The sequence below is a fragment of the Aeromonas sp. s6 genome (assembly GCF_040907815.1).
GTDB classification, from domain to species: domain Bacteria; phylum Pseudomonadota; class Gammaproteobacteria; order Enterobacterales; family Aeromonadaceae; genus Aeromonas; species Aeromonas caviae.
Map to the genome: position 1 here is coordinate 1 of NZ_JBFOCN010000123.1, position 110,077 is coordinate 110,077.

Annotated in this window: 114 protein-coding genes, 4 tRNA genes, 2 pseudogenes and 1 riboswitch; of the genes and pseudogenes, 57 read left to right on the forward strand and 63 right to left on the reverse strand. The window is 62.3% G+C overall.

Annotated features, from left to right (window positions below):
- Together AB5Y50_RS20600 and AB5Y50_RS20605 are read left to right on the forward strand one after the other, a co-directional pair.
- Positions 1–260 (forward strand): transposase (locus tag AB5Y50_RS20600; RefSeq protein WP_368162465.1); only part of this gene is annotated, 260 nt, incomplete at its 5' end.
- Between the two features lie 286 nt (positions 261–546).
- The gene (locus tag AB5Y50_RS20605; protein ID WP_319882954.1) at positions 547–759 is read left to right on the forward strand and encodes a hypothetical protein; all 213 of its coding nucleotides are present in this window, start codon (positions 547–549) and stop codon (positions 757–759) included.
- A gap of 113 nt (positions 760–872) precedes the next feature.
- Here the strand turns inward: AB5Y50_RS20605 and AB5Y50_RS20610 are convergent, their stop codons facing one another.
- Together AB5Y50_RS20610 and AB5Y50_RS20615 are read right to left on the reverse strand one after the other, a co-directional pair.
- On the reverse strand, positions 873–1,247 hold the full coding sequence (locus AB5Y50_RS20610) for a hypothetical protein (protein WP_319882955.1): 375 nt from the start codon (positions 1,245–1,247) through the stop codon (positions 873–875).
- 148 nt (positions 1,248–1,395) lie between these two features.
- Positions 1,396–1,647, reverse strand: a complete 252-nt coding sequence (locus tag AB5Y50_RS20615) for a hypothetical protein (RefSeq protein WP_039039818.1) — start codon at positions 1,645–1,647, stop codon at positions 1,396–1,398.
- Positions 1,648–1,893: 246 nt separating this feature from the next.
- Here AB5Y50_RS20615 and AB5Y50_RS20620 point away from each other — a divergent pair, with 246 nt between their 5' ends.
- The gene (locus tag AB5Y50_RS20620) at positions 1,894–2,217 is read left to right on the forward strand and encodes a hypothetical protein (RefSeq protein ID WP_045523112.1); all 324 of its coding nucleotides are present in this window, start codon (positions 1,894–1,896) and stop codon (positions 2,215–2,217) included.
- 101 nt (positions 2,218–2,318) lie between these two features.
- Here AB5Y50_RS20620 and AB5Y50_RS20625 read toward each other — a convergent pair whose 3' ends face one another.
- From AB5Y50_RS20625 to AB5Y50_RS20640, 4 genes are read right to left on the reverse strand one after another with little or no spacing between them, the layout of a single operon-like run.
- Positions 2,319–3,221, reverse strand: a complete 903-nt coding sequence (locus AB5Y50_RS20625) for a hypothetical protein (protein ID WP_319882956.1) — start codon at positions 3,219–3,221, stop codon at positions 2,319–2,321.
- Positions 3,222–3,232: 11 nt separating this feature from the next.
- A complete protein-coding gene (locus AB5Y50_RS20630) occupies positions 3,233–4,000 on the reverse strand; it encodes a hypothetical protein (protein ID WP_010672787.1) in 768 nt (255 codons plus the stop codon).
- 12 nt (positions 4,001–4,012) lie between these two features.
- A complete protein-coding gene (locus tag AB5Y50_RS20635) occupies positions 4,013–4,555 on the reverse strand; it encodes a hypothetical protein (RefSeq protein WP_319882957.1) in 543 nt (180 codons plus the stop codon).
- Positions 4,556–4,578: 23 nt separating this feature from the next.
- The gene (locus AB5Y50_RS20640; RefSeq protein WP_024943298.1) at positions 4,579–4,863 is read right to left on the reverse strand and encodes a DnaJ domain-containing protein; all 285 of its coding nucleotides are present in this window, start codon (positions 4,861–4,863) and stop codon (positions 4,579–4,581) included.
- A 267-nt stretch (positions 4,864–5,130) separates the two neighbouring features.
- Between AB5Y50_RS20640 and AB5Y50_RS20645 the strand changes: the two genes are divergently transcribed.
- Entirely contained in the window at positions 5,131–5,541 is a 411-nt protein-coding gene (locus AB5Y50_RS20645; protein WP_010672789.1) for an EF-hand domain-containing protein, read from the forward strand.
- A 76-nt stretch (positions 5,542–5,617) separates the two neighbouring features.
- Here the strand turns inward: AB5Y50_RS20645 and AB5Y50_RS20650 are convergent, their stop codons facing one another.
- From AB5Y50_RS20650 to AB5Y50_RS20665, 4 genes are read right to left on the reverse strand one after another with little or no spacing between them, the layout of a single operon-like run.
- On the reverse strand, positions 5,618–6,142 hold the full coding sequence (locus AB5Y50_RS20650; protein WP_042014965.1) for a protein disulfide oxidoreductase: 525 nt from the start codon (positions 6,140–6,142) through the stop codon (positions 5,618–5,620).
- Between the two features lie 3 nt (positions 6,143–6,145).
- Positions 6,146–6,886, reverse strand: a complete 741-nt coding sequence (locus AB5Y50_RS20655; RefSeq protein ID WP_128314064.1) for a DsbA family protein — start codon at positions 6,884–6,886, stop codon at positions 6,146–6,148.
- 10 nt (positions 6,887–6,896) lie between these two features.
- On the reverse strand, positions 6,897–8,939 hold the full coding sequence (locus AB5Y50_RS20660) for a protein-disulfide reductase DsbD family protein (protein WP_368163232.1): 2,043 nt from the start codon (positions 8,937–8,939) through the stop codon (positions 6,897–6,899).
- 54 nt (positions 8,940–8,993) lie between these two features.
- Positions 8,994–9,374 (reverse strand): hypothetical protein, encoded by a 381-nt coding sequence (locus AB5Y50_RS20665; protein ID WP_043152974.1) that lies wholly within the window; start codon positions 9,372–9,374, stop codon positions 8,994–8,996.
- A gap of 163 nt (positions 9,375–9,537) precedes the next feature.
- Between AB5Y50_RS20665 and AB5Y50_RS20670 the strand changes: the two genes are divergently transcribed.
- From AB5Y50_RS20670 to pspG, 4 genes are all read left to right on the forward strand, one after another.
- Complete coding sequence (locus AB5Y50_RS20670) at positions 9,538–10,266, forward strand: 1-acylglycerol-3-phosphate O-acyltransferase (RefSeq protein ID WP_039039739.1); 729 nt, start codon at positions 9,538–9,540, stop codon at positions 10,264–10,266.
- A 206-nt stretch (positions 10,267–10,472) separates the two neighbouring features.
- A complete protein-coding gene (gene pspA, locus AB5Y50_RS20675; protein ID WP_010672795.1) occupies positions 10,473–11,135 on the forward strand; it encodes a phage shock protein PspA in 663 nt (220 codons plus the stop codon).
- A gap of 2 nt (positions 11,136–11,137) precedes the next feature.
- A complete protein-coding gene (locus AB5Y50_RS20680; RefSeq protein WP_010672796.1) occupies positions 11,138–11,344 on the forward strand; it encodes a PspC domain-containing protein in 207 nt (68 codons plus the stop codon).
- A 47-nt stretch (positions 11,345–11,391) separates the two neighbouring features.
- Entirely contained in the window at positions 11,392–11,610 is a 219-nt protein-coding gene (gene pspG / locus AB5Y50_RS20685) for an envelope stress response protein PspG (RefSeq protein ID WP_010672797.1), read from the forward strand.
- Positions 11,611–11,660: 50 nt separating this feature from the next.
- On the opposite strand, the gene AB5Y50_RS20690 is transcribed toward pspG, so the two are convergent.
- A complete protein-coding gene (locus AB5Y50_RS20690) occupies positions 11,661–11,996 on the reverse strand; it encodes a GIY-YIG nuclease family protein (RefSeq protein WP_319882959.1) in 336 nt (111 codons plus the stop codon).
- Positions 11,993–12,886: an EamA family transporter RarD gene (rarD, locus tag AB5Y50_RS20695; RefSeq protein WP_151027198.1), complete on the reverse strand. Its 894-nt coding sequence runs from the start codon at positions 12,884–12,886 to the stop codon at positions 11,993–11,995. The genes AB5Y50_RS20690 and rarD overlap by 4 nt, the downstream gene beginning before the upstream one ends.
- A gap of 102 nt (positions 12,887–12,988) precedes the next feature.
- On the opposite strand from rarD, the gene AB5Y50_RS20700 reads away from it, so the two are divergent.
- Positions 12,989–13,579: a uracil-DNA glycosylase family protein gene (locus tag AB5Y50_RS20700; protein WP_010672800.1), complete on the forward strand. Its 591-nt coding sequence runs from the start codon at positions 12,989–12,991 to the stop codon at positions 13,577–13,579.
- Here the strand turns inward: AB5Y50_RS20700 and AB5Y50_RS20705 are convergent.
- Positions 13,576–14,433, reverse strand: coding sequence for a DMT family transporter (locus AB5Y50_RS20705; protein ID WP_010672801.1), 858 nt, complete (start codon positions 14,431–14,433; stop codon positions 13,576–13,578). The genes AB5Y50_RS20700 and AB5Y50_RS20705 overlap by 4 nt on opposite strands.
- Positions 14,434–14,524: 91 nt before the next feature.
- Here AB5Y50_RS20705 and AB5Y50_RS20710 point away from each other — a divergent pair, with 91 nt between their 5' ends.
- The gene (locus AB5Y50_RS20710; RefSeq protein ID WP_319882960.1) at positions 14,525–15,442 is read left to right on the forward strand and encodes a LysR substrate-binding domain-containing protein; all 918 of its coding nucleotides are present in this window, start codon (positions 14,525–14,527) and stop codon (positions 15,440–15,442) included.
- A 104-nt stretch (positions 15,443–15,546) separates the two neighbouring features.
- Here the strand turns inward: AB5Y50_RS20710 and znuB are convergent, their stop codons facing one another.
- Both znuB and znuC read right to left on the reverse strand, forming a co-directional pair.
- The gene (gene znuB, locus AB5Y50_RS20715; RefSeq protein WP_319882961.1) at positions 15,547–16,326 is read right to left on the reverse strand and encodes a zinc ABC transporter permease subunit ZnuB; all 780 of its coding nucleotides are present in this window, start codon (positions 16,324–16,326) and stop codon (positions 15,547–15,549) included.
- Between the two features lie 9 nt (positions 16,327–16,335).
- The gene (gene znuC / locus AB5Y50_RS20720) at positions 16,336–17,100 is read right to left on the reverse strand and encodes a zinc ABC transporter ATP-binding protein ZnuC (RefSeq protein WP_202044571.1); all 765 of its coding nucleotides are present in this window, start codon (positions 17,098–17,100) and stop codon (positions 16,336–16,338) included.
- A 94-nt stretch (positions 17,101–17,194) separates the two neighbouring features.
- On the opposite strand from znuC, the gene znuA reads away from it, so the two are divergent.
- Together znuA and AB5Y50_RS20730 are read left to right on the forward strand one after the other, a co-directional pair.
- The gene (gene znuA / locus AB5Y50_RS20725) at positions 17,195–18,133 is read left to right on the forward strand and encodes a zinc ABC transporter substrate-binding protein ZnuA (protein WP_319882962.1); all 939 of its coding nucleotides are present in this window, start codon (positions 17,195–17,197) and stop codon (positions 18,131–18,133) included.
- 76 nt (positions 18,134–18,209) lie between these two features.
- Positions 18,210–18,884, forward strand: a complete 675-nt coding sequence (locus AB5Y50_RS20730; protein ID WP_041212317.1) for a transglutaminase-like cysteine peptidase — start codon at positions 18,210–18,212, stop codon at positions 18,882–18,884.
- Here AB5Y50_RS20730 and AB5Y50_RS20735 read toward each other — a convergent pair.
- Positions 18,879–19,820, reverse strand: coding sequence for a TAXI family TRAP transporter solute-binding subunit (locus tag AB5Y50_RS20735; protein WP_319882963.1), 942 nt, complete (start codon positions 19,818–19,820; stop codon positions 18,879–18,881). The genes AB5Y50_RS20730 and AB5Y50_RS20735 overlap by 6 nt on opposite strands.
- Positions 19,817–21,118, reverse strand: coding sequence for a LapD/MoxY N-terminal periplasmic domain-containing protein (locus AB5Y50_RS20740; RefSeq protein WP_182935192.1), 1,302 nt, complete (start codon positions 21,116–21,118; stop codon positions 19,817–19,819). The genes AB5Y50_RS20735 and AB5Y50_RS20740 overlap by 4 nt, the downstream gene beginning before the upstream one ends.
- Positions 21,119–21,388: 270 nt before the next feature.
- On the opposite strand from AB5Y50_RS20740, the gene mepM reads away from it, so the two are divergent.
- Positions 21,389–22,726 (forward strand): murein DD-endopeptidase MepM, encoded by a 1,338-nt coding sequence (gene mepM / locus AB5Y50_RS20745; RefSeq protein ID WP_010672809.1) that lies wholly within the window; start codon positions 21,389–21,391, stop codon positions 22,724–22,726.
- 63 nt (positions 22,727–22,789) lie between these two features.
- Here mepM and AB5Y50_RS20750 read toward each other — a convergent pair whose 3' ends face one another.
- The gene (locus tag AB5Y50_RS20750; RefSeq protein ID WP_182956634.1) at positions 22,790–23,734 is read right to left on the reverse strand and encodes a D-2-hydroxyacid dehydrogenase; all 945 of its coding nucleotides are present in this window, start codon (positions 23,732–23,734) and stop codon (positions 22,790–22,792) included.
- Between the two features lie 161 nt (positions 23,735–23,895).
- Between AB5Y50_RS20750 and AB5Y50_RS20755 the strand changes: the two genes are divergently transcribed.
- The 3 genes from AB5Y50_RS20755 to AB5Y50_RS20765 all read left to right on the forward strand — a co-directional run bounded on the left by AB5Y50_RS20755 (position 23,896) and on the right by AB5Y50_RS20765 (position 26,881).
- Positions 23,896–24,477 (forward strand): YjaG family protein, encoded by a 582-nt coding sequence (locus AB5Y50_RS20755; RefSeq protein ID WP_010672811.1) that lies wholly within the window; start codon positions 23,896–23,898, stop codon positions 24,475–24,477.
- Positions 24,478–24,700: 223 nt separating this feature from the next.
- Entirely contained in the window at positions 24,701–26,044 is a 1,344-nt protein-coding gene (locus tag AB5Y50_RS20760) for a potassium channel family protein (RefSeq protein WP_319882964.1), read from the forward strand.
- A 237-nt stretch (positions 26,045–26,281) separates the two neighbouring features.
- A complete protein-coding gene (locus tag AB5Y50_RS20765) occupies positions 26,282–26,881 on the forward strand; it encodes a Yip1 family protein (protein WP_029314835.1) in 600 nt (199 codons plus the stop codon).
- A 114-nt stretch (positions 26,882–26,995) separates the two neighbouring features.
- Here the strand turns inward: AB5Y50_RS20765 and AB5Y50_RS20770 are convergent, their stop codons facing one another.
- The gene (locus AB5Y50_RS20770; protein ID WP_039039727.1) at positions 26,996–27,328 is read right to left on the reverse strand and encodes a hypothetical protein; all 333 of its coding nucleotides are present in this window, start codon (positions 27,326–27,328) and stop codon (positions 26,996–26,998) included.
- A gap of 383 nt (positions 27,329–27,711) precedes the next feature.
- Between AB5Y50_RS20770 and AB5Y50_RS20775 the strand changes: the two genes are divergently transcribed.
- Positions 27,712–29,205, forward strand: a complete 1,494-nt coding sequence (locus tag AB5Y50_RS20775; protein ID WP_103243776.1) for a histidine-type phosphatase — start codon at positions 27,712–27,714, stop codon at positions 29,203–29,205.
- A gap of 52 nt (positions 29,206–29,257) precedes the next feature.
- Here AB5Y50_RS20775 and AB5Y50_RS20780 read toward each other — a convergent pair whose 3' ends face one another.
- Positions 29,258–30,133, reverse strand: a complete 876-nt coding sequence (locus tag AB5Y50_RS20780; protein WP_102949257.1) for a DMT family transporter — start codon at positions 30,131–30,133, stop codon at positions 29,258–29,260.
- A 96-nt stretch (positions 30,134–30,229) separates the two neighbouring features.
- Between AB5Y50_RS20780 and AB5Y50_RS20785 the strand changes: the two genes are divergently transcribed.
- Positions 30,230–30,688, forward strand: a complete 459-nt coding sequence (locus tag AB5Y50_RS20785) for an Lrp/AsnC family transcriptional regulator (protein ID WP_039039724.1) — start codon at positions 30,230–30,232, stop codon at positions 30,686–30,688.
- A gap of 87 nt (positions 30,689–30,775) precedes the next feature.
- On the opposite strand, the gene AB5Y50_RS20790 is transcribed toward AB5Y50_RS20785, so the two are convergent.
- The 4 genes from AB5Y50_RS20790 to treR form a co-directional block, all read right to left on the reverse strand.
- The gene (locus tag AB5Y50_RS20790; RefSeq protein WP_039039723.1) at positions 30,776–31,396 is read right to left on the reverse strand and encodes a sugar O-acetyltransferase; all 621 of its coding nucleotides are present in this window, start codon (positions 31,394–31,396) and stop codon (positions 30,776–30,778) included.
- Complete coding sequence (gene treC / locus AB5Y50_RS20795) at positions 31,396–33,060, reverse strand: alpha,alpha-phosphotrehalase (protein ID WP_102948911.1); 1,665 nt, start codon at positions 33,058–33,060, stop codon at positions 31,396–31,398. The genes AB5Y50_RS20790 and treC overlap by 1 nt, the downstream gene beginning before the upstream one ends.
- A gap of 88 nt (positions 33,061–33,148) precedes the next feature.
- A complete protein-coding gene (gene treB / locus AB5Y50_RS20800; RefSeq protein ID WP_039039721.1) occupies positions 33,149–34,579 on the reverse strand; it encodes a PTS trehalose transporter subunit IIBC in 1,431 nt (476 codons plus the stop codon).
- Positions 34,580–34,765: 186 nt separating this feature from the next.
- Positions 34,766–35,713 (reverse strand): trehalose operon repressor TreR, encoded by a 948-nt coding sequence (gene treR, locus AB5Y50_RS20805; RefSeq protein ID WP_041211765.1) that lies wholly within the window; start codon positions 35,711–35,713, stop codon positions 34,766–34,768.
- 134 nt (positions 35,714–35,847) lie between these two features.
- On the opposite strand from treR, the gene AB5Y50_RS20810 reads away from it, so the two are divergent.
- From AB5Y50_RS20810 to ansB, 3 genes are all read left to right on the forward strand, one after another.
- The gene (locus tag AB5Y50_RS20810) at positions 35,848–36,798 is read left to right on the forward strand and encodes an AEC family transporter (RefSeq protein WP_319882965.1); all 951 of its coding nucleotides are present in this window, start codon (positions 35,848–35,850) and stop codon (positions 36,796–36,798) included.
- A gap of 111 nt (positions 36,799–36,909) precedes the next feature.
- Positions 36,910–37,104: a heavy metal-associated domain-containing protein gene (locus tag AB5Y50_RS20815; RefSeq protein WP_319882966.1), complete on the forward strand. Its 195-nt coding sequence runs from the start codon at positions 36,910–36,912 to the stop codon at positions 37,102–37,104.
- 128 nt (positions 37,105–37,232) lie between these two features.
- The gene (gene ansB / locus AB5Y50_RS20820) at positions 37,233–38,291 is read left to right on the forward strand and encodes an L-asparaginase 2 (protein WP_319882967.1); all 1,059 of its coding nucleotides are present in this window, start codon (positions 37,233–37,235) and stop codon (positions 38,289–38,291) included.
- Positions 38,292–38,385: 94 nt separating this feature from the next.
- Here the strand turns inward: ansB and AB5Y50_RS20825 are convergent, their stop codons facing one another.
- Positions 38,386–39,372 carry a sodium:calcium antiporter gene (locus AB5Y50_RS20825; protein ID WP_319882968.1) on the reverse strand — a complete coding sequence of 329 codons (987 nt, stop codon included), beginning with the start codon at positions 39,370–39,372 and terminating at the stop codon, positions 38,386–38,388.
- A gap of 89 nt (positions 39,373–39,461) precedes the next feature.
- Positions 39,462–39,568: riboswitch (yybP-ykoY riboswitch) on the reverse strand.
- A gap of 191 nt (positions 39,569–39,759) precedes the next feature.
- On the opposite strand from AB5Y50_RS20825, the gene AB5Y50_RS20830 reads away from it, so the two are divergent.
- Positions 39,760–40,347: a superinfection exclusion B family protein gene (locus tag AB5Y50_RS20830; protein WP_010675780.1), complete on the forward strand. Its 588-nt coding sequence runs from the start codon at positions 39,760–39,762 to the stop codon at positions 40,345–40,347.
- A gap of 64 nt (positions 40,348–40,411) precedes the next feature.
- Here the strand turns inward: AB5Y50_RS20830 and AB5Y50_RS20835 are convergent, their stop codons facing one another.
- The 3 genes from AB5Y50_RS20835 to AB5Y50_RS20845 form a co-directional block, all read right to left on the reverse strand.
- The gene (locus tag AB5Y50_RS20835) at positions 40,412–40,870 is read right to left on the reverse strand and encodes a methylglyoxal synthase (protein WP_041211864.1); all 459 of its coding nucleotides are present in this window, start codon (positions 40,868–40,870) and stop codon (positions 40,412–40,414) included.
- A gap of 250 nt (positions 40,871–41,120) precedes the next feature.
- Positions 41,121–41,600 (reverse strand): bacterioferritin, encoded by a 480-nt coding sequence (bfr, locus tag AB5Y50_RS20840; RefSeq protein WP_319882969.1) that lies wholly within the window; start codon positions 41,598–41,600, stop codon positions 41,121–41,123.
- A gap of 131 nt (positions 41,601–41,731) precedes the next feature.
- A complete protein-coding gene (locus AB5Y50_RS20845; protein ID WP_039039715.1) occupies positions 41,732–41,938 on the reverse strand; it encodes a bacterioferritin-associated ferredoxin in 207 nt (68 codons plus the stop codon).
- A gap of 138 nt (positions 41,939–42,076) precedes the next feature.
- Between AB5Y50_RS20845 and AB5Y50_RS20850 the strand changes: the two genes are divergently transcribed.
- The 6 genes from AB5Y50_RS20850 to AB5Y50_RS20875 all read left to right on the forward strand — a co-directional run bounded on the left by AB5Y50_RS20850 (position 42,077) and on the right by AB5Y50_RS20875 (position 49,014).
- Positions 42,077–42,391 carry an HlyU family transcriptional regulator gene (locus AB5Y50_RS20850; protein WP_041211748.1) on the forward strand — a complete coding sequence of 105 codons (315 nt, stop codon included), beginning with the start codon at positions 42,077–42,079 and terminating at the stop codon, positions 42,389–42,391.
- Complete coding sequence (locus AB5Y50_RS20855) at positions 42,388–44,460, forward strand: GNAT family N-acetyltransferase (protein ID WP_319882970.1); 2,073 nt, start codon at positions 42,388–42,390, stop codon at positions 44,458–44,460. Before AB5Y50_RS20850 ends, AB5Y50_RS20855 begins: the two co-directional genes overlap by 4 nt.
- Positions 44,461–44,827: 367 nt before the next feature.
- On the forward strand, positions 44,828–45,958 hold the full coding sequence (coxB, locus tag AB5Y50_RS20860) for a cytochrome c oxidase subunit II (protein WP_231959412.1): 1,131 nt from the start codon (positions 44,828–44,830) through the stop codon (positions 45,956–45,958).
- Positions 45,959–45,967: 9 nt separating this feature from the next.
- Complete coding sequence (gene ctaD / locus AB5Y50_RS20865) at positions 45,968–47,566, forward strand: cytochrome c oxidase subunit I (protein WP_045522119.1); 1,599 nt, start codon at positions 45,968–45,970, stop codon at positions 47,564–47,566.
- A gap of 9 nt (positions 47,567–47,575) precedes the next feature.
- Positions 47,576–48,130 (forward strand): cytochrome c oxidase assembly protein, encoded by a 555-nt coding sequence (locus tag AB5Y50_RS20870; RefSeq protein WP_319882971.1) that lies wholly within the window; start codon positions 47,576–47,578, stop codon positions 48,128–48,130.
- 2 nt (positions 48,131–48,132) lie between these two features.
- Positions 48,133–49,014: a cytochrome c oxidase subunit 3 gene (locus tag AB5Y50_RS20875; RefSeq protein ID WP_042864889.1), complete on the forward strand. Its 882-nt coding sequence runs from the start codon at positions 48,133–48,135 to the stop codon at positions 49,012–49,014.
- A gap of 8 nt (positions 49,015–49,022) precedes the next feature.
- Here AB5Y50_RS20875 and AB5Y50_RS20880 read toward each other — a convergent pair whose 3' ends face one another.
- Complete coding sequence (locus tag AB5Y50_RS20880; protein WP_113978217.1) at positions 49,023–49,229, reverse strand: DUF2909 family protein; 207 nt, start codon at positions 49,227–49,229, stop codon at positions 49,023–49,025.
- Between the two features lie 78 nt (positions 49,230–49,307).
- Between AB5Y50_RS20880 and AB5Y50_RS20885 the strand changes: the two genes are divergently transcribed.
- From AB5Y50_RS20885 to cyoE, 4 genes are read left to right on the forward strand one after another with little or no spacing between them, the layout of a single operon-like run.
- Positions 49,308–49,973: an SURF1 family protein gene (locus AB5Y50_RS20885; protein WP_319882972.1), complete on the forward strand. Its 666-nt coding sequence runs from the start codon at positions 49,308–49,310 to the stop codon at positions 49,971–49,973.
- Positions 49,970–50,452 (forward strand): hypothetical protein, encoded by a 483-nt coding sequence (locus AB5Y50_RS20890; protein ID WP_319882973.1) that lies wholly within the window; start codon positions 49,970–49,972, stop codon positions 50,450–50,452. Before AB5Y50_RS20885 ends, AB5Y50_RS20890 begins: the two co-directional genes overlap by 4 nt.
- A gap of 59 nt (positions 50,453–50,511) precedes the next feature.
- Complete coding sequence (locus AB5Y50_RS20895; protein WP_319882974.1) at positions 50,512–51,522, forward strand: COX15/CtaA family protein; 1,011 nt, start codon at positions 50,512–50,514, stop codon at positions 51,520–51,522.
- Complete coding sequence (cyoE, locus tag AB5Y50_RS20900; RefSeq protein ID WP_263308342.1) at positions 51,519–52,424, forward strand: heme o synthase; 906 nt, start codon at positions 51,519–51,521, stop codon at positions 52,422–52,424. The genes AB5Y50_RS20895 and cyoE overlap by 4 nt, the downstream gene beginning before the upstream one ends.
- 126 nt (positions 52,425–52,550) lie before the next feature.
- Here cyoE and AB5Y50_RS20905 read toward each other — a convergent pair whose 3' ends face one another.
- The 7 genes from AB5Y50_RS20905 to nhaC all read right to left on the reverse strand — a co-directional run bounded on the left by AB5Y50_RS20905 (position 52,551) and on the right by nhaC (position 60,664).
- The gene (locus AB5Y50_RS20905; RefSeq protein ID WP_263308341.1) at positions 52,551–53,981 is read right to left on the reverse strand and encodes a gamma-aminobutyraldehyde dehydrogenase; all 1,431 of its coding nucleotides are present in this window, start codon (positions 53,979–53,981) and stop codon (positions 52,551–52,553) included.
- A 29-nt stretch (positions 53,982–54,010) separates the two neighbouring features.
- Positions 54,011–54,826, reverse strand: coding sequence for an ABC transporter permease (locus AB5Y50_RS20910; protein ID WP_010636002.1), 816 nt, complete (start codon positions 54,824–54,826; stop codon positions 54,011–54,013).
- Between the two features lie 7 nt (positions 54,827–54,833).
- Positions 54,834–55,802: an ABC transporter permease gene (locus AB5Y50_RS20915; RefSeq protein WP_319882975.1), complete on the reverse strand. Its 969-nt coding sequence runs from the start codon at positions 55,800–55,802 to the stop codon at positions 54,834–54,836.
- Entirely contained in the window at positions 55,799–56,812 is a 1,014-nt protein-coding gene (locus AB5Y50_RS20920; protein WP_316287562.1) for an ABC transporter ATP-binding protein, read from the reverse strand. Before AB5Y50_RS20920 ends, AB5Y50_RS20915 begins: the two co-directional genes overlap by 4 nt.
- Before the next feature lie 72 nt (positions 56,813–56,884).
- Complete coding sequence (locus tag AB5Y50_RS20925; RefSeq protein ID WP_128312919.1) at positions 56,885–58,030, reverse strand: ABC transporter substrate-binding protein; 1,146 nt, start codon at positions 58,028–58,030, stop codon at positions 56,885–56,887.
- A gap of 195 nt (positions 58,031–58,225) precedes the next feature.
- Positions 58,226–59,149 carry a LysR family transcriptional regulator gene (locus tag AB5Y50_RS20930; RefSeq protein WP_069651945.1) on the reverse strand — a complete coding sequence of 308 codons (924 nt, stop codon included), beginning with the start codon at positions 59,147–59,149 and terminating at the stop codon, positions 58,226–58,228.
- Between the two features lie 105 nt (positions 59,150–59,254).
- The gene (nhaC, locus tag AB5Y50_RS20935) at positions 59,255–60,664 is read right to left on the reverse strand and encodes a Na+/H+ antiporter NhaC (RefSeq protein WP_319882976.1); all 1,410 of its coding nucleotides are present in this window, start codon (positions 60,662–60,664) and stop codon (positions 59,255–59,257) included.
- 299 nt (positions 60,665–60,963) lie between these two features.
- On the opposite strand from nhaC, the gene AB5Y50_RS20940 reads away from it, so the two are divergent.
- A complete protein-coding gene (locus tag AB5Y50_RS20940; protein ID WP_010675758.1) occupies positions 60,964–61,173 on the forward strand; it encodes a hypothetical protein in 210 nt (69 codons plus the stop codon).
- Here AB5Y50_RS20940 and AB5Y50_RS20945 read toward each other — a convergent pair.
- The 8 genes and pseudogenes from AB5Y50_RS20945 to rsmC form a co-directional block, all read right to left on the reverse strand.
- Positions 61,170–61,442, reverse strand: coding sequence for a late competence development ComFB family protein (locus AB5Y50_RS20945; protein WP_029314828.1), 273 nt, complete (start codon positions 61,440–61,442; stop codon positions 61,170–61,172). The genes AB5Y50_RS20940 and AB5Y50_RS20945 overlap by 4 nt on opposite strands.
- A gap of 101 nt (positions 61,443–61,543) precedes the next feature.
- Positions 61,544–61,629 (reverse strand) — tRNA-Leu (locus tag AB5Y50_RS20950).
- A gap of 71 nt (positions 61,630–61,700) precedes the next feature.
- Positions 61,701–61,786: transfer RNA gene (locus tag AB5Y50_RS20955), tRNA-Leu, on the reverse strand.
- Between the two features lie 45 nt (positions 61,787–61,831).
- Positions 61,832–61,917 (reverse strand) — tRNA-Leu (locus tag AB5Y50_RS20960).
- 55 nt (positions 61,918–61,972) lie between these two features.
- Positions 61,973–62,058: transfer RNA gene (locus tag AB5Y50_RS20965), tRNA-Leu, on the reverse strand.
- A 116-nt stretch (positions 62,059–62,174) separates the two neighbouring features.
- A complete protein-coding gene (gene glgA / locus AB5Y50_RS20970) occupies positions 62,175–63,635 on the reverse strand; it encodes a glycogen synthase GlgA (protein WP_104452232.1) in 1,461 nt (486 codons plus the stop codon).
- Positions 63,625–64,845: pseudogene (glgC, locus tag AB5Y50_RS20975) on the reverse strand (glucose-1-phosphate adenylyltransferase); the annotation flags it as partial. The pseudogene glgC and the gene glgA, both read right to left, overlap by 11 nt.
- Positions 64,846–64,992: 147 nt before the next feature.
- A complete protein-coding gene (rsmC, locus tag AB5Y50_RS20980) occupies positions 64,993–66,021 on the reverse strand; it encodes a 16S rRNA (guanine(1207)-N(2))-methyltransferase RsmC (protein ID WP_319882949.1) in 1,029 nt (342 codons plus the stop codon).
- A gap of 278 nt (positions 66,022–66,299) precedes the next feature.
- On the opposite strand from rsmC, the gene dapA reads away from it, so the two are divergent.
- The 3 genes from dapA (at position 66,300) to AB5Y50_RS20995 (ending at position 69,687) form a co-directional block, all read left to right on the forward strand.
- Complete coding sequence (gene dapA / locus AB5Y50_RS20985) at positions 66,300–67,172, forward strand: 4-hydroxy-tetrahydrodipicolinate synthase (RefSeq protein WP_039040606.1); 873 nt, start codon at positions 66,300–66,302, stop codon at positions 67,170–67,172.
- A 95-nt stretch (positions 67,173–67,267) separates the two neighbouring features.
- Positions 67,268–68,914 (forward strand): diguanylate cyclase, encoded by a 1,647-nt coding sequence (locus AB5Y50_RS20990; RefSeq protein ID WP_041211732.1) that lies wholly within the window; start codon positions 67,268–67,270, stop codon positions 68,912–68,914.
- A 182-nt stretch (positions 68,915–69,096) separates the two neighbouring features.
- A complete protein-coding gene (locus tag AB5Y50_RS20995) occupies positions 69,097–69,687 on the forward strand; it encodes an HAD family phosphatase (RefSeq protein WP_226044733.1) in 591 nt (196 codons plus the stop codon).
- 136 nt (positions 69,688–69,823) lie between these two features.
- On the opposite strand, the gene hfq is transcribed toward AB5Y50_RS20995, so the two are convergent.
- Positions 69,824–70,183, reverse strand: a complete 360-nt coding sequence (gene hfq / locus AB5Y50_RS21000; RefSeq protein WP_039040603.1) for an RNA chaperone Hfq — start codon at positions 70,181–70,183, stop codon at positions 69,824–69,826.
- 176 nt (positions 70,184–70,359) lie between these two features.
- Between hfq and AB5Y50_RS21005 the strand changes: the two genes are divergently transcribed.
- From AB5Y50_RS21005 to AB5Y50_RS21015, 3 genes are read left to right on the forward strand one after another with little or no spacing between them, the layout of a single operon-like run.
- Positions 70,360–71,631, forward strand: coding sequence for a paraquat-inducible protein A (locus AB5Y50_RS21005; RefSeq protein WP_049636120.1), 1,272 nt, complete (start codon positions 70,360–70,362; stop codon positions 71,629–71,631).
- Entirely contained in the window at positions 71,624–73,270 is a 1,647-nt protein-coding gene (pqiB, locus tag AB5Y50_RS21010; protein ID WP_049636119.1) for an intermembrane transport protein PqiB, read from the forward strand. The genes AB5Y50_RS21005 and pqiB overlap by 8 nt, the downstream gene beginning before the upstream one ends.
- A complete protein-coding gene (locus tag AB5Y50_RS21015) occupies positions 73,270–73,839 on the forward strand; it encodes a membrane integrity-associated transporter subunit PqiC (protein ID WP_010675747.1) in 570 nt (189 codons plus the stop codon). The genes pqiB and AB5Y50_RS21015 overlap by 1 nt, the downstream gene beginning before the upstream one ends.
- A 55-nt stretch (positions 73,840–73,894) precedes the next feature.
- Here AB5Y50_RS21015 and ompA read toward each other — a convergent pair whose 3' ends face one another.
- Positions 73,895–74,926 carry a porin OmpA gene (gene ompA, locus AB5Y50_RS21020; protein WP_049636118.1) on the reverse strand — a complete coding sequence of 344 codons (1,032 nt, stop codon included), beginning with the start codon at positions 74,924–74,926 and terminating at the stop codon, positions 73,895–73,897.
- A 278-nt stretch (positions 74,927–75,204) separates the two neighbouring features.
- Positions 75,205–76,212, reverse strand: a complete 1,008-nt coding sequence (locus AB5Y50_RS21025; RefSeq protein ID WP_041211862.1) for an SGNH/GDSL hydrolase family protein — start codon at positions 76,210–76,212, stop codon at positions 75,205–75,207.
- 234 nt (positions 76,213–76,446) lie between these two features.
- Here AB5Y50_RS21025 and AB5Y50_RS21030 point away from each other — a divergent pair, with 234 nt between their 5' ends.
- On the forward strand, positions 76,447–76,827 hold the full coding sequence (locus AB5Y50_RS21030) for a YgiW/YdeI family stress tolerance OB fold protein (RefSeq protein WP_039040598.1): 381 nt from the start codon (positions 76,447–76,449) through the stop codon (positions 76,825–76,827).
- A gap of 57 nt (positions 76,828–76,884) precedes the next feature.
- On the opposite strand, the gene mltC is transcribed toward AB5Y50_RS21030, so the two are convergent.
- The 5 genes from mltC to AB5Y50_RS21055 all read right to left on the reverse strand — a co-directional run bounded on the left by mltC (position 76,885) and on the right by AB5Y50_RS21055 (position 81,956).
- Complete coding sequence (gene mltC / locus AB5Y50_RS21035) at positions 76,885–77,988, reverse strand: membrane-bound lytic murein transglycosylase MltC (RefSeq protein WP_041211728.1); 1,104 nt, start codon at positions 77,986–77,988, stop codon at positions 76,885–76,887.
- A 119-nt stretch (positions 77,989–78,107) separates the two neighbouring features.
- On the reverse strand, positions 78,108–78,380 hold the full coding sequence (locus AB5Y50_RS21040; RefSeq protein ID WP_010675742.1) for an oxidative damage protection protein: 273 nt from the start codon (positions 78,378–78,380) through the stop codon (positions 78,108–78,110).
- Positions 78,377–79,462 carry an A/G-specific adenine glycosylase gene (gene mutY, locus AB5Y50_RS21045; RefSeq protein WP_042014850.1) on the reverse strand — a complete coding sequence of 362 codons (1,086 nt, stop codon included), beginning with the start codon at positions 79,460–79,462 and terminating at the stop codon, positions 78,377–78,379. The genes AB5Y50_RS21040 and mutY overlap by 4 nt, the downstream gene beginning before the upstream one ends.
- Before the next feature lie 167 nt (positions 79,463–79,629).
- Positions 79,630–80,313 (reverse strand): GspB family T2SS assembly factor variant ExeB, encoded by a 684-nt coding sequence (gene exeB / locus AB5Y50_RS21050; protein WP_102948908.1) that lies wholly within the window; start codon positions 80,311–80,313, stop codon positions 79,630–79,632.
- On the reverse strand, positions 80,313–81,956 hold the full coding sequence (locus AB5Y50_RS21055; RefSeq protein ID WP_010675739.1) for an ExeA family protein: 1,644 nt from the start codon (positions 81,954–81,956) through the stop codon (positions 80,313–80,315). The genes exeB and AB5Y50_RS21055 overlap by 1 nt, the downstream gene beginning before the upstream one ends.
- A gap of 229 nt (positions 81,957–82,185) precedes the next feature.
- Here AB5Y50_RS21055 and AB5Y50_RS21060 point away from each other — a divergent pair, with 229 nt between their 5' ends.
- The gene (locus AB5Y50_RS21060; protein ID WP_042864904.1) at positions 82,186–83,424 is read left to right on the forward strand and encodes a multifunctional CCA addition/repair protein; all 1,239 of its coding nucleotides are present in this window, start codon (positions 82,186–82,188) and stop codon (positions 83,422–83,424) included.
- Between the two features lie 101 nt (positions 83,425–83,525).
- Here the strand turns inward: AB5Y50_RS21060 and AB5Y50_RS21065 are convergent, their stop codons facing one another.
- The gene (locus tag AB5Y50_RS21065; protein ID WP_010675737.1) at positions 83,526–84,791 is read right to left on the reverse strand and encodes an inorganic phosphate transporter; all 1,266 of its coding nucleotides are present in this window, start codon (positions 84,789–84,791) and stop codon (positions 83,526–83,528) included.
- A gap of 25 nt (positions 84,792–84,816) precedes the next feature.
- The gene (locus AB5Y50_RS21070; RefSeq protein ID WP_010675736.1) at positions 84,817–85,497 is read right to left on the reverse strand and encodes a TIGR00153 family protein; all 681 of its coding nucleotides are present in this window, start codon (positions 85,495–85,497) and stop codon (positions 84,817–84,819) included.
- 169 nt (positions 85,498–85,666) lie between these two features.
- Between AB5Y50_RS21070 and AB5Y50_RS21075 the strand changes: the two genes are divergently transcribed.
- Positions 85,667–86,620, forward strand: coding sequence for an inorganic triphosphatase (locus AB5Y50_RS21075; RefSeq protein WP_102948906.1), 954 nt, complete (start codon positions 85,667–85,669; stop codon positions 86,618–86,620).
- A gap of 77 nt (positions 86,621–86,697) precedes the next feature.
- Here the strand turns inward: AB5Y50_RS21075 and AB5Y50_RS21080 are convergent, their stop codons facing one another.
- From AB5Y50_RS21080 to hslR, 7 genes are all read right to left on the reverse strand, one after another.
- Positions 86,698–87,168 carry a glycine zipper 2TM domain-containing protein gene (locus AB5Y50_RS21080; protein WP_102948905.1) on the reverse strand — a complete coding sequence of 157 codons (471 nt, stop codon included), beginning with the start codon at positions 87,166–87,168 and terminating at the stop codon, positions 86,698–86,700.
- A gap of 131 nt (positions 87,169–87,299) precedes the next feature.
- A complete protein-coding gene (locus AB5Y50_RS21085; protein ID WP_102948904.1) occupies positions 87,300–87,752 on the reverse strand; it encodes an N-acetyltransferase in 453 nt (150 codons plus the stop codon).
- A 137-nt stretch (positions 87,753–87,889) separates the two neighbouring features.
- Positions 87,890–89,692 (reverse strand): aminopeptidase P family protein, encoded by a 1,803-nt coding sequence (locus AB5Y50_RS21090; RefSeq protein WP_045522080.1) that lies wholly within the window; start codon positions 89,690–89,692, stop codon positions 87,890–87,892.
- Positions 89,693–89,725: 33 nt separating this feature from the next.
- Entirely contained in the window at positions 89,726–90,391 is a 666-nt protein-coding gene (locus AB5Y50_RS21095) for a GntR family transcriptional regulator (protein WP_029314822.1), read from the reverse strand.
- Positions 90,392–90,564: 173 nt separating this feature from the next.
- Positions 90,565–92,190, reverse strand: a complete 1,626-nt coding sequence (gene pckA / locus AB5Y50_RS21100; protein ID WP_010675730.1) for a phosphoenolpyruvate carboxykinase (ATP) — start codon at positions 92,188–92,190, stop codon at positions 90,565–90,567.
- Positions 92,191–92,339: 149 nt separating this feature from the next.
- On the reverse strand, positions 92,340–93,224 hold the full coding sequence (gene hslO / locus AB5Y50_RS21105) for an Hsp33 family molecular chaperone HslO (RefSeq protein ID WP_010675729.1): 885 nt from the start codon (positions 93,222–93,224) through the stop codon (positions 92,340–92,342).
- A 104-nt stretch (positions 93,225–93,328) separates the two neighbouring features.
- Positions 93,329–93,727 (reverse strand): ribosome-associated heat shock protein Hsp15, encoded by a 399-nt coding sequence (hslR, locus tag AB5Y50_RS21110; RefSeq protein WP_010675728.1) that lies wholly within the window; start codon positions 93,725–93,727, stop codon positions 93,329–93,331.
- A 213-nt stretch (positions 93,728–93,940) separates the two neighbouring features.
- Here hslR and exeC point away from each other — a divergent pair, with 213 nt between their 5' ends.
- From exeC to exeN, 13 genes and pseudogenes are all read left to right on the forward strand, one after another.
- Positions 93,941–94,792 carry a GspC family type II secretion system variant ExeC gene (gene exeC, locus AB5Y50_RS21115; protein ID WP_272865916.1) on the forward strand — a complete coding sequence of 284 codons (852 nt, stop codon included), beginning with the start codon at positions 93,941–93,943 and terminating at the stop codon, positions 94,790–94,792.
- Positions 94,793–94,813: 21 nt separating this feature from the next.
- Positions 94,814–96,868, forward strand: coding sequence for a GspD family T2SS secretin variant ExeD (gene exeD / locus AB5Y50_RS21120; RefSeq protein ID WP_010675726.1), 2,055 nt, complete (start codon positions 94,814–94,816; stop codon positions 96,866–96,868).
- Positions 96,868–98,373: a GspE family T2SS ATPase variant ExeE gene (gene exeE / locus AB5Y50_RS21125; RefSeq protein WP_042014784.1), complete on the forward strand. Its 1,506-nt coding sequence runs from the start codon at positions 96,868–96,870 to the stop codon at positions 98,371–98,373. Before exeD ends, exeE begins: the two co-directional genes overlap by 1 nt.
- Position 98,374: 1 nt before the next feature.
- A complete protein-coding gene (gene exeF, locus AB5Y50_RS21130; protein ID WP_039040588.1) occupies positions 98,375–99,595 on the forward strand; it encodes a GspF family T2SS innner membrane protein variant ExeF in 1,221 nt (406 codons plus the stop codon).
- 116 nt (positions 99,596–99,711) lie between these two features.
- Entirely contained in the window at positions 99,712–100,143 is a 432-nt protein-coding gene (gene exeG / locus AB5Y50_RS21135; protein ID WP_010675723.1) for a GspG family T2SS major pseudopilin variant ExeG, read from the forward strand.
- Between the two features lie 47 nt (positions 100,144–100,190).
- Positions 100,191–100,754 carry a GspH family T2SS minor pseudopilin variant ExeH gene (gene exeH / locus AB5Y50_RS21140; RefSeq protein ID WP_010675722.1) on the forward strand — a complete coding sequence of 188 codons (564 nt, stop codon included), beginning with the start codon at positions 100,191–100,193 and terminating at the stop codon, positions 100,752–100,754.
- Positions 100,755–100,819: 65 nt separating this feature from the next.
- The gene (gene exeI, locus AB5Y50_RS21145; protein ID WP_257713654.1) at positions 100,820–101,173 is read left to right on the forward strand and encodes a GspI family T2SS minor pseudopilin variant ExeI; all 354 of its coding nucleotides are present in this window, start codon (positions 100,820–100,822) and stop codon (positions 101,171–101,173) included.
- A gap of 44 nt (positions 101,174–101,217) precedes the next feature.
- Positions 101,218–101,859, forward strand: coding sequence for a GspJ family T2SS minor pseudopilin variant ExeJ (gene exeJ, locus AB5Y50_RS21150; protein ID WP_045522074.1), 642 nt, complete (start codon positions 101,218–101,220; stop codon positions 101,857–101,859).
- Positions 101,860–101,884: 25 nt separating this feature from the next.
- Positions 101,885–101,959, forward strand: a pseudogene (locus AB5Y50_RS21155) (type II secretion system protein GspJ); the annotation flags it as partial.
- 89 nt (positions 101,960–102,048) lie between these two features.
- Positions 102,049–103,068 (forward strand): GspK family T2SS minor pseudopilin variant ExeK, encoded by a 1,020-nt coding sequence (gene exeK, locus AB5Y50_RS21160; RefSeq protein WP_182935218.1) that lies wholly within the window; start codon positions 102,049–102,051, stop codon positions 103,066–103,068.
- A gap of 112 nt (positions 103,069–103,180) precedes the next feature.
- Positions 103,181–104,365: a GspL family type II secretion system protein ExeL gene (gene exeL / locus AB5Y50_RS21165; protein ID WP_182935219.1), complete on the forward strand. Its 1,185-nt coding sequence runs from the start codon at positions 103,181–103,183 to the stop codon at positions 104,363–104,365.
- Entirely contained in the window at positions 104,362–104,853 is a 492-nt protein-coding gene (gene exeM / locus AB5Y50_RS21170) for a GspM family type II secretion system protein ExeM (protein WP_048208487.1), read from the forward strand. The genes exeL and exeM overlap by 4 nt, the downstream gene beginning before the upstream one ends.
- Positions 104,850–105,608, forward strand: coding sequence for a GspN family type II secretion system protein ExeN (exeN, locus tag AB5Y50_RS21175; protein ID WP_161470346.1), 759 nt, complete (start codon positions 104,850–104,852; stop codon positions 105,606–105,608). The genes exeM and exeN overlap by 4 nt, the downstream gene beginning before the upstream one ends.
- 48 nt (positions 105,609–105,656) lie before the next feature.
- Here the strand turns inward: exeN and AB5Y50_RS21180 are convergent, their stop codons facing one another.
- The gene (locus tag AB5Y50_RS21180) at positions 105,657–106,466 is read right to left on the reverse strand and encodes a helix-turn-helix transcriptional regulator (protein ID WP_104452244.1); all 810 of its coding nucleotides are present in this window, start codon (positions 106,464–106,466) and stop codon (positions 105,657–105,659) included.
- A 145-nt stretch (positions 106,467–106,611) separates the two neighbouring features.
- On the opposite strand from AB5Y50_RS21180, the gene tyrS reads away from it, so the two are divergent.
- A complete protein-coding gene (gene tyrS, locus AB5Y50_RS21185) occupies positions 106,612–107,877 on the forward strand; it encodes a tyrosine--tRNA ligase (RefSeq protein WP_319882948.1) in 1,266 nt (421 codons plus the stop codon).
- Here the strand turns inward: tyrS and AB5Y50_RS21190 are convergent.
- Positions 107,872–108,777, reverse strand: a complete 906-nt coding sequence (locus AB5Y50_RS21190; RefSeq protein ID WP_041213942.1) for a LysR family transcriptional regulator — start codon at positions 108,775–108,777, stop codon at positions 107,872–107,874. The genes tyrS and AB5Y50_RS21190 overlap by 6 nt on opposite strands.
- A gap of 116 nt (positions 108,778–108,893) precedes the next feature.
- Here AB5Y50_RS21190 and AB5Y50_RS21195 point away from each other — a divergent pair, with 116 nt between their 5' ends.
- On the forward strand, positions 108,894–110,000 hold the full coding sequence (locus AB5Y50_RS21195; protein ID WP_319882947.1) for an NADH:flavin oxidoreductase: 1,107 nt from the start codon (positions 108,894–108,896) through the stop codon (positions 109,998–110,000).
- The last annotated feature ends 77 nt before the right edge of the window (positions 110,001–110,077 follow it).

A 110,077-nucleotide genomic window follows, 5' to 3' on the forward strand; every position in this document is an offset into this window, starting at 1 on the left:
TGATCCTCGATAACTACATCATTCACAAAAGCAAACAGACCGAGCGATGGTTGAAGAAGAACCCCAAGTTCTGCCTGGTGTTCCAGCCAGTTTACAGCCCTTGGGTTAATCACATCGAACGGCTGTGGCACAAGTTACATGAAACCATCACGCGCAATCATCAATGCAGAGGAATGGCCAGCCTGCTGGCCCGAGTGAAACACTTCATGGATACCGTGTCTCCTTTCCCGGGGAATGGCTATGGTACAGCGAAGGTGTAGCACTATTGGGATCAGTTATTTAGTCATACATCGAGATTCCAACATGATTAGTTGAGTAGAGTATTTGTGCTTGGGGTTTGTATGAAGCCTTTTTGCTCAAATATGTGAGTTGCTGCAGACATTATCTTTATGCGTCGTGAGAATCGGCTACCACTGTTCAGCCAGCAACTTTCTTCTCTCCTTTTTGGCCCATCGCTACGGTGCCAAGGGCGTCGACGATTAGGCTTCGCCCATCGCCCCCGCTCGCTAAGCTTGAAGGGAGCAGCACAATGCCAGGAGGCGAATCATGGAGATCGACAAAGCCATCGATCTGATCGAGGCACACGGAACCTTTCACGGGGATCACTACAGCTTCAACAGCGGCGAGTTTGTGCAGTGGTGCCGGGAGGACAGCCATCAGACCCTCAGCCTGGAGCAGGCCAATCACGAGTTGGCGCCCTTCTGCATCCGGGTCGGTTTCGCCGAGCCGGTCCGGTCGTGGCGTTACTACCTCACCTGAGATGTGAAGCAGAGGGCGGGACGAGCCGCGCGATGCGGTGAGTCAGTAAAAAGGAGCCGGCAAGGCTCCTTTCTTGTGATGGGCAGGATGCTGAGCGAAGGCGGGGAGTGGCCCTAGTTGTCGAAGTTCCAGGCAATGGGCAGCTCAAGATCGAAGACGAGCTGATCCCCGTCGAGGGTGAAGGCCACGCTGGTCTGGTGCTGGTCGTATTCGTCGATAAGGCGGCAGCTCTCGGAAAAGTTGGATTCGTAGCTGAGGCGGGCAGTGCCGCCGGTACGAGCCTCGTCGAGTTCCACCCCCAGCACCCGCAGGGGATCCTTCTGGCTGAGCTTGACCCGGCTGTCACCCACATCCACCAGCCGCTCCAGCAGGGGGAAGAAGTCCTGCTTGTTGGCCTCAATGGCCCGGGCGATGGCCTGCTCCAGTTCGGTGGCGCTGGCAAGGGCGGGATCCAGCGTGTAGCGGGTCTGGATGCTTTCCTGAGTCATATTGTGCTCCTTGGGGCAATGAACCTGCGTCTGCCATCAGCGCGATAGGCGGTGAACAAGGCGTGCCTAGCCATTAAATAAGGTGGTGATTCATTCTGGTGGATAAAACCATCACAAAAAACCGATGAAGGCAGCATATTGATTTTCGTCAGGCGGGAATGCGGCCATTGCGCACCAGAGCCCGGCGGATATTCTTGCACATCTTGCCGAAGCGATTGAGCTCGTCGAAGCTGGGCGGGATGCCGCGATCGATCTGATATTGCCAGTAGCAGAGATCCGTATCCACCAGCTCCATCAGCTTCTTGGGGCAGCCGATGCAGGTGTTGTCCGGCCCGCATTTGAAGGTATCCGGTTGATAGAGCGGAAATTCCGCCTTCACGGCGTCGATGATCTGCTGCATGGCGGTCATGCGGTCCGGCTTTTTGCTCACGGCTCGTTCCCCGGCGGCTTGTATGGGGGAGTCATTATATCCCTGACAAAATGTAGGCCAATGACGCTTAGGAGGTAGTCCGACTTGCGTGCACGCCACTGCGCCCCGGATCCTGCGCCTGCTTCCCCCCTGGTGGCCTCTTCTGTCTGGCGCCGTTTCGGGTCATGATGAAAGCCCCGAACGAACCACTTTTTGACTGACCCCTCTGGAGGTGCGATGAGACCCTGTGCCCTGCTGTTGCTTTTCCCCCTGGTGTGCCAGGCCGAGGCCAGCCCGAGTGAACCCGTGCAGGAAGGTACCCTGGCCAATCAGCAGCTGATCCGGGATGCCATGGTGGGGGTCGCATCCTGGGTGGCCACCAAGGGGTGTGACGCGCCGGAGCGTTTCGTGCCCGTGGTACTGCAACTTCCCGAGGGGGAGCCGGGCAGTCGCCACTGGCAGGAGCGCTGGACGGTGACGGGCTGTGGCAACGACTATCCCGTGGTGATCGATTTTCGGGAGACCGGGATGCAGAGCGCCATGTGGACCATTGCCCGATAGGGTCGGCGCCGCCATCTGCGAGCTGCAAAGATGACAACGCCCGGCAAGCCGGGCGTTGTGGGAGGAGAGGCAAGTGCCGTCCTGCAAGGGTGCATGGCCCCTTAGAAGTCGTGGTAGAGGGGCCAGCCGAGCAGGGGGTGGCGGATCCCGGCGCGCATCTCCATGTTGTCGAGCTTCTCCGGCGAGGCGTCCTCTTTTTGCAACTGCTGGTACTGACGCACAAACCCCAGGGTATGCAGCAGGTTGGGCACAAAGCCAGGGCTCAGCTCCTGACGCAGGGCGGCGGCCATGTCGGCGGGCAGCGCGTTCAGCATCAGGGTGAGCTGGGCGGCGAGGTAGCCGGTGTCGTACCAGCCCTCGTCGAGCTCAATCTCCCGCGCCAGTTTGCGCTTGAGATCCTGCTTCACCTTGAGCGGGGCGGCGCCACTGCCCTTGCCGCAGAGGATGCGGTAGAGCAGCGCTTCGGCCAGCTTGTCCTCCATGGTGGGGTGGTCGCTCTCGCAGGCGAAGAAGTGCTGGTCGATGAGCGCCATCAGGCGGCTCTTGTTGTGCTCGGTCAGCGCCTTCTCGTACTCCTGCCACCCTTGCCACTCCTCCACATCGGGCGGGCTGGAGATCTTGTCCAAGAGCCGCGCATCCACGTCACCGTAGAGGCTGTTGCCAGCCTGCTTGGGGCTGACGGTAATGAGCATCGACCAGCCTTTCTGGAACGGCTTGATGGGGCCTTCCGGCGCCTGCAGCAGCGCCAGCGCCTTGGCCGGATCCCGCGCCGAGAGCTCCTGCAGACCGAGGCTCACCACGCCGATGACGTCGTGGGCGGCCTGCTCCAGCAGGTGCATCTTGTACTTGTTGTAGTACTTGTCGGCGAATTTGAGGCTCATCAGCACCGCCTTGCCTTTGATGGCGGCGAGCTGCTGCTGACTCAAGAGTTCGTTGTCGCGGCCAAAGCGCAGCACCTGGGTCAGAAAGGGGCCCTGGTTGGCATCGCGAATGACTAACTGCATGAATGGGCTCCTTAATCCAGAAAGCTGAACATGTCGTCGACGTCACCGTACTCGTCTTCCTCGACCTTGTTCTTCTCTTTGGCCTGCATCACCAGCTCGGCGGCAAACTTGTTGATGATGCCGTCCCAGGTGGAGTGCTCGTTGCGCAGCAGCGACTTGATGGATTTTTCCACCTCGGGGGCCAGCTCGCGAATGAGCATCAAGAGGCTGCGGGGGTCGTCCAGCGCGTAGTCGTGGCTGTCTTCGGCCTGCTGGCGCTCGCTGTAGCGCAGGGACTCTTCGAGATCTTCCTCTTCGGCGTGCAGCACGTCGCGATAGCCTTCGTCCTCTTCATAGCGATCGCCGCGATAGAACTCGATAAAGGGGATGGCGAGGTAGAAGAGACCGGCCGGGTCTTCGGCCACGCACTCGAGGATCTCCCGCTGCTTGGCTTCGCTCTCCTGGGTGCGGATCAGGTAGTTGAGGAAGTCGAAGGTGTGCTGTTGCAGCTCGTCGGCGTTGTTCTTGATCGCCTCTTCCCAGTAGAGGGGCTGCTGGCAGACGATGTCGCGGATCCGCTCCGGGGTCATCAGCTCGGAGATGATGGAAGGGAAGGAGATGTCGTGCTGGCCGTTGATCTGGGTCAGGGTAACGATATCAATGTTTTCAATCACTTCTGCCAGCTGATCGTCAGACATGGTCTTGGCGATCAGCTCGAACTTCTCGCTGGCCTGCTTCGGCTCGATAACGGCCAGCTCTTTGATCTCGATGGCGGTAATTTCTATCAGACTGTTGCTCATGCCTTGCCCCAATTAGAAACGGACTTCGTCGTACATATCCTGCTCGCCGTCGTCATCACCATAGCGGCCACTGCCGCCGTGGTAGTCGGCGTCGGCATCTTCCCCGTCTTCCTCTTCTTCGTCCCGCAGCTCGTAATCGTCATCAGCGCGGTGGCTGTCGCGTGGCTGCGGGTTGTCCAGCAGGAACAGCACGGCGCAGGCTTCCATCAGCTGATCTTCGCTCTGTGCCCGCACCGCCTTGACCAGCGGCAGGACGGCGTTGCTGAAGCCGACGCTCACCTTGAACTCGTCCCAGGAGGGCTGCTCACCGCTGGCAAGCCACTTGTTCCACTGCGACTTGGCCTTGGCCGGGAACTGCACCCGGCCATAGAGGGCGAGCGGCAGGTATTCGGGCATGAACTCCAGCATGCTCATGTCGGCCAGCAGCAGGGCCTTCATCTGGTCGGTGAACTGCTCGAGCCCCTTGGGGTCATCCTGATCCCGGTAGGATTCGATGTTCTCGCTGGCATCGCTTTGCAGGGCCTTGAGCCGTGCCTGGTCCCATTTTTTTTGCATAGTCGCTCTTCTTGCCTGGTGGCTCAGGGGTAGAACTGGTCCCACATCTCCTGCATGGCAGCAGCGGGATCGGTCACGATGACGTTGTTGAAATCCTTGATAAAGGCGGCCCGCTGTTTCGGATCGGACAGCACTTCATAAGCCTGCTTTACCTGGTGCAGCCGGGCGGCTGCCTGCTCTTTCTCTTCTTCGCTCGCCCCGTGCAGCTTGTCGGGATGGTACTGGTTCGACAGCCGTCGATAGGCTTTTTTGATGTCGTTTTCACTGGCGTTGGACTTGACGCCCAACACCCGGAAGTAGTTGTTCATGACGGATCCTGCCTCACTGGCATGGTGGAATTCATCCTGTGTCGACCTGGTGGCGCAATGTCGGCAAACCAGGCTCGGCAAAAACCGGAGATTTTAACGGAAAGCCGGCGCCTCTGCCATGAAAGTGCGGTCTTTCTGTACGAAAAGAGCGGGCGGTGCGAGATGGCGGCGGGGCTACACTGGCAGAGGGGGGCGGCAGGCCCCGGCGTTGCCCGGCCCCCTCTTGTCCGAACCATCCGTATTCTGCCGTCACAAGGAGTCATCGCCATGGTCAAGTCCGCGTTTTTCGTGCTCGCGCTGGCAGGCAGTGCCGCCTCTGCCAGCGACATATTGCCCGCCTCGCCGCTGATGGGGGATGTCACCAGGGCCCAGTTCATGGAGCGCGCCGCCCAGCGCTTCGCCTTGCAGGACAAAAACGGTGACGGCGTGCTGTCGGTTGCCGAGAAAGAGGCCAACCTGGCAAAGCTGGCTGGCGTGATGCAACAGGCTGGCAAGCCGGTCCCGGAGCGGATGAGCCAGCTCAAGCCGTCGCGGGAGACCACCAGGGCCCAGTTCATGGCGCGGCAGGAGGCGCTCTTCTCTCGCCTGGACAAGAACGGTGACGGGGTGATCGGGGAGTCTGAGCGTCTCGACATCAAGGCCAATCTGGAGAAGCGGGCGATGGAGGCCGCCCAATAGGGCGGGTTGTCAGCCCTCTGATGAAAAAGAGCCCGGTAGCGATACCGGGCTCTTTGCATCTCTGGCATGAAGGGGGCTACCAGCTTGCCCAGAGCAGCCGCAACCTGAGCCCCCAGGCGCTGCTCCAGCCGGTGGTGCTGCTCACCAGAGCCCCATCCTTGATGACGAGGAAGGTTGGCGTCACCCCCACTTGCCAGCGGGCGGCCAGATCCCCGGACTCGTCGTTGTGGGTGGGGAAGGTCAGCCCCTTCTTCGCCATCCCGGCGCGCAACGGCTCATCGCTGCCGGAGCGCAGGGCCACCGTCAGCACATTTTCACCCTCCTGCCAGAGCTGCTCCACCGTGGGAGTGGTGAAGCGGCACACCCCGCACCAGCTGGCCCAGTAGTAGACCAGCAGGGGCTTGCCGCGGCTCTGCTCGGCCAGCGTGGTGGTGGTGCCGTCCTGCAGGGTGAAGGGGGCCTCCATGGCCCCCGCCGGCAGGGTGGGGCTGCGCCACAGATCCACCAGGGTGGTGATGACGAGCGCCATCAGCAGCAGCCAGAGCGCCTCCTTGCCCCAGCGGCGCCAGCGGGGGGCCTTTATACCTGCATCCTCGGCCATGGCTTAGCTCCGCTTGGCCAGCTCGGCTTTCACCAGCTGCTCCAGCTCGTCATAGGGAATGGCACCCGGCACCAGCTGGTTGCCGATAAGGGTCGCCGGGGTGCCTTGCACGCCGAGCAGGGTGCCGATGCGCAGGCTGTTGCGCAGCTCCTCGGTGGCCTTGCCTGCGGGCTTGAGGGTCAGGTTGTCGGTGGCGGCCAGCGCCTTGTTGATGTCCGTCTCGGTCAGCATCCCCTGCTTGCTCATGAGCTTGTCGTGCAGGGGGAGGAAGCGGGCAGGATCCTGTTGCCACAGGGTCAGGCTGTACTGGGCTGCCTTGGCGGAGGTCTGTCCCTTGAACGGCAGCAGCTTGATCACCAGCCCCAGATCGTCCGGATAGGCCGCGAGCAGCTTGGCGACCGCCGGGTCGAACTGCTTGCAGTAGGGGCAGTTGTAGTCGGTGAACAGCACCAGGGTCAGCTTGGGATGCTTGGCACCGAGGCGCGGGCTGGTGGGGCTGTTGAACAGCACGTCCTGGTTGCCCTTGATGAAGTCACCCATCTGGGCCTGCTGGGTCGCGGCGTTCTGTTTCTCCCAGGATTCGGCTGCCTCGTCGAGGATCCCGGGGTTGGCGATCAGGGTCTCGCGAATGAGCTCCTTGATGCGGGCCTCCTGCTCCGGGGTGAAGGGGGCGGCGTGCAGCATGGGGGTGCCCAGGGTGGCGGCTACCAGGGCGGTGCAGAGGGTCAGGGTTCGCAGTCTCATGGCATTCTCCTTAGAAATGGGTGGCATCGGCCTGAACGAGGCCGGCCTTGTGCAAGCTGTCGAGCAAGTCGGCCTTGTCCAGCAGGGGAGAGAGGATCTCCCCTTCCGGCAGGCCGGGCCCGTAGATCTGGTTGAAGGGAACGGCGGCGGCGCCGCGCTGGCGCAGGAAGGCGGAGATGGCATCGCTCGGCCGGCTCCAGTCGCCGCGAAGGGCCACCACGTCCGGGGCCGACAGGGCGCGCTGCACCTCGTCACGCAGCAGCACGTTGTATTTGTTGGCCTTGCAGGTGACGCACCAGTCGGCGGTGACATCCACGAAGACCCGCTTGTTCTGGGCCAGGGCGTCGGCGATGGCCTGCTCGGAGAGCGGCTGCCAGGCGATGCGATCGACGCTGCCACCCCCTTTCACCGTGAGGGCGCCCCCCAGCAGCAGGGCGCCGCCGATGAGTGCCGAGAGAGAGAGGGCCAGGGTGAAACCGCGCAGGCCATAGCGCCAGAGGATGCCCATCAGCAGCGCCAGCACCATGGCGGCCATCAGCCAGCCGGTGGCCGTGCTGCCCAGATGGTTGCCAAGCAGGCTCGCCAGCCAGAGGCTGGAGCCCAGCATCATCAGCCCGAGCAGGATGCGCAGTCGCCCCATCCAGCGGCCCGGTTTGGGCAGCCAGAGGGCGAGGCGCGGCAGGGCCGCCACCAGCAGCCAGGGCAGGCTCATGCCAAGGCCGAGGGCCGTGAAGATGAGCCAGAGCTGGCCGAGGGGCGCCGCCAGTGCAAAGGCCACCGCGGTGCCGAGGAAGGGGGCGGAGCAGGGGGTCGCGAGCAGGGTGGCGAAACTCCCCTGCAGGAAGTGGCCACCGAGCCCCTCGCCGCCGCGGGTGGCGAGGCGAGTGTTGAGGTTGCTGGGCAACCTTATCTCGAACAGCCCCAGCAGGTTGGCGCAAAACAGCAGGGTCACCGCCACCATGAAGCCGATGAAACCGGCGCTCTGGAACTGGATCCCCCAGCCGACCGCCCCTTGTGTGGCGCGCAGCAGGCTGCTCATAGCTGCCAGCACCCAGAAGGAGGTGATTATCCCGGCGCTGGCGGCGAGGAACTGCTTGCGCACGCCTCCTTGTTCGCTCTCTTGCTGCTGCAACACGGTGCCGAGTTTCAGGGCCAGCACCGGCAGCACGCAGGGCATCAGGTTGAGGATGAGACCGCCGAGCAGCGCCGCCCCCAGCAGCCAGAGAAGTGGCTGCTCGGGGGCCGGCAGGGCGAGGGGATCGGCGATGGTGGCGCGGGTCTGCCAGGCCTGCTCGCCGCTACCGAGCAGCAGACCGAGGGATTGGCCGCGCAAGTCAGGGGCATCCCCCTGCCAGCCATCGCTGACCGGCACCCGGGCGATCAGGGTGGTGCCGCTTACCTCGAGCGCGGGCTTGCCGAACTCGGCCCCCTCCAGCGCATCGATGAAGAGCGCAGGCGTCTGCCAGCCCTCGACCCGCTCGGCCCGCAGTTGCAGCAGGTTGTGCTGGTAGCCGAGCTCGACCCGGGTGTCGGCGGGCAGCGTCTGTGGCAGGGTGCTCATGGCCCGGGCCCAGGCGAAGTCGAAACCGGCCGGCGCCTGCCCATCCGCCGCCAGGGTGAAGGGGTAGTCGGTCAGGATGCAGACGTTGCTGCAGGTGGAGAGGCGCAAGGTGCCCTTGAGCGGCTGCCCGGCCGGGTAGCCCAGGCTCAGGGGGAAGCGTACCTGCTCCTGATAGCCCTGGGTGCTGAGCCCGGCCACCTCGAAGGGACGCGGCGTGGGCCAGTGCCACTGGAAGTCGCCGACCGGCTCATCCCACAGGATCTGGGGCGCTATGCCCCCTTCACCCGGGCTGTGCCAATAGGTCTTCCAGCCTGACTCCAGCTGGACATCGAGCAGGATGCGGGTCTGATCCGGGACGCTGCGGTCGGCTTGCAGCCTGACCTTGGCGTGACTGTTCTGGGGGCGGGTGAGCCACCCCGTATCGCTGGCCAATCCGCTGGATTGCCACAGCAGGCTGCCCAGTAGCAGGGCCGCCTTGAAGAGATTCGACATGTGTTGGGTCTCGCAAAAAATGAGTGACAGCAGGCTGAAAAAGCGCGGCTGAACTCATTCCCGCCAGACGCAGAGGGTGAGGTGCAGTCGCCGCTCCGGGGGCGAGACATTGATGGGGGGAGGCAGTGCCGGCGCGCGCCGTGACAGGGGCACCAGCAGGGCAATCACGAAGGCGATGGCGAAGAAGAGCTGCTCCACGCACAGCAGACTGGCGGCGCTCAGCCACTTGCCGTTGAGCTGGCAGCTGCTGGGCTGCACACTGGCGGGCGTGCCCTTGTCGGCCTGGTCGTCGGCTGAGGCGAACTGGGGCAGGGTCTGGCAACTCACGGCGTGATCGAGCAGGGCGAGGCGGGCCAGCGGCTGGGCCGCGCAATTGAGCACCAGCAGGCAGACCAGCAGCAGGAGTCGTGTCGCCGCGCGTTGTTGCAAAATCATGCTCGCCCCGTTCATCAAGATGGCCACATCCTAGCGGGCAATGGCGGGTGGGGCAAGCCGGGGTGGCCGGTGGCGTCCGGGGCTGGTCGGTTCTGTCTGGCGAACGCTTGTTCGCTAAAAGGGGGACCAGTATACTGCGCCGAGTCAAATTCCGAGGTGTTCGATGCTCAAACTTGCCCGTGTGCTGCTGCTGGCACTGCTGCTCGTCTTCTGGTTCCTGTTCGGCCTGTTGCTTTGTCTGGTGCGCCCGCGCCACCCGAACAACGTCTATGTCTTCGCCCGCATGTATCATGCGGTCTGCCCGCTGATCGGCCTCAAGGTCCGGGTGACGGTGGCCGACGAGGTCAAATCGGTGGGACCTGCGGTCTACGTCTGCAATCACCAGAGCAACTACGACATCTTCACCGTGACCGGCGCCGTGCAGCCCGGCGTGGTGGCGGTGGGCAAGAAGAGCCTGTTGTGGCTCCCCTTCTTCGGCCTCATCTTCTGGCTCTCCGGCAACGTGCTGATCGACCGCTCCAACCGTTCCCGCGCCATCGGCACCATCGGCCAGGTGGTGGATCGCATCAAGCATCGCGGCACCTCCATCTGGATGTTCCCGGAGGGGACACGCTCCCAGGGGCGTGGTCTGCTGCCGTTCAAGGCGGGGGCCTTCCACACTGCCGTCCAGGCCGAGGTGCCCGTGGTGCCCATCGTCTGCTCCAGCTACTTCGGTCAGGTCGATCTCAACCGCTGGGACAACGGCGAGGTGCTGCTGGAGGTGATGGCCCCGGTGTGCAGCAAGGAGCACGGCGCCGCCGGCATCCGCGAGCTCTCCGACACCTGCCGGGAGAAGATGGAAGCCAAGCTGGCGGAGCTGGATGGCAAGCTTGGCCATCGGCCGGCCGCCTGAGCCCGGTTGCAGAGAAGAGAGGGAGCCGCTGGCTCCCTTTTTTATTGGTGAAAATTACCATCTTGTTGGTTTTTTTCACCACGCTGTATCCAATGAACATCCATCGTTAACTTTCATCTTATTGTAAATAAAGGAAAAAACATTCTGGCACGGCTCTTGTAATGTCATGGGAAGAGAGTGACACCCTATCAACAAGGAGCCAGACCATGAGCGTATTCAGCCGCCTGACCGACGTGATCAATGCCAACCTGCACAGCCTGCTCGACAAGAGCGAAGAGCCGGAGAAGATGCTGCGGCTGATGATCGAGGAGATGGAGCAGGTCCAGGTCGAGATGAGAACCCAGGCCGCCCGCGTCATCGCCGAACAGAAACAGCTGGAGCGCCATCAGCAGGCGCTGCGCAACCAGATCCAGGAGTGGGCAGCCAAGGCCGAACTCGCCATCCAGAAGGGCCGCGAAGATCTGGCCCGTGCCGCCCTCACCGAGAAGCTGGCGGAGATGAAGCAGTGCGAGCGGCTGGAAGAGGACAAGGCGCGGGTGGCCGAGGTGCTGGCCCAGCTCACCGCCGACAGCGAGCGGCTGGCGGCCAAGCTGACCGAGGCGAGGGAGAAGCAGAAGATGCTGACCCTGCGCGAGCAGACCGCCCACAGCCGCATCCGCGCCCGTGCCCAGGTGGACAACCAGCGCATGCACGAGCTGGTGGCCCGCTTCGACGGCTTCCAGAACCGGGTCGATCAGCTGGAGGCCCAGCTAGAGGCGGCGACCCTGGGGCAGAATCCGTCCCTCGAGGCCCAGTTCCGCGAGCTGGAGCTGAACGACGAGATTGAGCGGGAACTGGCCCGGCTCAAGGGTCAGAAGGTGGAGGCATAACCATGACACCCTGGCCCAAGGATCTCGCCCATCGCAAGCTGACCGGGGTCTGCGCCGGTCTTGCCAGAGGGCTGGGGGTGTCCAGAGTGACGGTGCGGGTGGTGGCCCTGCTCGCCCTGATCCTGATGCCGCCGCTGGCCCTGGCGCTCTATCTGGTGGGGGTGCTCGTCATGCCTCCCCGCCGTGAACTTCAACGCTGGCTGGGGTGATCTCCGGATCGCCCCGTCGGCAAGTGCAAGCCCGTGAGGAGCACAACATGCTGGAATTTATCGTCTTGATCCTGGTGCTGATCGGCATGGCGCTGACCGGATTCACCGTGCTGGCCATGCTGCTGGTGAGCGGGGTCTTCGTGCTGTTTGGCGCCCTGGCCGGCATGTTTGCCCTCATCATCAAGCTGGCGCCCTGGTTGCTGGTGGTGCTGGTGGTGTGCTGGCTCCTCAGCAACAGGCGCAAGCAGTCGAACACCTACCGTTAAGCCTCCCTGATTTCGCATCCTTCCTTGGCCACTGTTTGCAGTGGCCCTTTTTATGGGGGCGACACAGGGTCGGTGTGTGGGTTGGCAAGCCAGGAAAGGCTCCAGCCATGCCACAGCGCCGGTTCGTCTACCAGACGCTCCTTGAACGCCTTGCTCTGCTGCTTGAGGCGGTACTCGAGGCGCAGCGCCTCGCGTTTGCCGGGGACCTCCTGCTGCCATACCAGGGAGAGGGGGCCCTTGCCGCGCAGGGCTCTGGCCCCCTTGCCGCTCTGGTGCTGACGCAGTCGCCGCTCGGGATCCGTGCTGATCCCCGCATAGAGTGCCCCGGTGCCGGTGCGCACCAGATAGACAAACCAGCGGGAGGGAGTGGGGGTGGCGAGGGTCACGAGGTGCGCCACCTGGCCCGCTGGCGCCCAAGCCGGTGCAGGGGCAGCAGGCTCACCAGCAGGCCGGCCCAGACGAAGGCAAAGCCCACGGATTTCACCGGATCCGGGATCTCGCCAAACCAGAAGAGGGCGAGCAGGAAGGCGAGGCTCGGCTCTATGTATTGCAGCAGCCCCACCGTGCTCATGGGTGTGCGCGCCACCGCATAGCAGAACAGCCCCACCGGCAGCAGGGTGGCGGGGGCGCTGCCCATCAGCAGCAGGCGATCGGTCCAGTCACCGGCCATAAACTGGCTGGTGCCCTGCAAGGTCAGCCAGCCGATGATGAGAAGGGCGACGGGCAACTGCACCAGGGACTCCAGATAGAGACTGGTACCGGCGTCCAGTCTCACCTTCTTCTTGATGAGGCCGTAGAGGGCGAAGTTGGCCCCCATCACGAGGGAGAACCAGGGCAGCTCGCCGTAGGAGAAGAGCATGTAGGCGAGCCCCGCCAGGGCGAGCGCCACCGCCAGGTGTTTTTGCGGGGTGAGCTTCTCTTTGAGGAAGAGCACCGCAAAAGCGATGTTGAACAGCGGGGTCATGAAGAAGGCGAGGCTGGTGGCCAGCACCTGGCCCGTGGTCAGGCACCAGGTGAACATGCACCAGCTGATGGACATCACGGGGCCCGCCAGCAGCACAAGGCCGAGCTGCCGGGGATCGCCGCGCAGGGCCCCCCAGGGCACCCGCTGGCCGAGGAGCAGAAGCAGGCCTCCCAGCAGCACCACGGACCAGAGCACCCGGTGGGAAAGCAGTTCCCACATGTTGATCTCGGGCATGAACTGGTAATAGAGGGGCAGCATGCCCCACAGCACGAATGAGAGGGCCGCGCTGCCGGTGCCCATCCAGTTCTTCATCTCTCTCCGTTTATTAAACTAAACAATGGCGGCTGCATGATAAGTATCCGCCGCCCCTTTCACAAGCGGGAGCGGGGAGAAAACTCTGGTACTATTGGGCCCATGAACCGACTCGATCCCCTGTTTGAACAGATCCGGGCCTGCCGCCTGTGCGAGGCCCACCTGCCGCTCGGCCCAAGGCCGGTGATCCGCGGCAACGAGCGCGCCCGTCTGCTCATCATCGGCCAGGCCCCCGGCACCCGGGTACACGCCAGCGGCATCCCCTGGGACGATCCCTCCGGCGATCGCCTGCGCTTGTGGCTCGGGGTGGACAAGGCCACCTTCTACGATGAATCCCGCATCGCCATCATGCCCATGGGGCTCTGTTACCCGGGCAGGGGCAAGTCGGGGGATCTGCCGCCGCGCCCGGAATGTGCCCCCACCTGGCACGACAAGGTACTGATGCTGCTGCCCAACATCGAGCTGACCCTGCTCATCGGCCAGTATGCGCAGGCTTACTACCTGAGGGCGGCGGCGAAAGGATCGCTCACCGAGACGGTGCGACACTGGGCGGACTATGGCCCGGCCTGGTTGCCGCTGCCGCACCCGTCCCCGCGCAACACCCTCTGGCTCAGGAAGAACCCCTGGTTCGAGCAGGCGGTGATCCCCCATCTGCAGCAGAGGGTCGCCCCCCTGCTTGACCCGGCAGGCTAGAGCGCCGGCTCGGCCTGGGGCTTGGGCTTGCTGCGGGCCATGGCGACCAGCGGCAGTATGATGCACAGGCACCCCAGCAGCAGCGGCAGCCCTGGCTGTTCGTCAAACAGCCAGACCCCGATGGCGACCGCCATCAGCAGCCCAGTGTACTCCGCCGAGGCGATCTTGCTCGCCTCCGCCTTGCGATAGGCCATCACGCACAGCCCCGCGTAGACCATGATGAGCGCCGAGGAGCCGAAGGCGGGCCACCACATCTGCCATTGCCACTCGCCCCCTTCCCACCAGGCCAGCGCCAGGATGAAGGGCATGCTCAGCACATTGGTGAAAAACAGGGTCTGGGCGATGGGCTGCTGGAGCGGGATGCGCTTGATCAGCAGGTTGTTGACCGCCAGGGAGAGCGCCACCCCGAGCGCCGCCAGGGCGGCCCAGTTTACCTCGGTCGGGCGCAGCACGATGAGCACTCCGACGAAGCCGAGCAGCGCCGTCAGCACCTTCTGGCGCGAGAGTGCCTCCCCCGCCAGCCAGACCGCGAGCGGCACCATCAGCAGCGGGGCGGCATAGAAGAGGGCGTTGGCGGTGGCGAGCGGCAGCCGGGTGAGGGCGACCACCATCAGGCAGACACCGACGGCCCAGATGTGGGCCCGCAGCAGGTGCCACTTGAGGGCTACCGGCGGGTTGCGCCGCCAGGACCAGAGCAGCCAGGGGGCGAGCAGCAGGGCCGCGGAGAGCTGGCGGAAAAAGACAAATTGGAAGATGGGCTGGTCCGGCTCCAGCACCTTGACCAGGGCATCGGAGAAGACCGCCACCATGTTGCCGAGCACCAGATAGAGGATGCCTATCCCGACTGCATTCATACCACCTCCAGATTCAGATGAGGGGAGGGTAGCCCGCGGCCTGTTATCCAGTAAAATGATAAAAAATCATCACGCATGAGAAATTTGGATAATGAAGCTGCCCCCCCTGCGCGCCGTTCAATATTTCGAGGTGGTTGCCCGCCTGCTGAGTTTTTCCCGCGCCGCCCTGGAGCTCAATGTCAGCCAGAGTGCGGTCAGTCACCAGATCCGTCTGCTGGAGGATTTTCTGGGGGAGCGGCTGCTGCTGCGCCAGGGGCGGCTGCTCTCCCTGACACCCCAGGGGGAGATCTATTTCGAGGGGATCGCCGCCGGGTTGGTCCAGATTGCCCAGAGCAGCGAGCAGTTGCGCGGTGGAGGCGAGATGCGGGTGCGGCTTGCGGTCTACAGCTCCTTTGCGGTGAAGTGGCTGATCCCGCGCCTGGCCGGGCTGCGCCAGCTCTATCCCGAGCTGGATCTCAGCCTGGAGATGGTGGCGGAAGATCCCGAGCTCTCCGACAGGGTGGCGGACGGTTTCATCACCGTCTCCCCCGAAGGGCCGGGCTACATGCACGATCTGCTCTATCGGGAGCGGCTGATGCCGGTGTGCAGTCGCCGGATGTGGCAGCAGGTGGAAGGGGAGTGGCCCGCTACCCTGTGGCAGCTGCCGCTGCTCTCCATCCAGGCTATCTACCGCGAGAAGGGGGAAGATTGGCGGCGCTGGGCCGAAATGGGGGGGCTGAGCATTCCCCCCGAGGCGAGGGTGCACCATTTCAGCCATATCCTGCTCGCGCTGGAGGCGGCGAACTGGGATCAGGGAATGGCGCTCATCAACGACTACATGTTGCAGCCGGAAGATCCGCGTCTGGTGCGGCTGCCCCTGCACGCCCTCGAGACCGGCGACAACTTCTATTTCGTCTTCAAGCGCTCGCGCGCCCATGAACCCGCCATCAGCCGGTTGCGTCAGTGGCTGTGGCAGGAGTCGCAGGCGAGCCTGAGACCCGGGGAAAACGAGCCTCTCAGGCGCGTCTGAACGGGCTGGGGGCCCTATGCAGAATGGACGGCGCAGCCCACGACGCAGGTGTCTGATTCGGAAGGCCTGATGGCACTGGCGAGACCAGGGCCATCAGGAGCGGGTCAGGTGCGCTTGAACTGGCCCAGTACAAAGAGGGTGGTGGCGCAGACTACGACCGAGGGACCGGCCGGGGTGTCCTGATACCAGGAGAGGGCAAGGCCCCCCAGCACGGCGAGACAGCCTGTCAGGGCGGCAAAGCCGGCCATCTGCTCCGGAGTCTGGCTGAAGCGGCGGGCGGTGGCGGCGGGAATGATCAGCAAGGAGGTGATGATGAGCGCCCCGACGAACTTCATGGCCACGGCGATGACCAGGCCTATCAGCAACATCAGCACGCAGCGCAGCACATCCACCCGCACCCCTTCCACCCGGGCCAGCTCTTCCGAGATTGTCATGGAGAGCAGGGGATCCCAGAGCCGCCACAGGGTGAGCAGCACCAGGGCGCCGCCGCCGTAGATCCAGAGCAGGTCCATGGGCTGCACCGAGAGCAGGTCGCCAAACAGGTAGGCCATCAGATCCACCCGTACGTTGTCCATGAAGCTCAGGGTGACCAGACCCAGCGACAGGGCGCTGTGGGCCAGAATGCCGAGCAGGGTGTCGGTGGCCACCTGCTGGTTGCGGCTCATGATCACCAGCAGCATGGCCATGGCGAGGCAGCAGACCACGACCGCCAGGGTGAGGTCCACCTGCAGCAGGATGCCGAGGGCGATGCCGAAGAGGCAGGCATGGGAGAGGGTGTCGCCAAAATAGGCCATCTTGCGCCACACCACGAAGCTGCCAAGCGGCCCGGCCAGCAGGGCGATGCCGAGTCCGGCCGCGAGGGCGTATAACAGAAAGCTGTCCACGTGAAGATCCTAGTTGTTGCGAGAGGGCAGGCGGATGACGGGGGCCTGCGGTTCATGATGATGGTGTTCGCCATCGCAGTGGTGATGGTGGGTATAGACCGCCAGCACCTCCCGCTCCGGTCGCCCGAACAGGCGGGCAAATTCCGGGTGACGGGCCACGCTCTGTGGCTCGCCGTGGCAGCAGACGTGGCGATTGAGGCAGATCACCTCGTGAGTGCTGGCCATCACCAGGTGCAGATCGTGGGAGACCATCAGCACGGCGCAGTGGAACTCGGCGGCCAGCTGGCTGATGAGGGCATAGAGCTCGATCTGGCCCGTGATATCTACCCCTTGCACCGGTTCGTCCAGCACCAGCAGCTCGGGCTTGACCAGCAGGGCGCGGGCCAGCAGTACCCGCTGCATCTCGCCACCGGAGAGCTTCTGCATCCGGTTGTCCAGCAGATCCTGGGCACCGACCCGATTGAGCGCCTCCTCGATGGAGAGGCGGCTGTTCTTGCCAAGTTGCAGGAAGCGGCGCACCGTCAGGGGGAGGGTGGGGTCCAGATAGAGGCGCTGGGGTACATAGCCGATCCGCAGATCGCGGCGGCGGACGATGTCCCCCGAATCTGGGCTGAGCAAACCCAGCACCAGCTTGCTCAGGGTGCTCTTGCCCGCCCCGTTGGGGCCGACGAGGGTGGTGATTTTGCCTTTGTTCAGGGTAAAGGAGACCTTGTCGAGCACGAGTCGTCCGTCAAATGAGAGACAGACCTCTTTCAGCTCCACCAGTTGGGTCATGACAGCTCCGGGGTTTACAGCCTGTGAGAGTTATAATATAACAGCGACGTTGGTTTGTTATATTATCACACACATACTCCCTGACGAGACCTCTATGCGAATTCTTGCTCTGATCACTGCCCTGATGGCGGTGAGTCTGCCTGTCCGTGCCCTCGAGGTGCTGACCACCATCAAACCCCTGGGCTTCATCGCGGCGGCGATCACCGATGGCGTGAGCGAGCCCGGGGTGCTGCTGCCCACCGGCGCGTCTCCCCACGATTTTTCCTTGCGCCCTTCCGACATGCGCAATATCAAGGAGGCCGATCTGGTGGTGTGGGTCGGTCCCGAGCTGGAAGGCTTCATGGCCAAACCCCTGGCCCGGCATCCTCATGTATTGACCCTGACCCAGGTTCCCGGCATGCCGCTGTACAACTATGCGACCCAGGGGGAACATGACGAGCATCACCATGACGACAAGGATCATGACCATGCCGCCCACGACCACGGCTCGCACGACGAGGGCCATGAAGGGCACCACCACGAAGGGGTGGATCCCCACATCTGGCTGGGTCCAACCCAGGCCAAGGTGATTGCCAAGGCGATTGCGACCGAACTGGGCAAGCTGGATCCTGCCAACCAGGCGCGCTATGCCGCCAATCTCGCGGCCTTCGAGGGCAAGGTGGACGCCCTGGACAAGGTGATCGCCGTGCAGATGAAGGCGGTGGATCAGAAGGGCTACTTCGTGTTCCACGAAGCCTATGGATACTGGGAGCGCCACTACGGCATGAGCTCCAAGGGACACTTCACCGTGAGCCCGGAGCGTCGCCCGGGAGCCAAGACGCTGATTGACATCCGCAAGGCGCTGGAAGAGAAAAAGGCGAGCTGCATCTACGCCGAGCCGCAGTTCTCCCCGGCGGTGATCGAGTCGGTTGCCCGCAATACCGGGGCCAAGGTGCTGCTGCTGGACGAAGTCGGCGAGCAGGTGGCGCTTGGTCCGGACGGTTATCCGCAATTCATGCAGCAGTTGGCGGATGCCTTCGCCCAGTGCCGCTAGGCCTTGCCCGACATTGACGATAGACGCGGCGCGGCCAACTATACTGACCTCCAGCATCTGATATGGAGTGTCAGTCATGAAATGGTTGCTCGTCTCTGCCTGCACGCTGACCCTGCTGGGATCCGGCATACAGGCATCCGGTCTTTCCGAACACATCGCCAGCCCGGAACTCAGGGCAAAAATGCAGGCGGTCTATGGCGCCAGAGCGATCCAGCGGTCCGAGGCCTTCTCTCGTCTGCTGACGCCAAGGGCCGGAACGACGGACCAGCAGAAGCTGGAGCTGGTGAACAACTACTTCAACAACCTGACCTACAGCGAGGATCCCAGACTGTGGGGGGATGATGATTATTGGGCCAATCCGCTGGAGTTCATCGGGGCGAGAGGGGGGGATTGCGAGGACTACAGCATCGCCAAGTACTACACCCTGATGGAGCTGGGGGTCGACGAGAAGAAGCTGCGGCTGGCCTATGTGAAGGCAATTCGTTACAACCAGTTCCACATGGTGACGTTGTACTTCCCGACCATCAAGTCAGATCCCCTGGTGCTGGACAACATCAATGGCCGCATCCTGCCGGGGAGCAAGCGCAATGATCTGCAGCCGGTTTACAGTTTCGATGCCAAAAGCATCTGGATCATGAAATCCCGCCGCGAGGGAACCCTGGCGGGGAGTGCCGATCGCCTGGCCCAGTGGACCTCGATGCAGAGCCGCTTCTCCAGCGAGCATCTGCGCTCCCCCCGTCGCCAGCTATAACTTGCCCGCCGCCTTCAACTCCTCGAAATATTTTCCCGCACCCGGATGCTGTTCGACACTCAGCACCGGGCCTATTTTGTTGCGCGCCTTGTGAAACAGGTTCGCATAGCCATAGGTCTGTTCGTTGAAACTGGTTTGCTGGCTCAGCATGGCCCGGGTCAGCCGATAGACCTCGTCATCGGGAGTGGCGGCATTGGTCACCAGGGTGGCGGCGATGGCGAAGGTGGGGGTTGCCTTGAGGTTGCCCGGGTAGATGCGTGCCGGCACCTGGCTGCGCTGGTAATACCTGACCCCTTTGAGCAGCTGGTCCCTGACGGGCCCCTCGATCGCCAGGAAGCGCACGGCGCAGCGCTTGGCGGTGTCCAGCACGATGCGGTTGGGATGACCCATGACAAGGCCATAGGCATCGATCTGTTTATTGCACAACGCTTCGGAGAGATTGGCGACGCTCTTCAAATCAAGATCCTGCTCCTTTGCACCCAAAACATTGAACAGGGCCAATGCCGTTTGCCGAGTCCCTGAACTCTTCAGGCCCATGTCGATGGGGGCCAGCTTGAGCTGCTCCAGGGTGGTGATATCCCCATCGGCTCGCACCACTATGGTGAAAGGTTCGGCGTGGGTGGCAAAGAGAGCCCTCAGCTCGCGTTGTGGTTGGGCAACGAAAGGCCCCGTTCCCTGGCTGGCCTGATAGAGCCAGTCTGACTGGACGAGGGCATAGGGGACCTCTCCCGCTTTCAGCTGGCGGAGATTTTCGATGGACCCGGAGCTGGCCTGCAGTTTGCAGGGCATCGTGGGGTCACTTTTTTTGGCCAGTCTGCAGAACTCCTTGATGACCTGGTAATAGATGCCTTGCTCCCCCCCGGTGCCTATGGTCATGGTGGTCGCGTGCAGGGTCGGTTGCCACAGCAGGGCAAGCAGCAGCAGCGGGATCCTCATGATGCATTCTCCTGAGTGGCATAACCATCGATGCCCCAACTGCGCAGCATGTCCACATCGCTCACGTCGCCGGCTTCCGCCAGCAAGGTGTAGCCGGAAGCATGGAGGCATTGGGAGAGCAGGTTCCAATAAAGGGGGGACTGGGTGAGCTGGCAACTGATGAAGACGGGTCTGATGGAGTCGAGTCTGGCCAGATTGTCGTTGTTCATCGGGATGTTGCTGAACGCCAGCTCAATCCCCTGGGACTGGAGTGCAGTCAGTCGCTCCTCGGCCAGGGGGGGGAAGATAGCCAGATCCCAGCGCCAGTCCAGCGTCTTGCCACGAGCGCTGGCCAGCACGGGGGCAAACTGCGCCCAGTCTGGATGGCCGAGCAGGCTGAGAGGCAGTTGGAGCCCTTCCGCCTTCTGGGTCAGCCAGTCGTTGAGCAGCGCCCGAATTTCATCCGGCGAGCTGTCCGTGGTGGGGGGGTGCTTGGGTAACAGGCGGCTGTAGAGCCTGATACTCCCCTGAGTGGAGAAGAAATGCTGCTGATAGGTGTTGCCATCGGTGTCGACCAGACCAACGAGCTTCTGGTGGGTCGGGAGGGCGTCGTGCTTGCCAAGCTGGGTGATCTTCAGCCGTTGTTGCAGCAGGTCCCGCTTGCGTTCGGAGACCAGCTGGTTGATGGAGACGACGACTTCCTGCAATTCGCGAAGCCACGGGGTTGGCAGGTTGCCGCTGAACTGGCGTTTGCGGATCCGGGTCAGCTGCTGACTGACTTGTTCGAGGGGGTGCATCAGGCGGCGGCACACCCAGGTGATCACCAGGCTGAACACCAGCAGGCCGACGAGCAACGCGAGCCCGGTACGACTGATGGCGTTCCACAGATGCTGGTAGGCGTAACCCTTGTGCCCCTCGAGCGTGAGGGTACCGAGAATGCGCCAGCCGTCGGTCAACTCCTGCTCAATCTTGACCGGTGGCATGTCGATAACTGAGGGGAGCCAGCCTGGAATATTTTGCTGTGCGGTGTGGAACACCTTCTGGAACAGCACCTGGCCATCCGGATCCAGCAGGACGACGGAGTTGACGAAACCTCCGTCGAACATGGCGTTCACTATGGTCTCGGCAAGGACTTTGTCATCGTTGAGCAAGGTACCCTGCAGCACCAGCCCCAGCGCGGTGATGGCGGTTTCAAGGTTGGCCGACATCTGGTCGAGAATAGACTGTCGTACCGTGGTGATCTCCAGCATGAGCAGCAGCGCGGCGCCGATGGTGAAGAGGATCAGAATGATTACATTTAACAATTTTGCCAATGACATACCCACTCCATGGAGATGTTTTTGCAACATTTTCTGGGCCGGAGAGCACCACAACCGGACTTGGTTCTTAAAAATAGAAAAAAATGGCTGAAAATGACGATCATTTCTGCCCATGCTGGAAGGTTATGCATAAAATGTGAGTTTCGTGCATGGAGCTATGAACTTTTTGTAAGTATTTAGGTCTAAAAGCCAGATATTCGGTTTTCATAATAAAAACTCATAAAAACAGACCCACAACCACCACCCTTAGATCTAATAACAGGATAGCGGATGAAACGTCTCCGTCCCTTGGTAGCCCAGGCTGCCAATTGGGAACCCCCGGTTCCCCGCAAGCATTTCTATGCCATGCTATTGCTCACGGCCATGACGCTGTCAGCGGTAGCCGTATTGCCAGCTCCCGGTGACATCCTGGAGCGGCCACTGCGTCTGGAGTTGCCGATCGCCACCACGGGCACCGCAACCAACGAAGACAACACCGACTTCAACGACATTCCGGATCACGAGCTGGTCGAGTCAGCTGCTCCCGAAGACGACATCCCGGCGGATGCCACGCCTCAATGGCAGGATTACCGGGTACGCAACGGCGAGAACCTGACCACCATCTTCAACAACCTGGGGCTGTCCACCACCACCCTCTACAAGGTGCTGGATGCGGATGCCAAGAACAACCTGGCGCGTCTCAAACCCGGTCAGACCATCGAGTTGCTGATCGATCAGGACAACATTCTGCAGCAGCTGAAGATCCGCCTGAACATCAAGCAGACCCTGGTGCTGGAGCGTACCGACGACACCTATAGCGCCAACATGCTCAATGAAGAGGTGGAGTGGCAACAGAAGAGCTATGACGGTGTCATCAACGGCAGCTTCTACGTCAGCGCCCGCAATGCCGGGATCCCGGCCAACCACATCCAGAAGATTGCCAACCTGTTCCAGTGGCGCCTCAACTTCGCCAAGGATTTGAAAAAAGGTGACAAGTTCAAGGTGCTGGTCCGCCAGGAGACGGTCGAGGGCAAGAGTACGGGCAATACCCAGTTGCTGGGGGTCGAGGTGTTCAGCCAGGGCAAGGCCGTGTCAGCCTGGTTGTCGGAAGATGGCAACTATTATGACGGTCAGGCAAACAGCCTGGAGCGCGGCTTCCGCCGTTATCCGACTCACAGCCGTTACCGGGTCAGCTCCAGTTTCAACCCGAATCGCCGTCATCCCATTACCGGGCAGGTCCGGCCCCATGAGGGGACCGACTTTGCCCTGCCAGTAGGCACGCCCATCATGGCGACCGGTGACGGTGTGGTCCTCAAGGCAACCAGCCACCCGCTGGCAGGCACCTATGTCGTGATCAAGCACGGTCGTACCCTGATGACCCGTTACCTGCACCTGAGCAAGCTGCTGGTGAAACCCGGGCAGAAGGTGAAAATGGGCGACAAGATAGCCCTCTCCGGCAACACGGGCCGTTCCACCGGTGCTCACCTGCACTACGAAGTACGCATCAACAACCGGCCGGTGGATCCCATGAAGATCAAGCTGCCGATGGCGGAGCCGCTCTCCGGCAAGGACAAGCGTCAGTTCCTCGCCAAGGTGAAGAGCTACCGCAAAGAGATGGAGGCGGGCTGAACGGCTCCCTCCTGACGAAAAAGGCCCCGCCAACTGGCGGGGCCTTTTCATTGCAGAACGGCTTCAATAACCCTTGTCAAAGTCGATCCGGCCGTCCAGCTGCTGACCATCAATGAAGCGGATGTAGTTGCGGATGAAGATCTGGGCCACATCTTCCGGGAAGCTGTAGGCGCTGTTGTGGGGCGTCACGATGAGATTGGGCTGGTGCCAGAGCGGGCTGTCAGCGGGCAGGGGTTCCTGCTCGAACACATCTAGCACCGCCATGGCGGGTTTGCCGGCTTGCAGTGCCGCCAGCAGCTCCCCCTCATGGACGGCATTGCCCCTGCCGACGTTGAAGAAGATGGCGCCCGCTTTGCAGTGGCTGAAGCGTTCGGCGGTGAAGAGATGGCGTGTCTCGCGGGTGGCGGGCAGCACGCTGACGATGACATCGGCTTGGGCCAGCATCTTGTTGAGTGCCGGCAACTGGTACACCTGATCGAACCCGGCACGCTCACGGCCACTGTGACTGATGCCGAGCACCCTCATGCCAAAATGTTTGCCGGTGTGGGCGATATGCTGCCCTATGCTACCGGTGCCGAGCAGCAGCAGCGTCTTTCCCTTCAAGCCCTGATAGGGATGGCTCTGCCAGACGCCCTGTTGCTGCTGCTCGCGATAGAGTGGCAACTGGCGGGTCAGGCTGAGCAGATGGCCGAACACATACTCGCTCATCAAGGGGCCGAAGATGCCGCGGACATTGGTGAGCAGGTAGTCGCGGCGGCAACTGGCGTCCAGCAGCACATCGACCCCGGCATAAGTCGACTGGAGCCAGCTGAGCTTGCCGGCCTTGGCCAGCAGCGGCTTGGCCCGGGCAGGCTCGGCCATCAGGATATGAGCGTCACCGATAAGCTGTTCGGCCTCGGCCTGATTGTCGGCCCGAAGAATGTGCAGATGGGGAAGATGGGCCGCCTTGAGCAGGCGTTCATAGTGGCTGTTGTCCTGACTCAACAGCAGCAGGGTACGTTGGCTCATACTCTTGTTCCTTATCGTGTTTATGGCAAGGCGAGAGGGATGCTGTCTCCATCTTACCCCAGTTGATCGGGCAAGATAGTCGAGCAGGGCGCTTTTTCATTTTTAGACGGGGCCCTCGTGGGCTACAATCTGCCCCACATTTTGCAAAGGATCCGACTCCAGTGTTTGGTGACAAGTTTTATAAGCGACTGGCCGAGCTGCAGCCCTGGCAGCAAACCGTCTATACCCTGGCGCTGGCAGAGCGCATGTACCCCAACTATGTGCTCTTTACCCAGGCCTCCGGTTTCGGGGATGCGAGGGCATTCCGTCACGCGCTGGATCAGATGTGGAACTACCTGACGGTCAAGGGATCCCGCGTCAATCTTGGTGCCATTCTGGAAGCGTTTGAAGTCTACATTCCCGATCCCCGCAAGTTTGAATCCTACGGCGCCTATCCGGCACTGGACGCCTGCGTGGCGCTGGGTTGTGCCTACAACTCGGTGATCTGCCGGGTGGGGGAAGAGGCCAACGACGCCAGCCATGCGTCTGTCGGCACGGTCGCCGGCTTCATCGAGATGCTGGAAGAGCGGGATCTCAGCGATGATGAGCTCTATGAGCACGAGTACATGGAGGCGGAGCTGGAGTTCCAGGTCGAACTGCTCAAACGGGTGGCCCATGAACGGGACAGCGACCGCATCCTTGCCATCCGCGCCTTCGCGGCCCAGGACGGCGTCTCCAACATCGGCATCAGCCTGGAGGCGTAACGCCATCGCGTACTGCCCATAAAAAAGCTCCCGGCCGGGAGCTTTTTTATCTCTGAGCGTTCATTTTTTGGTGTGTGAGAAAGCATTTATGCATTTTTTTCAAATGGTTAACTTTTTTTCTCCTGATTCTTAGGGGCCATTCGTTGCTGTTGTAAGCTCGCTTCTATTGGTTGCACTTGACAGAGAATCACCGACGAGAACATCTCCATTACTGAGGTCATCTATGAATGCAACAGAGCTTTGGCAGCTTTCCCCCGAGCAATTCAACGAGTGGCGGCGTGAGAACGATTATCCCCGTATCTGGGCGCTGCTGGTGGCGTCGCTGCCCCATTTCGACGACTGGATGGCGGAGCAGAAGATAGAAAAAAGCGTGATCTTCCAGATCGGCATCGCCCGCTTCATCAGCTCCCGCTGCGTGCTGAGCCTTTGTGTCTACATGAGCGACGACAAGGTCCGCCTGTATGAGAGCGCCTCGAGTGCACTGGAATCCCTGCGCAAGAGCGGCCTCATCCGCTCGGAGACCCGTTTCGAGCCTTACAGCATGTGGCTGGCGGGAAAACATGGCAATGACGAGGTGAAACGGGTGCAAAGCCTGCTCTCGGTCTCGGAGAACAACAAGGGGGAGGCCCAGGTGCTGGGCAAGCATCGTCTGCTCAACATCGGCGGTGTTGCCCTCAAAAGCCCCATCATCTCCGGCCGGTTGCTCGATTTTACCTGTCTCGACGAGCTCTCTCTCGATGGGGCCGTCAACAACTCCAAGGTTTATCTGTGGCACTGCTCGGCCAAGGGGGTCAGGGTCAATGGCGGGGTGATTGGGCTCGATCTGTTCGACTCCCTGCTGTGGGACCACAGGGCCTGGGCCAAGAAGCGGGAGCTGGCGCTGGAGGACGGGGTCTTTCAGGACTTCACCATAGAGTGCGAGGAGATCCGCTTCCACTCCTCCCGGGCGGTGCTGAAAAACTTCAGCGTCAGCGCCAAGAACTTCGATGCCACCATGGAGCACACCAACCTGGACAAGGTGGAGGTGGTCTACAACCACAATGGGCGGATCGACCACAACGAGGCGAGCAAACTCTATCGCAATGCCAAGCGCCTCTTCTCCAGCGTGGGTGACACCGTCGATGCCGGCGAGTGTTACTACAAGGAGAAGCTGCACGAGATGAAGTCCCTGGCGAGCCCGCGGGAGCTGTTCCGGGAGCGCTGGTTGCGAAGCGGTCCGATGACGAAGTGCTGGCTCTCCCTGCTGTGCTATCTCAAGTGCGCGGGCAAGTTCATCAGCTTCATCACCTGGGGGTTTGGGGAGCGTCCCATCAGAAGCTTGCTGATGTCGATGGGGGTGATCCTGCTGGCGACCCTGACCTATTTCCTGGCGCCGGAGTCTGCAACCCACGGCCATCTGGGGCGCTCTCTCTATTTCAGCATCGTCACCTTCGTGACCCTGGGTTATGGGGACATCTCCCAGACCTCCTCGCCGCTGCAACTGCTGTCGGCCATCGAAGCCTTCTGCGGCATGTTCCTGACCGGTCTCTTCCTCGCGGGTTTTGCCTCGAAAACCAAGCAGTATTGACGGGAGCGCCGACGGCGGGTGCCAGCAGTGCCCGCCTCCGGTGCCCTCCTGCTGTCTTCCCATCCCTCCCGGCTGGCCCGGCGACCTCGCTTGACGCAGCGGCGGTGGAGCGACTTTATTTAAAGTCATCGCATGCCATGGCAAGCGATGGCGCCACCAGCGCCCGGACATGACGCAATCAGAGGAGAAAGCCCGGTATCGATCCGCCAACCACCGATGTAGAGAAGGAATAACGCTATGATATTGAATCACTTATGGGGATTGTATGCCCATCCCCACACCGAATGGCATACCATAGACGAGCGGCACGACAGCTTCAGAAACAGTCTGACTCACATCCTGCTCGTGGCCCTTATCCCTCCCATCTGCGCCTACTATTCCGCCGTTCACATCGGCTGGAGCATCGGGGTCGGCGATCCCATCACCCTGACCGCCAACAGCGCATTCAAGCTGTCGGTCGCCATGTACGTGACCCTTATCATCGGCGTGCTGGCACTCTCCTATCTGGTGCACTGGATGGGGCATACCTTCGGCTCGGATCCCAGCTACACGACCTCGCTGGAGCTGGCGGCCTACACCTCCACGCCACTCTTCATGGTGGGCTTCTCCGCTTTCTTCCCGCATCTCTGGTTCGTGATGCTCATCGGTCTGGTCGGGCTGACCTATTCCGTCTACCTGCTCTATATCGGCGTGCCCATCCTGATGCACATCACCAAGGAGCAGGGATTCATCTACGCCAGCTCAGTGGTGACGGTCGGCCTGGTGTTGCTGGTCTGCGTGCTGGCTGCCACGGCCATCCTGTGGGGATCCGGCTTCGGTCCCGTCTTCACCCAGTAGCCGTGCGTGCCGACGGCAACGACGACAAGGGCGCCTTGATGGCGCCCTTGTCGTTGATCTCTCGCCTGGTCGGCGTGTCTTTGCCAGACCCGGGAGGGAAGTCGTCTGCGTTGATCAGCGGGGATTGCCGCTGCCGATGCCGAACGGGATGCGGTAATCGCTGCTCTGATCGCCGAGGCTGACGGTCAGGTTGCCCTGGGCGCGGCTCGGGATCTGTACCTGTTGGGTACCCATCAGGTTGGCGTGGACGGAGGCCACCAGATCACCGGATTCATCGCGCACCTCCAGCATGGGGTTGGCCTTGCCAGCCATGGCGGCGCTGGCATGCCAGTTCACGAACAGCACACCCGGGGTGGCGTTGAAGTCGGCGGGGACGGAAGCCTGGGCAACACCGGCACTCATCAGGCCTGCAACGGCCAGCATCTTGATCACGTTTTTCATGTTCATTCACTCTCTTGGTTTTTATGTCATTGGCAAGGCCTGACAGGCCTGCATCAATGCATCCTTGCAAGAGGTCATTCAAATGGTGTGTTGTTTTGTCACGGATGTTTGTCACCCATGTGTATGGGGGACTGCCATGAACGACCAGTTGTTTTGCGGCTTGGCGCTCCTGCCTAAGCGATGTGTGAATATTAAGCGCCTCACCCGGTCATTGTTAGCGAGATAAACTGGCCTACACGTTCAAAAAATATGAATGATTTTTTTGTGGGGGGACATAGACGGGTTGGAGGGTGTTCACCCTTCCGGAGAGAGGTGCATGTCCCAGACCTGACACCGGATTGTCACATCCGGTGCGTACTGTGCGGCTTCATTTTCACACTGGTTCAAGGATGACTATGTTTCGCGTCTCTTCCCTTGCCGCCTGCGTGGCGGCCACCCTGCTGAGCGGCTGCCATTCGGGCAATGACTCCTCCTCGCCCGCCGTCGGCGACTATCAATACAGCACCAAGGCGGTCTATGCCGCCCGTCAGGCAATGAACAGCTATGAGGTTGCCCCTGAAGGCTTTAGTCCCGTCTTCACCGAACTGGTGGCACGCCATGGCTCCCGCTCGTTGTCGAGCCCCAAATACGATGTGCTGACCAAGCTGGTGTGGGAGGAGGCCGCAAGACAGGGGGCCTTGACCGAGCTGGGCCAACGGCTCGGCGCCAAGGTGGACGCCGTCACGGCCGCCAACCAGACCCTCGGCTATGGCCTGCTGAGTGCGCTCGGCAAGGAGGAGCACGCCAACCTGGCGACCCGGCTCGCCGAACGGCTGCCCACCCTGCTGACCACTGAATCGACTCCCCTCTGCCTCAAGGTCGAGACATCGGGCAAGGATCGCGCCAACGAAAGCGCCTACTTCTTCATGCAGAGCCTGGCCAAACGGGTCTCTCTGGTGACGGACAGCCCCGACTGTTACGTCAGCCAGGAGAACCCTTCCGAGATCGACAAGGGGCTGCGCAACAAGTTCGAGCTCTACTTCCACAAGACCGAGCCACAGGGGGAGTACACCCGGTATCTGCCCACCTTCCAGGCCTATCAGGCCTTTGTCGGGGACGAAGACAACGGGGTGGCTCCTGCTCCCGAGCTGACCGAGGTCCTCGATGCGCTCAAGGCCCTGCCCAGGACCCGGGTGATGGCCCGCGAGATGCTCGAGCGTCTCTACAGCAAGGCTTTCGTCGACGAGCTGGCCGCCGGGGTGGATTATGTGGCGGTGAACCCGGAAGACGGCGGCAAGACCCATGTGCGTGACGAGGTGGACGCCGCCCTCATGCTCTACAACCTCTTCATCATCGGCCCGGGGATGATCCGGGAGGCGCAGGCACAAGGCGGGTCCTGGGATCTCGAGCAGTTCATCACGCCAGAGGAGTCTGCCTGGTTCTCCTACCTCTCCGATGCCGAGGACTTCTACGAGAAGGGGCCGAGTCTTGCCAGCCAGAGCGCCACCTACGCCGTGGCCCAGCCCCTGCTTGACGGCCTCTTCAACGAGGTACAGACCCAGGTGGTGGAAGAGGCGGGCGAGCATGTCGCCAAGCTGCGCTTCGCCCATGCGGAGACCCTGATCCCGCTGGCGGCCCTGATGAAGCTGGAAGGGAGTCGTCAGAGCGCCCAGCCCGGCGTGCTGATGAGCCAGGAAAACAACGAATGGCGTGGCGGCTGGGTCTCTCCCTATGCGGCCAATATCCAGTGGGATGTCTACCGCAACGAGGCCGGCCGGGTGCTGGTGAAGATGCTTTACAACGAGAAGGAGCTCGCCTTCAAGGCAGGTTGCGCCCCCATTGCGGTGGGCAGCTTCTTCTATGACTTCGGCGAGCTCAAACGCTGTTACGACTACTCGTCCTGACGCGCTCGTGCCATCCCCGGGGCCGGTCATCGCCGGCCCCGATTTTTTTGGTTCAGGCGGAGCCCGCTTGTCGACGACCCGCCTGCCAGGTGGTGCCCATGGAGGCGGCGATGATGGCGGTTATCCCGAGCCATTGGGACGGGGGCAATTGTTCGCCCAGCCATACCAGTCCCATCAAGGCTCCCATGGCCGGTTCACCGCTGGTGAGAATGCCGTAGCTCTTGAGGGGAAGGCGGCGCAGGGCAAACATCTCGAGAGAGTAGGGGATGGCGCTCGAGAGCAGCCCCACCCCGATGATGGTGAGGATCACGGGGACGGTGAATGACGCCTCGATCGCACCCTCCAGCCCGAAGGGCAATACCAGCAGGGTGCCCACCCACATGCCCAGCGCCGGAGCCTGTGCGCCCAGCAAGGCTCCTGCCCGCTTTCCGGTGAGCATATAGAGCCCCCAGAAGAGGCCAGCCCCGAGAGCCAGTGCGGCCCCCAGGGGATCGATGGCCTGCTGTGTTGCCCGCAGGGGCAAGAGCAGCAGCAGCCCGGCGATGGCCAGTATCAGCCAGATGAAGTCTGCCCGGTGGCGTGAGGAGAGCAGGGCCACCGTCAGGGGGCCGATGAACTCGATGGCCAGGGCTACGCCGAGGGGAATGCGTGCGATGGCCAGATAGAAGAGCAGGTTCATTGCCCCAAGCGACAGGCCGTAGGGGATGGCGCCAAGCAGGGTGCGTCGGTCGAGGGGGGCACGCCAGATGCGAAACACCAGGGAGAGGAGGAGGGCGGCGCACCCCAGCCGGAACAGGGTCGTACCTGCGGCACCCAGCAAGGGAAACAGGGATTTGGCCAGGGAGGCGCCGAGGGTGATCGACAGCATGGCGAGCAGGACGGCCAGAAGAGAGGAGAGGGCATTGGGATTGGGTTGCATGGTGTTCATACCGGGCAGGACGATGAGCAATAAAATATATCTGGATACTTGGGTAAAACCGGTCTAATACTGGCCTTGTGCGATAATTTTTATCTAATGAACCCCATGACCGACAAATTTGATCTGCTCATCCTTGCCGAGCTGCAACAGGATGCCCGTCTGCCCACGCCGGAGCTGGCCCACAGGGTCGGTCTTTCCGCCCCAGCCTGCTACCGCCGCGTCCGCGCCTTGCGGGAGTCCGGTCTCATCGAGCGGGAAGTGGCGCTGGTGGCACCGTCCACCATGGGCTGGCCCATCACCATGCTGGTGCTGGTGACCCTGGAACGGGATCATGGCCGCATCGTCGATGAGATGATCGCCAGCCTGCAGCGGGAACCCGAGGTGATGGATCTCTGGTATGTGACGGGGGAGCAGGACTTCGTGCTGCAAGTGGCCGCCAGGGACATGCAAAGTTACGAGCAGTTCACCCGTCGGGTGCTCCATGCCAGGGATCAGGTGCGCAGTTTCAAGACTCTGGTGGTCATGGGACAGCACAAGCGTTGCGGCGCCTTGCTGCCCGGGTAAAGAGGGGGCTGCGCCGAAGCCTTGGCGGCATTGCGGGAGCGCCGTCAGGGAAACGAACAGGGGCAGGTACGGCCTGCCCCTTCTGTGTCAGCCAGGTGCCCCGGGCGCCAGCTCCTCTGCCGTCATGGGGCGCAAGACCCGGCAGGGATTGCCGACCGCCACCACGCCTGCCGGAATGTCTCTGGTGACAACGGACCCCGCCCCGATGACGCTGTTGTCCCCTATGGTGACGCCCGGGCAGATGACGACGCTGCCCCCAATCCAGACGTTGTTGCCGATGCGCACCGGCTTGCCGAACTCCACCCCCTTGATGCGAGGCGCTACCGCCACCGGGTGGGTAGCGGTGTAGATCTGCACTCCGGGGGCCAGCAGCACGTTGTCGCCTATGTGTACCTCGCACACATCCAGGATGGTGCAGTTGAAATTGGCGTAGAAATTCTCGCCGACAAAGATGTTGGTGCCATAGTCGCAGAAGAAGGGGGGCGTGATGAAACAGCGTTCTGCGCGGCCACCCAGCAGGCGGGTGAGGCGCTCATCCCAGCCAGGGGCATCGGTTCGCTCCCGGTTCAGTTCTCCCAGCAGGGCGCGGCACTGCTCCCGCGCAGCCCGCAGTTCGGGGTCCCCTGCATCATAGGGCGCTCCCGCCACCATCTTCTGCCACTCGGGGCCACGCACGGCGGGCCGCTGCACTGTTGTTGCGTCAGTCATCATTGCTCCATCAGCCAGATCAGGGATTCGTAAGGGCGCAGCTTGCAGGATTGCGGGCGGGCCGGGCTATCCGGGTAGTTGCCAAGCAGCAGTCGCCCCTCCCCGCTTTGCAGCTCGGCAGGCAAGGCAAACTCCACCGGCTCGCCGTAGAAGTTGCTCGCCACCAGCAGGGTCTGACCGTGGGCGCGGCGGGCATAGGCCCAGATCTGCGGGTGCCCGGTCAGCAGCTCCTGATAATCCCCCTGAGTGAAGATGGGGTGCGCCTTGCGAAGGGCGATGAGATCCCGATAGTGCCAGAACACCGAGTGCTGGTCGGCGAGCGCCGCCTCGGCATTGATCTCGGGGTAGTTGGCGGCAGGCTTGAGCCAGGGCGTCCCGCTGGTGAAACCGGCGTTGGGGGCGGCACTCCACTGCATCGGGGTGCGCGAGTTGTCCCGGGACTTGGCGCCGAGAATGGCGAGGATCTCGGCCTCGCTCATCCCTTCAGCCTGCTTGATGGCGAAGATGTTGCGGCTCTCCACATCCTGATAGTCGTCGATGTGCTGATAGCCGGGGTTGGTCATGCCGATCTCCTCCCCCTGATAGATGTAGGGGGTGCCTTGCAGGCCGTGCAGCGTGCTGGCCAGCATCTTGGCGGCGACCACCCTGTGCTGACCCTCATCGCCGAAACGGGAGACGATGCGCGGCTGATCGTGGTTGCACCAGAAGAGCGCCGACCACCCCTTGCCGTGCATGCCGCACTGCCAGTGGTTGAAGATGCGCTTGAGTTCGAGGAAATCGAACGGTGCCTTGGTCCACTTGTCGCCGCCCGGGTAATCCACCTTGAGGTGATGGAAGTTGAACACCATGGAGAGCTCGGAGCCATCCAGCGCGCCATAGCGCTGGCAGTGCTCCAGGCTGGTGGAAGACATCTCGCCCACCGTCATGGCCCCCACGGGGGCGAAGACGTCGCGGCTCACATCCTGCAAAAATTCGTGGATGCGCGGCCCGTCGGTGTAGAAGCGGCGGCCATCCCCCACCTCGTCGTCAGGGAATGCCTGATCCTTGGAGATGAGGTTGATGACGTCGAGCCGGAAACCGTCCACCCCCTTCTTGGCCCAGAAGTGGATGATGTTTTTCACCTCGGCACGTACCGCCGGGTTTTCCCAGTTGAGATCCGCCTGCTCGCGGGCAAAGAGGTGCAGGTAGTACTGACCGGTGGCCGGGTCCAGCTCCCAGGCACTGCCGCCAAACTTGGATTGCCAGTTGTTGGGCACGCCGCCGTCCACCGGATCTTTCCAGATGTAATAGTCGCGATAGGGGCTGTTCTTGTCTCCCAGCGCCGACTTGAACCAGGCGTGCTCGGTGGAGGTGTGATTCACCACTATGTCCATCACGATGCGGATGCCGCGCGCATGGGCGGCGCCCAGCAGGGCCTCGAAGTCGGTCATGGTGCCGTAGGCGGGATCTATGTTGAGGTAATCGGCGATGTCGTAGCCGTTGTCCACCTGGGGGGAGACGTAGACCGGGGTCAGCCAGAGGGCATCGACGCCGAGGGTCTTGAGGTAGTCGAGGCGGGCCATGATCCCCTTGAGATCACCGGTGCCACGGGCGCCGGAATCCTGAAAGCTTTTGGGGTAGATCTGGTAAATCACGGCGCTTTGCCACCAGGGTGTCTGTGTCATGGTTGGTTCGCTCATTGGTTGAAACCGGATTAGTTGGAACAGGGCAACGATAAAAGGCGGAGCCAGGGCTCCGCCGAGGTTGTGTGGATCAGGCCGTGGCCAGATCCAGCTTGCCGGCAGCCTGCTGGCGCTTGTAGACCAGCAGGGTCAGCAGGGCGGGGACCACGATGGCCACCAGCATGGCGATGGCGTAGATGCCCCAGTATTGCGGCTGGATGGAGAGGATGCCCGGCAGGCCGCCCACCCCGATGCCGTTGGCCATCACACCGGCGAAGCCGCAGATGAGAGCCGCACAGCTTGAGCCCACCATGGCGCACAGCATGGGGAACTTGTACTTGAGGTTGATGCCGTACATGGCCGGCTCGGTCACCCCGAGATAGGCGGAGATGGCGGCCGGGACCGAGATCTCCCGCTCGTTCTCCTTGCGGCTGATCAGGATGATGCCGACGACCGCAGACGCCTGGGCGATGTTGGAGAGGGCGATCAGCGGCCAGATGGGGGTGCCGCCCATGCTCTGCATCAGTTGCAGGTCCACCGCGTTGGTGGTGTGGTGGATGCCGGTGATGACCAGGGGCGCATAGAGGAAGCCGAACAGGGCGGCGCCGATGGGGGCAAACGAACCCGTCATGGCCGCCTTGGCGGCAAAGCCGACGCCGTCACCAATCCAGCGGCCGAACGGACCGATCAGGGCGTGTGCCACGATCACCGCCAGCAGCAGGGAGATGAAGGGCACAATCACCAGGTAGAGATAGGCCGGGATGATGCGCTTGAGGCTGGTCTCCACCCAGGCGAGGAAGACACCCGCCAGCAGGGCCGGAATGACCTGGGCCTGATACCCCACCTTCTGGATGACGAAGAGGCCGAAGTCCCACACTTCCGGGGTCTGCTGGCCGATGCCATAGGCGTTCATCAGTTGCGGCGACACCAGCGTGATACCCAGCACGATGCCGAGGATCTCGGAGCCACCCATCTTCTTCACCGCAGACCAGCAGACACCCACCGGCAGGAAGTGGAAGATGGCTTCACCCAGCAGCCAGAGGAAGGCGTGCACCTGGGCCCAGAACTGGCTGATCTCGGTGAGGGTGTGGGTGCCGTCGTCGAACATCTTGATATCGCCGATGACGTTGCGAAAGCCCAGGATCAGACCACCGGTGATGATGGCGGGCAGCAGGGGGACGAAGATCTCCGCCAGGTGGGAGATGCCGCGCTCCAACGGGTTCATGTTGTGGCGGGCGGCCTGCTTGGCGGCCTCCTTGCTGCCGCCGCTCACGCCGATCTCCTGGGTGAGCGCCTTGTACCACTGATCCACCTCGTTGCCGATCACCACCTGGAACTGGCCGCCCTGGGTGAAGCTCCCCTTCACCGAAGGGATGGTCTCGATGGCCTTGGGATCGGCCTTGGCCGGATCGGCCAGCACGAACCTGAGCCGGGTCAGGCAGTGGCTGACAGTGGTGATGTTCTCTTTGCCGCCGATCCGCTCGATCAGCTGCGCCAGATGCTGTGTGTTGACTTTTGACATGAGCCTTCCCTCTGTGACTCCATGAATAATGGTCGTGTCTTTACCGGCTGGCCAAGGACCGCCCGTTTATTGGTATCGTTCCCAATCAGCATGAAGCCAGTGGCTGGTATCGGCAATGGGAACGTTCCCAATTCGTGGCGCTGGTCACAAAAAGCGCAAAACGCCGGGAATGGAGGAAAAGATAGACTACAGGGGCTGACAGGGGGCGATGGTCGCTCTGGGGGGTTGCCCCTCTTCAATCTGGTCGAGCAGCTGTCTGGCGGCCAGGATGCCGGCATCCTTGTAGCCGAAATCCAGGCTGAGGGTGTTGGCAAAGAGGAACGTCAGCATGGGATTGCTGCCAAGGCCGCTCACCAGGATGTCGGTGCGACCCTGCTCCTGCAGGTATTTGGCGGCGCCGATGGCCAGGGTGTCGCTGGCACAGACCATGGCCTGGGTGGTGGGGGTGAGCAGCTCGGCCGCGAGCCGATAGCCGCTTTGCAGACCGAGATCCCCGAGGGCGCTGCGGGGCGTGCGCCCCTGTTCCCGACAGTAGTCGAGGTAAGCCTGATGCCGACGCAGCCCGGTGGTGAGATCGCTGCGTTCCACCCCGAGATAGGCGACCTCGGTCAGGCCACGCTCCCCGAGGTGGGCGAGCACGGCGCGCACCGCCCCGTCATCGTCGAAGCAGACCGACGAGAAGCCGGGGCGCTCGCGGGCCATCAGCACCAGTTTCTCCCTGAGCGGCGCCATGGCGGCATAGTCCAGATCGTTGAAGGCAAACAGGATGATGCCGTCCACCCCGCGCCGCTCCAGCACCGCCAGGTGCTCGCTCACCTTGGCGGGGGAGAACTTGCTCTCCATCAGCACGGCGTCGTAGCCACGCTGGTAGAGGGTCTCCAGCATGCCGCGCACCGCCTGATTCTCGGAGCTGGAGTCGAGGCGCGACACCACGATGCCGACCACCTGCTGGCTCTGGCTGCGCATGGCCCGCGCCGATTTGCTCGGGACGAAACCGTGCTGGGCGATCACCGATTCAACCCTGGCCCTGGTCTGGGCATTGACCTTGGGATCCTGATTGAGCACCCGGGAGACGGTCGACTTGCCGACCCCGCTGAGGCGAGCGATATCGAGGATGGTCAGTTTCTTTTCCATGAGGGATCCGTGACAGGGGAGGGCGACAATCGGGATGCAGACATTGTTGTGATTAACTCCTGTGAATACAAGCCCATGGCGTTAGAATGCCCTTTCCCAGGCGACTTTCTTCGCCGTTGCACAGGACGCGCATCATGGATCTGTTGGCAAGTCTGCACTTCTCCCTCTCCATCACGGGCCCCATCTGTCTGGTGCTGGTACTCGGCATCTGGCTCAAGCGGCTGGGTCTCTTGCCCGACAGCTTCGTCGAGTCCGCCTCCCGTCTGGTGTTCCAGGTCACCCTGCCAGCGCTCTTGTTTCTGAGCATGGTGCGCACCGATTTTTCCACCATGCCGAGCTCCTGGCTCATCCTCTACGGCCTGCTCGGCACCCTCGCCGGTTTCCTGGTGCTGGAGGTGCTGGCGGCCCGTTTCATCAGCGAGCAGAAACTGCGGGGCATCTTCGTGCAGGGCAGCTTTCGCGGCAACATGGGGATCATGGGGCTGGCCTATGTGCAAAACGCCTACGGCCCGGAGGGGATAGGGGCCGCCGCCCTGCTGGTGGGCTCCATCACAGTGCTCTACAACATCCTCGCGGTGATCACCCTGACCCGCAGCCTGGGGGGCGGAAAGGGGCTCACACCCATACTCAAGGGGATCGTCAAAAACCCCCTCATCATCGCCATTCTGGCGGCCCTGCCCTTCGGTCTGCTCGGCATCGAACTGCCCCAGCTGGTCATCAGCACGGGCAACTATTTCGCCAACATGACCCTGCCGCTGGCCCTGCTGTGCACCGGCGCCAGCCTCAACCTCAAGGCCCTGCGCGGCGGCGCCATGCTGACCGGCTGGGCCACGGTCAACCGGCTGTGCTGCATCCCCGTGCTGCTGGTGCTGGGGGCCTGGGCGCTCGGCTTCAACCCGCAGGCCCTCGGCATCCTGTTTCTCATCAGCTCTACCCCCACCGCCGCCGCCAGCTATGTGATGACCCGTGCCATGGGGGGTGACAGCGCCCTGGCGGCCAACATCATCGCCACCACCACCCTGGGCTCGCTCGTCACCACCAGCCTGGGGGCCACCCTGATGAACTACCTGGGACTGATGGGGTGATGGGGCGCCGCCATGATGCACGACCCGGGGTTGACGGGATCGGCATTCGCCCTTGACCTTGCCGGAGGCGGCAGCTTTAGGCTGAGGTCACATCGACAGCGGAGAGAGCCCATGACCATCGAACTCACCGTTACCGGCATGTCCTGTGGTGGCTGTGCCGCCAGCCTGCAAAAAGCGTTGTTGGCCCAGCCTGCCGTCAGCACCGCCAGCGTCGACTTTGCCAGCCGCAAGGCCGTTATCGAGAGCGAGCTGGGCAAGGCGGAGCTGATCGCCCTAGTCGAGGCCAGTGGCTTCACCGCGGAATGACTTATCACCTAAGTGGTAAAAAACAGACCAATATTCTGTTTAATTCTTTTTATTGGTGAGAACGATCACTTAAATTCCGTTTAAAAAGAATAAAAATGCTGCAATCAACCCATAAGAAGGATTGCAGCATGACCCTCCCTATCCGCAAGACCCTGCTCGCCGCCGTGCTCGGTATGACCCTCTCCCCCATGGCCATGGCGCTGCCGAACGTGCACATACTGGCCACCGGTGGCACCATCGCCGGTGCCGGCCAGTCCGCCACCCAGTCCAACTACGAGGCGGGCAAGGTTGCCATCGAGACCCTGATCGCCGCCGTGCCCGAGATGAAGAACGTGGCCGACGTGCAGGGTGAGCAGGTGGTCAAGATCGGCTCCCAGGACATGAACGACGAGGTGTGGCTCAAGCTCGCCAAGCGGGTCAACGAGTTGCTGGCCAAGGACGACGTGGACGGCATCGTCATCACCCACGGCACCGACACCATGGAAGAGACCGCCTACTTCCTGAACCTCACCGTCAAGAGTGACAAGCCGGTGGTGCTGGTCGGCGCCATGCGCCCCTCCACCGCCATGAGCGCCGACGGCCCCATGAACCTCTACAACGCCGTGGTCACGGCTTCCGATCCCGCCTCCAAGGGGCGTGGCGTCATGGTCACCATGAACGACACCGTGCTGGATGCCCGGGACGTCACCAAGACCAACACCACCGGCGTGCAGACCTTTGCGGCCCCCGACTTCGGCCCGCTCGGCTACATCCACAACGGCAAGATCGACTACCAGCGCAGCCCGGCCCGGCTGCACACCAGCCAGACGCCGTTCGACGTGAGCAAGCTCGACAAGCTGCCCCAGGTCGGCATCGTCTACAGCTACGCCAACGCCTCGGACCTGCCGGCCAAGGCCCTGGTGGATGCCAAGTTTGACGGCATCGTCAGCGCCGGGGTGGGCAACGGCAACCTCTACCACACCCTGTTCGACACCCTGGCCAAGGCGAGCAAGGACGGCATTCGCGTGGTGCGTTCCGCCCGCGTGCCGACCGGTTCCACCACCCTGGATGCCGAGATCGATGACGCCAAGTACGGCTTCGTCGCCGCCGAGACCCTCAACCCGCAGAAGGCGCGGGTGCTGCTGATGCTCGCCCTGACCCAGAGCAAGGATCCGGCCCAGATCCAGCGCTGGTTCCAGCAGTTCTAAGACCTCGGCTCGGCCTGATTGACACTACCCCGTGAGATGAAGGGCAGGATGGGATCCTGCCCTTTCTTGTTGCGCCAGAGGCAGATGCCGGCCCTCAGCTCATCATCAGCCAGCCGCAGAAACCCAGGTAAACCAGCCCCACCAGGGCGAGCCTGCCCGCTGTCATCCGCTCCCGACTGAACCCCCACCACAGCAGCGCGACCGCCAGCAGCGTCACCAGGGAGGAGGCCATCATGGTGCTATCCAGCAGCCAGGGGGTGAACAGCAGGCAGAACGCCTTGGGAATGGTGCCCTGGATCATCATGGCGCCGGAGATATTGGCCAGTGCCAGCCGGTGTTTGCCCTGCCGCACCCAGATGAGCACGTTCATCAGCTCGGGCATTTCGGTGGCCACCGGGCTCAGCAACAGGGCGGCCACTACCGGTGAGAGGCCGAACAGCTCGCCCATGTTCTCCAGCTGGTGAACGAACAGCTGGGCCGCCAGCGCCACCACGCCGAGCGCCACCAGGGTTTGCAGCAGCACCTTGCCGAGCGCCGGGATCCTGGCGTGCGGATCCAGCTTGAGGGGGGAGGGCAATTCCGCATCGTGGCTGTCGGTCTGTTTCAGCTCACGTCGCACATAGAGGAGGTAGATCAGCACGAACAGGGGGGCCAGCCAGGTTTTACCGGTGAAGGCCACCATGCCAAGCAGCACGGCCAGCAGGAAGATGCCGGCAAACCAGGCCTGATCGCGGCCTATCTCCCGCTGCACCTCGCCATTGATGGCTCTGTGCTCCCGGCTCATGCACAGCAGCAGGGTCACGCCGACGGCAGCATAGCCTATGGTAGCCAGCACCAGCGGGCCGCCGAGGGCCGCACCTATGCCTATCTGCTGCTGGGCGGGGGCATCCTCCATCAGCAGGGCGGTCAGGGTGACGATGCATTCGGGCAGGGCCGTGCCGAGGGCGGCCAGCAGAGAACCGGTGGCGCTTTGGGACAGTTTGAAATGATGGCCGGTCCATTCGATGCCGTTGACGAAGTATTCGCAGGCCAGATAGATGGTGACGGCAGAGATCAGAAATAACAGCAGGGTGATCAGCATGATGAGTAACCGCCAGGCGAGCAGAACAACCGATGGACCCGATACGGCTCGCCCGGCTGGCGTGCATATCGAGGCCAAAGGTCTTGCAGGACGACAGGTGCTATCGCCGCCCATGCCATGGATCTGCGGATCCAAGAGTGTTGACATGGGCCCTGCCCGGATTTCGGGCGGGTTGCTACTCCCCAGTGACAGTGCGGGCTTTTTACCAAGTGGCTCGGTGAGGCGCAAGGCCAACAGGAGATGATCCGCGCGACAAGTTGTAAAAGGATGTGACAACCCTCTCGACTCTCCCGTCCGGGATCCTGATCTTTTTACGGGGATCCTTGTGCTGGCACAGCGATTGCTATGAGTTGGCTACTGTCCACATTGACTTGGGAAGGGTGAACGATGAAACGGTGGATCCAACATTTTTACCAGCTTAATCGCCTCAACTGGCTGATGGTCTGGCTGCTGCTCTGCTGCAGCATCATCCTGCTGTTTCCGGCCGGATTGATGAAAGGTGCCGTGAGCCAGTGGGCCACGGCTCATGCGGCCTGGCTTGGGGTCGGCATGTTGATCGCCATCTCCTATTTCTGCAGTCAGGGCTTCCTGATCGCCTGGGAGTGGGCCTGTGACGAGTGGCAGTCCCGCCGCCAGCAGGATCAACTGGCCCAGATGATTGGCTTCCTGGACTTCAACGAGAAGGCGGTGCTGCGGGAGTTCGTACTGCAACGGAAAAGCGTCATAAACCTGCCGATCACCGAACCTGCCGTCAAAAACCTGATGGATGCCGGCGTGCTCACCTACGCCTACGGCAAGCCGACGCGAGAGAAGGAGGACGAGAACCAGATCCGCGCCCTGATGATCGCCCTGCCAGCGCGCCCTCTGCTGACCTACAAGGTTCTGGGGCTGTCGCGGGGCAAGATGAGCGACGAGCAGGTGGAGCAGATCATGAATGCCAGGCCCAAATTCGCGCAGAAAAGCCTCCAGCGCTGACCTTCTCCCCCCATGAAAGAAAAGAGCCGGACATCTGTTCCGGCTCTTTGCTGTCTGGCGTTGCTTATTCGGTTCTGGCCTTGAGGTAGCCGGCGTAGTCGGGCACCTGGACGCTGAATGCCTGCTGCATGTGCGGGCTGTCCATGATGAAGTCCGCCGTCGCCTCGTTGGTGGCGACCGGGATGTTCCAGACGGCCGCGAGGCGCAGCAGGGCCTTGACGTCAGGATCGTGGGCGGCGGGATTGAGGGGATCCCAGAAGAAGATCATCACGTCTATCTTCCCTTCGGCGATGAGGGCGCCGAGCTGCTGATCCCCTCCCATGGGGCCGGAGAAGAGGCAGGTAATGGGCAGCTGCGCCTTCTTGCCGAGCAGGGTGCCCGTGGTGCCGGTCGCATAGAGATGGTGGAGCTTGAGCTCCTCCTTGCGGCGCAGCACCCAGTTCAGCAGAGGGGCTTTCATGTTGTCGTGAGCCACCAGGGCAACCCGTTTGTGGGGCGCCATCTCGCGTGCAATCAGTTCCATGGAGGTCATCCGTAGCAAAATGATGGGAATGGGGTCGTATCCTAATCGAAAGCGGCGCCTGCCGCTGCCCCATGCATCGTAACTGTGATCCCGGAGGCGGTTCAATCCGGCGCCTGCCATCCTGACAGCCTCTGGCCTGCCTTGTCAGCAACCTAGTCGGCTACCGTATCGTTCGGCAAGATCTCTGCCGCTGTCGCCATGAAAAAACCCGCCTGGGCGGGTTGGGATTGTCTCTTGATGTCATCTAGATTCAGGATGACTCGGCATGGAGCTGGGATTGCTGGTAGTTTTCCAGACCGATACGGGCGATGAGATCGAGCTGGGTTTCCAGCCAGTCCACATGCTCCTCTTCATCCTCCAGGATCTCCTGAAACAGGTCGCGGCTGACGTAGTCCTGCACGGACTCGGCATAGGTGATGGCGACTTTCAGGTCGGGGATGGCGTCCATCTCCAGAGACAAGTCACAGCGCAGCATCTCTTCCACCGTCTCACCGACGCGCAGCTTGCCCAGATCCTGCAAGTTGGGCAGCCCTTCCAGAAACAGCACCCGCTTGACCAGCTCGTCGGCATGTTTCATCTCATCGATGGATTCGTGATACTCCTTGTGCCCCAGCCCTTTGAGGCCCCAGTCATCATAGATGCGGGCATGCAGGAAGTATTGGTTGATGGCAACCAGCTCATTGGCCAGCACCTTGTTGAGGTGGGCAATGATTTTGGGATCTCCTTTCATCGACATTACTCCTCGTGTTCGAGCCTAGGCAACGATCACTAGAGCTTAGTCCAGAAACATGACCATAACGTGATGGGGAAAGTCGTCCCCTGGAGGGCAGAAGGAGAGATGAAGACGAGAAGTCGGCGGTTTTACGCCACTTCGTAATAGAGCGGTGCCTGCTCTGACTCCATCTTGTCGATTTCGGTAGCGATGATCTCCATCGCCATGCGCACACATTTACCACATTGAGTACCGACTTCCAGCGACTGTTTCAACTGTCGGAATTCAGTCTTGCCTGCCTGTACCGCCTTGCGGATCTGGTTATCTGTGATGCCGCGGCACAAACACACGTACATAATCTGGACCTCATGCTGGAATGAGATGAAATCTAAATGAGAATGGTTCGTAGTGCAAAGAACGAATGGTAATAAGATCCCGTGCTTGCCAGTGATTCCACCCTTGGGGAGAATGCCTGCATCAGAGAGGATGCGAACATGTTCAAAAAACTATTCAATGCCCTGTTCAAGGGAGAGATCGCCCAGAGCCCCGAGGTTGAGCCCATCGAATACATGGGCTATCTCATCTATCCCGAGCCCATGGCGGAAGGGGGGCAATACAGGCTGGCCGGTCGCATCACCAGGGAGATCGACGGGCAATTACAGACCCATCGCTTCATCCGCTCCGATCTCTTTGCCAACCCGGCGGATGCCGAGCGCTTCATGGTGCAAAAGGCCCATACCTTCATCGACCAGATGGGGGAGCGCATGTTTGAACCCCGCGTGAAGCCAGACGCCAGTCCAGCTCCATGATGTCAGCCGAGCTGCTCGCCTTGCGCCACGCTATCGCTCATGCCGGCGAGCGGCGTCTGATCTGGCTGGAAGGGGAGGAGGATGACTGCATCGTTCGTGCCGAATCCTTGCTGTGGGGGGCCGTGTTCTGGCTGGGGCAGGGTCCTGAGCGTCATGCTCCGCAGCCTGCCGCCAAGGCGCTTCAACGGCTCGGTCAGGAGTGTGACACCCTGGTATTCAATGCCTTCAGCGGTTTTCACCCCGATGCATTCGGTGCCTTGGCGGGGACATTGAGGGCTGGGGGGCTCTTGCTTCTGCTGACCCCGCCGCGTGAGGTATGGCCGACCTACCCAGACCCTGATCGTCAGAGGCTGGTCGCCCAGCCAGAGGAGGTCGATCGTGCCGGGCAGGGGTTCATCTCCCGTCTGGTACGGCTGCTGGAAGAAGATCCGGCGCGAGATCTGACGCCTGCCTCTTGTGATATTACCTGGCAGCCTCTCGACGGGGACCGGCCGCTGAGCGCGGATCAGGCCCGTGCGCTGCCCGCCATCCAGAACGTGTTGCACGGCCATCGCCGTCGCCCCCTGGTGCTGAGCGCCGATCGCGGTCGTGGCAAGAGCGCCGTGCTGGGGCTGGCGAGCGCCGACTTGCTGAGTCGGGCTCCGGCCTTGACGATAGCGGTGACTGCCCCTTCCCACGCTACAGTGGCGACACTTTTTGCCCATGCAGAGCGCGCGCTGGCAGAGATGCCTGAGCGGCTGGCCGGTCTGAGCTATGTGTCCCCTGATCGGGTGGCTCAAGGAGACGTACTGGCGGATCTGCTGCTGGTAGATGAGGCCGCCGCCATCCCGACCCCACTGCTGGAGGCTATGCTGGCCCGCCACAGTCGCATTGTCTTCGCTACAACGGAGCACGGCTATGAGGGGACGGGGCGCGGCTTTCATCTGCGCTTCAAGAGGATACTCGATGAGCAAGCCCCGGATTGGCAGGAGCTGCACCTGGTGGAGCCCATTCGCTGGAGCCTGAGCGATCCGCTGGAGCCTCTGATCTTCCGGCTCCTTGGTCTGAATGCTGACGTATCGGCACCTCATCCCCCGACATCACCGACCTGGCGCCTGGTCGGACAAGATGAGCTGGCCCGTGATGACGCGCTGCTCAATCGGGTGTTCGGCCTGCTCGTGCTGGCTCACTACCAGACCAGCCCCAGTGATCTGCGGTATTTGCTGGAGGGGCCGGATCTCGACATTCATCTGATGGAGCAGGGACAGGAGTTGCTCGGGGTGGCGCTGGTCGCGCGGGAGGGCAAGATACCCCCTGATCTGGCGCACGCGATCTGGGCCGGACGACGGCGCCCTCGTGGACATCTGTTGCCCCAGTCGCTGCTGGCCCACGCCGGTTTCGTGACGGCGGGGGAGCGCTCTTATGCCAGGGTGATGCGCATCGCCATCCATCCTGCCCTTCATCGTCTCGGGTTGGGGTCCAGGTTGCTGGACAAGCTGGTATCACATTATCGGGCATTAGGGGTCGATTATCTGGGATCTGCCTTCTCCGCCAGTCCAGATCTGCTGCCATTCTGGCTCAAGGCGGGATTGAAGGTGCTGCGTCTGGGTCTGCAGCGCGATGCGGCCAGCGGCAGTCATGCAGCTTTGCTGCTGATGCCGCTGCAATCGGAATATCACGCCGAGCTGGCGCAATGGCGACAGCGTTTCATGAGCCAGTTGCCGGCCCTGCTGGCGGGTGAACTCAAGAGGCTGGATACCGAACTGGTCTGGCTATCCCTCAGAGGCGGACCTGTCACTTATGTGCCGGATCTGGATGAATTCGAGCATCGGGAACTCGATTGTTTTGCCCACCATCACAAGCCATTCGAATTGTGCCAGGCGACACTGCAACGCTGGCTGCTCCGGCGAGTGATGATGCTGGACGGGTTGAGTCAGGATGAACGACGGTTGCTGATCGCCACCATCTGGCAATATGCGTCCTGGTCCGAGCTGGCTGCCCGACAGGGTGTTGCGGGCAAACCCGCGCTGATAAAAGCATTGCGCTCCCTGCTGGCCAGACTGCTGGCTCAGCAAGCCCCAGCGGGCTGACCCCACCTCTGGCACGGCAGAAAACCACGGAGCCCGGGAGGAACCCATGGCCCCTCCCGGGTTCTGCAGATCGATTCGACTCACCATGGCTGAAGCTCTCCCCGTTCAAGGCGCGGCCACCCCGGGACCCGTTTCTCCCTCTTCCCTGCTCGCGTTTTGCCTATTGCCACTGCTCTGATGAGCCTGGTCAGGGCTGTCTGCATTTTGGTTTTTTCTGAATATGGACTAATACTTGAATGTGAAATGAATTTTAATAAATGCATTATTTTCAGATGGTTAGCGTTGGGTGTATTGAACGCAGGCCATCTTCTCCAACGTGCACAGGGAGTGCAATGTGAGAAACGATGCAGCTCAGGCAGGTGCCGGAATGATGATGTGGTTCATCAGCAGCAGCGCCTTTGCCAATGAGATCCGGTTCAACATGACGCGCGGGGCCACCGCCATCAGTCAGCAGGTCTATGACCTGCACATGACGATTTTCTATATCTGTTGCGTCATCGGTCTGCTCGTCTTCGGCATCATGTTCTGGTCCATCGTGCACCATCGAAAATCGCGCGGTGCCAAAGCCGCCCAGTTTCACGAAAGCACCCGCATCGAGTTGCTGTGGACGGCCATCCCCGTATTGATACTGATCGCGATGGCGGCACCGGCAACCTCGACCCTGTTGAAGATGGAGGATACCTCCAAGGCCGATCTCACCGTCCTCGTCACGGGCTCGCAATGGAAATGGCATTACAAATACCTCGAGTATCCGGTGGCGTTTTATTCCCTGCTGGCGACCAGCAAACAGCAGATCTCCGGTGATGCCCCCAAGGGCGGCAATTATCTGCTGGAGGTGGATAACCCTCTGGTATTGCCGGTCGGCAAGAAGATCCGTTTCCTGATGACCTCGGACGATGTCATCCACTCCTGGTGGGTTCCCGCCTTCGCCGTGAAAAAAGATGCCAATCCTGGCTACATCAACGAATCCTGGACGCGGATCGACAAGCCGGGCACCTATCGTGGGCAGTGCGCCGAGCTGTGCGGCAAGGATCACGGTTTCATGCCCGTGGTTGTGGTGGCCAAATCCGCAGAGGAGTTCGAGACGTGGATTGCCAGGAAGGGAGACGAGCAGGCAACCGCCAAGGCACAGCAACAGGCGCAGGCAGCGGAGACCATGACGTTGCCACAAGCCATGGCGCTGGGGGAGAAAGTCTATCTGGGCCACTGTGCGGCCTGTCATCAGCCCGCGGGTACCGGATTGCCCGGCATCTTCCCGGCGCTCAATGGCAGCAAGGTGACCACACAGGCGGAGCATCGTGCCCAGCATCTGGATACGGTGTTGCATGGCCGGAGTGGTACGGCGATGCAACCTTTTGGCAAACAGTTGACGGCACAGGAACTCGCCGCCGTCATCACCTATGAACGCAATGCCTGGGATAACAAGACCGGCGACCTTGTGCAGCCAGCCGAGGTGCAATCCCTTCTCAACCCGGCCAATCCGGACAAGGACAAGTGAGGCGTCGGCATGAGTGATGGAATCACGGATACCCCGCACAGCGAACATGTCCACCAGCCGGCGGCCGGTCTGAGGCGCTGGCTCTACACCACCAATCACAAGGACATCGGTACCCTCTATCTGTGCTTTGCCCTCACCATGTTCTTTACCGGTGGCGCCATGGCCATGGTGATCCGGGCAGAACTGTTCCAGCCCGGACTGCAACTGGTGGAACCCCTGTTTTTCAACCAGATGACCACGGTACACGGCCTCATCATGGTCTTTGGTGCCGTCATGCCCGCCTTCACCGGCCTCGCCAACTGGCTGATCCCCATCATGATCGGGGCCCCTGACATGGCGCTGCCCCGCATGAACAACTGGAGCTTCTGGATCCTGCCGTTTGCTTTCCTCATCCTCCTGTCGAGCCTGTTTATGGAGGGAGGCGGCCCCAGTTCTGGCTGGACCTTCTATGCCCCCCTGTCCACCCAGTACAGCGGCAACAGCACGGCCCTGTTTGTCTTTGCCATTCACATCATGGGGATCTCCTCCATTATGGGGGCCATCAACGTCATCGTGACCATCTTCAACCTGCGGGCGCCGGGCATGGGCTGGATGCAGATGCCGCTGTTTGTCTGGACCTGGCTCATCACGGCGTTTCTGCTCATCGCTGTCATGCCGGTGCTGGCGGCTGCGGTGACCATGGTGCTGACGGACAAGTATTTCGGGACCAGTTTCTTCGATGCGGCCGGTGGGGGGGATCCTGTCCTGTTTCAGCACATTTTCTGGTTCTTCGGGCACCCGGAAGTCTACATCATGATATTGCCGGCTTTCGGCATCGTCTCCAGCATCATACCAACCTTCTCCCGCAAGAAGCTGTTCGGTTATCGCTCCATGGTATATGCCACCAGCAGCATCGCCTTGCTCTCCTTCATGGTCTGGGCTCACCACATGTTCACCACCGGATTGCCCGTGGTGGCGGAGCTGTTCTTCATGTACACCACCATGCTGATCGCGGTGCCGACAGGGGTAAAGGTGTTCAACTGGCTTGCCACCATGTGGCGTGGTTCTCTGACATTCGAGACCCCCATGCTGTTTGCCATCGCCTTCATCACCCTATTCACCATTGGCGGTTTCTCCGGGCTGATGCTGGCCATGACACCGGCTGATTTTCAGTATCACGACACCTATTTCGTAGTGGCCCATTTCCACTATGTGCTGGTGACCGGTGCCGTCTTCTCGATCCTGGCCGCTGCCTACTACTGGTTGCCGAAATGGACGGGGCACATGTATGACGAGCGGCTCGGTCAATGGCATTTCTGGTGTTCGCTCGTCTCGGTCAATGTGCTGTTTTTCCCCATGCATTTTGTCGGGCTGGCGGGCATGCCTCGCCGCATTCCCGATTACGCCCTGCAATTTGCCGACTTCAACATGCTGATCAGCCTGGGGGGTTTTGCCTTCGGCCTGTCCCAACTGCTGTTTGTCTGGGGCGTGGTCAAATGCATCAGAGGCGGAGCCAAGGCGAGCGATCGGGTATGGGAGGGGGCCGAGGGGCTGGAATGGACGCTCTCTTCTCCCCCTCCCTATCACAGTTTCCAGACTCCACCGGATATCCGGTCGGAAGAGCGTTAGGGAGGTCATATGAACCAGGTCAGTCATGCCCCCTTGCTCAGAAAACTGGCTCTGGTCGTGCTCGTCATGTTTGGTTTTGCCTTTGCGCTGGTGCCGCTTTATGACGTCTTCTGCCGGATCACCGGCCTCAATGGCAAGACGTCTGATCAAGCGGCCAGTACGGAGCGGGCGGTGATCGACAGCAAGCGGAGCATCCAGATCGAGTTTCTTGCTCATGCGGATACCCGGATGCCGTGGGAGTTCAGCGGTGAGACGGCTCGGCTGTCGGTGCGGCCGGGGGAGGTGAAGATGGTCAACTTTCGGGTGTTCAATCCCACGGAGCGGACCATGGTGGGTCAGGCGGTCCCGTCGGTCTCTCCCGGTCCCGCCGCAGCCTATATGAAGAAAGTGGAGTGTTTCTGCTTCAATCGCCAGGAGCTGAGGGCAGGGCAGAGCAAGCTGATGCCGCTCAAGTTCTATATCGATCCGGCTCTACCGGACAGCATCAATACCATCACGCTTTCCTACTCGCTCTATGACATCACGGAGTCCGTACCTGCACCGGCATTCGCACAGAGGAAATGACCATGGCCAAGGTGAACCAGACCTATTATGTCCCGGACCAGAGTCGCTGGCCCATCATTGGTGCCATTGCACTGTTTTTCCTGGCGTTGGGGGCGGGACATCTGGTCAATGAAGTGGCGAGTGGGCAGACTGGTTTCGGCCGGTATCTGATGATGGCCGGTGTCGCCCTGCTGGCATTCATGTTGTTTGGTTGGTTCCGTCACATCATCCGGGAGTCCATGACCGGGCTCTACAGCGCCCAGATGGACAGATCCTTCAGGCAGGGCATGGTCTGGTTCATCTTCTCCGAAGTGATGTTCTTTCTGGCTTTTTTCGGAGTGCTGTTCTATGCCCGCCAGCTTGCGGTGCCCTGGCTGGATGGTGCGGGCCACAGGGTGATGACGGGCCAGCTGCTGTGGCCGGATTTCACCGCTCACTGGCCCCTGCTCAAGACGCCCGGCGGGGCCACGACCCAGGCCATGCCCTGGCAGGGGATCCCCCTCATCAATACCTTGATCCTGCTCGGCTCCTCCGTGACCCTGCTGTTTGCACACATGAGTCTGGAAAACGGCAGACGCATGCGGCTCAAGGGGATGTTGCTGGCAACCGTGGTGCTCGGGCTGACATTCCTGTGGTTTCAAGGCTATGAGTATCTGCATGCCTATCGGGATCTCGGGCTGCGGCTGGATTCCGGCATCTATGGCAATACCTTCTTCATTCTGACCGGGTTCCATGGACTGCACGTGCTGCTGGGCACCCTTTTCCTGACCATCATCTGGCTGCGAATCATGTTGAGGGATCATTTCACCCCACAGCGTCATTTCGCTTTCCAGGCTGCGGCCTGGTACTGGCACTTCGTCGATGTGGTCTGGCTCTGTCTGTTCGTCTTTGTCTACCTGCTTTGATGCCGTGCTCAGTAGGGGCGCGGGTTGGGCTCCAGCCAGCCCATCGCGAGAGAGAGCAGCAGTATGATGACCACCAGCAGGGAGAAGAAGACGCGCCGGCCCAGAGGTACCGACATCTTTTGCGTATTGCCTTCACTGAGCATCAGCCAGAGGGCGTGAAACAGCTGGCCGATGATGAGCAGCAGCATGAGTATCAGAACGACCTTGATCAACATCTTGGGATCCTCCTCGATATGCGCGATTTGGCTGCACGAGACAAGCGACGACCATGGCATCACAGACGCTGGTTTGTCTTGTTGTTCACTCTGGTGGTGACGGCCGGTTTGTGCAAGCTGGCGTTCTGGCAGTGGCAGCGCGGAATGGAAAAAACGGCCTGGCTGGCGCAGATGGCAAAGATGCAGCAGGCCGGGCCAAGGACATTGGCCCAGATCGACTGGCAACACCCGGAGTCACTGGATGGCCAGCCTCTGCAAGGGAAAGCCGAGTGGGTCAGCCCTTATGTCTGGTTGCTGGACAACCAGATCGTCAACGGGGAGGTTGGCTATGACGTGCTCATCCCGGTACGCGCAGAGGGGGGATCCTCACTGTTGCTGGTCAACCTGGGATGGGTGCCCGCACCATCCGACAGGTCGCAATTGCCCAATCCCGCCATCCCCGCCGCAATGACCCTTGAAGGTGTGCTGCGCATGGCTCCCGGCGGCTTCCTGCTGGGACAGAACATAGAACCAGGCCCCTACCCGAACCGGCTGCAATCCATCAGGGTCGAGATCCTGCGACAGGCAATCGGAGCCCCGCTTGCTGACGCCGTGTTGTATCAAAGACGAACCCCATTCCTCTATCACTACCAGCACAATGTCATGCCTCCCGAAAAACACCGGGCCTATGCGGTGCAATGGCTCGGCTTGGCGCTGGTGGTTCTGTCAGGGGGGGTCATGCTGACGAGGAGGTGCTCCCCATGAGCGGATGGCGACGCTGGCGGGTGCCAGCGCTCTTTGCTGTGGTGATCCTGCTGCCTGTGGTGCTGGCGGCTCTGACTCTTCACCAGGGCTGGTATGAACCCGGCACGCGCAGCAAGGGGCACTGGCTGCACCAGGAGATCTACCTGTTGCAACCGCTTCCTGCCCATCAGCACCAATGGCGACTGGTCTATCTGGTGGCCCCTCGCTGCGAGGGGCAATGCCGGCAGGTCCCCGCGCTGATGGCACGTATCCAGGCCGCACTTGGCCGTAATCTGGACAAGCTAGAGCTGGTCCAGTTGACGCCACCTCACGAGGCAAGCAGTGAAATGAGGGAGGGGGATATACTGCTGGTGGACGCCCGCGGGCTGGCCATCTTGCGTTACGAGGTGCCCGGCAGCACAACGACCTGGCCGTTGCTTGGCAAGGCGGTACTGTCGGATCTGCAGCAACTGCTCAAGTATCAGCGTGGGGTGCAGTGACGATGCAGCCGACATGGGACTCGCATCTTCTGGCTACTGCACGGTCAACGAGGCGGCATATGAAGATGCACAAGAGGCTGGCCTCCGTGGCCATTGCGCTGGCAGTACTGGTCATCGCGCTCGGTGCTTATACCCGGTTGACGGATGCCGGGCTGGCATGCCCCGATTGGCCAGGTTGCTATGGTTCCCTTGCCATTCCCCGCGCCCAGCATGCGGAACTGGCGGCACAACGTTATCCGGCTAGCCCGCTTGTTCCTCACAAGGCACGCAGCGAGATGGTGCATCGCTACTTCGCCGGGGGGCTGGGAGGCGTGATTGTGCTCCTGTCCGGCTTGGGCTGGCGTACAGGCGGCCGACTGCGTCACCTCTCGCTCATCTTGCTGGTGCTGGTTGCAGGTCAGGCGGCGCTGGGTATGTGGACGGTGACCCTGGCCCTGCATCCCCTGGTGGTGACCACTCATCTGCTGGGCGGCTTCGCCATCCTGACCTTGCTTTGGCTCTATCGGGCCGAATTGGCAGGTTTCCCTGTATCCCCGCCCGTACACCAGGGGGTGTCCTGGCTTGGCAGCATGGCCTGTGGCGTGCTGCTGCTGCAGATCGCGCTGGGGGGCTGGACATCGGCGAACTATGCGGCCATGGCGTGTGTGGAGTTTCCCTTGTGCCAGGGCAACTGGCAGGCAGAGCTGAATTGGGCGCAAGCCTTTCATCTCCCTATGGGGCACGCCAGCTATGAGTTCGGCGTGCTGGGCAAGGAGGCGCGCCAGACCATTCACATCGCCCATCGCCTGGGAGCGCTGACCACGGCCTTGCTGGTGGGTGCTTTCGCCCTCGCGCTGCTCTGCCAGCGGACCCCTTTGAGAGGGTTTGGCTGGTTGTTGCTGGGTCTGCTGACCGTGCAGATTGCCTTGGGATTGGCGAACGTCCATCTGGCCCTGCCGCTGGCCAACGCCCTTGCACACAATCTGGTGGCCGCCCACCTGCTGGCCTGTTGTGTGCTGGCGCGCGGGAGCCTCTCTTTGCATCATCACGACCCCTTGCCATCCCCTGGGATGGTCAGGAGCCGGACATGAATGGGAGAGGGCGGGCTCAGCGCTTCGCCCTCCGCCGGGTGCACGATTATTGTCAGTTGACCAAACCAAAGGTGGTCGCCCTGCTGCTCCTGACCGCCTGGGTGGGCATGCTGCTGGCCGAGCCGACACGCGCCTCTCTGGACGAGATGATACTGGGCCTGGTGGGGATTGGACTGCTCGCTGCCGGGGCGGCGGCCATGAACCATTCTCTGGATAGCGGCATCGATGCCCGGATGCGCAGAACGCGCTGGCGCCCGGTCGCCACGGGACGGATCACGCCGGGGCAGGCGATGAGTTTCGCGATCTGTCTGGCACTGTCGGGGTTTGTTCTGCTCCATTGGGGCGTAAATCCCCTGACTGCCTGGCTAACCCTGGCCAGCCTGTTCGGCTATGCGGTCGTCTATACCCTGCTGCTGAAGCGGGCCACGCCGCAGAATATCGTCATCGGCGGATTGGCGGGAGCCATGCCACCGCTCTTGGGTTGGACCAGCATCACGGGGCAGCTTTCGGCCGAGCCCTGGCTGCTGGTGATGATCATTTTTACCTGGACGCCGCCCCATTTCTGGTCTTTGGCCATCCACCGGCGCGATGACTATGCCGGTGCCGACATTCCCATGCTGCCGGTCACCCACGGCACCGATTTCACCAAGACCGCCATCCTGCTCTATCTGCTGATCCTGACGCTCGTCTGTCTGCTGCCCTATCTGATCGGCATGTCGGGGCTTGTCTACCTGGTCGGCAGCCTTGGGTTGAACCTCGGATTCTGCTGGCATGGTTGGCTGTTGAAGTACGGGGATCGGCCCGGCCAGGCGATGCGCACCTTCCGTTTCTCCATCTATCACCTGATGCTGCTGTTTGGTCTGCTTATTCTGGATCACCACTGGCTGTGGCGGTTGTCATGACGTTGATGCGGGTCGAGGTCGGGTGAATGGTGACGCTGCGTCGGTGCACAGCAGGGATGCACAGACCTGATGCAAAACAAGATGGCCCCTTGGGGCCATCTTGTTTTCAGGGGGACGGAGTGGAGCCTAGAGCTTGACCATGATATGGCGCGGTACCGTGTAGTCCTCCAGCGCGTAGAGGGAGAGATCCTTGCCGTAGCCGGACATCTTCATGCCGCCGTGGGGCATCTCGGAGGTGAGCATGAAGTGGGTGTTGATCCAGGTGCAGCCGTACTGCAGGTGGCTGGCCACCTTGCTGGCAAGGCTCAGATCCTTGGTCCAGACCGAGCTGGCGAGGCCGTAGTCCGAGTCGTTGGCCCACTGCACCACCTGCTCGGCGTCGCTGAAGCGGGTCACCGACACCACCGGGCCGAACACCTCGCGGCGCACGATTTCATCCTCCTGGCGGGCATGGGCGATCAGGGTCGGCTCGAAGAAGAAGCCGTTGCCTGGGCGGATCTTGCCCCCCGCCGTCACCTCCACGTGGCCGCTGCTCTGGGCCCGCTCCACGAAGCTGGCCACCCGGTTGCGCTGCCGATCCGAGATGAGCGGCCCCATCTCCACCCCCTCCTCGCGCGGACCGCCCACCTTGATGGAGGCGACCGCCTCGGTCATGGCGGCGACGAATTTGTCGTAGATCTTGCCCTGGGCATAGATGCGGCAGGCCGCGGTGCAATCCTGGCCGGCGTTGTAGAAGCCGAAGGTGCGAATGCCGGCCACCACGGCCTCCAAGTCTGCATCGTCAAAGATGATGACCGGCGCCTTGCCGCCAAGCTCCAGATGGGTGCGCTTCATGGTGCGGGCGGCGCTCTGCAGGATCTTCTGGCCAGTGGCGATGTCACCGGTGAGCGACACCATGCGCACCAGCGGGTGCTCCACCAGCGGTGCCCCCACGCTCTCGCCCCGGCCGCAGACGATGTTGATGACGCCGCGGGGGAAGAGCTCGCTGGCCAGCTCCGCCAGGCGCAGGGCGGTGAGCGGGGTCTGCTCGGAGGGCTTGAGTACCACCGTATTGCCGGCGGCGAGCACCGGGGCCATCTTCCAGGCCGCCATCATCAGCGGATAGTTCCAGGGGGCGATACTGCCCACCACCCCGATGGGGTCGCGGCGGATCATGCTGGTGTGCCCCTCGATGTACTCCCCCGCCAGTGGCCCCTGCAGGCAGCGGGCGGCGCCGGCGAAGAAGCGGAAGCAGTCCACTACCGCCGGCAGCTCGTCATTGAGCACCGCCAGATAGGGCTTGCCGCAGTTGAGGGATTCGAGGGCCGCGAACTCCTCGGCGTGGCGCTCGATGGCATCGGCCAGGCGCAGCAGCAGGGTACTGCGCTGGGCTGGCGTGGTGCGGCTCCACTGGGCGAAGGCGCGTTGGGCGCCGTTCACCGCCCGGTTCACCTGCTCGAACGAGGCTTCGGGCACGGAGGCTATGAGCTCGCCGGTGGCCGGGTTGAGGATGGGCTCGGCCTGGCCGTCACCGGTGACGAACTGACCGTCGATCAAAAGTTGGGTAGAGAGTTTCATGGTTGCATCCTTGCGCACGCGTTGAGTCATTATTTGCCACTGCCGGCGACGTCCTGGCCGTCTCGGGTGAGGTAGTAGGCAAGCAGAATGGGAATGGTGGTGAAGGCCACTATGATGAGCGCCACCACGTTGGTGACCGGCCTGTCCCGTGGCCGGATCAGCTCCTGATACATCCAGATCGGCAGCGTGGTCTGCTGGCCGGCGGTGAAGGTGGTGACGATCACCTCGTCAAAGCTGAGGGCGAACGCCAGCATGCCCCCCGCCAGCAGCGCGGTGGCGAGGTTGGGCAGGATCACGTAGCGCAGGGTCTGGAAGCCGTCGGCGCCGAGGTCCATCGACGCCTCTATGAGGCTCTGGTTGGTGCGGCGAAAGCGTGCCAGGGCATTGTTGTAGACCACCACCACGCAGAAGGTGGCGTGACCGATCACGATGGTCCAGAAGCTGAAGGGGATCTCCATCACCCCGTAGGCGGAGCGCAGCGCGATGCCGGTGACGATGCCGGGCAGGGCGATGGGCAGCACCAGCAAGAGTGACACCACCTCCTGGCCGAAGAAGCGGCTGCGGGCGATGGCTCCCGCCGCCAGGGTGCCGAGCACCATGGCCACCAGGGTGGCGAGCCCGGCCACCTCCAGCGACAGCTGGATGGCGCGCCACACGTCTGGGCGGTTGAGGGTCACCTCGAACCACTTGAGGGTGAGCCCGGGGGGCGGGAACTGGTAGCTCTTGCTCTCGCTGGTGAAGGCGTAGAGGAAGATGAACAGGATTGGAAAGTGCAGGAACAAGAGGCCGCCGATGGCGGCGTACTTGAGCAGGCCGGAAGGCTGGCTGCCATGGTCCCGTTTCATGGGCTGATTAGAGCGCATCGAAGGCCCCCAGACGTTTCGCGATGGTCAGGTAGATGGCGATGATGAGGATCGGCACCAGCGAGAAGGCGGCGGCGAAGGGCAGGTTCCCCGCCGTGCCCTGCTGCATGTAGACCACCTGACCTATGTACATGGTGGAGTTGCCTATGATGCCGGGGATGATGTAGTCCCCCAGCGTCAGGGAGAAGGTGAAGATGGAGCCCGCCACCACGCCGGGCAGGGCCAGCGGCAGGATCAGGGTGCGAAAGGTCTGGGCCGGGGTGGCGCCGAGATCGCCGCTCGCCTCCAGCAGGGAGCGCGGGATCCGCTCCACCGCCGCCTGGATAGGCAGGATCATGAAGGGCAGCCAGACGTAGACGAACACAATGAAGGTGCCGATGCGCGAAAATGACAGCGACGGCCCGCCGATCACAGGCAGCGAGAGGATGGCGTCCAGCAGCCAGTCCAGTCCCAGAGTATCTGCCAGCCAGCTGATGACCCCCTCCTTGGCCAGGATCAGCTTCCAGGCGTAGACCCGCACCAGATAGCTCGACCAGAGCGGCAGCATGATGCCGACGTAGAACAGGGCCCGGGTCTTGCCGCTGGTGTAGCGCGCCATGTAGTAGGCCACCGGAAAGCCGAGCAGGGCGCAGGCCAGGGTCACCAGCAGCGACATGCCGACGGTGCGCAGGATCACGTCCAGGTTCTCCGCCCGCAGCAGGGCGACGAAGTTCTGCAGCCCCAGCTCGTGGCGGATCTGGCCGCTGAACTCGTCCAGCCCGAAGAAGGCATTGGAAAGCAGCATCAGCAGGGAACCGACATAGATGATGCCAAGCCAGAGCAGGGGCGGTCCGAGCAGGATGGCCAGCAGCAGACCCGGCTGCCCGTAGAGCAGGGTGGAGAGGCGCCGCAGCGGCCGATAGGAGAGGGGGGCAGTGGGTTGGCTCATGGCAAGGCTCGCACTGTGGGGGGCGCTCATGGTTGAGCTCCCAGAGGGGCGGTGTGCAGGCGATGGATAGCCTGCTCCGGCCAGCTGAGGCTGACCCGGGCGCCACGGGGCAGGCGGGCCTGGCCCTCGTTGGGGTGGTTGACGATAAGCTCGAGCTGCTCGCCGAGATCGACCCGGTAGCGCACGAAGGGGCCGAGGTACTCGACCTCGCGCACCTCCCCTGACCAGCCCGGTGTGCCGGCCTCGGCGAGGCGGATCCGCTCCGGGCGCACCATCATCTGGTGAGCATCGCCGCACAGCCGGCGGGCCTGCTCCCCCTCAAACAGGTTGACGGTGCCGACGAAGCGGGCGACGAAGGGGGTGGCGGGGGCGTCGTAGATGGTATCCGGCGCGGCTATCTGCTCGATCTTGCCCTGATTGAAGATGCAGATGCGGTCGCTCATGGAGAGCGCCTCCTGCTGATCGTGGGTGACGAAGATGAAGGTGATGCCGAGCTGGCGCTGCAAGGCTTTCAGTTCGAGCTGCATCTGCTCGCGCAGCTTGAGGTCGAGCGCCCCGAGCGGTTCGTCCAGCAGCAGGATGCGCGGCTGGTTGATCAGTGCCCGGGCGATGGCGATGCGTTGGCGCTGGCCGCCGGAGAGCTGGCCCGGCTTGCGGTTGCCGACGCCTGGCAGGCGCACCAGCTCCAGCATCTCGTCCACCTTGCGGTAACGCTCCGCCTTGGCGACGCCCTTGAGCATCAGGCCGTAGCCGATGTTGTCGCGCACATCCATGTTGGGAAACAGGGCGTAATCCTGAAACACGGTATTGAGGTTGCGATCATAGGGGGGCACGGTGGAGCAGGGCTCGCCGAACAGCTGGATCTCCCCCTCGCTCGGGTATTCGAAGCCCGCAATCATCCGCAGGCAGGTGGTCTTGCCGGAACCGCTCGGCCCCAGCAGGGTGAAAAACTCGCCAGCCGGGATCTGGAAGGAGATGTCGTCGACCGCCTTCACCTCGCCATAGTGGCGGCTGACCCGGTCAAATTGTACGGCATTCATGGGGCGTCCTTGTCTGTGTGGGAAGCAGGCCGGACTCCTGTCCGGCCCCATATCGGCATTTACTGAGGCACCTCAGCGACCACCCAGGATGGCGATATAGTCCGAGACCCAGCGGTAGTAGGGCACGCAGGTTCCCTGGCTCTTGCACTGGGAGACAGGGGTACGCCAGAAGTGAACCCGATCGAAGTTGTCGATGCCGTTGGTCTTGCACCCCTCTTTTCCGAGCAGGGCATTGCCTTCGCAGGCGGCAGGCACCACGGGCACGGAGCCGAACCAGGAGGCGAGATCCCCCTGCAACTTGTTGTTGAGGGAGTGCTCCAGCCACTGATAGGCACAGGTGAGGTTCTTCGCCTCGCTGTGCACCATGCTGGTATCGGCCCAGCCGGTGACGCCCTCCTTGGGCACCGTCGTGGCGATGGGCTGCTTGTCGGCGATCAGGGTATTGGCCTGGAACGGCCAGGAGCCGGAGGCCACCACCCCCTCGTTCTTGAAGTCATCGATCTGGACGAAGGCATCGTGCCAGTAGCGTCCCACCAGCTTGCGCTGCTGGCGCAGGAGGTCGAGGGCGGCCTTGTACTGATCCTCGTTCAGCTCGTAAGGATCCTTGATGCCGAGCGCCGGCTGGTGGCTCATCAGATAGAGGGCCGCATCGGCGATGTGAATGGGGCCGTCGAACGCCTGCACCCGACCCTTGTTGGACTTGCCGTCCGGCAGGGTCTGCTCCTCGAACACCACGCTCCAGGAGTCAGGCGCCTTGGGGAACACCTTGGTGTTGTACATCAAGATGTTGCCGCCCCACTGGTAGGGCACGCCGTAGTGCTTGCCGTCCACCGTGTGCCATGGGGCATTCTGCAGGCGGGGATCTATCTTGCCGTAGCTCGGGATGAGCGCCAGATTGAGCGCCTGCACCTTGCCACCGGCAATCAGACGCAGACTGGCATCGCCGGAGGCGGTCACCAGATCGAAGCCCCCCTCGTTCATCAGCGCCACCATCTCGTCCGATGTGGCGGCCGTCTTGACGTTGACCTTGCAGCCGGTCTCTTTCTCGAAGCCGGTGACCCAGTCGTAGTTCTTGTCGGTCTCGCCGCGCTCCACGTAGCCGGCCCAGGCCACGATGTTGAGCTGGCCTTCCCCCTTGCCGAGGGTGGTGGGGGCAGCCTGGACCTGGCTTGCCAGCAGCGCCGGGATCAGGGCCAGGGTCAGAGGGGTCAATTTCATCTTGCTCTCCTTGCATGATTGGCAACCGTGGCGGTGCCACAGTAGGCATTAACATCCTGTTAACCAGTCATGAGCGTAGGAGAAGCCGGGAGCAATGAGAATTTCAATTTTTAGCGGCTTTGGTATCTGCAAAATCGATATCGAGTGCAGATGAATCTGATTTTTTGCCGGAGTCACGGCTGTTCAGGCTCAGTCCTAGCGGGGGAGGTGCTGGCGGGCCCGTAGCCGGCTCTGATCTCTGGCGATGTCGATGAACTCGCGTGCGGCCCAGTCAAGGCGCGAGCCACGCCGCCACACCAGGCCAATGTCGATGGCGGGAATGGGCTCCTTGATGGCGCGGGCCTCGACCCGCTCCTGCTCCAGGGACCAGGGACGGTAGGCAAAGTCCGGCAGCAGGGCGAGCCCGAGCTGGCTCGCCACCAGGCTGCGCACCGCTTCCACCGAGGCGGTACGCAGCACGATGCGCGGCGCGATACCGTAGCGGCGCAGGCCGCCGCCGATGATCTGGTCCAGCTGGTCGGCGGTCAGCGAGATCATAGGCTCCTCGCCGAGCGCCTTGAGGGAGAGGGTCGACTCGGCGCAGAGGGGGTGGTTGGCGGCGAGCCAGACCCGCAGCGGCGAGCGGGTCAGCAGCTCGGTATCGAACGCCTCCTGGCGGATGGTGCGGTTGGTCATCAGGATCCCCACATCCACCTCGCCGTTGACGATCTGGTGTTCGAGATAGGGCTGCTCATCCTCCTTCACCTCGATCTGTACCGCCGGGAAGGCGCGGCGAAAGCGGCCGAGGGCCTCCGAGAGGTAGTAGCCTGCCACCAGCGTGGTTACGCCTATAGTAAGCCGCCCCTGATCCTGCTGGGCTACCGCCTTGAGGGACTGGCCGGCTTCGGTCATGGCGCTTAGGATGCGACGGGCGTGCAGCAGAAACTGGTGGCCCTGGGTGGTGAGGCTGACCCCGCGCGGATTGCGCTCGAACAGGGCGGCGCCGAGCTCGGTCTCCAGCTCGCGGATGGCGCTGGTGACCGCCGACTGGGAGATGTGCAGCTCGGCGGCTGCGCGGCTCACCGAGAAGCTGTCGGCCACCGCCACGAAATAGCGGATCTGGCGAAAGGTGAAGTTCATCTGGGCGTCCTGCCACGTGCGATCAAGGTGACTGCCAGCTTACCCTCGAATCGCGGCCAGACAAAAGGCGCCGTGCTGGCGCCTTTGTCGTTGTTTTTACGGAAATTAGCGGGCTGTCACCGCCTCTGTGACCGGTACACGGTTCACTCCCTTGCCCAGATAGGCGAGGGTGATGGTCACTATGATGCAGGTGAAGCTGAGCCACATGTAGGGAAGGTAGTCGAGGGTCGCCACCCCGAGGACCCCGGCCATGAAGATGCCGTTGTCGCTCCAGGGCACCATGCCGCAGGTGAGGGTGCCGCCAAACTCGGCGTTGCGGGAGAGGTTCTTGCGCGCAAGCCCCAGCCGGTCGTAGTTCTTGGCCATGATCTTGGGGGTCAGGATCAGGGACACATACATGGCCGAACCGAACACGTTGGCCAGGAAGGCGGTGCCTATGGTGTGGCTGGTCAGGCTGCCGGCGCTGTTGATGCGCTTCTCGAAGGCACTGGCGATCACTTCCAGGATGCCGACCTTCTCCAGCAGACCGCCGAAGCCCAAGCCGAAGATGATGACGGCCACGGAACCCAGCATGGACTCCATGCCGCCACGGCCCAGGATGTTGTCGATGAAATCGACGCCTGAGGTGATGGCAAACGGGCTGTAGGCGGAGTGCATCGCCTTCACCGGATCCATGTCCTGGAAGACGATGGCCCAGACAAGCCCCAGCAAGGCGCCGAAGCTGATCACCGGGAAGGCGGGCTTGCGGTTGGCCAACAGGCCCAGCACCAGCACCACGGGCACTATGGCCATGGGGGTGATGTTGAACTGCTTGTCGAGGGCGTCCATCACCAGATTGACCTGCTCCAGGCTGACGTTGCCGGAGTACTGCATGCCGACCACGGTGAACAGGGCGGCGGTGATGACGTAGGAGAACAGGCTGATGGGCAGCATCCCCTTGATGTGTTCCATCACGTCGACGTTGGACATGGTCGAGGCCAGCACCACGGAGTCGGAGAGCGGGGAGAGCTTGTCACCGAAGTAGACGCCGGAGAGCACGGCACCGGCTACCAGCGGCGCGGGTACCCCCAGGCTGTGGCCTATACCCATCATGGCGATGCCGGCGGTGGCCGCCGAGCCCCAGGAGGTGCCGGTGGCCAGCGAGGTGAGAGAGCAGATGATCAGGGTTGCCAGCAGGAAGATGGAGGGGTGTATCACCTTGAGGCCGAAGTAGATGATGCTGGGGACGATGCCGCCGGCAATCCAAGTGCCCACCAGGGCACCGACGGAGACCAGGATCAGGATGGCCCCCATCCCCTTGGCGACGCCGTCGACTGCCGCCTGTTCGAGGGATTTGTAATCATGGCCGAGCTTGATGCCGAGTCCCATGATGACGAACCAGGCGATGAACAGTGCCAGCTGGATTGGCAGATCCAGCACGCTGGTGAAGGAGAAGGCCAGGGCCAGGAAAATGGCCAGGCAGGCAAATACTTGCGACATGCCCGGCAATCGGATGTGGTGTTGTTGGTTTTGCATAGACGCTCCCTAAACTCTTGCTCGCCAAGGTCAGCCCCTCTCGTCCTGCGGATGCGTCGATCCCGAGAGGCTTACCAAAAGAGGGCGCAATCTACCATAAAGCGGAGGTGTAAAATCCCTGCTCATTCGGCAAAACAGCTTTAAAATTTTAAAATCCCACAAAATAGTTGATCTAATCGGCATTTTTCACTGTTCAATCGACACCGTTTGATAGCCGGAGATCCATAGGCAAGTTCGATTGCAGATGGCAACATCAAAGATGATAATGGTTATCATTAATCTTTTTCGGACCAATGCCAATGAACTGGATAGCACGCGCTCTGCTCTTGGCCGCCCTTCTGGCGGTGCTGGTCTGGGGTCAGGAGAAGGAATACGGGTTCTGGAGCCTGGGGTTCTTGCTGGCTGCCTGGGTCATGCTGGAACCCAGACTGAGACCGGTGTTGATCCTGCTGCCGGTTGCGGGAATGACGGGGGTCGTCACTCTGCTCTGGCAGCAGGGCTGGCATTAAGCCTGGCGAGTAGGGACGGCCTGGATCTTGTCGTAGGCCTGGCGAAGGGAGGCGATGACCTTCTTCTCCATCTCGCTGCGTTCGGCGTCTGTCGTGAAGTAGATCATGTCGACATCGTGGCGGATGTAGTGGGAAGGAAGCTGGTTGAGTGTCAGGCAGCAGAGGTCTGCCAGCTGATAGGGAGTCAATGTTCGAGCCAACCCCTGTTTTTCTATCTCCTTGAGCACCAGATGCTCATAGAAGTTGTGAATATCGGTATCCAGGATCATGGGAAAACCCCCGTGGTGGCGTAGCATCTTCAACAGCATAGCCATGGGGAATGAAAACACAAAAGGCCCGTTACTCTCGTAACGGGCCTTTGCAGAATGAATGGTGCGAAGAGAGGGACTCGAACCCTCACATCCGTGGGACACTAACACCTGAAGCTAGCGCGTCTACCAATTCCGCCACCTTCGCACACTGATTTTCTCCAGCTGGTTTTTAAATGCGGTTGGAGCGCATTTTCTGTGTTTTACATGCCACAAGCATGGTGCGAAGAGAGGGACTCGAACCCTCACACCCGGGGGGCACTAACACCTGAAGCTAGCGCGTCTACCAATTCCGCCACCTTCGCACATCGGGTTATCAGTCTGGATTTACATGCTGTCTGACAAAAGCATGGTGCGAAGAGAGGGACTCGAACCCTCACACCCGGGGGGCACTAACACCTGAAGCTAGCGCGTCTACCAATTCCGCCACCTTCGCACATCGGGTTATCAGTCTGAATTTACATGCCGTCTGATAAGAGCATGTTGCAATATGGTGCGAAGAGAGGGACTCGAACCCTCACATCCGTGGGACACTAACACCTGAAGCTAGCGCGTCTACCAATTCCGCCACCTTCGCATCACTGCGGTGGGGGATTCTATAGAGTTTTGGGGGGGCGTCAACAGCCAAAGGGGACTTTTTTCGCTGTTGACGGATAAAGGCGTGCCAAGGGCACAAAACTTCAGCAATCGGCGTCAGACGGTGGCCAGCGCATCCTGATACATCTGTTCGTACAGGATGACGGAGTCTGCCCAGTCGAAGCGGGTGTTCATGGCGTGGTGTTGCACACGGGCAAAACGTGCCGGCTCCTGCAGATAATGGAGCAGGCTGCGGCGCATGGCATCGAGCAAGGTGCTGGCAGTGGGATCGTTGAAGCAGAAACCGGTCGCGTGCGCCGGGTCAGCATCCCAGTCCACGACGGTATCTTTCAATCCGCCGACGGCCCGCACCAGGGGCAGGGTACCATAGGCCAGACTGTACATCTGGTTGAGCCCGCATGGCTCGAACAGAGAAGGCATCAGGAAGAAGTCGGCGCCAGCCTCCACCAGGTGGGCCAGGCGGTCGTCATAGGCATTGATGAAGGCAAACTTGTCGGGATGCTGCTGGGCAATGCTCTGCAACTGGGCGGCGAGAGAGGGATCACCGGAGCCCACAATTACCACCTGGACCTGATGCTGCAAGAACTTGTCTAGCGCCGGGATGAGCAGGTGTACTCCTTTCTGCTCGGTCAGTCGACACACCATGCCATAGATGGGGAGGTTGCCGACGGGGAGCCCCGTCTCCTGCTGCAGGATGCGCTTGCAGGTGTGTTTGCCATCCAGGTTGTCGGCATCATAGGTGGCGGGCAACAGAGGATCGAAGGCGGGATCCCAGTCCTGATAGTCACAGCCGTTGAGGATGCCACGCAGGTCAGCAGCCCGCTGCTGGAATACGCTGGCCATGCCGTGAGCGCCCAGGTGCGTCAGCAGCTCGCTGGCGTAGTTGGGGCTGACCGCATTGATCTTGTCTGCGTAGAGCACACCGCACTTGAGCAGATTGATGTGACCATAGTCGTAGTTGATGCGCTGCTCGTAGTCGTGGATTTCCGGCACGGCCCAGAACTGCTGGCGATCGAATACCCCCTGAAAGGCCGCGTTGTGAATGCTGATGACCGACCGGGTGCGCTGGAAGAAGGGGTTGTGGGCATGACGGGTTTTCAGCAGCAGCGGCAGCAGACCGGTGTGCCAGTCGTTGCAGTGGGCGATGTCGGGAGCGAAACCCAGCTGTTCGCACGCATGCAGGGCCGCCGCGGCCAGAAAGGCAAAGCGTTCACCGTTGTCGGGATAGGCCTGGTTGTTCTCGGCATAGAGCTGGGGGCGGTCGAAATAGTGCGGGCAATCGAGCAGATAGACGCAGATCCCGTCCAGTTCCAGCTGATGGATGCGATAGCTGATATCACTGCGATCCTGGGGGGTGGGGAGCCAGCGCGAGGCGAGGAGGGTGGCCTCGTCCCGACGCTTGATGGTCTTGTAGAAGGGCATAATGATGCGCACATCGTGCCCCTGACGGGCGAGATGCTGCGGCAGGGCCTTGGCCACATCCGCCAGGCCCCCGGTCTTCACCAGCCCCTCAACCTCCGAGGCTACAAACAGGATTTTCAGTGGGTTAATAGCCAACTCTTGCTCCCTTAGGTACCACGACGATACCGCCTTCGGATACGGTAAACCGCTCTCTGTCATGGTCCAGATTCTCACCGATCACGGTGCCGGGTGCAATTTCAACGTTCTTGTCGATGATGGCGCGGCGAATGGAGCAACCTTCGCCGATTTTCACATCCCCCAGCAGCACGGATTCACTGATGTGGCTGCAGGGGCCTATGTTGCAGCGAAATCCCAGTATGGATCGCTGGATCTGGCTGCCCTGAATGAAGCAGCCACCGGAGATCAGGGAGTTGGCGATCTTGACCTTGCAGTCGTCGGTATCGATGAAGGTGGCGGGGGGCAGGGGCGGGTAATGGGTGTGCAGCGGCCACTTGCGATTGTAGAGAGAGAAGGGGGCATCGTCGGCCACCAGGTCCATGTGCGCCTGCCAGTAAGAGTCGAGCGTTCCCACATCGCGCCAGTAGACATTGGGCTTCTCGCCCGGGATCACGTTGGTGCTGTAGTCGTAGACATAGACGGGGGCACGGGGGAACAGGCTGGGAATGATGTCCTTGCCGAAATCGTGACTGGAGTTCTCCTCGGCGGCATCCCGCTTGAGCTCCCGATAGAGGGCCTCGGTCTCGAAGATGTAGTTGCCCATGGAGACCAGGGCCTGGGTGGGGTCGCCGGGGATGTGTTTCGGGTGACGGGGCTTTTCTTCAAAGCCAATCATGCGCCCTTCCTGATCCACCTCGATCACCCCGAAGGCGCTTGCTTCCTCGATGGGCATGCGCAGTGCCGCGACGGTCAGGGCGGCCGCTTTCTGCTTGTGGAAGCTCACCATCTGGCTCACGTCCATCTTGTAGATGTGATCGGAGCCGAAGATGCAGACGTGCTCGGGGTCGGAGATCTCGATGAAGCGCAGGTTCTGGTAAATGGCGTCTGCGGTGCCGTCATACCAGCGTTTGCCCATTCGCATCTGGGCCGGAATGGGGTCGATGAAGCGATCCGTGATGCCGACGATGTTCCAGCCCTTCTTCATGTGCAGGTAAAGAGACTGGGACTTGAACTGGGTGAGTACATAGATGCGCAGGAAGTCGGCGTTGACGAAGTTGTTGAGCACGAAGTCGATCAACCGGTAACTGCCGCCAAAGGGTACGGAGGGTTTGCTGCGGGTGGTGGTCAGCGGTTGCAGTCGGGTACCTTCACCGCCTGCCAGTATCATGGTGAGTATGCCTGCCATCGTCGTTCTCTCCCTGAGATCATGATGTTGAAAAGGTTTTCATGTTGCTGCGAAAAAAACACCCCTAAAGGGGTGGTAAACGTTTTCTTGGTACCTTAACAGATCCCGTCTGGCACTCTCTACTTGTTTTATTACAACCGTTGCACTTCTTTAAGCTTTGCTCAGATACACCTTGAATTTGGCATCGCCCGCGATCACCTCGGTCTGTTTGAAGTGCGCATCCAGTATAGGCTGGTATCGCAGGAAGGCATTGGCGACTATGGTCAGGGCGCCATTTGCGGTCAGGTACTCAGGTGCCTTTGCCAGGAAGGTTTCGGTGGCGGCGTAGAAGGTTTTGAGCCCGGCATGGAAGGGGGGATTCGAGACAATCTGTTGGAATGTTTCGGCAATGTCGGAATAGACATCGGAGGCATGAACACGCCCGCTCAGACCGTTGACCGCCAGGGTTCGGCGGCTGGACTCCAGTGCCAGGGCATTGATATCCACCATGGTGACGGCCAGGGCCGGGTTGCGCTTGGCCAGCACGGAACCGATGACGCCGGCGCCGCAGCCAAAGTCGAGCAGCTTGCCCGTCACGGGGGGGAGGCTCGCCAGCAGCATCTGGGTGCCGAGATCCAGGCCGTCTGCACTGAAGACCCCGGGCAGGGCCATGACGGTCAGGGTGGTGTCGCCCGCCTGGCACTCATAGCGACTGAACCAGGCGTCCAGCTCGAAGGGGACGACCGGTTTGTCGAGCGTGCCGTGGTAGAGAGAGCAGCGGCGCGCAGAGTCGCGCTTGATCGGTTTCTCGCCATAAGGTGCCAGCAGCTTGTCTGCCCCGTTGATGCCGCCCCGGTTCTCGCCGGCGAGGAACAGGTCGGCCCCGCTTTCGAGCAGCGGCGTCATCATGGCCAGCAGGTATTGCGCCTCGGCTTTGGCCTTGGGCATCAGCAGCAGCAGGGCATCGAATCGGGGGGCGCCACCTAGCTGGTGATCGAACAGGATGGCGTCTTCCAGAGCAGCCTGCTGGCTACGGTAATAGCAGTAATCCGTGGTGAAGACGGTCAGGCTTTGTGCCAGCTCGGCCAGTTGACGAGGATAATCATCCTCCAGGGCACCGCACACCAACAGCCGCTTGCCGACAAAGAGGGCTTGGTTACGTTCCAGCATCTGACTGACGGCACTGACAGGACGGCTCATTGGGTCTCTCCACGCATTTTGGGGCGGCCATTATACATGGCCGCTTTCGCCTTGACATTTATGCCGTGTTCCCGAAATATGCCCAGACGCCTTATTTACCCAGAGATGATGCAATGCGGTCATGCGTATCGAAACGAAAGCATAAACACAGCCTGACAATCGGGCCTGCTGGCGTGCGCGCGTAACCTCTCATCCCTGAGACGATTCAAGCCCCGGTAGCGACTCCCGTACCGGGGCTTTTTATTGACCAATCCATCTGTTTAGGAGAAGGAAATCCCATGTTTCAAGGTTCGATAGTTGCCCTGATCACCCCATTTCGACAGGGCCAGCTGGACGAGGCCGCACTGGCTCGCCTGGTGGAGTGGCACATAGAGCAGGGAACCCATGGCATAGTGCCGGTCGGCACGACCGGGGAGAGCCCGACCCTGACCCACGATGAGCATTGCCGCGTGGTGGAGCTGGTGGTCAAGCTGGTGGCCGGGCGCATTCCCGTGATCGCAGGTGCAGGCTCCAACAACCCGGTTGAAGCCATTGAATACACCCGCTATGCCGAGCAGATGGGAGCGGATGCCACCCTGCATGTGGCGGGTTACTACAACCGCCCCAATCAGGAAGGGCTCTACCACCACTTCAAGGCGGTTCACGACGCCACCACCAAACCCATCATCGTCTACAACATTCCGCCCCGCGCCATCGTTGACGTGCAGCCGGCGACCCTGGCCCGTCTGGCCGAGTTGCCGCGCATTGCCGGCGTGAAGGATGCCACCGGTGATCTGGCCCGCCCCTGGGTTGAACGCCAGCTCATCAAGAAGCCGTTTGCCTGGCTCTCCGGTGAAGATGCCACCGCCGTGGCCTACAACATCGGTGGTGGCCAGGGTTGCATCTCGGTGACGGCCAACGTGGCCCCCAAGCTGGTGGCCGAGGTGCAGAACCTGGCGCTGGCCGGTGAGTGGCAAGCTGCCCGCGAATTGCAGGACAAGCTCATTCCGCTGCACCAGGCCATGTTCGCCGAGCCGAGCCCCGCAGGGGCCAAGTATGCGGTCTCTCTGCTGGGTCTGTGCAGCGAAGAGTGCCGTCTGCCGGTGATGCCGCTCTCCGAGGCCACCCGCGAGCGCATCCGCAGTGCCATGCAGGCATTGAATCTGTTGTAAAAACTGGGCTCTGGATCTCGCTTTTGATTGCCCGGTCAATTAATGGCCGGGCTTTGCCGATATACTCGCTTGGATACAACCAAGGATGATTTGGCATGGAAGAATGGGATCCGGAGCACTTCACCAGTTTTGAACATCTCTGTGAAGTGACCTTGTCTGCGGTCAGGGAAAAAACAGAGGCTGAACAGATCTATCTGTGGCTGCGTGCTCCGACGCCCCAGCTCTATCACTATCGCCCGGAACAGGGTCTGCTCTGCCTGAGCGCCGACATCCTCTCTTCCCTCGAATTGCCCATCCTCTTCATCGAACGTTCCCTTGCGCTCGGCCAGTTGCTGGTGGAGCCCATCGCGCCGACCCGTGCCATCTGGGAGCGGGAGAGCGTAGAACCCGAGATCCCGCGCCTGCGTGCCAGCTTCCCCCTCAAGCGTCACAAAGGGCTGGAGGCCGTGGTCTATCTGGAAACCCGCCGTCGTCTCGATCGCCTGCCAAGACGCCAGCAACAGAGCATCCAGCTGCTCATGCATTATCTCGCCGCCGAGCTCGAGAGTCGGCGACTCGCGGGACAGGTGGATCTGGAGCGGGATCAGCGGCTCCACACCCAGGCAGACCTCGTGCGCAGCCAGGCCCTGCAGGACTCCTTCCTCAGCATGCTGCAGGCGCTGCATCAGGTGGGGGTCAAGCTCTCCCGCTGCGAGAGCGAGGATCGTCTGCTGCACGACGCGGTGGCACTGGCCCGCCAGGAGTTGCAGTTCGATCGCATCGCCATCTTCCTGACTGACAGTGAATTCAAGACCATGCACGGTACCTGGGGTACCAACGAGGCGGGTGAGCTCATCGACGAGCGCCATTTCATCAGCCCCATTCCGGATCACCCCACAGTGCAGGAGGCGCTGCGTCGTAAGGACTATGTCCTGGTGCTGGAGGACACGCCTCTCTATTACGAGAAGCAGGAGGTGGGTCGCGGCTGGAACGCCATGGTGTCGCTCTGGGACGGGAGTACCCCCATCGGCTGGATCGCCGCCGACAACCTGCTCTGGCGGCGCCCCCTCAAGGCGTATCAGAGCGAGATCTTCAAGCAGTATGCCGCCGTGCTCTCCCAGTTGCTGATCCGCCAGCGCACCCAGGAGAAGCTTGAGCGCTTCAATCGGGAGCTGGAGCTGAGGGTGCAGGAGCGGACCCGGCAACTGGCCGATACCAACCGGGCGCTGGAGGAGGCCAACCGGCGCCTCTCTCTGCTGTCTTTGGAAGATCCCCTGACTGGCATCGCCAACCGCCGCCAATGGGACATCACCATGGAACGGGAGTGGGAGCGGGCTCGCCGCCATCAGGGCGTGCTGGCGGTGCTGATGATCGATGTGGACGAGTTCAAGTCCTACAACGATCACTTCGGCCACGGCAAGGGGGATCAGTGCCTGCAGCGGGTGGCGGCACTGCTGCAGGATACCGAGCGGCGGCGTACCAACCTGGTGGCCCGCTATGGGGGGGAGGAGTTTGTCATCCTGCTGTGTTCACCGCAGCCGGGAGAGGCGGAGCGGCTGGCGGAGCAGATCCACCACGGCCTTGACGCCTTGCAGATTCCCCATCCGGCCTCCCGGGTGGCGGCGACACTCACCGTCAGCATCGGGTTCAGCTATCTGGTCCCGTCATCGGACAAGGAGTGGCAAACCCTGACCGAGCAGGCGGATCAGGCACTCTATCACGCCAAATCCCAAGGGCGGGCCTGTACCCTGGCCTATCGCTGACACCTGCGTGGGGGCTGCCTGCCCGGCATCAGATCCATGCTGATCTGTATACGTGTGTGCTTTCAGATCCACGCAGCTCTGTATAAATGAGGTGGCAAGCGTTTCTCGCCATCTGGCGCATGGCGATGCGCCCGCGCTCTGGCTAGAATGGGGGCCCATTTTTCACAGACAGATCCTGCACCATGACCCTATCCGGATTTCAAGGCCTGGTTTTCGACCTCGACGGCACTCTGGTGGACTCCATGCCCTTGCACCTGGCCGCCTGGGAGCACACCGCCCGCGAGTTTGGCTTTCGGTTCGACGCCGACTGGTTTTATGAGCTGGGAGGCATGCCCAGCCGCAAGATAGCCCTGCTGGTGGCCGAAGTGCAGCAGATCGCGCTGGATCCCCTGGTGGTGACACGCTGCAAGACCGAACACTATGTCGCCAACCTGCACAAGGCCACCCCCTTCCCGGCCATGCTGGATCTGGTGGAACGCTATCACGGCCGGATCCCCATGGGCATAGGGACAGGTTCTCCCCGTATCAATGCCGAAGCGGTGCTGCGCAACACAGGGCTGGATCGGTATTTCCCCGTGATGGTCACCGCCGACGACGTGGAGCTGCACAAACCCCATCCAGACACCTTCCTGCTGGTGGCGCGACGCCTGGGGGTCGAGCCCGGTCAATGTCTGGTGTTCGAGGATACGGGCATAGGCGCACAGGCCGGTGAAGCGGCCGGCATGCAGGTTTGCATGGTCAGAGAGGGAAAACCGGTCGGGTTGACCTACTGAGTGACGAAGACGAGCGGGTCAACAACCGGCTCGGGAGAGAAGCCCCACTCTCATACGGGACAGGCGAAACATGAGAGTGGGGAGCAGATGTCACTGGCTGACGCAGCGACACCGTCAGGATGGGCGGGGGCGAGATTTACTGCTCGCTGCCGCCACCCTGGTTGTCGTCATAACGGCTGGGGGCGCCATGGGGGCGCGGCGCCATGGAAACCCGTGGCTTGCGGGCTCGCTGGATGCTGACGGCAGGACGGCCGGAGTGCATGGCAATGGTGGAAATCTTGGCCTTGTAGACCAGTTGCTGATTGCCATGGGCATCGGTCAACAGCACGCTGTACTGGTCAAAACCGCTGATGGTCCCCTCCAGCTTGATGCCGCTCACCAGGAAGATGGCGACCTGGCTACGGTTTTTGCGCAACCAGTTGAGGGCAGAATCTTGCCCGTTCCCGAGGGAGAAGGCCTGCTCGATAGTGGAGTAGCTTGGGGATTCAGTTGTCATAAATTATTGTCCCGCGGAAAAAAAGTGGCGTTTGATTGTGCTAAATGGGCACTGCCTTGTCAAAGTCATTCTCACACCCGGGCAGGATGGACAACGACAGGGCTGGTCGGCAGGGGCCGCTGCTGCAATAATTGGCGGCTCTGGCCCCGTGGCGGGCCTCATGCTGGGGTCTTATCTTGCATCCGGTTTCACACCAACATCCACCCACCTATACCCATGACGCGACCGCCTGCGAAGAGTGTGATCTGCTGGTGCCGGCCACCGAGCTGGCCGTGGGGGAGACGAGCAGTTGTCCGCGCTGCGGCCATACCCTGACTCGTCATCTGCCTGAGCAGGAGCGCAGGCCTATCGCCTATGGCTTTGCGGCCATCATCATGTTCGTGCTCTCCAACGCCTTTACCTTCATGTCGTTCTCGGCCAAGGGGGTGGGGCAGGAGATGACCTTCCTGCAGTGCATCACCACCCTGGTGGACCAAGGCTACCTGTTCCTCGGGGCCGTGCTGAGCATTACCCTGATCGGGTTGCCGCTGGTCTATATCGGTTCCATCATGCTGGTGCTGTGGCGCCTGGACAAGGATCTGCACAGCAAGGCCCTGCGCTCCCTTGGCCGCCTGCTGTGCCGGATCAAGCCCTGGCTGATGGTGGACGTCTTCCTCATCGGCGTGCTCATCTCTCTGGTGAAGCTGATGGGGATGGCCGACATCAAGATGGGACTGTCGTTCTGGGCCTTCGTTGGCTACACCCTGCTGCTCATCAAGATGATCTCCTCCCTGGATCGGATGTGGCTGTGGCAGCGGCTGTTCGGCCCGACGGCGGCGAGGGAGCTGGATCCCGAGGAGAGCGCCCTGTCGTGCGGTCTGGTGGGCTGTCACATCTGCGGCGCCCTGAACGAGCAGGATGCCCATAGTTGCGTTCGCTGCGGGGATCACCTGCACAGCCGCAAGCCGGGTGGTCTGAACCGCACCTGGGCCCTGCTGATCACTTCGGTGATCCTCTATATCCCAGCCAACCTGTATCCCATCATGGACACCGTGTTCCTGGGGGATGACAGCCCCTCGACCATCATGGGCGGGGTGGTGCTGCTGTGGGCCATGGGCTCCTACCCCATTGCCGCCGTCATCTTCTTCGCGAGCGTGGTGGTGCCGCTGGTGAAGATCCTGGCGCTGCTGTGGCTCTGCTACGTGGTGCAGCGCGGCCAGGGGGCATCTCCCCTCGGCAAGCTCAAACTCTATCGCATGACCGAATTTGTGGGGCGCTGGTCGATGATCGACGTCTTCGTGGTGGCCATCCTGGCCGGTCTCATCCGGCTCGACAATCTGATGACCATCTACCCTGGCCCTGCGGCCGTCGCCTTTGCCGGGGTCGTACTGGTCACCATGGTGGCTGCCATGAGTTTTGATTCCCGCCTGATCTGGGATTTACAACAAGGAGAACGCGAACGTGAGTGAGCGTAAGACAAGGTGGAAACCGGGCTCTGATTTCATGAGTTCGGCTGCCGCTATCTGGATGGTGCCCTTGCTGGCCCTCTTCATCGGCGCCTGGATGCTGTTCCAGCACTGGTATTCACAAGGGCCGAGCTTCACCCTGACGGTGGCGACCGCCGAGGGCATAGTGGCGGGCAAGACGGTGATCCGTTCTCGTGAAGTGGAGGTGGGCCGTATCGAGACGGTGGAGCTCAGCGAGGACTATAGCCATGCCGTGCTCAAGGCTCGCCTGACCAATGCCGCCGCCGGCATGCTCAAGAAAGACAGCCAGTTCTGGGTGGTCAAGCCCAGGGTCGGGCGTGAGGGCGTTTCCGGTCTTGGCACCTTGCTCTCCGGTGCCTATATCGAGCTTTCTCCCGGCAAGAAGGGCAGGGCGCGAAGCGAATACGCCATGCTGGACAGGCCGCCCTTGACATCCCTGGATGCCAGGGGATTGCGGCTATCCCTGTCCAGCCGGGATGCCAACGCGCTGGGCGCGGGTTCCCCCATCAGCTATCAGGGATTCACCATCGGTCAGGTCGAAGAGGCCAAATTCCTGCCCGAGAAGAGCGAGATGCAGTACCAGCTCTTCATCAACGCGCCTTATGACGTCCTGGTGAGCAGCAACTCCCGGTTCTGGTTGACGCCCGGCTTCGAGGTCTCCATGAGCAGCGAGGGGATGAAGGTGAAGATGGACTCGCTGGAGAGCCTGATCAACGGCGGCATCACCATGGGGCTGCCTCCCGGCTGGTTGCCGGGGGAGCCGGTGAAACAGAACGACGAGTTCGTGCTGTTCAAGGACGAGGAGAGCGTGCTGGCCGGTAGCCTGGATCAGTTCATCGACTATGTCTTCCTGTTCGACAATGACGTGGGCGGGCTGCATCCCGGCGCGGCGGTACAGTATCGCGGCATCCGGGTCGGTACCGTCATCTCGGCTCCCTATCTCATCGACGACAAGGGCGTCCAGCTATTCAAGAGCCGGCAGATCCCGGTGCTGGCGCGCATCGAGGTGCAGCGTCTCTCCCACCGTTATGCCAATGCGGAGAAGGAGCAGTGGCGGGCCCTGTTCAACAAGCAGTTCAAGGAAGGGCTGAGGGCTAGCCTCAAGACCGCCAGCCTGCTGACGGGGGGCAAGGTGATCGATCTGAACTTCTATCCGGATGCGCCTGTCTATCAGCCGCTCAAGATGGCGGGCTATCAGGTCTTCCCGACTGCCCAGGCCGGTCTGGATCAGATCGAACGCAAGGTGAACCTCATCCTCGACAAGTTCGTCGACATGGACATGGCCACCACCCTCACTCAGGTCAACAGCACCCTGATGACACTGGACAAGACGCTCAAGCATGTCAGTGCCGTGAGTGCGAATCTGGAGCAGTTTACCGGTCAGCAGTCGACCCAGCAGTTGCCGGCCTCCCTCAACCAGAGCCTCAAGCAGTTGCAGGAGACGTTGCAGACCTATGATGCCGGTTCCCAGACCAATCAGGAGCTGCGTCAGTCGGTGCAATCACTCAACCAGCTGATGAGTGAGTTGCAACCTCTGGTCCATTCACTGAACGAGCAGCCGAGTTCGCTGATCTTTGACCGCGCTCGTCCGCGGGATCCCGAGCCCAAGCGAGGAAAATGATGAAAAAACGGATGTTGACGCTGGCCTTGCTGGGCCTGCTGGCGGGATGTGGCAGTGCGCCGACGACGCTGCATTACTATTCGCTGGATGCTGACACGGCGCCGTCGAGTGTCACCACGGCGCAGCCGCAGCACCAGTTGGTGCTGCGCCCCGTCGCCCTGTCCGGTCAGCTTGACCGGATGAGCCTGGTCTATCAGCTGGAGGGCAAGGAGTTGCACTTTGCCGAGTACCATCGCTGGGCAGGTTCCCTCGATGCCCAGTTGAACCAGTTGACCCTCAATGGCCTCTCCAGCCGCTTGCCTGGCTGGGTGGTGCGTCAGGACGGGGCCCGCAAGGGGCCTGTGCTGAGCATCTCGGTCGAGCGTTTCCAGGGGCGGCACGACGGCCGCGCCCTGCTCAGCGGTCGCTGGCGCCTGCTGACGGAGGAGGGGGTCGTGTTGAGAGATGTTCCCTTCCAGCAGGAGCGGGTGCTGCCTGCCGATGGGTATGGCGCCCTGGTGAACGAGCTGGGACAGGGCTGGCAACTGTTGCTCGATCAGATTGCGGCGGATGTACGCACGCGCATCTGAGGAAGCATAAAAAAAGACGGGAGGCCATGGCCTCCCGTTTTGTTTGGGGTCGTCGTTATTGCTGTACTTCCGAGACGCCCTGTACCTTGACCTCTACCCGGCGATCCGGGGCCAGGCAGACGATCAGCTCGCGCTTGGATTTGCTGGTGCAGCTGTCGCCGGTGACGGGAGACTGCTTGCCACGCCCTTCCACATTGACCTTGCCGGCCGGCAGGCCCTTGCCAATCAGGTAATCGGCCACGGTCCGGGCACGCTGCTCGGACAACTTCTGGTTGTAGGCCTCGGAGCCGATGCGGTCGGTATAGCCGATGACGGTGGCCGACCCGTCTTTGGGCCTGGCCTCTTCAATCTGGCTGTAGAGGGTATCCAGCGCCTGCCCGGCCTGGGGCTTGAGGGTGGCCTTGTTGAAGTCAAACAGCACGTCCGAGCTCAAGGTGAACTGCTTGTCGACCATCACGGGCTCGGGCGCGGGGGCGGGAGCAGCGACCGGCAGAGCCGGTGCAACCTGACCGAAGCGATAGACGGCGGCCAGGGAGAGCAGGCCGTTGTCCATGCGTAGGCCGGTATCGTCACGGCTGCCATACGGGGTGCTGTACTGGTATTCGAGGCGGGCTGCCCAATTCAGGCTCAGGGCATACTCCGCACCGAGCGCGCCGACGAAGGTGAAGCGGCTGTCGTTTTCCAGCTGATCGCTGTCGGTCCAGCCATAGCCGCCCCCGACACGGCCGTAAAGGTCCAGATTGTCCGCAACCGGGAACCCCAGTTTCAGCGTGAGCTGGGCCAGCTGGGCTTGCACGGAGTCATTGAAGGCCGCGCCATTGCGGGTGCCGCTGTACTTGAGCTTGCCAAGGTAGTCATAACCCAGTTCGACACCCAGATTCTGGTTGATCTGGTAACCGGCGAAGGCACCGGCGCCGACTTCATCGTCGTCTTTGTCGGTGATGGCGATGGAATTGCTCTCATCGACACCGTAGAAGTTGGACCAACCCAGTTTGGCACCGCCATACCAGGTGTTGTCTTGTCCGGCTGCCTGGGCGTTGGCCGCAAGCAAGCCTGAAACCAGCAAGGTAATCAGTGTTTTGTTCATAGATGCCTCTGCAATCTTGTGTGTGGGGAGCGCGAATTCATGTCGCCTCGCCTCGTGGGTTGGGCCTGTGTTCGACCACAACACGTTTAAACGTAGCTCGCTTTTCTCGATCTACAAGCAACTGATATAAAACATATTGTGATATCCATCTGCATCATAGTGGAGACAGAAGACCGCCGGGGAACCGTGACTCGAATCTGTGATGGGTGTCATATGGATTGCTTGCCCTTGTCGGCAAGAGGGCCGGCGAAGCGCCAGCCCTGGCAGGATGGCCTCCGTTATCGAGGGAGGAATTCGTACTCCTGTTCGATGAAGGCGGCAGCCCGCTCGCTCAGGGCGGCGTGTACCACTGTGGTGGGGTGGACCTGGTCCCAGAACATCTTGCCTTCACAGTTCAGCTCGCCCGCACTGCGGCGCGCCATGGGCGTTGCGACGGCCTGAGCCAGCAGAGGGTTGCCGGCGATGGCAAGGCGCTCCTCGGGATTGAAGGGGGCCAGTCGACTGTCGGTGGCGGCGCTGCGGGAGGCAAAGGGCTTCCACACATAGCCGCCGCCATAGCAGGCGTGTTCGGTGTCGCTCAGGCCGAAGTTCTGTGGCTCGCGCAGCATCTCGGCGAACTGCTTGTCGATCTCGAACAATTTCACCATGCCGGTGGGAGCCAACTGGCGTGCCAGATTCAGCAGCAGCTGGTTGTGGTAGGCGGAGACATGGCTGGCTGCCTCGACCACTTTCTGGCTGCGGGCCGAGGGGTTCTGGCCCAGATCCGGCAGGTTGAACAGCAAGATCTGCTTGGCACCGTTCAATACCATGCGGTTGGCCGCATCGCTGATGGCGTCGCGCACCCGCTTGGCATCCTGCTCGGTGTTCCAGCCATAGGCCAGGTAGTCGTTGGCACCGACCCAGAGGATCACCAGATCGTCGGGCTTGAAGCCATCCTTTTGCAGGAACTGGGTCACCTCGTAGTCCAGGTTGTTGATGACCTGATACTTGGGGTTCCAGGAGATCTTGTTGTAGGCCACGGCAGTGGCGCCCCCTTCCGCCTCGTTGGCGATGGCGAGGCCCGGGAAGTGCTGGGTGAGCTGCTCCAGCCAGACCGGGCCGTTGGAGAAGCGGCCCTGATGGTAAGGCGGGCTGGAGGGGAGGTAACCGCGCATCTTGTCGTACATCTTGCCGGTATCGGAGAGGCTGTCGCCGAACATCACGATGCGGGAGAAGGGGGGACGCGTCTCGGCGGCATGGGCCGTGAGGGCGAAGAGACCCAATAAACACAAAAGCCATTTGTTCATGTAGCTGTTCTCATGGATGGGGCAGGGCGGGCCTGCGGGCTGTTCCTCGATGGCGGCGGGCTGGGAACCCGCATGGCCAGGTGAGAAGGTATCCACTCGAATACATATTTGCAGCATGCCGTGGCCATTTAATCGCTTGCGATCACATCACTCCTCCCTGAATGGGGAGGCTTCACGTTTGTTTCACGCGCCCCCGGGCAAGATGCCCTCATACCGCAAAGACAGGAGCATGAAATGAACAACGCAAAAGCAATCGCCCTGGTGGCCCTGATGTCCGTCTCTTCCTTCGCCATGGCGGCCTACACCGGCCCCAAGGAGCAGAACAAGGTATCGGTCGCCCAGTTGAAAGACGTGGCCGATGATCAGTGGGTGACCCTGGAAGGCAAGCTGGTCAAACACCTGGGTGGCGAAAACTACCTGTTCCGTGACGACAGCGGCGAGGTGGAAGTGGAGGTGGACGGTGACGTGTGGCGCGGTACCGAGGTGGGGCCTGACGATCTGATCCGCGTGCGCGGCGAGGTGGACCACAGCTGGAACAAGACCGAAGTCGAGGTGGAACACCTGGAGAAGGTGGGGGCAGCGCCCCTGAGCAAGGGCGGCTTTATCGCCAAGTAAGCTTTCAGGCCACAGTAAATGAGAAGGGCGCTCCGGGAGCGCCCTTCTTGCATGCCATCAGCCAGCCCGGCTTGCGACGGTTCGCTTGAACCCCTTCTCGGCCTGATTGACCTTGTAGAGATAGCGGCGAGCCTCTGCCTTGGGATGTTGTTCGGTCAGTACCTGATAGACGGCCTCGGGGGAGAGGCGGTTGATCATGCCGGGGGCCGCCTTGCGATCGTTGGAGAAGGTGTTGAGCACCCCTCCCGCACCACCGTTGTAGGCGGAGATCACCGCATAGCGGCGGGACTGGGGATCCTGGATATCCGCCAGATAGACGGTCTGCAGCAGGTGCAGGTAGGCGGTCCCCACATCGATGTTGTAGGCCGGATTGAACAGATCTTCCCTGGTCGGCTGGCCATCCTTGCCCTTGACCCTCACATAGACATCCCGCCCAGCGGTAGCCGGGATCACCTGCATCAGACCATAGGCGTTGGCGTGGCTGACCGCATAGGGGTTGAAGCTGCTCTCGGTCTTGATCACCGCGTAGATGAGACTCTCGGCGACCCCGTACTTGCGGGAGGCATCGCGGATGATGCTGGCGTATTTGTAGCCGCGCCTGTCTTCGTGGTTGGCCACCATGGGAATGTCGATGAAGAAGATGTTGCGGATCCCGAGGGTGCGCTTCTTCATCGCGTTGGCGATCAGATAGTCGGCATAACGCTCTGCACGCCAGCTGGAGCGGATCGCTTGCCCCTGGTTGTCCAGCACCTGGCCATAGAGGAAGGGCTCGCCACCTGGCATGATCTCACGGTCCGAATAGAGGTCGACCTCTGCCGGATCGTCCGGGGTCAGCAGGGTTTCGATGATGGCGCGACGCAGGTGGGCACGGGGATCCAGACCCGAGACGGTCTCCACCATGATGTGACCGCTGGAGAAATCGATGTGGGCGCGGCTCTTGTACTGATCCGTGTATTTGACGTAGTCAAACTTGCCCGCGAACAGCGCCTCGCGCCCCCATATCTCGTTCACGTTATGGGAGAGCGCACTGATCATGTGTTCAAAACCGCGCACGTCCTTGCCGTTGACCAGATCATCATCGCCACCCCCGCTGGTCTGGGGTGTGGATGAACAGGCAGAGAGAAACAGCAGGGCGCACAGCAGCCCAAAAAAACGACCCATAAGATCCTCAAACCGGGCGGTGGGGCCGCCCGTCACTGACTGGCCTGAGCCAGGATTGGTGTCACCCTGCGGCATATTGACGACTCAGGGGGACGCTGGCCCTTTGACTCGATTCCCGCTCACTGGCTGGGAGGGGTGTAGCCGTCGATCTGGACTTCACCCGCGTCGAACAGATAGCTGACCATCTCTTTTTCCAGCAACTGGCGGTGCTCGAGATTCATCATGTTCAGCTTCTTCTCGTTGATCAGCATGACCTGCTTCTTCTGCCACTCGGTCCAGGCTTCCTTGCTGATGTTGTCGAAGATCCGCTTGCCGAGTTCACCGGGGTAGAGTTGGAAATCGAGACCCGGCGCTTCTTTCTTCAGGCGCAGGCAAAATACGGTACGGCTCATGTTGACCTCTGTGGTTGCAAGTCTGGTTGTAAGTCCGGGTAGGCGAGCAGACGGGCCGTGGCCGCCGCCAATCCCACCTCGGCAGGATGGCGTAAGTTATACCAGAGTCGGGTATCCGCTTCCATGAGCAGGGGGGCGGGCGGAACAGCCATTTCGATCAGCAAAGGGCGGATATCGAGGTGGAAGTGGCTGAAAGTGTGACGAAATCCAGCGAGCTCCTGATAGGCGGCATCCTCCAGCCCCAACTCCCGCAGTCGTCCGGTCACCTCTGTGAGGGATTCCACCTGCGGGAAGCAGTAAAGCCCGCCCCAGATCCCTTGCGGCGGACGCTTCTCCAGCAGCAGCTGATCGCCGTGGCGGATGATCAGCATAATGCCGTTGCGTGCCGGAATGCTCTTCTTCGGCTTGCTGTGAGGGTAAGCGGTGGGGTTGCCCTGCGACAGCCCCTGGCAATCGGCCTGCACCGGGCAGCGCTCGCAGGCGGGCTTGCTGCGGGTGCAGACGGTGGCCCCCATGTCCATCATGGCCTGGTTGTACTGGGCCACCCCGACGCGCGGGGTGAGGCGGGTCGCCAGCTCCCAGAGATCGTGCTCGACCTGCTTCTGGCCCGGCCAGCCCGCCAGCGCCAGCCAGCGGGTGAGTACCCGCTTCACGTTGCCATCCAGGATGGCGTGGGGCTGGCCCAGAGAGAGGGAGAGCACGGCCCCGGCGGTGGAGCGACCGATGCCGGGCAGGGCCATCACCTCTTCCAGTTGTTCCGGAAAGAGGCCGCCGTGCAGATCGCGGATCTGCTGGGCAGCCTTGTGCAGGTTGCGGGCGCGCGCGTAGTAGCCAAGCCCGGTCCAGTGATGCAGCACCTCGTCGATGGGGGCGTTGGCCAGGGCCAGCACGTCGGGGAAGCGGGCCATGAACCGCTCGTAATAGGGGATGACAGTGGCAACCTGGGTCTGTTGCAGCATGATCTCGGAGACCCAGACCCGGTAGGGGGTTTTGTCCTGCTGCCAGGGCAGGGTCTTGCGGCCGTGGATCTGGTACCAGTCCAGAATGCGGGTGGCGAAGGTGGTGTTGTCTGAGTGGCTCACAGTGTGCTCATGTTCTGATGATAAGTCCGCCCGCCATCAGGAGGGCGATCCCCGACCCGGCGCATGGCAATGGTCGAGTGTAGGTTATTGATTAAAAAGGGGAGCTCTCGGGCTCCCTCAGAATGGGCGCAGACCCTCCCGGGGGAGGGCCACCGGATGCCGGCAGATCAGCCGCGCCAGTCTTGCAGCGCCTTGAGGCTGGCATACTGGCCGCCGACCTGCAGGACGATGTAGTCCTGGGCGATGGCTGCCAGGATGACGCCGGGGGCTATTTCATTGCCCTCGTGCCACTCCCGTCCATTGAGCACGACGGCCCGCTTGGCCGGGTCGGAGGAGTAGTTGTGGGCACCATAGGTCAGGGACGGCACCTGCTGTTTCAGGGCCGGAGCCAGGGCGCCGAGGGGGATGGCACTGGTCTGGACCTGAGCCTGTGGCGCACTCTCTTCCACCAGCGGCGTGTTGTTGAGGGCGGCCATCAGCCGTTCTGCCAGACTCTGTCCCCCCTGGTTTGCGGTAGTCGCAGCCGGGGTTGCGGCAGGTCTTGGAGCGACCACGGGCTCCGGCAGGGGGGGCGGCAGCGGCCGGGTGATCATGGGCCTGGGTTCGACCCGCACGAAGGGGGGAGTCACCACTTCCTTCACTTCGACCTGCTGTTCCACGGGTTTGAGGTGATAGAGGTGCCAGCCATAGTTGGCGGCGGCGCCCATCACCAGGGCCAGGGGCACCAGGGCCCACCAGATCCAGCGGCGGTTGGGCTCCTCTTCCTGGCTCACGGGCAGACCCATGAGCGGCATATGGGGGGTGAACTGGGGCTGGTCGGCCCGGCGCAGGGCCTTGAGCAGGGTGGACATCAGGAGGCCTCCTCGACCATGGGATCCGTCTCATCATCTGCCACGCTGTCGAGATCGACCGGCGTGCTGGCTCGCAGGGATTCATCCTCCAGCCTGGGCATGGGTTCGCCGGAGGCCACATTCAGCCGCAGCAGGGTGTTGCTGCCGGCGATGCCGTCCGGGGTCAGTCCCTGCTCGCGCTGGAACTGTTGCAGCTTGTTCTTGAGGGTGGCATCGAAGCGGCTCACCTTGCGATCGGGTTGCTGCATGGCGCGGCTAAGGGCGTTGTCCAGCCACTGCACCTGGGCAGCCCCGGCATTGCTCGCTATCAGGGGCACGTTGCCCCTGGGCATGCGCCAGAGCAGGGTGTAGCTGCCGCCCCAGGCGTCGGAGAGCCACTGCCTGTCCACCTGCCAGCTCTGGTTGCCGATGAGCAGGGAAGCCTTGTCCGCCCCCAGGCTGACCAGGGTGGCGTAATAGAGGCCGCCGGTCTCGTCGGTGAGACTGATGAGGGCCGGGTATTGCAGCGCCTGCAATTGCGCCAGGGAGGCTTCTCCCTCCTGGCAGCGCAGGCCCGCACGGGGGGCGTTGTCGCAGGTTGCCTCCTCCAGCTCGGCCTGGTAGCCCCATACCTTGTAGAGATTCTGCATGGCGACGTCCGGCTCCAGCGCCTGATTGATGGCGCGGGTCAGCTGGGCTTGCTGCTCCGGCGTGTCATCCACCTTGACCGGTACCTCGACCTTGACCAGGGGGCGGGCTGGGAAGAATCCGAAGAATTGCCAGCCCCACCAGCCGGTGGCGACCAGCAGGGCGCCCACCAGGGCGACCGTGAGGCCGGATTGCCAGCTTCCCTCGTCGCGAATGCCGCTCACCTCATACGCGGACTGGCTGATGTCCCCGTGCACTATCTTGTGGCTGCCACGGGCGAAGGCGGCGATGAGGGCGCGGTCGCAGATGAGGTTGATGAGACGGGGAATGCCCCCGGAGAGGCGATGCAGGGTCTGGATGGCCCTGGGGGTGAAGATGGGCTGGACGCAGCCTGCCACCTGCAACCGGAAGCGGACATAGGCATCCACATCCTGGCGCGACAGCGGCAGCAGGTGATAGCGGGCGGTGATCCGCTGCGCCAGCTGGCGCAACAGGGGCTGGCGCAGCATCTGTTGCAGCTCGGGCTGGCCGATGAGCACCACCTGCAGCAGTTTCTTCTCGTCTGTCTCCAGATTGGTGAGCAGTCGCAACTGCTCCAGCACGCCGGGCAGCAGGTGCTGGGCTTCATCCACCAGCACCACGCTGCGCTTGCCTGCCGCCAGATTCGCCAGCAGATGATCCCGGATAAGGTCGAACAATTGCTTGAGGCTGGCCTCTTCGCCGTAGGGCAACTGGAATTCGTCGCAGATGGCGGCCAGCAGATCCCGCTCGGTCAGAGAGGGATTGAGGATGTAAGCGATCTCGGTGTCGGCGGGCAATTGCTGCAGCAGACAGCGGGAGACGGTGGTCTTTCCCGTACCCACTTCCCCGGTCAGCAGCACGAAGCCGCCACCGTCCTGCAACCCGTAGTTGAGGTGGGCGAGGGCCTCCCCGTGACGCTCGCTCATATAGAGGTATTTGGGGTTGGGCGAGATGGAGAACGGGGGCTCCGACAGACCGAAGAACTGTGTGTACATAAGGATCCATTCCATTGTTATGGGCGGCAGGTTAAAGCCTCCCAAAAGGGATGTCAAAGACCCGGATACCATAAGGGGAGCTGGCGCGAACCACGGGCTGAGTCGCCCGGGACGATGACGGGAAGCTGCCGCCCGGCTGAGTGATGGCGAGCCTGGTGCGACGGGTGCACATCGTCTCTCTTGGCCAAAAGCGGTATCATCGGGGCAAGTTTATCGAGGGAGAGTGCGCGTGCAGATTTATCTGGTCGGAGGGGCGGTGCGGGATCGCCTGTTGGGATTGCCCCAGGGTGATAGGGATCACCTGGTGGTCGGCGCCACGGTGGAGCAGATGCTGGGTCTCGGATTCACCCAGGTGGGCCGAGACTTTCCGGTCTTTCTTCACCCCAAAACCCAGCAGGAGTACGCCCTGGCGCGCACCGAGCGCAAGCAGGGGCAGGGTTACACCGGCTTCGTCTGCCATGCCGCCCCCGAGGTGACGCTGGAGCAGGATCTGCTGCGCCGGGATCTCACCATCAACGCCATCGCCGAAGATGAGGATGGGCAACTGCACGATCCCTACGGCGGCGTGCAGGATCTGGAGGCGCGGTTGCTGCGCCATGTCTCGCCGGCCTTTGCCGAGGATCCTCTGCGCATCCTGCGGGTGGCGCGCTTCGCCGCCCGTTTCCATGCCCAGGGGTTCGTGGTGGCCCCCGAGACGCTGGGGCTGATGCGCGAGATGACGGAGGCTGGAGAGCTGGCCCATCTGACCCCGGAGCGGGTCTGGAAGGAGCTGGAAAAAGTGCTGCTGGGGTCGACACCCCAGATCTTCTTCGAGGTGCTGCGCGAATGCGGCGCACTCAAGGCGCTCTTCCCCGAGCTCGATGCCCTGTTCGGTGTGCCGGCACCTGCCAGATGGCACCCGGAGATCGACACCGGCATCCATACCATGATGGTGCTGGCGCAGGCATGTCGTCTCTCCCCCGAATTGACCGTGCGCTTCGCGTCCCTCTGCCACGACTTTGGCAAGGGGCTGACTCCGCCCGCCTTCTGGCCGAGCCATCACGGCCATGGTCAGAAGGGGTTGCCGCTCATTCGGGATTTTTGCGAGCGCTTCCGGGTGCCGAACGAGTGTCGCGATCTGGCCCTGCTGGTGAGCGACCTGCACACCCATATCCACATTGCCTTCGAGCTCAAGCCCGCGACCCTGCTCAAGGTATTCGACAAGGCCGATGCCTGGCGCAGACCGGAGCGCTTTGCCCAGCTGCTCGATGCCTGTCGCGCCGACTTCCACGGTCGTACCGGCTTCGAAGAGAAGGTCTACAGTCAGCCGGACTATGTCGCTCAGGCCCTGGAGGCGGCGCAGGCTGTGCCGGTCAAGGAGATAGTGGCGGCCGGCTTCAAAGGGGAGGCAATCCGCGAGCAGCTTGCCAAGCGGCGGCTTGATGCCATCAGCCGGGTGCGCGACGAGTGGACCTTCATCGAGGAGTAAACGCCGCAGCCGATCGACGCTCAATCGACGGCGTAATATGGGCGAAGCATAAAAAAGCCCGGGTCAATGACCCGGGCTTTTTGTCGTGCGGCGTGGGCTGCTCAGGAGAAGCAGGCCTGCAGCACGTAGAAGATGGCGATGGCCAGGATGGCGCCCGCGGGCAGGGTGATGACCCAGGAGACCACGATGTTGCGCAGCACGCCCAGGTTCAGGGCCGCGATACCCCGTGCCAGACCGACGCCCATGACGGCACCGACCAGGGTCTGGGTGGTGGAGATGGGCAGACCGGTGCCGGAGGCGATCACCACGGTGGCGGCGGTGGCCAGCTGGGCGGCGAAGCCACGGCTCGGGGTCAGGTGGGTGATGCCGGTGCCGACGGTCGCCATCACCTTCTCGCCCATGGTGGCCAGACCGATGACGATGCCGATGCCGCCAAGGGGCAGGATCCACCAGGCGATGTGGGAGCTGCCGCCGATCTCGCCGCCGGCCGCCACGATGGAGGCGACTGCAGAGAGCGGACCGATGGCGTTGGCCACGTCGTTGGAGCCGTGGGCGAAGGCCATGGCACAGGCGGTGATGATCATCAGGATGCCGAACACCTTCTCCACGTTGGCGAAGTGCATCTTGCTGTCATCTTTCGGGTTGTACTGCTGGCCGCGGATATAGATCCAGCCGGCAAACGCCACCGCGATGGAGATGGCGACGGAGAGCAGGACGCCCTCGCCATTGCTCAGGTGCAGACCGACGTGGGTCAGCCCCTTCTTGATGGTGACCAGGCAGATGACCAGGGACGTCAGGAACATGTAGAAGGGGACATAGCGCTTGGCGTTGTCCAGGGGGTTGTCCGTGTTGAAGATGAGCTTCTGCACGCTGATGAACATGAAGTAGGCGATGATGCCCGAGATGGCCGGCGTGATGATCCAAGAGCCGACGATGCCGCCAAACTTGTTCCACTGTACCGCTTCCGGACCGATGCTCACCACGGCGAAGCCCACGATGGCGCCGATGATGGAGTGGGTGGTGGAGACGGGCCAGCCGAAATAGGAGGCCAGGATCAGCCACAGACCCGCAGCCAGCAGGGAGGCGATCATGCCGAGCACCAGCAGATCCGGCGTGTCGGCAAAGGCGTTGCTGTCGATGATGCCGCTGCGGATGGTGGCCGTCACTTCGCCACCGGCCAGATAGGCACCGGCAAATTCAAAGATCATGGCGATGATGATCGCCTGACGGATGGTCAGGGACTTGGTGCCGACCGATGTGCCCATGGCGTTGGCGACGTCGTTCGCACCAATGCCCCAGGCCATCAAAAAGCCGAACAAGGCCGCCACGAGCACCAGGGTGGTGCCGTAATTTGCGATAATGTCCATTAGTAGTGTTTACCCAGTCAGTCGATTACGAACGAGCCAGCATCAATTCCAGACGGGCGCCAACGCGCTCTGCCTGATCAGCCAGGTCACCTACCCATTCGAGGATCTTGTAGAGGAACATAACGTCGATCGGATTGTATTTGTGCTCAACGGCTTGCAGCTGTTGGCGCAGTCCGATCTGCATGGTGTCAGTATCGTCCTCGATGAGATCCAACTGGTGGATCATCTCGGCAACCATTTCAACTTCACGTCCTTTAAAGCCGGTTTCGAGCAGCTCATCGAGTTCTCCGATGGCTTTTTCGGCTTGGGCGGTCGCATCGATACAGCGTTTGAGATAGGCCATGAAATCGGCGCGCATCTCGGTGGGGAATTCCATCTTGCGGCCAAGCATGCGGCCGGAAATATCCTTGGCACGGTTGGCAATCTTGTCCTGCTGGGTCAAGAGCTCCAGCAGATCGGTACGGGCGACCGGCAGGAACAGGCCGCGGGGGAGTTTCAAGCGGATTTCGCGCTTGAGGATGTCCGCTTCTTTTTCCAGCTGGGCGATCTGTTGCCGGATCTTCTCGGCATCTTCCCAGCGGTCTTCGGCAACGGCATCAAAGAAGGGAATGAGCTGTTCGCAGCACACGTGAACCTTGACGATATGCTTCTGCAGCGGCTTGATGGGGGACTTGGCAAAAAGACCCAAAATAGTATTTACTGGCATGGCCAAACCTGTGTCGGTGAAAAAACACTCGATACGATTTTATGAGGGGCGCATGGTAACCGAACTGTGCCATCAATAAAACCGTGAATTAATCGTGAACTGTCGCTGGCATTATATCCTCGCGACCCTGAACATGCCCCCCAAAGTTGCCCGCCAGCCCGGAATGACTATGCAAACTGAGATCGAGATAAAGTTTTTCGTCACCAGCAATATTCAAGAATCCCTCTCCAACCTTCTGAATTCACTAGAGATTATTTCTTCCAGTCAAGCCGCTCTTGGCAACGTCTATTTCGACACGCCCGATCTGGGTTTGCGTGGGCTCGAGATGGGGTTGCGCATTCGTCGCAGCGATGATTTTTCCGAGCAGACCATCAAGTGCCGGGGGCAGGTCGTGGGCGGATTGCACGCCAGACCCGAGTACAACGCCCCGGTGGAGGGCACCATTCCGACCCTGTCTGCCTTTCCTGCCGATATCTGGCCGAGTCTGGCGGTGCGCGATGAACTCCAGAGCCGTCTGGTGGCCCAGTTCAGCACCGATTTCCTGCGCCGCCACTGGCTGATCGCATTCGGAGATGCCGAGATCGAGCTGGCCTGGGATCAGGGGGAGATTGCCGGTGCCCTGGGGCGTACCGGGATCGACGAGCTGGAGCTGGAGCTGAAATCCGGCGATGCCCGCGCCCTGTTCACCCTGGCGAGCAAGCTGGCGGCGCTGGGAGGATTGCGGCTGGGTGCCCAGTCCAAGGCGCAGCGCGGATACAGGTTGGCTGGGCTTGGCAAGCCACTGGCCGTGCAGCCCCTGCAAGGGATTGAGGGCAAAGATCAGAAGACCAGCATTACCCTGGGTATGCAGCACTGGCAGCATCATGAGCAGCTCTGGCTCGAGAGTGGCGATGCTGGCGAACAACAACGGGCGCTGCATGCCCTGCTTGAGGGGATATCCCTGGTCGCCGAGGCGGCAGGCACGCTGACGGTGCCCCCCTCCTGGCTGGCCGACCTGCAGGCGCAACAGCGTCTGATGATGCAGGTGGCCGGGGATCGTGCATCACTGCATGCCCTGTTCCACCATGCCGACCTGGTGGGCCTGCAGCTGTCCATCGCGGCCTGGCTGCATCTGGGGGCGTGAATCCTCTGTAGTGCAGAGCGCAAAAAGGTGAGCCCGGGCTCACCTTTTTTATGGCAGTTGCACCTTGAGCGGCGCTATCAGTTCACCACGGCCACGTTGATCGTGCCGTTGCCCTGGGTCATGCGGACCCGGGCGCCAGGCACAAAGGTGGGGCTGGCCTTTTGTACCACCACGATGGATTCGCCGTTCTCTTTCTTGATCTCGAGCTCGACCCCGTCAACCTGGTTGAGTTTGTCCCCTGCCGCCTTGCCGGCCGCCGCACCCGCGATGGCGCCACCGGCTGCCGCGATGTCACTGCCACGACCGCCGCCTATGGTGCTGCCGAGCAGGCCGCCGACCACGGCGCCGCCAATGGTGCCGATCAGGGAGTTCTCATCGGCCTGGATCTTGACGGGGCGGGTGGAGAGGATGGTGCCATAGTTGACGGTCTGTACCTGCTTGGCGCGATCCTTGGTGTAGACATCGCCGGAGTAGACGTCGCTGTTGGCACAGCCGGTGATGGCGGTGGTGGCCGCCAGCAGGGTGACGAGAGCAATACGTTTGAACATGATGGGCCTCCTGGGCTGGCATCGGATTAATCTGGTGATGAATTGCACTTTACGCCAACCAGATTGCGCATTAAACCCGCAAAGTGTAACCAATTATGTGGCCGGAAGGCACCCGTGCCAGTGACGGATGGTCAGGTCAGGGCTTTTTCCAGCAGCAGGCGATCCTCGCCTGGCCCGAAGTAGCCTCTCTCTTCTGCCAACTGCTGATAACCCAGCCTGAAGTAGAGGCGCTGGGCCGGATTGGCGGGATCAACGGTCAGTCTGACCCGCTCAACTTCCAGTTTCAGCAGTCCCTGCTCCACCTGCAATATCATTTGCTCGGCCAGGCCGAAGCCGCGCGCTTCGGGGCGCACCGCGAGGGAGAGCAGCCAGCCCTGCGACCGATCCTGACCAAGCCCCCCCAGGGCATAGCCCAGCAGCCGGCCTTCCCGCTCCGCGACGACCAGCAGTTCGGGCCACAGATCCATGGCCTGGCGAAAGAAGAAACCGGGGTAGACATCCTCGCCGAAGACATCGGCATCTATCTGCCAGATGGCGTGCATGTCGGCGTGGGTGGCAAGGCGCAATACGGGGGACGAGTGCATCGGGGCTCCTCTCATCGGGTCTCTGCTGCGGGGCAGCCAAAAAGGAGGCACAGGGTAGAAGGGGCGGGGAGTCGATGCAAGGGGGGCATTTGTGGCATGCCGCAGATAAAGAAACAGGGCCCGCAGGCCCTGTGTCATCAGAGGAGGCTGGTCGCCTGCTCCAGCCAGGCGAGATCCTCGCCCTCCAGCAGCGGACTCAGACGGCGGTAGACCTCCGCATGGTATTCGTTGATCCAGCGGAACTCCGCCGGACTCAGCAGGCTGCGATCGATGAGGCGGATGTCGAACGGCACATAGGTCAGTCGCTCGAAGCCCAGCATCGGCAGCTCGCCACGGGCCTCCTGTTCGGTCACCACCACCAGGTTTTCACAGCGGATGCCGAAGGCATCTTCCCGGTAGTAGCCCGGCTCGTTGGAGAGCACCATGCCCGGCTGCAGGGCCACCAGGCTGCCCTTGGGGGCGATGCGCTGCGGGCCTTCGTGCACGCTGAGGAAGTGGCCGACCCCGTGTCCGGTGCCATGGTCGTAGTTGTAACCGGCTTGCCACAGGGGCATGCGGGCCAGCACGTCGAGCTGGATGCCGGCAGTGCCACGGGGGAAGCGGGCCTGATCCAGGGCAATATGACCCTGCAGTACCCGGGTAAACATGGCTCTGTGCTCGTCGGTCACCTCACCCACCTTGACGGTGCGGGTGATGTCGGTGGTGCCGTCCAGGTACTGGGCGCCGGAGTCCACCAGATAGATGCTGTCCTGGCCGAAGGCCCGCGGGGTACCGTTGGTGTGGCGGTAGTGGCACATGGCGGCGTTGGGGCCGAGTGCCGAGATGGTGTCGAAGCTCGGCTCCACATAGTGCTCCTGCTCGTGGCGGAAGGCTTCCAGCTGGTCGGCCAGGGTACCTTCGTCCACACCGTCGAACTCGCCGCTGGCGATCAGGCGATCCAGCCAGGCCAGGAAGCGGGTGACGGCAACGCCGTCGCGCAGGTGGGCGGCACGCATACCGGCCAGCTCCACGGGGTTCTTGCACGCCTTGGGCAGCATGGTGGGATCCTGGCCGGCCACCAGAATGGCGCCCGCCTCTTCCATCACGAGCTGGGTCCAGGCGTTGGCGGTGTTGGGGTCGGCCAGCACCTTCTGCTGATCCTCGCCGATGCGCTGCAACACGTCACCCAGCTTGTCGATGGGGTAGACGGAGACATCCTGCCCCACGTGCTGACTGAAGGCGAAGCAGTCGATCTTGTCGGTATCGACGAAGAAATCCATGGTGGTGTTGGCGTAGAGCACCGCAAAGCCCAGCACCACCGGCAGGCGTTCCACGTCGCGACCACGCAGGTTGAGCAGCCAGTTGATGGGTTCGGCCTGGGTCAGCAGCACCGCATCCAGCCCGCGCTTGCGCAGATCGCTGGCCAGCATTTCGCGCTTGGCCTGGCTGGACTGGCCCGCCAGCTCCTCGCTGTAGAGGATGACAGGGCTCTTGGTCGGAGCGGGACGATCGCTCCAGTGCAGATCGATGGGGTTCTCGTCGATGCGCACCAGCTCAATGCCGTGATCGGCCAGTACGGCGTTGGCGTTCTGATACCAGGCCAGGCTGTGCAGGCGGGCATCGAAACCGACCCGGGAGCCTGAGGGCAACTGCTCCGCCAGCCACTGCACGTGGGGGTCTTCATTGAGGTGGAGAAACTCGAACAGCTCGGCCGGCGCCTGCATGCGCGCCTGCACTGTATAACGACCGTCGATGAACAGGGCCGCCCGATGCGCCATGATGATGGCGAGCCCGGCGGAGCCGTTGAAACCCGTGATCCAGTCCAGCCGCTCGGCATAGGCGGGAATGTACTCCCCCAGATGCTCGTCGTCGTGGGGAACGATGAAGGCGTCCAGCTCCAGCGTGGCCAGTGTGGCCCTGACCTGGGCGACGCGGGTTTCAATAATCTCGAAATGGTTCATGTCGTTATTGCCAGCTTGTGGTGATGTGAGTGTTCATTGATGGTGGCCGCTTGCCAGGATCTGTCTGATCGATTGGCCTGCCGCCTCGATGTGTTGCTTGAGCAGTACCACTGCTTCGTGCTTGCGCCGGGCGCGGCACAGTTCAAGGAGTCGGGCGTGCTCCCGCTCGGCCTTGTCCACGCCGCCCTGGGCGAACAGCAGTTCGAAACGCACATAGCGGTCGCAGCTCAGATTGATCTGGGCGATCAGTTCCAGTGCCTGGGGGCGATTGGCTGCCTGGTAGAGGGTGGCGTGAAAGCGGTGATTCAACTCGGCCCAGTGTTCGATCTGGGTGCCAGACTCCAGCGCCAGATCAAACTGGGCGAGGATGGCTTGCGCCTGGGCGAAGGTCTCCTCCGTCATCAGGTCGACGGCGTGGAACAGGGTATCGGCTTCGAGCAGTGCCCGCAAATAAAAGAGCTCCTCGATGGCCGAGGCATCCAGCATGGTCACCACGGCGCCGCGATGGGCCTCGAACTTCACCAGCCCCTGGGCTTCCAGTTGCATCAGGGCTTCCCGCACCGGGATGCGGCTCACCGCCAGCTCCTTGGCGATGGCGTCCTGGCGCAGGGGGGCGCCCGCAGCAAACTCGCCACGCAATATCCGGCCGCGGAGGTTCTCCATCACCATCTGGGTTCGGGTCTTGTAAGGTGGGGTCATGCTGGGGTCACGGGCAGGTTGCAAAATTGTATATTGTATAAAGTTTGGCTGAATCTAACGCGCAAGGGCCGTCAAGGCAAGGCTTGGCGGGAGCCATATGCCGCGCATCGGCCAAAAAAATACCGGCCAGCAGGGCTGACCGGTACGGGATTGTGAGACGCGAGGCGCGTTTCTTACAACTGCGGGCCCGCCGCGACCAGGCGTTTGCCTTCGTCGTTGTCGGTGAAGCGCTCGAAGTTCTTGATGAAGCGCCCGGCCAGATCGGCCGCCTTGGCATCCCACTCGGCCTGGTCGGCGTAAGTGTCTCGCGGATCCAGTATGGCGGGGTTGACGCCCGGCAGCTCGGTCGGCACTTCCAGGTTGAACACCGGCAGTACCTTGGTCGGTGCCTTCTCGATGGAACCATCCAGGATGGCGTCGATGATGCCACGGGTATCCTTGATGGAGATCCGCTTGCCGGTGCCGTTCCAGCCGGTGTTGACCAGATAGGCTTCAGCCCCTGCCGCTTCCATCCGTTTCACCAGCTCCTGGCCGTACTTGGTCGGGTGCAGGCTGAGGAAAGCCGCGCCGAAGCAGGAGGAGAAGGTCGGGGTCGGCTCTGTGATGCCGCGCTCGGTACCGGCCAGCTTGGCGGTAAAGCCGGACAGGAAGTGGTACTTGGTCTGCTCCTTGGTCAGCTTGGCGACCGGGGGCAGCACACCGAAGGCGTCTGCGGTCAGGAAGATCACCTTGGTGGCGTGACCCGCCTTGGAGACCGGCTTGACGATGTTGTCGATGTGATAGATGGGGTAGGAGACTCGGGTATTCTCGGTGCGGGAACCGTCGTCGAAGTCGATGGTGCCATCGGCGGCCACGGTCACGTTCTCCAGCAGCGCATCGCGGCGGATGGCGTGGTAGATGTCCGGCTCGGCCTCTTCGGAGAGCTTGATGGTCTTGGCGTAGCAGCCCCCTTCGAAGTTGAACACGCCGTGATCATCCCAGCCGTGCTCGTCATCGCCGATCAGCTGACGCTTGGGATCGGTGGAGAGGGTGGTCTTGCCGGTGCCGGAGAGGCCGAAGAAGATGGCCACGTCCCCATCCTTGCCCACGTTGGCGGAGCAGTGCATGGAGGCGATGCCGCGCAGGGGCAGGAAGTAGTTCATCATGGAGAACATGCCCTTCTTCATCTCGCCACCGTACCAGGTGCCGCCGATGAGTTGCATCTTCTCGGTCATGTTGAAGGCGACGAAGTTCTCGGAGTTGAGACCCTGCTCCTTCCAGTTCGGGTTGGTGCACTTGGCACCGTTCATCACCACGAAGTCCGGTTTGAAGGTCTTCAGCTCCTCTTCGCTCGGGCGGATGAACATGTTCTTCACGAAGTGCGCCTGCCAGGCCACCTCGGTGATGATGCGCACCGCCAGGCGGGTGTCCGGGTTGGCGCCGCAGAAGCCGTCCACCACGAACAGACGCTTGCCGGAGAGCTGTTTGGTGACCAGCCCTTTCAGATGTGACCACACTTCCGGGGTGATCGCCTTGTTATCGTTTTTACCCTGGTCAGACCACCACACAGTATCCTGGGTAGTGGCATCTTTGACGATATATTTATCTTTAGGGGAACGGCCGGTGAAGATGCCGGTGTTGACGTTGACGGCGCCAAGCTCGGTGACGACGCCACGTTCGAAGCCCTCAAGGTCTGAGCGGGTCTCTTCAGCGAAAAGCTGCTCATAGGAGGGGTTGCGAACGATTTCCTGGCTGTTTTTGATACCGTATTGGTCCAGCTTCAGTTGTTGGGCCAGGGTGGGTTCTACCACGATTGTCATTGTATTCTCCTGGGTTCAGAGGTGTGTAGGGTTCTATCTGACGTCCATGCTACCACCTAGGTGGTAGTTTTTAGCGATCGCCATCAAACTTTATAAAATAGGGTATTTTTTTGTTATTTAAGTTAAAGGCGGGTTTTGCCCGCCTTTGATTAGTGTAACTGGTTTGCATCATTACCGGGAGCCCTGCTGAACAGGGTTTCGATGTCTATCCCGTCGAATTCGTAGTGGGCGCCGCAGTAATCGCAGTGCATGTCGATCTTGCCGAGCTCCTGCACCATGGATACCGCTTCCTCCTTGTCTATCTGCAGCAAGGCCCCTTCGCAACGGGCGCGGGAGCAGGTGCAGCGGAACTCGATGGCCTGGGGATCGAACACCCGTACCTTGTCCTGGTGGTAGAGGCGGTAGAGGATCTCTTCCGCGTCCAGACCGAACAGCTCTTCGTCCTTGATGGTGGTGGTGAGCTGGACCAGGTGGTCGAAATCTTCGCTGTGATCCTCGCTCTGGGCCGGCAGCTCCTGCAGCAGGATGCCCGCCGCACGGGGCTCGCCCTCATGGTGGCCGGTGCGGATCCAGAGGCGGGTGGCCAGTTGTTCGGACTGGGCGAAGTAGTGCTCCAGACAGGCCGCCAGGGTGTCGGCCTCCAGGGCGATGATGCCCTGATAGCGCTCTCCCTGATCCGGAGTGATGGTGATGACCAGATGGCCGTTGCCGATCAGGCTTTGCAGCTTGCCGTCCGTCGGCAGTTCCCCTTCATAGCGTGCCACGCCGCGCAATTGCTGGTTGTTGTCGCCGTTGATGACGGCCAGACGCACCGGACCGTCCCCCTGCAGCTGCACCGTGATGGAGCCTTCGAACTTGAGGGTGGCGGTCAGCAGGCTGGTGGCAACCAGCAGCTCGCCCAGCAGGTGCTGCACCTGTACCGGGTAGTTCTGGGCGTCGATGATGTGGCGGTAGGTACGATCCAGCTGGACCAGCTCCCCACGCACTTCGTACTCTTCGAACAGATAGCGATACAGGAGGTCTTGGTTACTCATCATGGTTTCCTAGGATGTTCTTGGGGAAAAATAAACACATTGTTAAACAGGTGGTTAGGAACTAATTCCTCCACCTGTCGTCATAAAGGGGCCACAGACGCGGATTAGGATTGCTTGACCCGGATAAGCTGGCGTCGCTCCTGCTTGTCGGGTCGGCGCTCCGGGCTTGGGGCAAACTGGCTGTTGAAGCGGCGGGCTTCGCTGTTTTCGGCCCGTTTCTTCAGGCTGGCCTCGGTCTCTTCATAGAGTTGCTGGGCCAGCGGGGCGGATTTGCGCTGCTCGCTCACCTCGAGCACCCGCACCTCCCGCTCGTCCTGGCCTTGCCAGAATCGCACCAGGGCGCCGACCTCGACCGCCTTGCCCGGCTTGGTGCGCTGGCCGTTGTAGTGCACCTTGCCGCCGTCGATCTGATCCCGCGCCAGACTGCGGGTCTTGTAAAAGCGGGCGGCCCACAGCCACTTGTCGAGACGGACCTGAGTGCTGCTTTGTGCTGGATTCGACATGGATCGGCTCCGGGATGGCTGAAAAGGTGCCTGATTATACCAGAGGCGGGCCCCGGGATAGAAACAGGGGGCATCCGGGTGTGACGGAAACTGAATTTTCACCCCTTGGTCCCATCCGGTCGGTTGTCTCTGGGTCCATTGCCGTACACAATAGCCAACCGACTTGGATGCCAGACAATTTTGAGAAAGATGACGCTACCGTTCAGGGATGATTTGTTGACTTCCCTTCTGGCTCGCTGCAAGGCCATGCCACTTTCCCGTTTCAGCCAGCCCCTGTTCTGGCTTCTGCTGCTGTTGCTGGCCCAGCAGTGTGCCGTGCTCACCTGGCGCCTGTACGAACTGGCCCAGCCCGCTCCCCTGACCCCCTGGCAACCCTCGGTCACCTCGGTGCAGGGGAGTGGTGGCGATCGCCTCGATCTTGGCAACCTCAGCCGCCTCTCTCTCTTTGGCAAGGCGCTGCAACCCCAGGCGGACAAGGCGGCAGAGACGGTGGCGGCGGATGCCCCGAAAACCCAGCTCAACGCCCAGCTCAACGGGGTGCTGGCAAGCTCGGATCCCGCCAAGTCCATCGCCATCATCGCCCACAACGGGACACAGAACTCTTACGGCATCGGGGACTACATCGACGGTACCCAGGCCAGGATACGCCAGGTGTTTGCCGATCGGGTCATCATCGCCCGGGACGGCCGTGACGAGACCCTGATGCTGGACGGGGAGGAGTATGGCAAGCCCCTGCCCAAACCGGCCCGCCAGGAGGGGCTCTCCTCCGTGCGCAGCGAACTGCTGGGCAACCCGGGCAAGATCACCGATTACCTCAATATTTCTCCGGTCCGGGTGGACGGTCGCATGACCGGCTATCGCCTCAACCCGGGTCGCAATCCGGAACTGTTCAATCAACTCGGACTGGTCGCCAACGATCTGGCGGTCAGCATCAACGGCCTGGATCTGCGTGACAACGCCCAGGCCATGCAGGCGATGCAGCAGGTGGCGGGCGCCACGGAAATGACCGTCACCGTCGAGCGGCAAGGACAGCTCTACGACGTCTATGTCGGCTTGTCAGAATAATGAATTGGAGTAGCACCAAGAATGACAAATAAAGGGAAGGGCTGGCGTCTGGCCACCATGGCGGCAGCCTTGATGATGGCCGGTTCTGCCTGGGCCACCGAGTATTCCGCCAGTTTCAAGAACGCCGACATCGAGGAGTTCATCAACACGGTCGGCAAGAACCTGAACAAAACCATCATCATAGAGCCATCGGTACGCGGCAAGATCAACGTGCGCAGCTATGACCTGCTCAACGAGGATCAGTACTACCAGTTCTTCCTGAGCGTGCTCGACGTTTACGGCTTTGCCGTGGTGCCCATGAACAACGGCGTGCTCAAGGTGGTGCGCTCCAAGGATGCCAAGACCTCGGCCATCCCCGTGGTGGATGACACCAACCCCGGCGTGGGTGACGAGATGGTGACCCGGGTCGTGCCGGTGCGCAATGTCTCGGTCCGTGAACTGGCCCCCCTGCTGCGTCAGCTCAACGACAACGCCGGCGGCGGCAACGTGGTCCACTACGAGCCCTCCAACGTGCTGCTCATCACCGGCCGCGCCGCCGTGGTCAACCGCCTGGTGGAGGTAGTTCGCCGGGTGGACAAGGCGGGGGATCAGGACATGGACGTCATCAAGCTCAAGTTCGCCTCCGCCGGCGAGATGGTGCGGCTGGTGACCAACCTCAACAAGGATGGCAGCAATCAGGGGGCCAACGCCTCGCTGCTGCTCTCCCCCAAGGTGGTGGCCGACGAGCGCACCAACTCCGTGGTCATCAGCGGCGAGCCCAAGGCCCGTGCCCGCATCATCCAGATGGTGCGCCAGCTCGACCGGGATCTGCAGAGCCAGGGCAACACCCGGGTCTTCTACCTGAAATATGGCAAGGCCAAGGATCTGGTTGACGTCCTCAAGGGGGTCAGCTCCAGCATCGCCGCCGACAAGAAGGGCGGGGCGGCTGCCACGGCCACGGGCGGCGCCAGCATCGGCGGCGGCCAGCTCGCCATCTCCGCCGACGAGACCACCAATGCCCTGGTGATCACCGCCCAGCCGGACGTGATGGCCGAGCTGGAGCAGGTCATCGCCAAGCTCGACATTCGTCGTGCCCAGGTGCTGGTGGAGGCCATCATCGTCGAGATATCGGATGGTGACGGCATGAACCTCGGGGTGCAGTGGGCCAACACCAATGGCGGCGGCACCCAGTTCACCGACACTGGTCTGCCCATCGGCTCCCTGGCCATCGCCGCCAAGGATTACAAAGACAACGGCAACACCGACGGCCTGTCATCCCTGGCGGGCAGCTTCAGCGGCATGGCGGCAGGCTTCTATCACGGAGACTGGGCGGCGCTGGTGACGGCGCTCTCCACCAACAGCAAGAACGACATCCTCTCCACCCCGAGCATCGTCACCATGGACAACAAGGAAGCCTCCTTCAACGTCGGTCAGGAAGTGCCGGTGCAGAGCGGCTCCCAGAGCTCCACCACCAGCGATCAGGTGTTCAACACCATAGAGCGCAAGACGGTGGGGACCAAGCTGGTGGTGACGCCCCAGATCAACGAAGGAGATTCCGTACTGCTCAACATCGAGCAGGAGGTCTCCAGCGTGGCACAGAAGCAGGCGACCGGGACCGCCAACCTGGGCCCCACCTTCGATACCCGCACCGTGAAGAACGCCGTGCTGGTCAAGAGCGGCGAGACAGTGGTGCTGGGCGGCCTGATGGACGAACAGACCCAGGAGCAGATCTCCAAGGTGCCCCTGCTCGGGGATATTCCGGTGCTGGGCTACCTGTTCCGTTCCTCCAAGACCTCCACCGCCAAGCGCAACCTGATGGTCTTCATCCGCCCGACCATATTGCGTGACGCCAATGTCTACTCCGGGGTCTCCAGCAACAAGTACACCCTGTTCAGGGCCGAACAGCTGAGCCGGGCTGCGGAAGAGGGCTATGCCACCTCGCCGGCTCGCCAGGTGCTGCCCGCCTATGGCCAGGACGTGATGATGTCCCCCGAGGTGCAGCAGCAGATCCAGAGAATGCAGGCCCAGCAGCAGGCGACCGCCACCGGCGTGCGCGCCCAGGTGCAGGAGCAGCCCTTCGTGCAGAGCAAGCCCTGATGGCCGCCTACCAGCTCGATGGCAGCGAGCTGCCGGCTCCCCTGCCGGAACTGCCGTTCGCGTTTGCCCGCAACTTCGGGGCCATCCTGACCGAGCGCCAGGGTGCCCCGGTGCTGCTCTGTCGTCAGGGGATCTCCCCCCAGACCCTGCTGGAGGTGCGACGGGTGGCGGGCTGTGCCTTCGCGGTGGAGCAGCTTGGCAACGACGAGTTCGAGACGCTCCTGATGGCCCACTATCAGCGTGACTCCTCCGAGGCGCGTCAGTTGATGGAGGATCTCGGCAACGAGATGGACTTCTTTGCCCTGGCCGAGGAGCTGCCCCAGAGCGAGGATCTGCTGGATGCCGACGACGACGCCCCCATCATTCGCCTCATCAATGCCATGTTGAGCGAGGCGATAAAAGAAGAGGCGTCCGACATCCACATCGAGACCTTCGAGCGGGCCCTGGTGATCCGTTTTCGCATCGATGGGGTGCTGCGGGAGATCCTGCGCCCCCATCGCAAACTCGCCTCCCTGCTGGTGTCGCGCATCAAGGTCATGTCGCGCATGGACATCGCCGAGAAGCGGGTGCCCCAGGATGGCCGCATCTCACTGCGCATCGGCGGCCGGGCGGTGGACGTGCGGGTCTCCACCATGCCCTCCAGCTACGGCGAGCGGGTGGTATTGCGACTGCTCGACAAGAACAACGTGCGCCTCGAGCTCAAGCAGCTCGGCATGACGCTGGCCAACCGCAACATCATCAGCGAACTCATTCGCAAGCCCCACGGCATCATCCTGGTGACGGGCCCGACCGGTTCGGGCAAGTCCACCACCCTTTACGCGGCCCTCTCGGAGATCAACTCCCGGGATCGCAACATTCTGACCGTCGAAGACCCCATCGAATATGACCTCGAAGGGGTGGGCCAGACCCAGGTCAATAGCAAGGTGGACATGACCTTCGCCCGGGGCCTGCGCGCCATTCTGCGCCAAGACCCGGACGTGGTGATGGTGGGGGAAATCCGTGACCTCGAGACCGCCCAGATCGCGGTGCAGGCATCCCTCACCGGTCACCTGGTGATGTCGACCCTGCACACCAACACCGCCATCGGCGCCATCACCCGGATGCGGGACATGGGGATCGAGCCCTTCCTGCTCTCCTCGTCGCTCCTGGCGGTACTGGCCCAGCGGCTGGTGCGCACTCTCTGCCCGGATTGCCGCGCACCGCACCCTGTCACCGAGCAGGAGCGTGTTGCCATGGGCATCGAGCTTGCGCCGGATCAGCAGATCTGGCGTCCGGTGGGCTGCGAGCAGTGCAACCATACCGGCTATCGCGGCCGGACCGGCATCCACGAGCTGGTGGTGGTGGACGAGGCGGTGCGTGAGGCGATCCACAGCGCCAGCGGCGAGCTAGCCATCGAGCGGCTGATCCGGGGTCATACCCCCAGCATCCGCCGCGACGGCATCGACAAGGTGCTCAAGGGGCAGACCAGCCTCGAAGAGGTGCTGCGCGTGACCCGGGAAGACTGAGATGGCGGCATTTGAATACAAGGCCCTCGACGGCAAGGGGCGCAACAAGAGCGGCGTGCTGGAAGGGGATTCCGCCCGCCAGGTGCGCCAGCTGCTGCGCGAGCAGGGGCTGACCCCCCTCGAGGTGAACGAGACCACCGAGAAGGCCAAGCGGGAGGCGAACCGCTTCGTGCTGTTTCGCCGTGGTGCCTCCACCGCAGAACTGGCCCTCATCACCCGCCAGCTGGCGACCCTGGTGGGGGCCGGTCTCACCATCGAAGAGGCCCTCAAGGCGGTCGCCGAGCAGTGCGAGAAGGCCCACCTGCGCAGCCTGGTGGCGACGGTGCGCAGCAAAGTGGTGGAGGGGTATTCCCTGGCCGATTCGCTGGGGGCCTTCCCCCATGTGTTCGACCAGCTGTTCCGCTCCATGGTGGCGGCCGGCGAGAAGTCCGGCCACCTGGAGAAGGTGCTCAACCGTCTCGCCGATTACACCGAGCAGCGCCAGCACATGCGCACCAAGCTGCTGCAGGCGATGATCTATCCCATCGTCCTCACCCTGGTGGCGGTGGGGGTCATCTCCATCCTGCTCACCGCCGTTGTGCCCAAGGTGGTGGCCCAGTTCGAACACATGGGCCAGCAACTGCCGGGTACCACCCGTTTCCTCATCGGCACCAGCGAGCTGTTGCAGCACTACGGCCTCTGGTTCCTGCTGCTCCTTGGCATTGGCGGCCTGATTTGGCGCTGGTGGCTGACCGACGACAAGCGTCGTCGTCGCTGGCACCAGGTGATACTGCGCCTGCCGGTGATCGGTCGGGTCAGCCGCGGTCTCAACACCGCCCGCTTTGCCCGCACCCTGAGCATCCTCAACGCCAGCGCCGTCCCCCTGCTGGAGGGAATGAAGATCGCCGGGGAAGTGCTCTCCAACGACTATGCCCGCATGCGCATCGGTGAGGCCACCGAGCGGGTGCGGGAGGGGACCAGCCTGCGCAAGTCGCTGGATGAAACCAGAATTTTTCCGCCCATGATGCTGCACATGATCGCCTCGGGCGAGCAGAGCGGCGAGCTCGACAGCATGCTGGAGCGGGCGGCGGACAACCAGGACAGGGAGTTCGAAACCCAGGTGAACATCGCCCTCGGGGTGTTCGAGCCCATGCTGGTGGTCTCCATGGCCGGGGTGGTGCTGTTTATCGTGATGTCGATCCTGCAGCCGATCCTGGAGCTCAACAACATGGTGAATTTGTAAGGTTCGGACGTTCGAATACGCTTCGCCATTCGAACCTGCACATTCAATCGAACGATCGTGGTTTAACAGTTAATCGTTGATGGCTCATGCCATCTCATTTCGTTAGGGAGTCAGTCATGCAAAAGCGTCGTCAATCGGGTTTTACCCTGCTGGAAGTGATGGTGGTCATCGTGATCCTGGGGATCCTGGCCAGCCTGGTGGTGCCCAACCTGATGGGCAACAAGGAGAAGGCGGATCAGCAAAAAGCGGTCTCCGACATAGTGGCGCTGGAAAACGCCCTCGACATGTACAAGCTGGACAACAACCGCTACCCCACCACCGAGCAGGGGCTGGACGCCCTGGTCAACAAGCCGACCGCATCCCCTGAGCCGCGCAGTTACCGTGAAGGGGGCTACATCAAGCGCCTGCCGCAGGATCCCTGGGGCAACCAGTATCAGCTGCTGAGCCCGGGCCAGTTCGGCAAGATCGACATCTTCTCAATGGGGATGGACGGCGAAGCCGGGACCGATGACGACATCGGCAACTGGAACCTGAAGGACTTCCAATAAGTGATTCCGCCGCGTCGTGCTCACCGGGCCACCCCGGGGCTGCCTGCATGAAGGTGGCCTCTTCGGCGCGTCACCAGGCCGGTTTTACCCTGCTGGAGGTGTTGCTGGTCGCCATGTTGATGGGACTGGTGGCGACCGCCGTCACCCTCAGCATGGGGGGCGCCAGGGGGGATCGGGAGCTCGACAAGCAGGCGCGCCGCTTCATGGCGACCCTGCAGCAGGCCCAGGAGTATTCGGTGATGGATGGCAGGCTGCTGGGGCTGCGGGTCGAGGAGAACGGCTGGCAGTTTATGTCCCGGGATCCCAAGGATCGCAAGTGGCGCGCCCTGACCGGTGACAAGTTGCTGGGGCCGGTGACGTTGCCGGAGGGGATGACCCTGGCGGTGGAGCTGGAAGGTTTCAACTGGCGTACTGCGTCGGACGAACGCCAGGAGCAGGGTCGGGACGAGCGCGAGCGGACACCCCAGATCCTGGTCTTTCCGGGGGGAGAGCTCTCTCCCTTCGTGCTGACCCTGAGCCAGCAGGACGAGGATCTGCACTACCTGCGCACCGTCAGGGGGGACGAGTTCGGTCGTCTCTCCCTGTTGCAGGATGAAGAGGAAGAAGAGTGAGGAGCGCCAGGCCCGCAGGGGGCGCTCTAGCGCGTCGCACCGCTCTGTCGGGCGGCCCCGCCCGGGTGCGCGGCATGACGCTGCTGGAGGTCATGGTGGCCCTGGCGGTGTTTGCCATCGCCGGGCTGGCGGTGATGAAGACCGCGAGCGAACACCTGGCCGGCCTCAATTATCTGGAGCAGAAGACCCTGGCGACCTGGGTGGTGGAGAATCAGCTGGTGCAGCAGAAGCTCGAAGGCAAATGGCCGGGAGACAGCTGGGTGGAAGGGGACGAGGAGATGGCCGGGCAGACCTGGTACTGGCGCTATCGCGGCGTCGCCACGGCGGACAGCAACTTCAGGGCGCTGGACATGGAAGTGCGCACTGCGCCCAAGGCCGACAGCCCGGTGGCCATGATCCGGACCTATCTCAGCCGATGAACATTCATCAACGTGCGTCCATGATCCGGAGCCGGTGTCAGCCGATGATCCAGAGCAACACCCACCCATCGTGCCACCGCGGCTTCACCCTGCTTGAGATGCTGGTGGCCATTGCCATCTTCGCCACCCTGAGCCTGGGGGCCTATCAGGTGCTGCAAGGGGTGCTGACCAGCGACGAGGTGGCCAAGCGCAAGGAGGCCCGTCTCTCGGAGCTTCAGCTCGCCTTCAGCCTGCTGGAGCGGGATGTCACCCAGATGGTGCCGCGCAGCGGTCGCATCGACGGCGAGAACAACAAGGTGCTGCTGGCGGCGTCTCGCTTCGGCCAGCAAAGCGACGACTGGGGCATGGCCTTCATTCGCGGCGGCTGGCTCAATCCGGACGGCATACTGCCGCGCTCCGGCCTGCAACGGGTGGGCTGGCGTCTCAAGGGGCAGACCCTGGAGCGGTTGAGCTACCTCTATCCGGATCCGGCCATTGGCACCGAGCCGCGCATTCAGCCCGTACTGACCGGCGTGACGGCGCTGCGCCTCTATTTCTACGACAAGGGACAGTGGAAGGAGGAGTGGACCCAGCGCGACCTGCTGCCCTATGGGCTGGCGGTGGAGCTGGAGCTTGAAGACTACGGCACCATCCGTCGCCAGTTCCTGATCGGTGCTGGTGGCCAGAGGGCTGAGAATGGTAACTGATCGTCGTTTTCCCCTGTCCGTCACGGAGGATGACGGCACTATTCGACGTCGCCAGTTCTTGATCGGTGCTGGTGGCCAGAGGGCAGAGAATGGTAACTGATCGTCGTTTTCCCCTGTCTATCACGGAGGATGACGGCACTATTCGACGTCGCCAGTTCTTGATCGGCGCTGGTGGTCAGAGGGCGGACAATGGCAATTAAGCGCCCCCGCCATCCTTTGGCCCCCGGCAGACAGCGGGGCATGGCCCTGCTGGTGGTGTTGCTCATCCTCGCGGTGATGGTGATCGTCGCCAGCAACATGAGTGGCCGCCTGCAACTGGAGCTGCGCCGCACCGCCAACCTCACCCTGGGCAAGCAGGCCTGGTGGTATGCCATGTCGGCGGAGGCTCTGGTGATCAAGGTGCTGAACCAGGACTTCAAGGACGACCCGGATCGGGTGAGTCTGGGACAGAACTGGGCGCGGGAGGACGGGGTCTTCCCGGTGGAGGATGGCACTCTCTCGGGCCGGGTGCGGGATCTGCAATCCTGCTTCAACCTCAACAGCCTGAGCGTGCCCCTCAAGGAGGGGGAGAACGGCGACGATCTCGAGGCCCAGCCTTACCAGTTCAAGGTGTTCCGGGCCCTGCTCGCCCAGCTCGAGGTGGATGATTACGAAGCGGTGCAGCTGACGGACGCCATCCGTGACTGGACCGACAAGGATACCCAGCTGGTCTCGAGCAACGGGGCCGAGGATGCCTACTACGAGGGACTCAATCCCCCCTACCTGGTGGCTAACCAGCGGATGCTGGGCACCGACGAATTGCGGGCGGTGCGCGGGGTGAGCGCCAGCCTGTACGCCCGGTTGGCCCCCTATGTGTGCACCCTGCCCAATGACAAGCTGGTGGTGAACATCAACACCATCCGGCCGGAGCAGGCGGCCCTGCTGGTGGGGCTCTACCAGGGGAAGATCGGGCTGGACGATGCCAAGCGGGTGCTGACCAGCCGCCCCAAGAAGGGGTGGAAGAACAAGCAGGAGATGACGGAGCAGTTGCAGGTTCAGCCGGGTGCCATCACCGGGCTGGATGGCGCCCTGGACATCAAGAGCAGCTTCTTCGAGGCCCGCCTGCTGGCGGAGGTGGGGGAGACCCGCGCCAGGCTTGAGACCGTCTTCCAGCGTGGCAAGGACAACAAGCTGGTGATGCTGCGTCGCCTGAGCGGCGGCGCCGAATAACAAGGGGGCATGGGGCGGTTCAGCCGCCCTGCGCATCCCCCGATTGGACTGCAACCCATGGCTGTGCGCCCGCCCCTCTGAGGGAGGAGCGGGCATGGCAGGAGAGACATTAGTGAGCGAGAGTCTGGTCATCCGTCTGGGGACCAATGCGCAGCAGCCAGTGCACTGGCTGGTCTGGTCGGCGCAGGAGCAGGAGATCATCGCCTCCGGCATCCTGGCCTCGGCGCACGCCCTCGGCGAGCTGCAAGAGCGTGCCGGTGGTCGCCCCGTGGTGACCCTGGTGCCCGGCAGCGATCTTATCTTCCGGCGGGTCAATCTGCCGGGCAAATACAGCCGCCAGAGTGCGGCGGCCCTGCCTTATCTGCTGGAGGAGCAGATCGCCTCAGACGTGGACGATCTGCACCTGGTGGTGCTCGGCCATCAGGGCCGCGAGGTGGATCTGATGGCGGTGGACAAGGGGAAGATGCACTCCTGGCTCGGCTGGCTGGAGCAGGCAGGGCTCAAGACCCTGCACCTGCTGCCCGACGTGCTGGCGCTGCCGCTCGCCGCCGATGGCTGGTCAGCCCTGCAGCTGGGGGAGGAGTGGCTGGTCCGCCAGGGCCCCCGTCAGGGCATAGTGGCGGAGGAATCCCTGCTGGCCATGCTGCTGGCAGCGCAGACCGAACCCGTCACCCTTCACTGCCATACTCCCATCCCCGCCATGGCGGCGGGCAACTGGGAGGGGGCTGACCCGGAACTGCCCATGCTGTTGCTGGCGAAAGGGGCGCTGACCTGCCAGGCCAACCTGTTGCAGGGGCCCTATCGTCCCCAGACCGAATACGCCCGCTACTGGTTGCAGTGGCGCAAGGTGGCGGTGCTGGCAGGCGTATTGTTGCTGGTGGCCCTGGTGCAGCGCGGTGTGCATCTGCACCAGCTGACGGAACAGGACAAGGCCCTCAAGGCGGAGATCCGGCAGGTCTACACCCGGATCTTCCCGGGAGAGACGCGGATCGTCAACGTGCGCAGCCAGATGACCCAGCACCTCCAGCAGTTGGGGCAGGCTCCGCAGGATGGCGTCCTGTTGCTCCTGACCGAGCTGGCCCCGGTGTTTGCCGAGGTGCCCGGCCTCAAGCCCGAGGTGCTGCGCTTCGATGCAGCCCGGGGCGAGCTGAGGTTGCAGGTGACGGCCCCCGGCTTCACCGAGATCGAACGTTTCCGCGAGCTGGCGGGCAAGCGCTTCGAGGTGCAGCAGGGTGAGGTGCGAAGTACCGAAGGCAAGGTCGAAGGGGCGCTGGTGCTCAAGGGGAGGTCGTCATGATGGACAAACTGCAGAGCTGGTGGCGCGGCATCAGTGCCCGCGAGCAGCGGCTGGTGGCGGTGGGGGGCAGCGTGTTGCTCATCGGGCTCTTCTACTGGGCGATCTGGCAGCCGGTTGCAAATCGCATTGCCGAGCGCGAGCGGCAGGTGGTGAACCAGCAGCAGACCCTGGCCTGGCTCAAGGAGAAAGGGCAGGAGGTGCTGGCGATGCAGGGGGGACAGGGGCGCCAGGTCGATACCGGCGGTACCCTGGACGGTGTGGTGAACCGCACCGCCTTCAACCAGAAGATCAAGATTGCTCGCTTGCAGCCCCAGGGTCAGGAGCTGCAGGTATGGATAGACACAGTGCCGTTCGATGATCTGCTGATCTGGCTTGCGACCCTCTCGGATCAATACGGCGTCCAGGTGCAGATCATCGAGCTGGCCCGCGAGGGGCTGGCCCCCGGGCTGGTCAAGGTCAGACGTTTGCAGTTGAGTCGTTCCCAATGAAGCGAAAAATAGTGATCGCCAGTCTCTTCCTGCTGGCCTATCTCGGTTTCCTGCTGGCCCAGTTGCCAGCATCCCTGGTGGTGCGCCATCTGCCGCTGCCCCCCAATCTGGTGCGGCTGGAGGGGGTGAGCGGCACCCTCTGGAGCGGTCAGGCCGCCCGGGTGCAATATGCCAGCGAGTCCCTCACCCAGTTGCGCTGGGATCTCGATGGCTGGTCCCTGCTGCGGCTGGCGCCCGAGGTGTCGGTGCGCTTTGGCGAGCGCAGCGGACTCAACGGGCAGGGGATCCTGGGTTGGAACGGTGCCGCTTTCGGGCGCGACATCACCCTGAATGCGCCGGCCCCCTGGGTGCTGGATCGGGTGCCGATGAGACCCCCCTTCCCGTTGACGGCGACGGGTCAGTTGCAGCTCAAGATCGATCAGTTTGCCCAGGGCACTCCCTGGTGCGACAACCTTTACGGGGATCTTCACTGGTATGACGCACAGGCGGACACCCCGGCGGGCAAGCTGGCCCTGGGGGATCCCGAGATCACGCTCACCTGTCTCGACTCACGGCTGGTGGCCGAGATCAAGCAGGGCTCGGAGGCGGTGCAGGTGCTGGGCAAGCTGGAGTTGCAGGCCAATCGCCAGTACCTGTTCCAGGGCACCCTGAAACCGGGTCCCGAGCTGCCGGACCAGATGAAACAGGGGCTCCCCTTCCTCGGCCAGCCCGATGGGCAGGGGCGCTTCCCACTGCGTTATCAGGGCCGCATCTGACGGCGTTGCCCATGGTTTGAACCACCCCGCCCCGGCGGGGTGGTGTCGTTATGGGGGCGCGCCGGCTGGCGCCGTGATGAGGTGATTGAGGAAGAAGCTGAACAGCTCGGCCCGGGAGTGCAGGTTCAACTTGGCGTAGAGGTGCTTGCGGTGATTCTTCACCGTGCCGCTGCCGATGCCGAGTGCATCGGCAATGGCCTCGGTATCCAGCCCCTGCAACAGCAAACCCGCCACCTGGCGCTCCCGCCGGGTTAGCTGGTCTCCCCCCACACTGGCGATAGCCTGCTCCACCGCCCCCTTGAGGTCAGTGCCATCTGACCTGGCCGGGCTGCGGGCCAGGCGGGGTGTCTCTTCCCGCCAGTGCTGGCGACACAGGGAGTGGACCAGCGGGAACAGTGCCTCCAGCCTGGCCAGCTCGTCACGGCTGAGGGAGCTGCGCTTGTCGAGGCGGCCCAGAAACAGCATCAGGGTGAGGCCGCCGCGCACCGGCAGGATCAGCCCCACCTCCTCCTGCCAGCCGGTGGCCTGATAGAAGTGGTGGCGATACTCGGGGTCGAGCCGCCCCCGCGACACCTGCGCCAGGGTCCAGACCCCGGCACCCATCCCCTGTTCCAGCGCCTGCATGAAGGGATCCTGACTGAAGTGGCGGGTGAGGTAGCGGTCGAACAATAGGGCCCGCTGATGATGCAGGTTGTCGTAGAGGTAGACGGGGCGCAGCCCCACCCCGAGCAGCAGGGCACAGTCGAATGCCACCTGTTGCTGGATGAGGCGCACCAGGGCTGCCGGGAAGCCGCTGCCGTGCAGGGCATCGACGGCGGCGGTCAGGCTCAGGGTATCCGTGGCAGGAGACGGGGGCATGGCGATGGGCTCCGGGTCAGGGAATGGTTTCCCCACGATGGCAGGATGCTAGCACGGGAGTGGCAAAACTGTCCCCTGGGGGACATATCTGCCAGCACCGCAAGCGGCGAGGATGGCCCTCTTTCTCTTGCTGTTGGAGCCCCCCATGACAAATCCTCACCTGCTCGATGAGCTGACCCAGCGCGGCCTGGTGGCCCAGAATTCCGACCCGGTGGCGCTGGCCGACCATCTTGCCACCCCGCGCACCGTCTATTGCGGCTTCGATCCTACCGCTGGCAGCCTGCACATCGGCCATCTGGTGCCACTCTTGATGCTGCGCCGCTTCCAGCTGGCGGGCCACACCCCGGTGGCGCTGGTGGGCGGGGCCACCGGCCTTATCGGCGATCCCAGCTTCAAGGCAAGCGAGCGCCCCCTCAACAGCGCCGAGACGGTGCAGGGCTGGGTCGCCAGCCTGTCGGCCCAGATAAAAGCGCTGCTGCCAGCGAGCGACGGGCTGGTGGCGTCGCTGCTGGTCAACAACGCCGACTGGATGGGGCAGATGTCCGCCCTCGATTTTCTGCGGGACATCGGCAAGCACTTCTCGGTCAACGCCATGCTGGCCCGCGAATCGGTGCGCCAGCGCCTGGCCCGCCCGGATCAGGGCATCTCGTTCACCGAGTTCTCCTACACCCTGCTGCAATCCCAGGACTTCGCCGTGCTCAACCAACGCCTCGGCTGCACCCTGCAGATCGGCGGCAACGACCAGTGGGGCAACATCACCAGCGGCATGGACCTCACTAGGCGGCTGCATCAGGCCCAGGTCTATGGCATGACGCTGCCGCTCATCACCAAGGCCGATGGCACCAAGTTCGGCAAGACCGAGGGGGGCGCCGTCTGGCTCGACCCGGCGCTTACCTCCCCTTACGCCTTCTACCAGTTCTGGCTCGGTACCGCAGACGAGGATGTCTACCGATTCCTGCGCTACTACAGCTTTATGCCGCTGGCCGAGATTGAGGCGCTGGAAGCGGAGGATGCGAAGCGGCAGGGGCGCAAGCTGGCCCAACAGGTGCTGGCGGACGAGCTGACCGAACTGGTACACGGCAAGGGGGCGCTGGCGGCGGCGCAGCGCATCAGCGAATCGTTGTTCAGTGGCGAGGTAGCGCGCCTTGGGGAGAGCGATCTGGCCCAGCTGGCGCAAGATGGCATGCCAAGCAGCTGCATCGAGGGGGAAACGGATCTGGTGACCCTGCTGGTGGAGTGCGGCCTGGCCAACTCGAAGCGGATCGCCCGCGAGCTGCTGGCGGCGGGAGCCGTCAGCGTCAACGGTGCGATCCGCCGGGATGAGCCGCTCACCGCCGACGATCGGTTGTTCGGCCACTACCTGCTGCTGCGCCGGGGCAAGAAGCAGTACCACCTGGTGATCCGCTCATGAAGGGGTGAGCGCCTCGATGACGTAGTCGAGGAAGTGGCCGACCAGGGCCGACTCGGCCCGGCGCTGGGTATAGAGGGCGTAGAAATGGGCCCCCTTGGGGCGATAGTCCGGCAGCACTTCGCGCACCACCCCCTCGGCCAGCTCGGCCGCCACCAGGTAGCGCGGCAGGCGGGCTATCCCCAGTCCCTGGCGCATCCCCTGGTGAATCGCCTTCTTGCTGCTGAAGGCCAGTTCGCCCGCTACCTCGAGAGGGATCTCGCGCCCCTGGGCAAGCAGGGGCCAGCACTCGTGGCGGCCGTACTCCTGGCTGCGGGTGATGAGGCTGTGCTGGTGCAGATCCTGCGGTGTGGTGAGGGGCGGGTGGCGGTCCAGGTAGTCGGCGCTGGCGCAGAGCACCAGATCGTCCACCGCGATGGGGCGCGCCAGGTAGGGCTGGGTGCCGAGCTCAGTGCTGCGAAACGCCACGTGCAGATTGTCGCGCAGCAGGTCGGCCGGGGTATTGCTGAAGTCGGCGATGATCCGAACCTCCGGGTGGTCGGCGCGAAAGCGCAGCAGCACCGGAGTCAGCACCACTTCTCCCCAGAGATCCGGCGCCGTGATGCGCAGCTCCCCGCACAGTGCCGAGCGGCGGCGCTGCAGGCCGTCCAGCAACTGCTCGTGCAGGGCGATCATCTGGTCGGCCTGGCGGTAGGCGAGCTCTCCTGCGTCGGTCAGTTGCACCCGGCGGGTGGTGCGACTCAGGAGCACGCTGCCGAGGCTCTGCTCCAGGTGGCGCAGATCTTTTGACGCCTTGCTCGGGGTGATGCCGAGCTGGGCCGCCGCCGCGGCGAAGGATCCACAGCGGACGATGGCGACCAGCAGGCGCATCAGGTAGAGGGTGTCGAGCTTGTGGTGACTCATGAGGGGTGGCCTATTGTGTCTTGCTGGGAATGAATGTCTTGCTTGTCTGCCTGATTATATCCTGGTGGCCCGGGTTTATAGTGGCCGCCATGCCATTGCGATCCCGGGAGAGGACGATGAACAAGACACTGGGCGACAGCTTCCACTTCGAGCGAGCTGGATTGCGGCTCAAGAACCGGGCCGTGCTGGCCCCTTTGACCCACAACATGAGCGGCGCAGGTGGTGATCCCGGCCAGGCCGAGCTCGACTGGCTGGCGCGCTGTGCCCGTGGCGGCTTCGGCCTGCTCATCGCCGCCGCCACCCAGGTGCAGCCCGGCGGACGCTGCTGGGCGGGGCAGCCTGCCCTGATGACGGACGCTCAGCAGCAGGCCTTCACGGCCCTGGCCGACAGTGCGCGGCAGGCCGGGGCGCTGGCGGTGGTGCAACTGCATCACGGCGGGATGCGGGCTCTGCCCGAGCTGAACGACGGGGTGCCGGTCGGCCCGTGCGCGCTGGCGCCGGGCGGGCGTTACCCCCTCGGGGTCAAGGGGCTGAGCGAGGCGGAGATTCTGACGCTCATTGACGCCTTTGTGAGCGCTGCCGAACGGGCCCATGGCGCCGGCCTGCACGGGATCGAGCTGCACGCAGCCCACCACTTCCTGCTCTGCAACTTCCTCAACCCCCTGCACAACCTGCGCACCGACCGCTGGGGGGGCAGCCTCGCCAACCGGGCGCGGATCCTGGTGGAGATAGTGCGCGGCATTCGCGCCCGTCTACCTCGGGGCTTCCTGGTCGGGGTGCGTCTCTCCCCCGAGAGCTATGCCCATATCCAGGGCATCGAACTGGCCCATCAGCTGGCGGTGGCGCGCCTGCTGGCGGACGAGGGGATCGACTACCTGCACTTCTCCATGGGGGACAGCTTCAAGGCGGTGGCGGGGGATCCCGACGGCGGCGCCCTGCTGGAGGCGGTAAGGGTCGGGTTGGCCGGGCGGGTGCCGCTCATGGTGGCGGGCAAGATTAGCGACGCAGATTCGGCGGAGCGGGCTCTGGCCGGCGGCGCCGATCTGGTGGCGGTGGGCACGGCGGCCCTTGGCAATCCGGACTGGATGGAACGGGTGAGCCGCGGCCTGCCTCTGCATGCAGCCCCTTTCACGGCGGCGCACCTCACGGAGGTTGGCTTCACCCCAAGCGCCCTCGACTACCTGGCCAGCATGGGGGTGCTGGCCCCGCGCGATGCGGCATGAGGGCTTTCATGAACGGTATGCGCTCGGCAGGCTGTTGAGCTGATGTGACAAGGCCCTCGTGAAGAGGGCCTTGTGCG

Coding starts and splice junctions, on each gene's coding strand:
- AB5Y50_RS20605 (WP_319882954.1), top strand. CDS start 547: ATGGAGATCGACAAAGCCATCGATCTGATCGAGGCACACGGAACCTTT.
- AB5Y50_RS20610 (WP_319882955.1), bottom strand. CDS start 1,247: ATGACTCAGGAAAGCATCCAGACCCGCTACACGCTGGATCCCGCCCTT.
- AB5Y50_RS20615 (WP_039039818.1), bottom strand. CDS start 1,647: ATGCAGCAGATCATCGACGCCGTGAAGGCGGAATTTCCGCTCTATCAA.
- AB5Y50_RS20620 (WP_045523112.1), top strand. CDS start 1,894: ATGAGACCCTGTGCCCTGCTGTTGCTTTTCCCCCTGGTGTGCCAGGCC.
- AB5Y50_RS20625 (WP_319882956.1), bottom strand. CDS start 3,221: ATGCAGTTAGTCATTCGCGATGCCAACCAGGGCCCCTTTCTGACCCAG.
- AB5Y50_RS20630 (WP_010672787.1), bottom strand. CDS start 4,000: ATGAGCAACAGTCTGATAGAAATTACCGCCATCGAGATCAAAGAGCTG.
- AB5Y50_RS20635 (WP_319882957.1), bottom strand. CDS start 4,555: ATGCAAAAAAAATGGGACCAGGCACGGCTCAAGGCCCTGCAAAGCGAT.
- AB5Y50_RS20640 (WP_024943298.1), bottom strand. CDS start 4,863: ATGAACAACTACTTCCGGGTGTTGGGCGTCAAGTCCAACGCCAGTGAA.
- AB5Y50_RS20645 (WP_010672789.1), top strand. CDS start 5,131: ATGGTCAAGTCCGCGTTTTTCGTGCTCGCGCTGGCAGGCAGTGCCGCC.
- AB5Y50_RS20650 (WP_042014965.1), bottom strand. CDS start 6,142: ATGGCCGAGGATGCAGGTATAAAGGCCCCCCGCTGGCGCCGCTGGGGC.
- AB5Y50_RS20655 (WP_128314064.1), bottom strand. CDS start 6,886: ATGAGACTGCGAACCCTGACCCTCTGCACCGCCCTGGTAGCCGCCACC.
- AB5Y50_RS20660 (WP_368163232.1), bottom strand. CDS start 8,939: ATGTCGAATCTCTTCAAGGCGGCCCTGCTACTGGGCAGCCTGCTGTGG.
- AB5Y50_RS20665 (WP_043152974.1), bottom strand. CDS start 9,374: ATGATTTTGCAACAACGCGCGGCGACACGACTCCTGCTGCTGGTCTGC.
- AB5Y50_RS20670 (WP_039039739.1), top strand. CDS start 9,538: ATGCTCAAACTTGCCCGTGTGCTGCTGCTGGCACTGCTGCTCGTCTTC.
- pspA (WP_010672795.1), top strand. CDS start 10,473: ATGAGCGTATTCAGCCGCCTGACCGACGTGATCAATGCCAACCTGCAC.
- AB5Y50_RS20680 (WP_010672796.1), top strand. CDS start 11,138: ATGACACCCTGGCCCAAGGATCTCGCCCATCGCAAGCTGACCGGGGTC.
- pspG (WP_010672797.1), top strand. CDS start 11,392: ATGCTGGAATTTATCGTCTTGATCCTGGTGCTGATCGGCATGGCGCTG.
- rarD (WP_151027198.1), bottom strand. CDS start 12,886: ATGAAGAACTGGATGGGCACCGGCAGCGCGGCCCTCTCATTCGTGCTG.
- AB5Y50_RS20700 (WP_010672800.1), top strand. CDS start 12,989: ATGAACCGACTCGATCCCCTGTTTGAACAGATCCGGGCCTGCCGCCTG.
- AB5Y50_RS20705 (WP_010672801.1), bottom strand. CDS start 14,433: ATGAATGCAGTCGGGATAGGCATCCTCTATCTGGTGCTCGGCAACATG.
- AB5Y50_RS20710 (WP_319882960.1), top strand. CDS start 14,525: ATGAAGCTGCCCCCCCTGCGCGCCGTTCAATATTTCGAGGTGGTTGCC.
- znuC (WP_202044571.1), bottom strand. CDS start 17,100: ATGACCCAACTGGTGGAGCTGAAAGAGGTCTGTCTCTCATTTGACGGA.
- znuA (WP_319882962.1), top strand. CDS start 17,195: ATGCGAATTCTTGCTCTGATCACTGCCCTGATGGCGGTGAGTCTGCCT.
- AB5Y50_RS20730 (WP_041212317.1), top strand. CDS start 18,210: ATGAAATGGTTGCTCGTCTCTGCCTGCACGCTGACCCTGCTGGGATCC.
- AB5Y50_RS20735 (WP_319882963.1), bottom strand. CDS start 19,820: ATGAGGATCCCGCTGCTGCTGCTTGCCCTGCTGTGGCAACCGACCCTG.
- AB5Y50_RS20740 (WP_182935192.1), bottom strand. CDS start 21,118: ATGTCATTGGCAAAATTGTTAAATGTAATCATTCTGATCCTCTTCACC.
- mepM (WP_010672809.1), top strand. CDS start 21,389: ATGAAACGTCTCCGTCCCTTGGTAGCCCAGGCTGCCAATTGGGAACCC.
- AB5Y50_RS20750 (WP_182956634.1), bottom strand. CDS start 23,734: ATGAGCCAACGTACCCTGCTGCTGTTGAGTCAGGACAACAGCCACTAT.
- AB5Y50_RS20760 (WP_319882964.1), top strand. CDS start 24,701: ATGAATGCAACAGAGCTTTGGCAGCTTTCCCCCGAGCAATTCAACGAG.
- AB5Y50_RS20765 (WP_029314835.1), top strand. CDS start 26,282: ATGATATTGAATCACTTATGGGGATTGTATGCCCATCCCCACACCGAA.
- AB5Y50_RS20770 (WP_039039727.1), bottom strand. CDS start 27,328: ATGAACATGAAAAACGTGATCAAGATGCTGGCCGTTGCAGGCCTGATG.
- AB5Y50_RS20775 (WP_103243776.1), top strand. CDS start 27,712: ATGACTATGTTTCGCGTCTCTTCCCTTGCCGCCTGCGTGGCGGCCACC.
- AB5Y50_RS20780 (WP_102949257.1), bottom strand. CDS start 30,133: ATGAACACCATGCAACCCAATCCCAATGCCCTCTCCTCTCTTCTGGCC.
- AB5Y50_RS20785 (WP_039039724.1), top strand. CDS start 30,230: ATGACCGACAAATTTGATCTGCTCATCCTTGCCGAGCTGCAACAGGAT.
- AB5Y50_RS20790 (WP_039039723.1), bottom strand. CDS start 31,396: ATGACTGACGCAACAACAGTGCAGCGGCCCGCCGTGCGTGGCCCCGAG.
- treC (WP_102948911.1), bottom strand. CDS start 33,060: ATGACACAGACACCCTGGTGGCAAAGCGCCGTGATTTACCAGATCTAC.
- treB (WP_039039721.1), bottom strand. CDS start 34,579: ATGTCAAAAGTCAACACACAGCATCTGGCGCAGCTGATCGAGCGGATC.
- treR (WP_041211765.1), bottom strand. CDS start 35,713: ATGGAAAAGAAACTGACCATCCTCGATATCGCTCGCCTCAGCGGGGTC.
- AB5Y50_RS20810 (WP_319882965.1), top strand. CDS start 35,848: ATGGATCTGTTGGCAAGTCTGCACTTCTCCCTCTCCATCACGGGCCCC.
- AB5Y50_RS20815 (WP_319882966.1), top strand. CDS start 36,910: ATGACCATCGAACTCACCGTTACCGGCATGTCCTGTGGTGGCTGTGCC.
- ansB (WP_319882967.1), top strand. CDS start 37,233: ATGACCCTCCCTATCCGCAAGACCCTGCTCGCCGCCGTGCTCGGTATG.
- AB5Y50_RS20825 (WP_319882968.1), bottom strand. CDS start 39,372: ATGCTGATCACCCTGCTGTTATTTCTGATCTCTGCCGTCACCATCTAT.
- AB5Y50_RS20830 (WP_010675780.1), top strand. CDS start 39,760: ATGAAACGGTGGATCCAACATTTTTACCAGCTTAATCGCCTCAACTGG.
- AB5Y50_RS20835 (WP_041211864.1), bottom strand. CDS start 40,870: ATGGAACTGATTGCACGCGAGATGGCGCCCCACAAACGGGTTGCCCTG.
- bfr (WP_319882969.1), bottom strand. CDS start 41,600: ATGAAAGGAGATCCCAAAATCATTGCCCACCTCAACAAGGTGCTGGCC.
- AB5Y50_RS20845 (WP_039039715.1), bottom strand. CDS start 41,938: ATGTACGTGTGTTTGTGCCGCGGCATCACAGATAACCAGATCCGCAAG.
- AB5Y50_RS20850 (WP_041211748.1), top strand. CDS start 42,077: ATGTTCAAAAAACTATTCAATGCCCTGTTCAAGGGAGAGATCGCCCAG.
- AB5Y50_RS20855 (WP_319882970.1), top strand. CDS start 42,388: ATGATGTCAGCCGAGCTGCTCGCCTTGCGCCACGCTATCGCTCATGCC.
- coxB (WP_231959412.1), top strand. CDS start 44,828: ATGATGATGTGGTTCATCAGCAGCAGCGCCTTTGCCAATGAGATCCGG.
- ctaD (WP_045522119.1), top strand. CDS start 45,968: ATGAGTGATGGAATCACGGATACCCCGCACAGCGAACATGTCCACCAG.
- AB5Y50_RS20870 (WP_319882971.1), top strand. CDS start 47,576: ATGAACCAGGTCAGTCATGCCCCCTTGCTCAGAAAACTGGCTCTGGTC.
- AB5Y50_RS20875 (WP_042864889.1), top strand. CDS start 48,133: ATGGCCAAGGTGAACCAGACCTATTATGTCCCGGACCAGAGTCGCTGG.
- AB5Y50_RS20880 (WP_113978217.1), bottom strand. CDS start 49,229: ATGTTGATCAAGGTCGTTCTGATACTCATGCTGCTGCTCATCATCGGC.
- AB5Y50_RS20890 (WP_319882973.1), top strand. CDS start 49,970: ATGAGCGGATGGCGACGCTGGCGGGTGCCAGCGCTCTTTGCTGTGGTG.
- AB5Y50_RS20895 (WP_319882974.1), top strand. CDS start 50,512: ATGAAGATGCACAAGAGGCTGGCCTCCGTGGCCATTGCGCTGGCAGTA.
- cyoE (WP_263308342.1), top strand. CDS start 51,519: ATGAATGGGAGAGGGCGGGCTCAGCGCTTCGCCCTCCGCCGGGTGCAC.
- AB5Y50_RS20905 (WP_263308341.1), bottom strand. CDS start 53,981: ATGAAACTCTCTACCCAACTTTTGATCGACGGTCAGTTCGTCACCGGT.
- AB5Y50_RS20910 (WP_010636002.1), bottom strand. CDS start 54,826: ATGAAACGGGACCATGGCAGCCAGCCTTCCGGCCTGCTCAAGTACGCC.
- AB5Y50_RS20915 (WP_319882975.1), bottom strand. CDS start 55,802: ATGAGCGCCCCCCACAGTGCGAGCCTTGCCATGAGCCAACCCACTGCC.
- AB5Y50_RS20920 (WP_316287562.1), bottom strand. CDS start 56,812: ATGAATGCCGTACAATTTGACCGGGTCAGCCGCCACTATGGCGAGGTG.
- AB5Y50_RS20925 (WP_128312919.1), bottom strand. CDS start 58,030: ATGAAATTGACCCCTCTGACCCTGGCCCTGATCCCGGCGCTGCTGGCA.
- AB5Y50_RS20930 (WP_069651945.1), bottom strand. CDS start 59,149: ATGAACTTCACCTTTCGCCAGATCCGCTATTTCGTGGCGGTGGCCGAC.
- nhaC (WP_319882976.1), bottom strand. CDS start 60,664: ATGCAAAACCAACAACACCACATCCGATTGCCGGGCATGTCGCAAGTA.
- AB5Y50_RS20940 (WP_010675758.1), top strand. CDS start 60,964: ATGAACTGGATAGCACGCGCTCTGCTCTTGGCCGCCCTTCTGGCGGTG.
- AB5Y50_RS20945 (WP_029314828.1), bottom strand. CDS start 61,442: ATGATCCTGGATACCGATATTCACAACTTCTATGAGCATCTGGTGCTC.
- rsmC (WP_319882949.1), bottom strand. CDS start 66,021: ATGAGCCGTCCTGTCAGTGCCGTCAGTCAGATGCTGGAACGTAACCAA.
- dapA (WP_039040606.1), top strand. CDS start 66,300: ATGTTTCAAGGTTCGATAGTTGCCCTGATCACCCCATTTCGACAGGGC.
- AB5Y50_RS20990 (WP_041211732.1), top strand. CDS start 67,268: ATGGAAGAATGGGATCCGGAGCACTTCACCAGTTTTGAACATCTCTGT.
- AB5Y50_RS20995 (WP_226044733.1), top strand. CDS start 69,097: ATGACCCTATCCGGATTTCAAGGCCTGGTTTTCGACCTCGACGGCACT.
- hfq (WP_039040603.1), bottom strand. CDS start 70,183: ATGACAACTGAATCCCCAAGCTACTCCACTATCGAGCAGGCCTTCTCC.
- AB5Y50_RS21015 (WP_010675747.1), top strand. CDS start 73,270: ATGAAAAAACGGATGTTGACGCTGGCCTTGCTGGGCCTGCTGGCGGGA.
- ompA (WP_049636118.1), bottom strand. CDS start 74,926: ATGAACAAAACACTGATTACCTTGCTGGTTTCAGGCTTGCTTGCGGCC.
- AB5Y50_RS21025 (WP_041211862.1), bottom strand. CDS start 76,212: ATGAACAAATGGCTTTTGTGTTTATTGGGTCTCTTCGCCCTCACGGCC.
- AB5Y50_RS21030 (WP_039040598.1), top strand. CDS start 76,447: ATGAACAACGCAAAAGCAATCGCCCTGGTGGCCCTGATGTCCGTCTCT.
- mltC (WP_041211728.1), bottom strand. CDS start 77,988: ATGGGTCGTTTTTTTGGGCTGCTGTGCGCCCTGCTGTTTCTCTCTGCC.
- AB5Y50_RS21040 (WP_010675742.1), bottom strand. CDS start 78,380: ATGAGCCGTACCGTATTTTGCCTGCGCCTGAAGAAAGAAGCGCCGGGT.
- exeB (WP_102948908.1), bottom strand. CDS start 80,313: ATGTCCACCCTGCTCAAGGCCCTGCGCCGGGCCGACCAGCCCCAGTTC.
- AB5Y50_RS21055 (WP_010675739.1), bottom strand. CDS start 81,956: ATGTACACACAGTTCTTCGGTCTGTCGGAGCCCCCGTTCTCCATCTCG.
- AB5Y50_RS21065 (WP_010675737.1), bottom strand. CDS start 84,791: ATGGACATTATCGCAAATTACGGCACCACCCTGGTGCTCGTGGCGGCC.
- AB5Y50_RS21070 (WP_010675736.1), bottom strand. CDS start 85,497: ATGCCAGTAAATACTATTTTGGGTCTTTTTGCCAAGTCCCCCATCAAG.
- AB5Y50_RS21075 (WP_102948906.1), top strand. CDS start 85,667: ATGCAAACTGAGATCGAGATAAAGTTTTTCGTCACCAGCAATATTCAA.
- AB5Y50_RS21080 (WP_102948905.1), bottom strand. CDS start 87,168: ATGTTCAAACGTATTGCTCTCGTCACCCTGCTGGCGGCCACCACCGCC.
- AB5Y50_RS21085 (WP_102948904.1), bottom strand. CDS start 87,752: ATGCACTCGTCCCCCGTATTGCGCCTTGCCACCCACGCCGACATGCAC.
- AB5Y50_RS21090 (WP_045522080.1), bottom strand. CDS start 89,692: ATGAACCATTTCGAGATTATTGAAACCCGCGTCGCCCAGGTCAGGGCC.
- AB5Y50_RS21095 (WP_029314822.1), bottom strand. CDS start 90,391: ATGACCCCACCTTACAAGACCCGAACCCAGATGGTGATGGAGAACCTC.
- pckA (WP_010675730.1), bottom strand. CDS start 92,190: ATGACAATCGTGGTAGAACCCACCCTGGCCCAACAACTGAAGCTGGAC.
- hslO (WP_010675729.1), bottom strand. CDS start 93,224: ATGAGTAACCAAGACCTCCTGTATCGCTATCTGTTCGAAGAGTACGAA.
- hslR (WP_010675728.1), bottom strand. CDS start 93,727: ATGTCGAATCCAGCACAAAGCAGCACTCAGGTCCGTCTCGACAAGTGG.
- exeD (WP_010675726.1), top strand. CDS start 94,814: ATGACAAATAAAGGGAAGGGCTGGCGTCTGGCCACCATGGCGGCAGCC.
- exeE (WP_042014784.1), top strand. CDS start 96,868: ATGGCCGCCTACCAGCTCGATGGCAGCGAGCTGCCGGCTCCCCTGCCG.
- exeF (WP_039040588.1), top strand. CDS start 98,375: ATGGCGGCATTTGAATACAAGGCCCTCGACGGCAAGGGGCGCAACAAG.
- exeG (WP_010675723.1), top strand. CDS start 99,712: ATGCAAAAGCGTCGTCAATCGGGTTTTACCCTGCTGGAAGTGATGGTG.
- exeH (WP_010675722.1), top strand. CDS start 100,191: ATGAAGGTGGCCTCTTCGGCGCGTCACCAGGCCGGTTTTACCCTGCTG.
- exeJ (WP_045522074.1), top strand. CDS start 101,218: ATGATCCAGAGCAACACCCACCCATCGTGCCACCGCGGCTTCACCCTG.
- exeK (WP_182935218.1), top strand. CDS start 102,049: ATGGCAATTAAGCGCCCCCGCCATCCTTTGGCCCCCGGCAGACAGCGG.
- exeM (WP_048208487.1), top strand. CDS start 104,362: ATGATGGACAAACTGCAGAGCTGGTGGCGCGGCATCAGTGCCCGCGAG.
- exeN (WP_161470346.1), top strand. CDS start 104,850: ATGAAGCGAAAAATAGTGATCGCCAGTCTCTTCCTGCTGGCCTATCTC.
- AB5Y50_RS21180 (WP_104452244.1), bottom strand. CDS start 106,466: ATGCCCCCGTCTCCTGCCACGGATACCCTGAGCCTGACCGCCGCCGTC.
- tyrS (WP_319882948.1), top strand. CDS start 106,612: ATGACAAATCCTCACCTGCTCGATGAGCTGACCCAGCGCGGCCTGGTG.
- AB5Y50_RS21190 (WP_041213942.1), bottom strand. CDS start 108,777: ATGAGTCACCACAAGCTCGACACCCTCTACCTGATGCGCCTGCTGGTC.
- AB5Y50_RS21195 (WP_319882947.1), top strand. CDS start 108,894: ATGAACAAGACACTGGGCGACAGCTTCCACTTCGAGCGAGCTGGATTG.